This is a genomic window from Qipengyuania sp. Mu-71 (genome assembly GCF_036867055.1).
Taxonomy (GTDB): Bacteria; Pseudomonadota; Alphaproteobacteria; order Sphingomonadales; family Sphingomonadaceae; genus Qipengyuania; species Qipengyuania profunda.
In genome coordinates, this window is record NZ_JBAJHR010000001.1 from 1,389,997 (window position 1) to 1,505,339 (window position 115,343).

The following is a 115,343-nucleotide window of genomic DNA, read 5'->3' on the forward strand; positions in this document are numbered from 1 at the left end:
TGGAGGATGGCATTGCGCGCCAGCGTCACGAAGCGCTTGCTCGCGCGCACCAGCCGCGCATCGGCGGGCGAGACGGGCATACCCCGTTCGCTTCCCGCAGCCGGTGCAGCCGCGAACAGGTCGCCATTGCCGCCCGGCTCGACCCAGGCGATACGATCGGGCGGGACCTCGCATTGCACCAGCGTGCGGGCCTGCTCGCGCCAGAACTCGAAATCGTCCGGCTCGGGCAGGTGGACCACGTGATAGGTGCCAGCTTGCAGATGCTGGAGAGCGCTCATGCGGTGAACAGCTCGAGCTGCTCGGTCTTGGGCGCGAGCAGGCTGCGCAGGTCGGCACGGTCGGTCAGCATGACGGGGCGCCAATCGACGGTGCAGATAAAGGGCCGCACCTTGGTGACCGACAGCGTCAGCCGCGCCACATCGTCGAGCCGCAGATTGCGATGGCGCCGGCTGGCGAGGATCTTGCCCACCGCCTTCACCCCCAGCCCGGGGACACGCAGCAATTGTTCCTTGGTGGCGCGGTTGACATCGACCGGGAACTGTTCGCGGAATTTGAGCGCCCAAGCGAGCTTGGGATCGATGTCGAGCGGCAGGTTCCCGTCCGCCTCGGTCGCCTGCATCACCTCGGCCGGCTTGTAGCCGTAGAACCGCATCAGCCAGTCGGACTGGTACAGCCGGTGCTCGCGGATCAGCGGCGGGCGCTTGAGCGGTAGTACCGCGCTGGCATCGGGGATCGGCGAGAAGGCGCTGTAATAGACGCGGCGCAGGCGGAAATTGTCATACAGCCGGCTCGCCTTGCCGACGATATCGGCATCGGTCGCCGCATCGGCGCCGACGATCATCTGCGTCGACTGGCCCGCGGGGGCGAAGCGCGGCGCGTGCTTGAAGCGCTTTCTGGCGTCTTTCAGTTCGCTTATGTCGCTCTTGACCCGGCCCATTGCGCCTTCGATCTGCCGCGCATCCTTGTCGGGCGCGAGCCGGGTGAGACCGCTGTCGGTCGGCAGTTCGACATTGATCGATACACGGTCCGCATAAAGCCCCGCCTGGTGGACGATCTCGGCATCGGCCTCGGGAATGGTCTTGAGATGGATGTAGCCGCGAAAATCGTGTTCTTCCCGCAAGATACGGGCGACTTCCACCAGCTGTTCCATCGTGTGGTTCGAGTTCTTCACAATGCCCGAGGACAGGAACAGTCCCTCGATGTAATTGCGCCGGTAGAAGGACAGCGTGAGATCGACGACTTCCTGCGGCGTGAACCGCGCCCGCGCGACGTTCGAACTCTTGCGGTTGACGCAGTAATGGCAGTCGAACACGCAGTGATTGGTCAGCAGTATCTTGAGCAGCGAGATACAGCGGCCATCGGGTGCATAGGCATGGCAGATGCCCATCCCCTCGGTCGAACCGATTCCCTTACCGCCCATGCTGGTGCGTTTGGCCGTACCCGAGGACGCGCAGGAAGCGTCGTATTTTGCCGCGTCGGCGAGAATCTCGAGCTTCTGAAGGACGGTTTGGGTAGCCATTCGTTCTATATATGTTCCACACAGCCCCCTGCCAATGTCGAATGATGCATCGAGGCGGTTTCAGGCACACAAACCGTGCAGGTACCAGTCGGGAGGGCCGCCCCGGCCATCGCCGATGATGCCCAGGCGGTAGATCCAGTACCGCCGGCCGGCTTCGTCCTCGATCCGGTAATAGTCACGCAACCGCGCGCCGCCGCGTTCGCGCCACCATTCGGGCGCGATGCGTTCGGGCCCTTCAACCCGCGCCACCTCGTGCACTTGCCCGCGCCAGCGAAACCGCTGCGGATAGCCATCGGGCGTCGCATAGAGCACGGCAATGCTTTCGGGACTGTCGAGCAGCTTGAGCGGGCGCGCATGGAAAGCGAGCTGCCCTTGCGAGGATGCCTCGGGTTCGAGCGGCGGCTGCCAGCGCTGCGCGCGCTCGGGAATATGGCTGGCAAAGGGCACGGGGCGGGTAACCGCCTGCGCTCCGAGACGGACGGTCAGCCGGTCGATACAGGCCGCCAGCGACGTGCCGTGGGTTTCCGCCGCGGTCTCGATATCGTCCTGGGCAAGTGCCAGCGGTTCCGCCCAGCTGGCCCGCAGGCGCAGCATCTCGATCCCGAACCCGGCATCCACATCGTCGAGCCGCGCCGCGAACAGCCGGACGATATGCGCCGGATCGCGTGTCGCGGCCGCCAGTTCGAGCTGGCGAACCACCACTTCGCCATCGACGCGCCACAGCCCCAGTTCGAGACGCCGGGCACCCTGCCCCTGCCCCTCGAGCTCGCGCGCCATGTCCCCGGCAAGATCGGTGACCACCGTATCGAGCAACTGGCGATGGCGGATCGGTTCGAGCAAGCGCCGCTGGACTAGCGGCACCTGCTGCGGAACCACGGGCAGCAGCGGTTCGGGCACGCGGCCGAGCAGCTGGTCGAGCCGGACCAGCGGGTTGGCGGCAGGCGACTTGCGATTGCGGAAACGGCGCTGGATCGCATCGCGCCCCAGGGTCGCGATCTCGCCCAGCCGCTTGAGCCCCAGCCGGCGCAACACGGTCACCACATCCTGGTCGAGCCGCAGCGCGGCCACGGGCAGATCGGACAGGGCGCGTTCGATCGCTTCGGCCCCCTCGACGATAGCCCCGTCGCGGCCATGATGCGCCAGCGCCCAGGCGGCCCCGGCGGTTGGCGCAATCGCCGTGCGAACCGCCAGCTGTCGCTGGGCAAAGGCCTGCTGCACATCGGCAAGCAGCCGGTTCTCGCCGCCGAAGAGATGCGCCACCGCGGTCACATCGACCAGCAGCCCGTCGGGCGGGTCGAGCGCGGACCACGGCCCCCAGCGCTGCGCCCAGATTGCCAGGGTCTCGAGAAAGCCGAGATCGCCCGCCGGATCGCTCGGCGCGGTAGCGATTTCGGGGCAGAGCGTACGCGCATCGGCGAGCATCATTCCCGCTCGCGCTCCCGCCTCGGCAGCAGCGCGATTGCTGGCTTCGATCCGTGGCCCATGCGCGGTATCGGCGATCAGCACCAGCGGCCGGGCGGCGAGCGCCTCGGCCTGCTCTCCTTTTGCCATGCGCCAGCGATCCATCGCCAGCGCGGGAAGCCAGATCGACAGGATGCGGCGGGTGCAGGAGCCACCCTTCTGCAGCATACTCACGCCCGGAGCAGCGGGTGCCGCTGGCGCAATCCCGCCGCCCAATTGCCAAGTGTTGCGTCGTCTGCGCCATGGGCCTTGCTCGCGGTGAGATCGCCCTCATCTTCGGCCAGCAGCCATTCGCCCGGCGCATGCGCGCGGGCGCGGAACAGTTCGGCCTGCCAGCGCGGCGCGCCGGGAGCCTGCGCATTCCAGTACGGCGCAGCGGAAGGGGCCGAGGTCACCTCCCACCGCATCCGCGCCGAGGACAGGTCGCGCGCCGCATCGATCCGGACGAGGAACAGCGGTACGCCATGTTTTTCCCCCGCCAGCGTCAGGCGGCGCGAAGCCGTGAAATCGAGCGCCTTGGGGTTGCCCGCAATCTCGCCCACCACGAAGGCGAGGTCGCGGCAGCGCAGCCCCTCCTCCAGTGCGAAGAGCGCGTCTTCGGCCTTTTCCGCGAGCACGTGGATCACTCGCCCCTGCAACAACTCCGGCAGTCCGGCGCGATAGGGCCGCCCTGTACGCCGCGCCGCCTCGCGCGTCTGGACCCACAGCACGCTGCGCCGGTCCTGCGCCTCGCAGCCATCCCCGCGCGGCAGAGTGCGCCAGTCGTCGAGCGCCAGCGCCAGCGCAGCACCCGCCCCTGCCCCCTCGTGCGAGGAAGCGAACACTTCATTGTGCAGTGCCAGCCCCCGGCTTGCCGCCAGGCCCGGGCGCCAGCGCGCATTGCGCCGCGCGGATAGCGCGGCGACGTCTTCAAAGGCCATGAGCGGCAGGGAGGCAAGATCGGGCTGGGACATAAGGGAACGACTCGAATGTTCCTACTATGTTCCATATCGGATCGATTCGCAATTCGGCGCAGCGGGTTCTCCCGTCGTCGCAGACCGGGACCGAACCGGCGCTTCATTCATTGGTCTGGCAACACCCTTTGAAGGAGACACCCATGAAACACGCTGCTGGAAACCCCGACGAACTCAAGACCAAGTTCTGGAAGGCGCTGGCCGATTCGCCCTTCCTCTTCCTCCAGCTCGACGGCCAGAGCGCGACCGCGGTCCCGATGAGCCCGCAGCTCGACAAGGATGCCAATAGCTCGATCTGGTTCTTCACCCATACCAAGAGCGATTTCGCCAAGCTCGGCCGCGCCACCGCGACCTTCGAGAGCAAGGGTCACGAACTCTTCGCCCGCTTCGACGGCACGCTGACGCGCGAAACTAGCCAGGAACGCTTCGACCAGTTCTGGAGCAATTTCGTCGAGGCATGGTACGATGGCGGCAAGGACGATCCCGACATCCTCTTCCTGCGCATGGACCTCGGGAATGCCGAGATCTGGGATGGCGACATCGGCCTGCTCAACACTGCCAAGATGGCACTGGGCATGACCGTGCACGACGAGGCCGAGAAACGCCACACCGAAGCCGTCGATCTCTAATCTAATCCGATCCCAAGCAAAAAGGGCCGCGTTCCAAACGGAGCGCGGCCCTTTTCTGCTCAATATGGGATCAAACGCGCATCAGTCGCGCGGGCGCGGTGGGTGGATCGGGATAGCTGTCTCCTCACCCGCCACGGCATCGACCACTTCGACGATCCCCTGCCCCAAGTGGCTGCGCCTGCGGCTGTAGAGGAAGTAGACGAGCAGGCCGATAGCGCTCCACGCCGGAAGGACGATCATCGCCCCGCGCGGCAGGTTGAGGAACAGGAACAGGCAGCCCAGGATCGTAGCTGGGCCAACGAACCACAGAGCCTTCACGCGGAAATGGCGATGGACGTCGGGCCGCTGGCGGCGCAATACCATCACCGCCACCGCCACCATGGCGAAGGCATAGAGCGTCCCCGCATTGGCGATATCGGCCAGCTGGCCCACCGGGAAGAACGCCGCGCCCACCGCCACCACAATCCCCGTCAGCGCCGTCACCACATGCGGCGTCTGCCAACGCGGGTGCACGCGGCTGAGGAAGTCGGGCAGCAACCCATCCCGGCTCATCACGAAGAAAATGCGCGTCTGCGCGAACAGCAGCACGAGGATGACCGATGGCAGCGCAAGGAAGGCGGCTATTCCCAGCACATTGCCCACGCCCGACCAGCCGATCTGGCGCAGCACATGCGCCAGCGCCTCGTTCGAACAGACCAGCGCATCCGCGTGAACCGGGAGGAGGCACTGACGCGCGAGTTCTTCCGACCCCGCGGGGAACGGTATGCCGCCCGGCCCCATGATCGGCTGGCCGCCGATGGTCCCGATCGCCCCCGCCGCAACGAGGATGTAGAAAAGCGTGCAGAACAACAGCGAGCCGACCAGTCCGAGCGGCACGTTGCGCTGCGGATCATTCGTTTCCTCCGCCGCGGTCGAGACCGCGTCGAAGCCCACATAAGCGAAGAAGATCGTTGCCGCCGCACCGACCGCCCCCAGCCCCGAACCGAAACCCCCGAACACGCCTGCGGGCAGGAAGGGATTGAACCGCTCCGCCTCGAAGGCGGGACTGGTCAGCGTCAGCGCGATGAACGCGGTCAGCGCGGTGACCTTGATCGTCACCAGCACCGCGTTGAACTTGGCGCTCTCGCTGGTGCCGATGATCAGCAGGCCGGTAATCAGCAAGGCGATGACCATGGCCGGCAGGTTGATCAGCCCGCCCTCCGCACCGCCCAGCGCGAGCGGCCCTGCCGAAAGCCAGCTCGGCAGGGTGACGCCCAGCGTCTCGTCGAGGATACTGCCCACGAAATAGCCCGACCAGCCGACCGAAACCGCGCTGGCCGCAATGGCGTATTCGAGCACCAGCGCCCAACCCACGGTCCAGGCAAGGAATTCGCCCATCGTCGCATAGGTATAGGTGTAGGCCGAACCCGACACGGGGATCGTCGACGCGATTTCCGCATAGCACAGCGCGGCAACGACACAGACCGCCCCCGCAATCGCGAAAGCGAGCATCAATCCCGGCCCCGCCTTTTGCGCGCCCGCGGCCGTCAGTACGAAAATACCCGTCCCGATAATGCAGCCAATGCCGAACAGCATCAGCTGTATCCCGCCCAGCGAACGCTTGAGCGACTTCTTCTCAGCAGCCGCGAGGATTGCATCCAGCGGCTTTACCCTGTCGAAAATCATGCGGCCTGCGGCCTCCCCAGGCCCGCCGCAGGACTACCCTGCTCCGCCAGCCGGAAGCGCGCCGAATACGCGGCTTTCCAGCTAGCAGGAAGAGGGATTCTGCATCAGCCGCCGAGGATCGAGGGAAACAGCCCGGTGACGAGAATGACCGCCACCGCGATCGGGCATAGCCAGGCGATCAGGAAGCGCCACAGGCCGAAGGCCCACGGCGTCAGCCCGGTGGTGGTGCGCAGCAGCGTTTCGTCCGCTTTCCAGCCGATAAAGATCGAGGTCAGCAGCGCGCCCACGGGTAGCATGACCTTGCCCGTGAACCCGTCGACCGTGTCGAGGATGTCGGTTTCCGCGAACAGGCTCCAGAAGCCCAGCGGACGGACATCGGACCAGACGTTGTAGCCGAGCAGGCAGGCGATCCCGATCAGGAACGACCCCGTGCCGAAGATCAGCGCGGATTTGTGCCGGCTCCAGCCGCGCTCGCCGATGCCATAGGCGGTCGGCACTTCGAGCAGCGAAATCGAGCTGGTAACCGCAGCAACCAGGATCAGCACGAAGAACAGGAAGCCGATAAGCGCGCCGCCGGGCATGGTTTGGAAGGCAAAGGGCAGCGTCTGGAAAACCAGCGTCGGCCCCGCCGCCGGATCGAGCCCGACCGCGAAGACGATCGGGAAGATCATCAGGCCTGCGAGCAGGGCGACACAGGTATCCGCCACCGCAATAAGCCCGGCGGTCGGGCCGAGCGCGCTGCCCTCCTTGATGTAGGAGCCGTAGGTAATCAGCCCCGCCACGCCGAGCGAGAGCGAAAACAGCGCCTGGCCCAGCGCCGAATTCATCACCTGCGGAGTAAGTTTCGACCAGTCGGGGGTAAACAGGAACGCGACCGCATCGCCGATGTCACCTTCGATCGCGCCATAGACGACGAGGCCGAACAGCAGCACGAAGAACACCGGCATGAGATAGGTCGCGGCCTTCTCGATCCCCGAACTGACACCGCGCGCGACGATAAAGAGCGTCAGCCCCATGAAGAGCAAATGCATGCCGAGCAGCAGGCCCGGGCTGGCGAACATGTCGCCCAGCCGCTGCTGGATCTGTTCGCGACTTTCGCCCGCCAGCGCGCCGCGGAACGGATCGCCGGCCATGATCGCCTGCCCCAAATCGGCGCCCATTACGCCGGCGTAATAGAGGACCCAGCCAGCGACGACCGAATAGAACGCCACGATGAGGAAAGCCGCCAGCGCCCCGATCGCACCAAAGATCGACCAGCCCGGCGCAGCCTGCGATTGCGTTGCCACGCGGCGGATCGAACCGACCGCATCGGTCTGCCCCACGCGGCCGATGAAGATTTCCGACAGCACCAGCGGAAGGCCGAGCAGGAAGACGCAGGCGATATAGACGATAACGAAGGCCCCGCCCCCGCTTTCGCCCGCCAGCGTCGGGAAACGCCAGATATTACCAAGCCCCACTGCGGCCCCGACCGCCGCGAGAATAAACGCCTTGCGCGAGGACCATCCCTCGCCCGTCGAAGTCGTGGTAGCGACCATGTTCAGACTGTTCCTCTCCAACCGCGGCGATCCCTGCTCGCGCGTCACAAGCGCGTCTTAGACACGCAATACCCCGCGATGCCAAGCTTCGCTTTGCCATCTTCCACGCGCTTGCTAGTGGGTGCCGCATGTCGACGACTTTCCAGCTCGATACGAGCACCAGCCGGGCCAATCCCACGCCGCAGCCGATGAAACGGCTGACGGTGCCCAAGATCCGCGCGCACAAGACCGCGGGCGAGACGCGCGAACCGCTGGTGATGCTGACCGCCTATACTGCGCGGCAAGCGCAATTGCTCGACGCGCATTGCGACATCCTGCTGGTCGGGGACTCGCTGGCGCAAGTGATCTATGGTCTGCCCACGACGATCCCCGTTACGCTCGACATGATGGCCAACCATGCCGCCGCCGTGGTGCGCGGTAGCTACCACTCGGTGGTCGTGGTCGACATGCCCTTCGGCTCCTACGAACAATCGCCCCAGCAGGCGTTCGAGAGCGCGACCTTCCTGCTCAAGCAATCGGGCGCCGCCGCGGTGAAGCTCGAAGGCGGCGAGCAGATGGCCGAGACCGTGTCCTTCCTCAACCAGCGCGGCATCCCCGTGATGGGCCATGTCGGGCTGACCCCGCAGGCGGTCAATGTACTGGGCGGCTATGCCGCGCGCGGGCGCAGCGATGCCGAAGCGGAGAAGATCGTCGGCGACGCCAAGGCATTGGACGAGGCCGGGGCCTTCGCCATCGTGCTCGAAGGCGTGCTCGAACCGATCGCGATCGAAGCGACGCAGGCGGTGGCCTGCCCGACCATCGGGATCGGCGCCTCCGCGCAATGCGATGGGCAGGTGCTGGTGACCGAGGACATGCTCGGCATGTTCGATCGCGTCCCGCGCTTCGTGAAGAAATATGCCGATATCGCCGGGGTCATCGAACAGACCGTGGTGCAATATGCCGAGGAAGTGCGCGCGCGCAGTTTCCCCACCGAAGACCAGACCTACCAGCCCAAGCGCTGAACGCAGGACCTTTCTACACATGGCAACGCTTTGGCGCTTCTACGGATTCTCGTTCGTTTTCACGATTTTCTGTCTTGGCCTCGCCGTCTGGTACGGCTGGGTCAGCACCGCTTCGGTTACCGGTACGCTATCGCTGTTATGGATCGTCGCGGTCCTGTCGGTGCTGGAAATATCGCTCAGCTTCGACAATGCGGTGGTCAACGCCTCGGTCCTCAAGGAGATGGACGAGGTCTGGCAGCGCCGCTTCCTGACCTGGGGCATCGCCTTTGCCGTGTTCGGCATGCGCATCGTCTTCCCGTTGGCGATCGTCGCCATCGCGGCGGGGCTCGGCCCGGTCGAGACGGTCAATCTCTCGCTCAACGATCCGCGCGAATATGAGCGGATCGTATCCTCCGCCCATGTCGGCATTGCCGGCTTCGGCGGCGCCTTCCTCGCGATGGTCGGGCTCAAGTTCTTTTTCGACCTCGACAAGGAGGTCCACTGGATTTCGGTGGTCGAGCGCAAGCTCGCCAAATTCGCCGCGCTGCCCGCGGCCGAGATCGCGCTGCTGCTGCTGGTGCTGTGGGGCATTTCGACCACGCTTGCACCTGACGAGGCGCTGACCTTCCTCGTTGCCGGCATCCTCGGGCTGGTTACCTTCATCGCGGTCGAAGGCATCAATGCGATCCTCGAGATGAAGGAAGAGGCCGCCAAGCTGCAGGGCGCAGTCGTGCGTAGCGGCCTGGGCGGCTTTCTTTATCTCAACGTGCTCGATGCCAGCTTCAGCTTCGACGGGGTGATCGGGGCCTTCGCGCTATCCAACAACATGATCGTGATTGCGCTGGGCCTGTCGATCGGTGCGATGTTCGTCCGTTCGATGACGATCCACCTCGTCCGCAAGGGCACGCTGGCGGCCTATCGCTTCCTCGAACACGGCGCCTTCTGGGCGATCATCGTGCTCGGCGGAATCATGCTCGTCTCGGCCAAGGTGCATATCCCGGAGACCCTTACCGGGCTGATCGGGGCCATCCTGATCGGGCTCAGCCTGTGGTGGTCGGTGCGCTACAACCGGCGTCATCCGCAGGAGGATGCTGCGCCAGCCGACTAGCGATCGGCGCTGCCACCACCAGTTGGAAGAAGTGGTAGAGCAATAGCGCGATAACGATGAAGCCGGCCTCTTCGGGCGGAAACAGGATGGTGGCCAGGGGCGCGCCGACCGCCGCGCTCTTTTGCGCGCCGGCGAAAAGGAAGGCGATGCGGTCCGAGCGTTCGAGCTGCAGCGCACCGCCCGCCAGCCACGCGCCTAGATTGCCCACGGCCAGGAACGCGGCCACCAGCGCGGCGATCACCAGCCAGTCCACTCCGTCGACCCGGGTCCAGATGCCCTGCTCGACCGCGCCCGAGAACGCGACATAGATCGCTGCTGCAATGGCGATCCGGTCGACCCAGGCGATCTTGGGCTTGTGCGCCGCGATGAAGGCGCCCGTAAACCCCTGCAGCGCCTGACCGATCGCAAACGGCAGGATCAGCAGCAGCATGATCTTGCCGATCACATCCATGCCCACCGCCCCGCTTCCGCTACCGCCCAGCGCGAGGAAGATCGGCACAGTGATGAAGACGCCGAGGATATTGAGCAGCGCGGCACCGACCACCGATAGCGCCACATTGCCCCGCGCCAGCGAGGTGTAGGAGGTGGCCGATTGCACAGTCGAAGGCAGCGTACCCAGATACAGGAACCCGAGCGCGACCGAGGGGGCGAGCCAGACCTGCCCCAGTGCGGCCAGCGCGGCACCGATCAGCGCCATCGCGCCGAACACCCACAGGACCAGCGGCAGGAGGAAACGCCAATTGGCAATGCCAGCAGCAATATCGCGGCGCGCGATGCGCATGCCGTTGAGCAGGAACAGGATGAAAATCGCAGCATTGGCCACTGCCTGCGCCACCCCTCGCGCGGTACCGGTGGCGGGCAGGAGGGCGGCAAGCAGGATGGCGGCGACCAGCATCCGCACCATGGGATCGGCAAAAACAGTTCGGAGCGTCATGCGCGGCCCTTGCCTCTACCGTGCAAGCTTGTCGAGTTCCTCAGCGCGTGCTCGCGGACACGGAACGGAGTTTCGTTTCAAGCTCGCTTCTTGCCGCCTCCTCGCTTTCGGGCAGCGCATCGATCAAGGCGGCAATCGCCATCGGGTTCATCGGCTGCAGTTCATGCGCCGCGAGCGCGTAATCGAGCGCCGCGTCGTTATCCTCGAGCTCCCCAGCAGCGATGCTGCGCGCAGCAAGCAACCAGGGAACGCGCGCCATTCCGAGAGCCATGGCATGATCGAGCAATTGCACAGCGCGCTCCCAATCCCCTGCGGCCGCGAAAGCATCGGCGAGAAGCGCTGCGGCCTCTGCATTCATGGGATTGTCGCGCACATAGCTCTCGAGCAGACGGCGGGTCTCGGCGGCGTCCCCCTGCGCCGCTGCGAGCCGCAATGTCAGCGGCCATGACCGCCGCACCAGCGCCGATCGTGCATAGGCCGCGCGTGCAGCAGCTTTGTCGCCGCGAGCGAACTCAGCATCGCCGAGAATGGCCTGCGCATCGCCCGAACCGGGAGAGCGCTGCGCGAAACTGCGGGCCCTGCCGACGGCGGCCACGGCATCTTCGCTCGCAATCGCATGGCGAACGTAATCGCGTATCTCCAACCCGCCCATGTCAGGGGAGACGGCAAGCGACGCGCGCGGCGTGAGGCCGGGCAGGACAGCAAGCTCGGACGGACCAAATGCCGCCAGATCGAGGAATTTGGCTGCACGTTCACGCTCGCCAAGCGCCTCGTAGGCCCGACCCACCAGCATGCGCAGGTAGGTCGACCCCGCGCCATTCGACGCGGGCGCAGCGAAGCGATGCACCAATTCGCGTTCACCGCCGCTGCGGTACAGCGCATAGGCGAGCAGATCGCGCACGCGGCGATTGTCGGGTTGGTGCCGGTGGAGGCGATCGAACGTGAGCGCCGCGCTCGCGTGATTCCCATCGTTGAGCGCGATAAGCCCCGAAAGCAGAAGGGCAGAGGCGACATTGTCGCTCGCCAGCCCGGATCGCGCGAGCAAGTCGCGAGCCGATCGAAAGTTTCCACCCCGCGCAGCGATCACCGCCTGGACGAACATGCCGCGCGGAGTGGAGGCCGCGCGCCCACCCTCGGCACGCAGGACCCGTAGCGCGTCGCGCGCACGACCGGCATCTCCAAGCGTGGCGGCGTATTCGACTCTCAGTTCGATATTCTGCGGCTGGCGTTCGAGGGCCCTGCCCAGCAATTCGGCCCCCGCTTCAAGCCCCTGCGCATCGCGTGCGAGCTGCCCGCGAAAACGCAGCGCTTCGGCATCATTCGGATCAATCGACAATGCGCGTTCGGCGGCGGCGATGGCTTCGAATTGCTCGCCTCCACGATACCGCAGGCGACCGATGTCAACCCACAGCCCGGCATTGTCCGGTTCGACCCGATAGGATCGGTCGAAGGCGGCCCCCGCTGCGGGTAGATTGCCTTCCGCCATTTCGAGACGGCCCAGCAATTGGAAGCCTGCCGCGGCGCTGCCCTCCGAAAACTCGCCCGGGCCGAGCCACTCACGCGCAACCCCCAGATCGCCCGTCAAGAGCGCGCTTTCGCCGAACAGCGCTGCAAGCTCCTCGCGCGGAGTGCCTGTCGCGAGCGCCTGTTCGAGCTGGACCTGCGCCGCGAGGGCATCGCCCCGCTCCAGCTGGAGCCGCGCCTCCTCCAACAACGGCCGGTCCGACCCTGCCTGCTCGCATCCCGCCAGCGTCGCAAGGGCAAATGCGAGTGCTACGATCAGTCCGGGATCACGCCTGAAGGTCATATTGCTTGAGCAGATCGTACAAGGTCGGCCGGCTGATCCCGAGAAGCTTGGCGGTGTTCGAGATATTGCCTTCGCTGCGGGCGAGCGCCTGCCGGATCATCCGCCGGTCCGCCTGTTCGCGCGCCGCCTTGAGGTTGAGGGCGATATCGCCGCCATCCGCGGCATCCTGCGTCAGGTCCAGATCTTCGGCAGACACCAGTTTGCCATCAGCCATGATAACCGCGCGTTTGATCCGGTTTTCGAGCTCGCGCACATTGCCCGGCCAGCTCCAGCCATCGATTGCCGCCAGCGCATCGGGCGCAAAGCCCTTTACCTGCGGGTTCATCTCCTTGGCGAAGCGCGTGACGAAATGCTTGGCCAGCAGCACTGCATCGCCCGGGCGTTCGGCCAGCGTCGGCACCTTCACGACGATTTCGGCAAGCCGGTAGAACAGGTCTTCGCGGAACGTGCCCGCACCGATCATCGATTCGAGATCCTGATGCGTCGCGCAAACGATGCGCGTGTCGACCGGGATCTGCTTGCGTCCGCCGATCCGCTCGATCGTGCGCTCCTGCAGGAACCGCAGCAGCTTCACCTGCAAGGGCAGCGGGATGTCACCGACCTCGTCGAGGAACAGCGTGCCCCCGTCGGCCAGTTCGATCTTGCCCTCGGTCATCTTGACCGCGCCAGTGAATGCGCCGCGTTCATGCCCGAACAATTCGCTCTCGAGCAGGTTTTCGGGGATCGCCGCGCAATTGATCGCGACGAAAGCGCCGTCGCGGCGGTTGCTCGAATCGTGGACGCCGCGGGCCAGCAATTCCTTGCCCGTCCCGCTTGCCCCGAGCAGCATGACCGAAACATTGGTCGGTGCCACCCGTTCGATCGTCCGCGCAACCTTGGCCATTTCCGGAGCCGCGGTGACCATCGAGCCGAGCACCGTCCGGTCTTCGCCGACCTTTTCCGCGAGACGGCGGTTCTCATTCTCGATCTGATGCAGCCGGTATGCGCGCTGGACGATCAGCCCAAGCGTGTCGATGTCGAGCGGCTTCTGGTAGAAATCGTAAGCGCCCTGCTCCACCGCGCGCAGCGCACTCGCTCGGGCACCATGGCCCGAGGCGACGATAACCTTGGTGTCGGGCTTCATCGCCATGATCGCTTCGAGCACGGCAAAGCCCTCGCTGGTCCCGTCGGGATCGGGCGGCAGGCCGAGGTCGAGCGTGACCACCGCAGGCTCCTCCGAACGCAGGGCAGTCAGCGCTTCCGCACGGGTCCCGGCAATCACGACATCGAAGTCGTCATAGGCCCATTTGAGCTGGGCCTGCAGGCCCTCGTCATCCTCGACGATGAGCAGTTTGGGTTTGGTTTCCCCCATTACGCGACCTCATTCCCCTCTGCCGACTGGCTTCGTCCAATAATGGTTGTCGCCGATTTAAGCGGCAGGCTGATGGTAAACCGCGTCCCCAACCCCTCGCGCGATTCGACATCCAATCGTCCCCCCATCGAGCGGATCAATTCACGTGCCTCGAACGCACCGATGCCGAAGCCTCCGGGCTTCGAGGAGACGAACGGCTTGAACAGGCCGTTGCGCAGGAATTGCGGTGACATGCCGCGCCCATTGTCGATCACCGTCGCCTTGCCCGAAACGCCATCGCTATAGACCTCGAGCATGACCGAACTGTTGGCATCGCTCGCATCGATCGCGTTCTGGATGAGATGCACCAGCGCCTGATCGAGCGCGTCGGGATTGCCCTCGACCGCGACCGGCTCGGTGCGGAGCACCGCCACCGGATGGACCTTGCCCAGCCGTTCGACGGCCTGCCGCGCCGTTTCCGCAAGATCGAACTGGCGTGCTTTCTCGGTTCCCGGCGGACCATAGCGTCCGAGCCGCGCGAGCAGCGTGTTGAGCTTGTCCGCACTGCTGCGCAGCGTCACCAGCATGTCCTTGCGAAACTCGGGCTTGTCGGCATGCTTTTCCGCATTGCGCAGCAGCAGCGACATCTGGCTCGACAGGTTCTTGATGTCGTGCATCACGAAAGCCATGCGGCGATTGAATTCGTCGAAGCGCCCCGCCTCGAGCAGCGCAGCCTGTCCGGCCTGTTCCGCGAGGTAGCTGGCCAGCTGGCGACCGACGACCGACAGCAGATCGAAATCTTCCCAGTCGAGCCGGCGCTCGATCAGCGGGCGCGACAGGATGACGAGGCCGACCAGGCGGTCAAAGTGGAGCAGCGGTACCGCCGCCCAAGCGCGCGGGTCGTTGCGCATCCAGTCGGGCACCGCGGCCTGCTCTCCGCGATGGTCCACCCCGTCGCGCACTTCGTCGAACGCAATGATCAACTCGCTGCTTTCGAGAATGACGCCGAGCGAGGCGGGTGCGGCGCGAGCCGGAATCTCGGCATTCGACCACCGCCAGTTCGCCGCCAGCTCGAAGGAGCCGTCTTCGTCGGGCACGAGCAGGATGCCCGAAGGACTGTCGGTGATATCCGCCAGCGCTTTCACCGTACGTTCCTGCAGGCTGATGTTGTCGAAGCCGGTGGTGCCGATCGTATCGGTGAAGCGAATCCACTCGTTGCGATATTCGTAGCGGTGCTTGAACAGGTGCTTGATCGCCGTGACCCGCAGCCAGCCGCGTAGCCGATCCGACGGGAGCCAGATCAGCGCCAATGCGCTGGCAGTGATGATCAGGCCGACCTGTGTCATCCGCGCGAGATCGCCCGTCAGCATGTCGAGCCAGCGGGCGAGCCCCAGCATCAGGCCGAGATAGCCCCCGATCACCAGCAGCGAGAGAAAGCGGAAGGTCACCGCTCGCGACGGACGGAATTCGAGATCGGGCGACCGGCTGTTGAAGCCCAGCGCGAACGGGACGGCCACCAGGGCGGCAGCCACCCCGCGTAGCGCGGCGAGTTCCCCCGGCAAGGCGCCGGTGATGTAGCCGATCGTAAAGTAATTGAGATCGAAGGCCCACATCCCGGCTAGCGCAGCTGCGTTCCAGCGCAGGATCTGGCGCGAGGAGGCCGCGGCGCCGGCATAGAGATTATGCAGCAGCACCAGCGCGCCCACCGAAACCATCACGCGGAACAGCGCTGCGGTTTCGAAAGTCAGCGCGGTCAGTTCGGGCGTCACCGCATAGCGCCGCGCGATCAGCAGCAGGACGAATTGGAGTACCTCGACAAAGCCCAGGGCGAAGACCGCCGGACGGACCAGTCGCAGCGTCTCGTCGCGCCCGTCATTGGCGAACAGGCGAAAGAGCATGAACAGCCACGCGAGATTGCGGGCGATCTCGGTTAGTTCGACGATCGGCCGGCCCGGCTCGAAACTGGCCGCGGCGAAGCACCAGTTCGCAGTCAGCGCCAGCGCGACGACTGCGGGCGTACGGTCGGCGCGCAGCGTATCGCCTTTGCGCCCGATCCAGATCGCCGCCAGCGCGCAGATGACCGCGCCGATCGAATAGGCGATATAGGAAAAGCTTGCGATCCAGCCCATCAGCGCGCTCCTTCAGGCCAGATGATCACCCGCGCGGTTTGCAGCAGGATAATGATGTCGAGGAAGGGCGTGTAGTTCTTGGCATAATACAGGTCGTATTCGAGCTTCTGGCGCGAATCCTCGACGCTGGCGCCATAGGGATAATTGATCTGCGCCCAACCGGTAATGCCGGGTTTGACCATGTGGCGCTCGGCATAGAATGGCAGTTCCTTCTCGAGATCGACCACGAAAGCGGGCACTTCGGGCCGCGGGCCGACGAAACTCATCTCCCCCTTCAGCACGCTCCACACCTGCGGCAGTTCGTCGATGCGCACGGTGCGGATCAGGCGGCCCACCCGGGTGATGCGTGGATCGTCCTTATCCGCCCATCTGGCCCCATCCGCCTCGGCGTCGGTGCGCATCGAGCGCAGTTTGACGAGCGTGAACTCCTGGCCATAGAGCCCGACCCGGGTCTGGCGGAAGAAGGCGGGCCCCTTGCTTTCCAGCTTCACCAATATGGCGAAGATCGCGACCAGCGGCAGACCGACGATCAGGATCACCAGACTGACGAGAATGTCGAACAGGCGTTTGCCGATACTCGACAATCGCCGCCCGGATGAAAACCCATCGGAAAAGATCAGCCAGCTGGGATTGAGTGTATCCAGATCGACACGGCCCAATTCGCGCTCGAGGAAGCTCGAGAAATCGCTGACCATGACGCCCTTGGTCTTGACCCTCAGCAGGTCCTTGAGCGGCAGTGAATTGCGCCGTTCCTGCAGTGCAAGAACCACTTCGCTCGCCCCTACCCGCTCGACGAACCGGCCGAGGTCCGAAATCGATTCGCGCGGGACCGCGGTACCGATGGTCGGTTCCGATTCCCCCATTGCGACAAAGGCGCCGACCGCAAAGCCGCTGTCGGGGCGGCGCGAAAGCCGTTCAAGCCGCTCCGCCCGCGGGCCCGCGCCGAGCACGAGGATGGTCCGGCGGAATGCCTCCACGCCCAGCATTCTGCTGCCGAGAATCCGGTTGGCTATGAGGAAGGCAATCGCAATGCCCATCGCGTAGAGCAGGACCGAGCGCCACAGCGCCGATCCGGGCAAGAAGAAGTTCATCAGCGAGATCGCCAGCACGCCTAGACTGACCGCGACCAGCAGCCGCGCGGTAGCGAAGCGCATTGATCGCAATGCCTCGGGGCCATAGGTCCCGACCGCGATCATCGCCAGCCAGATCACCCCGGCAAAGCCGCCGATTTCGAGCACGCGATCCGAGAACTGGCCAGCACTGATCCCGATCTGCGCAACGCGCAGCCGCCACGCCGCCTCGCCCGCGAGCGAAAGCAGCATGAGATCGATCAGGGAAAGCAGCACGACATTGTAGGAGATGTAGTGCTTGAACAGGCGGATCATTCAGTCCGGCTCGCGAATTGCTGGTGTCGGAAACCTTGACTAGCAGACAGGGATGAACCGTCGGTAAATTTTACACTTGCACGAAAAAGGGCGAGGAACCCTCAAGCTCCCCGCCCTCCGCTAGCGTTACTTTAATTTAGTTTGTGACGGCTTCTTCCACCGCCTCGCCCGTATTCTGAGCGGCTTCGCCCACCTGGTTGGCGGCTTGGCCGACTTCATTGGCAGCGCCCGCAATGGCATTGTCCTTGGTCACTTCGGCACTGCTCATCTGGTTGATGAAGAGGAAGCCGACGATGGCGACGCCGAGCACCAGCAGGATCAGCACCCAATTGGTACCGCCCCGGCGGCCTTCCCCGTCCGCGACGACCGTATGCGTTGTATGGGTGTTGCCTGCGGCATCGGTGGTTTCGGTAATCCGTTCTTCTGTCATAATTGTGTGCCCCTGCGACTCTAATGAGCTGAAAACGCGGCAAATCCGTCAGCGGTTCCCCGCAAATGGGCGAATGACGCTCAATCGGACGCAAATTCGAACGGCGTAACGCCGCGGCGCGCCGTGTCGAAGGCAAGCTTGCGGCCCGCCGGGGGCAGCGATCGCTGGCTACACCCGACCCGGTGACACCGGGCACACCCGGGACCGATCGGCTGGGCATCGTCGGGTCGCAGTGAAATGCCCCGTGCCTGCGCGAGATCGGCGGCAAGCACCGCTTCGATCCCCACCGCCACGACGAATTGCGCTTCTCCGGGTGCGCCGCTGCCCTCGACCGTGCGCGCCATGGTCAACCACCCGCCGTCGCGGTCGCCCGAATTGTCGAGCGCAACGAACTGCACCTGCAAGTCGCCTGCGCGATCGAAGGCGCGATGGGCGTGCCACAGCGGGCAACTGGCATCGGATTCGACGAACAGCGCGGTGCTGGCCCCGGTAAAGGTCTTGGAGAACTGCCCTGCGCGGTCGAGCCGGACCATGAAGAACGGCAGGCCGCGCTGGCCGACGCGCTGCAGCGTGGTGAGCCGGTGCGCGAGTTGCTCGAAACTGACCCCGAACCGGCGTTCGAGCACCGGGAGGTCGTAGCCGGTGGCCTCGCAGGCGCGCAGGAAACGGCCGTAAGGCATGAGGAGCGCCGCGGCGACATAGCCGTTGAGATGCCGGGCGAACAACGCCCGCGCCACCTCGTCATCGAAGCGTGCCCCCTTCGCGACCGCGTCGATTGCCCCGGCGAATTCAAGCTGCGCGAGCTGAAGCGCGAGCTGGAAGTTGCGCGAGGGAATGCTGAGCATCTCGGAAAGCTGGACCTGCCGTGCATGGAGGTCGAGCCGGCGCAGGCTGTCGGGCAACACATCGCGGGGCAGGATCCGCACCGACAGTTGGTGCCGCTCGCGCAAACGCTCGGTCAGAGCGAGGCCGATATCGCCGCGCGAAAGGCGCATGTCGTCTGCCAGTTCTTCCGCGGCCATGTCGAGATCGGCAAAATGGTTGCGCCACCGCTCGATTTCGCGCCGCGAGGCGGAGAGCGGGTCATCGGTGGCGCCACCCGCCGTGCCTGCCCTGTCGTACAGCCGGGCGAAGGCCGCAGCGGCTTGCGGGGCCAGCGCGAGGAATTCCTGCAGCTCCTCGCGGTCGATCCCGAGGTCGGCAAAGCGTTCATCGGCGAAGCGCCGCGCCAATCCGTCGATCCCGCCGATCGCCTCGTCCTCGCGCAGCGATCGCGGATCGAAGTCGAACTGCTCGACCAGCTGCATCATCACCCGCGCGCTGACCGGTCGCTGATTGCGCTCGATCAAATTGAGGTAGCTCGGGGAAATGTCGAGCCGTGCGGCAGTGGCAGCCTGTGTCAGCCCCTCCCGCTTGCGCAAGCGGCGGAGCGCCGGTCCGGCGAAGAGCGCCTCTTCGGTCATTTGTAACTTTCTTTTCAGCTTTACAGGCGTGGTAGCCTCAAGGCGCCACTCTAGACAAGTTTCTTTGTAAATTTTCCTGTCATCCCGCACCCAGGTGCGACAGAACAGGGTCAACGATTACGCCCCCAATACGACAAGGAGTGTCCCCCGTGACCTATTCGGACCGGATCAGTGAACTGAATGAAACCATCGCCGCCAACGGTGCGCCCTGGGGTGCCATCGATGCCGAGAGTGCTGCGCGGATGGTCGTCCAGAACCGCTTCCGCACCGGTCTCGACATCGCTCGCTACACTGCGAAGATCATGCGCGAGGACATGGAAGCCTATGACCGCGACCCGGCGAACTACACGCAATCGCTCGGCACGTGGCACGGGTTCATCGCGCAGCAGAAGATGATCTCGATCAAGAAGCATTTCGGCAATACCAAGCGCCGTTACCTGTACCTGTCGGGCTGGATGGTTGCCGCGCTGCGCAGCGAATTCGGTCCGCTGCCCGACCAGTCGATGCACGAAAAGACCAGCGTCCCCAACCTGATCGAGGAACTCTACACCTTCCTCAACCAGGCGGATGCCCGCGAACTGGGCGGCCTGTTCCGCGAACTCGATGCGGCGAAGGAAGCCAACGACGCGGTCAATACGCAGCGCTTGATCAAGGAAATCGACGAGCACGAAACGCACGTCGTGCCGATCATCGCCGATATCGACGCCGGTTTCGGCAATGCCGAGGCGACCTATCTGCTCGCCAAGAAGATGATCGAAGCCGGTGCCTGCGCGCTGCAGATCGAGAACCAGGTGTCCGACGAAAAGCAGTGCGGTCACCAAGACGGCAAGGTCACCGTGCCGCATGAGGAATTCCACCAGAAGATCCGCGCGATCCGCTATGCCTTCCTCGAACTGGGCGTTCCCGAAGGGATCATCGTCGCCCGCACCGACAGCCTCGGCGCCGGCCTGACCAAGTCGATCGCCTATTCGAAGGAACCCGGCGACCTCGGCGACCAGTACAACAGCTTCCTCGATTGCGACGAAGTCGATGCCGGCGACATCAAGAACGGCCAGGTCTTCATCAGCCGCGACGGCAAGCTGCTGGCGCCCAAGCGCCTGCCCAGCAACCTGTACCAGTTCCGTCCCGGAACCGGCGAAGACCGCTGCGTGCTCGACTGCATCACCGCGCTGGAAGCAGGGGCCGACCTGCTGTGGATCGAAACCGAGAAGCCGCATGTCGAGCAGATTGCGGGCATGGTCGACCGGGTTCGCGAAGTGATCCCCAATGCCAAGCTGGTCTACAACAACTCGCCCAGCTTCAACTGGACGCTCAACTTCCGCCAGCAGGTCTATGACGCCTGGGCCGAAGCGGGCAAGGACGTGTCGGCCTTCGATCGCGACAGGCTGATGAGCATCGATTACGACGGCACCGAACTCGCCGCCGAAGCCGACGAGAAGATCCGCACCTTCCAGGCCGATGCCGCGAAGCGTGCCGGTATCTTCCATCACCTGATCACGCTGCCGACCTATCACACGGCCGCGTTGAGCACCGACAATCTCGCCAGGGAATATTTCGGCGAACAGGCGATGCTCGGCTACGTCAAGAACGTGCAGCGCGAGGAAATCCGCCAGGGTATCGCTTGCGTGAAGCACCAGAACATGGCTGGCTCGGACATGGGCGACGACCACAAGGATTACTTTGCCGGCGAAGCGGCCCTGAAGGCCGGCGGCAAGGACAATACCATGAACCAGTTCGCTGCCGCCTAAGGAGAGGAAGGATGACGACCATGACAGACGACACTCCGAAGACCGAACCGGGCCGCGCCCGGGCGCTGTTCTCGACCGCCGATTTCCGCCTGCTGCGCACCGCGCTGACGCATTATGCGCGGGCCACCGAGGATCGTGAGGAGCTGGCGAAGATCAACGCGCTGCACCACCGCCTCGGCACCTACGTCCCCGCGGACGGCTGACCTGACACCAAGTTCTCCTGGGGAGGAGAATAGGCCGTCGGAGTGTCCCCAACGCTCCGGCGGCCACATTTTTGCCTGCTGCCCTAGCTGCCGGTGCGCGGCATCAGGTCGATCGCACTGCTGGCCAGCGCCTCGGCCCCGGTTGCGATCACCTTTTCCGCATCGGGAGCCCAGTAGGGCGAATGAAGCGAAGGCAGCGACGTGCCGTCGTTCTTCAGCGCGTCGAGCATCGGCTGCGGGGTGCCGCTGATCCAGAAGATCATCGACTTGATATCCTCGGGCGCGGCGCGGCGGAACTGGCTGAAATCCTCGCCCCCCATGACCGCGGGCCATTCCATTACCCGGTTCTCGCCGAAGCGCTGCTTGAACCCGGCTGCGATGCTCTCGCTGAATTCGGGATCGTTGAAGGTGGACGGGGTATAGGGATTCTCGACCGTCACTGTGGGCATCAAATCGTCAGGCAATCCCGCAGTGATCGCCTCGCCGCGCGCGACCCGGCGGATCCCGTCGAGCAGCAGCTGGCGGCTCTCGTCCGAATAGCTGCGCACGGTGAGCTGCAGCTTGGCTTCATCGCTGATGATATTGTGCTTGGCGCCCGCATGGAAGCTGCCCACCGTGATGACCGCCGGATCGAGCGGCGAGGAATTGCGGCTGACGACGGTCTGGAGCTTCATCACGATTGCGCTGGCGAGCACGATGGGATCGCGCGTGGTGTGCGGATAGGCGCCATGCCCGCCGACACCCTTCACCGTGATGTCGACGCTGTCGACATTGGCCAGGGCATAGCCCGGCGTATAGCCGATGGTGCCTGCCCGCGCGGGCGCTGCGGCATCGTGGAACGCCAGCGCATAGTCGGGCTTGGGGAAGCGGGTATAGAGCCCGTCCTCGATCATCGCGAGCGCGCCCAGGCCGATTTCTTCGGCCGGCTGGAGCACCATGACCAGCGTGCCCTGCCACTTGTACTTGTGATCGACCAGCAGCTGCGCCGCACCGATGAAGCCCGCCATATGCGTATCGTGCCCGCAGGCATGCATGACCCCGGTGGTGACCCCGCTGGCGGGGGTGGCGGTTACGGTCGATGCGTAAGGCAGGCCGGTCTGCTCGACCACCGGGAGCCCGTCCATGTCGGCGCGCAGCAGGACGGTCGGCCCCTCCCCATTGGTCATCACCGAAACCACCCCCGTCCGGCCGACCCCTTCGGTTACTTCGAAGCCGAGATCGCGCATCCGCTTCGCCAGCTTGGCCGCGGTCTCATGCTCTTCGAAACTCAGTTCGGGGTTCGCATGGAGATCGCGGTAAAGCTCCATCAGGCCGGGCATGTCCTCGGTTAGATCGCTGCGCAGATCATTGGCCTGCGCGGGTGCGGCCAGCACCATTGCGAGCGCGGCAAGGCTTGTTGGAACGGTTTTGGACATGGGTTCTGGTCTCCCTACACGATGGACCACATGGAACAGGGTCCATGGGCAAACTTCGCCGCCGCTGTAGCGCGGTGGTTTTCCGGAACGCCTATCTTGCAGACCCAGCTGCCGTAGGAAAGCCTACAGCCCGTAGGTTACCACCAGCGCGAGCGAGAGCATGGTGACCATGATCAGCACCAGCGGGACCCCGGTCCGGACGTAATCTTTGAACTCGTACGAACCCTCGGCCATGATCAGCATATTAGTCTGATAGGCGATGGGGGTCGCGTAACACAGGTTGCAGCCGAACAGCACGGCAAGCACCAGCGGTTCGGGCGGCAGGTCCAGCTTGCTGGCGATGGCGAAAGCAATCGGCGTGCCGACGGTGGCTGCAGTCGCATTGGACGCGAAATTGGTGAGGAAGGTCATCGCCAGCATGATCGCCGCCAGCGCGGCAGCAGGCGAGAGATAATCGAGTCCCACTGCCATGACCGTCCCGATCCAGTCGGCCGCGCCGCTGTCGAGGATGATCCGGCCAAGCGCGATGCTGGCTGCGACCAGCACAATGACGCTGCCCGACAGCCCGCGCCCGACCCGGTCGAACTTCACGCAGCCGGTCACGAACATCAGGATGGCGCCCGCGAGCGAGGCAATCGCGATCGGGATCAGCCCGACCGAGGCAAGCGCGATCGAACCACCCATGATCACCGCCGACAGCGTGGCCTTCGAACGGCGCGGCAGTTCGCGCATGCCTTCGAGCTGCAACAGGCTGTCGGCGCGGGCGAAATGCTGCATGTCGTCAGGCAGGCCCATAACCAGCAGCACATCGCCCTCGGCGAAGCGCAGATCGCCGCCTTCGGAAAACTGTTCCTTCTCGCCCACGAGCCGTTCGGGGCGATGCGTCCCGATCACCGCGACGCCATAGAGATCGGCGATGCCCGAACTGGGCAGCGTCCGTCCGATCAGGCGCGAATCCGCCGTCACGATCATCTCGCCGACCGCGATGTCGGTGCCGGTCTCGCCCGAGCGGCGCCGGATACGGTCGATCACCCAGCTGGGCGCCGCATCGCCGCGCAAGGTCGCCATGGCTTCCTCGATCGCTTCATGCGTGCCGGTCATGCGCAGGCGGTGCTGTGGGCGCAGCAGGCCCACGGGCACTTCGTGGAACTCGATCCCCGATGGCAGGCGCGATCCCAGGTCAGACAATTCGCGTCCGTTGAGAATCGAGTTTTCGGTAACGCGCAGCCGCGTCTCGAACAACCGCTGGGCGTGGACTGCCTCGATGCGGTTGTCACCGAGCAGGCGTGGCATGACGATCCATACGAAGGGCAGCGCGACCAGCGATGCGACCAGCACGATCGGCGTGAAGTGGAACACGCCCATTTCGGGCATGCCCAGATCCACCGCGATCGATACCACGAGAATATTGGTCGAGGTGCCGATGGTCGTCGCCATGCCCCCCATCAGCGAGGCGGCGTTGAGTGGGATCAGCGTTTTCGAGGCAGCCATCGCGCCGCGCATGGCGAGATGCACGAAGATCGGCATCAGCAGCACCAGCACCGGCGTATTGTTGACCCCCATCGACAGCAGGAAGGTGATCACCAGCGAGAACAGCAGCCCGAGCTGGAGGTTGATCTTGAACAATCGCTCGAGAAATCGCGCCGCCGGATCGAGCGCGCCGGTAACCACCAGCCCCCGCCCCATGATCATCAGCGCGCAGATCGTGATCAGCGCGTAATGACCGAAACCGGAGAAGGCGAGGCTCAGGCCATCGGTCGGCTGGGTGTCCGGCAGCGGGAAGAAATACAGCCCGACCGCAATCACCGCGATCGTCATCAGCGAGATGATCTCGACCGACATGCGCCCGCGCGCGAAGGCAATGAACATCGCGATGGTAATGCCCATCGCGGCGATTGCATGGTAGGAAGGAACCCCGATCATCCGACCGCCGAAATCCCAGTTTATCCTGCGATACGCAAGGATTTAGTTTGGTACCCCTGGCCGAAGTGCCTGAATTCTATCGCAGCAGCGCTTTGCTGATGTCCAACCTACCATAGCACCCCACGGAAACCCGCCGCATCCCGCATGGCGATGTCCAACCATTGTGTTTGCGATTTGATGGATTGCCCAGCCCGAATTGAAATGTCGGCTTTCCTGCAGATCCCAATGTTGGTCTTTGACTGAAATTGGGGTGGAAAGCGGAAATCGCGAAAGCTAGACAAACGAGGCTATGAACCACCCTCAGATGCTCACTGAAATTGACGTCAGCCAGCTTGCAGACGCCTTCCCCATGTCGATGAGGACAAACGCGGTCGAAGCCGGAAAGGTGGTCCATGGCCTTCTTGATCCACGACAATGGGCCAAACAAGTGAGCCTTCTAGTTGGCGGAGAGAAAATACTCGTGCCGCGACGGCTGCGATATAGCGAGGCCCAAAGCGCATCCTCGAACGACGGCCGCATCGCGCAAATGGCCGCCTGTCTCCAAACTCAGAGTTCCAACGGCTTTGACCGGCAGCGTGCTTTGCGATCACTTCTACCCGCGGTGCAGCCATGGTCTGCACCCTTTGTGGTAACCCTGATCGGTGAGTATGTCGTCGAGATCATCGAGGACATCGCAGGTGCGACCACTCCGTCAAATGTTGACGCGATGATCTCATTTATCTCCGAAAATTGTGACTATTGGGAACTGACTAAGCAGCGCGTGGCCAGTTACTGGAATGCCTACTACAGACATAAATTCACAAAGCTGAATTACCCCGGATTTCAGCTAGTGAGGACACTTGAGACTAGCCTACGCGCACGCGCTGCATGATGTCCGGTTTCGGGTCGTTAGCGGCCATTCCGCTTTTGGTCGGGGCTCACGCGAATCTTCTAGCAGGCAGCCTGACCTTGGCTTGCCCTACCTGCGACCCCAGTTGATTGTCCAACCTTCACGAAATCACCAAAAATCAGGCGATTAGATAATTGTTTTGGTACCCCTGGCCGGACTCGAACCGGCACTTCAAAGAAACTCGATTTTGAGTCGAGCGCGTCTACCAATTCCGCCACAGGGGCACTGGGTCGGGCGCGGGGATTAGCCGCGCCCCGTGCAGGCATCAAGCCTTCAGCGCATTCGCCAGCAATTTGTGCAGCTTCGAATGCAGCGCGTCATTGGCCGCGAGGACCTGCTTGGCATGGATCGGCTGCGAACGGCCGCGGAAATCGGATACGAACCCGCCCGCTTCGCGCACGATCAGGCAGCCGGCGGCCGTATCCCAATCGTTGAGATCGCTTTCCCAGAAGCCATCGAACCGGCCTGCGGCGAGCCACGCCAGATCCAGCGAGGCGGCGCCGTAGCGGCGAATACCCGCGACCTGCGGACCGATGGCCGCAAAGATCTTCGACCATTCGCTGAAGTTGCCATGTCCCTGGAAGGGAATGCCGGTGGCGACCAATGCTTCGGACAGACCGCGGCGTGCGGACACGCGCAGGCGTCCGTCATGCAGCCAGGCCCCGCGGCTCTTTTCGGCCCAGAAGGTCTCGTCGGTGACCGGGTTGTAGATCACCGCGGCGCTGACGTCGTCCCAGCCGCCGCCGCCAAGCTTGGGTTCCTGCACCGCGATGCTGATCGCGAAATGCGGGATGCCGTGGAGGAAGTTGCTGGTGCCGTCGAGCGGATCGACGATCCAGCGCGGCTTGTTTGCGTCACCTTCGATGATGCCCGCCTCTTCCATCACGAAACCCCAGTCGGGCCGAGCGGCGAGCAGTTCGTCATAGATCGTGCGTTCGGCGATGCGGTCGGCCTTGGAAACGAAATCGGCCGGCCCCTTGCGGCTGACCTGGAGGTGCTCGACCTCGCCGAAATCGCGCCGCAAGCGACCACCCGCCTTGCGCGCGGCCTTCTCCATTACGCGGATGACACCCGATAGAACGGCCATGGAAACTCTCTTATTCGGTCAGGACGCGGATCGAACGCGCCTGCAGGTGGATATCGCCCCACTCGCAGGCCATGTCGAACTTCGTGCCCTCGATATTGAAGGACTGGATGGCGAAACGACGCTTGGTTTCGCCTGCATTTTCAGCGCGATCGAGACCCAGCTTCGAAATCCCGGCGAACTTGAGCAGGCCGGGGTGGAAGCAGCAGTCTTCGTCGGCGCCCGGCGCTTCGTAGTCGGGATGCGCTTCCTCGAGGCAGAAATCCATTTCCAGCGTCAGCTCGTCATCGTTGATGATGACCGCGCGCAGAACGCTGCGGGTGATGTCGATGTTCTCGAACCGGCTGGCGATGGATTTGCCCATGAGCTTACGCCTTGCCGACGTAGGACTGTTCGTAGACGTCGACGATGATCCGCGTGCCGCTTTCGATATGCGGCGGGACCATAATGCGCACGCCATTGTCGAGCACCGCGGGCTTGTAGCTGGACGAGGCGGTCTGCCCCTTCACCACGGCATCGGCCTCGACGATTTCGGCTTCGATCTGGGCGGGAAGTTCGACCGAGATGGGCTTTTCTTCCCACAGCTCGAGCTTCACCTGCATGCCGTCCTGCAGGAAGGCGCGCGCGTCGCCGAGCAGGTCGCTCGGCAGGGTGATCTGTTCGTAGGTGCTCTGGTCCATGAACACGAGCATGTCGCCATCCTCGTAAAGGAATTGATACTCCGCCGTATCGAGACGCACCTTTTCGACCGTGTCCGCGCTGCGGAAGCGGACATTGGTCTTGCGGCCGTCCTGCAGGTTCTTCATTTCGACCTGCATGTAGGCCCCGCCCTTGCCCGGCTGCGTGTGCTGGATCTTGGCGACCTTCCAGATGCCGGTTTCATATTCGATGATGTTGCCCGGACGGATGTCCACGCCGCTGATCTTCATGGGGAAGCTACCTTCGACTTGTAAAAGAGCAGGCCGCCCGTCGGGCGGTTGTGTGCGGCGCGCCTTAGCCGAGCGAGGCCGCGCGGGCAAGCGAGTGGAAAACCGCGGTCGGCGTTGCTATATGCATCGTCGGACGGATGATATGAAACAGCTTACAAAACTTACCCTGCTCGCCGCGCTCGCGGGCCTCGCTCACGGACCTGCCATGGCGCAGGGGCGGCTGCTGCTGCTCGACCAGGGCGAATATGTCTGCGCGCTTCCCGGCGATGCGAGCGGCGCTGCGTGGGTCGAACAGGAGGGCCGCGATTTCGCCATTACCGGCGGGTCGAGCTATCGCACCCTGCGCGGTGCCGGCACCTATCTGATGGAAGGCAAGCTGGTCACTTTCACCCGCGGCCCGATGCGCGGCACCAAGATGATGCGGCTGGGGTCCGGCCTGCTGCAGGAAGTCGGGCGTGACGGCAAGCTGGGCCGTTTGCGCTGCCACCGCGTCGGCCCGACCAGCGGCTGACTAATCGGCGGTTAGCAGCGGGTAGGGATTGACCGCATTGGCGGGCTCCCACCATTCGGCATCCGCGGTCGTCTGCAAGATTGCGAAATGCAGGTGCGGGGCCTCGGCAGAGGCATTGCCCGAACTACCCACCATGCCCAGCCGCTGGCCGCGGCGGACGCGCTGCCCTTCGCGCAGCCCCTCGGCATAGGCATCGAGATGCGCGTAGTAATAGATCGTCTCGCCATCGGTCGAGCGAACGTAGATCGTATTCCCCCCGGCTTTCGAGCGGAACAGCTTCTCGATCGTGCCGGGCGCGGAGGACAGCACGCTGGTGCCCTTCGGCGCCATGATGTCGAGCGCTTCGTGCAGGCGCGTACCGCCGCCGCGCGAATCGCTGTATGTATCGGTAAGATCGGCGGGGCGGATATTCTGCACCGGGATCAGCAATTGGCGCAACTGCGCCGCGCTGGGCGCCGCCGCCAATTGCGCATCGAGCGCACCGACCGCCAGCACATCGCTATCCGTAGCCGTTCCATCGGATGACGTGTCGCTCGCGCTCGGGCTCGGCGCGGCTTCAGCGGGCCGCGTCGCTTCACGCTGGCCGGTGCTGGTTGCGTTCTCGATCAGGCTGCCACCCGCAACGATCCAGATCGCGCTGGTGATGGTGGCCGTTACGACGATGGTCAGGATGCGGTCGACGAGGTTCATGGGGTCACCCTAACCGCTCAGGCTTCGAAAAGCACCTTTGTCGATTGCGACACCATCCCGGCAAGCCGCGCCGCGTCCCAATTGGTCAGCCGGACGCAGCCGCTGCTCTGCGCGCGCCCGATGGTTTCCGGATCGGGGGTGCCATGGATGCCGTAATGTTCCTTGCTGAGATCGATCCAGACGATACCGACCGGCGAATTCGGCCCCGGTGCCAGCGTATAGGTTTCGCCGTCTCCATTGCCGAGCACTTCGGGATCGTAGCTGTAGGGCGGGTTGTAGGCTTCGCCGACGATGTCCCATTCACCCAGCGGGAGCGGAAACTCGCTCGACCCCGAGCTGACAGTGAACAGAGCGATCAGCTTGTCGCCCTGATAGGCTTTCAGCGTCTTGCCCGCCTTGCTGACTACGATGCGGTCGACCGAAGGCTGTTCGGACCCGACGCCAAGCGAAGCGAGCGTGCGCTGCCAGCCGCTATCCTCGACCGAACGCGGCGCGATCCGGTCGGCGCCGATATTGGGCACGCGGATCTGCTGGCCCGCGGCAAAAAGGCTGGTCGTTGCGGCGCTTGGTGAGTCGGGACCGCTGGCCTGCGGAGTGGGCGATGCGGTGGGGGTGGCGCTGGCCGAAGTCGTGGATTCGGTCCCGCCCATCCCCGCAGGCTTGCCGCCGGGATTGAGCTGTTCGAGCACTTCCACAGTCGTATGGAAACGCTCCGCCAGCCGTTCGTCGAGCGAAGTGTAGCCGAGCCGTTCCAGCTTGGCCTTCTCCGCTACATCCTCGGGCATGTCGGTATAGCTCGACTCGCCCCAGGCTGCCGGGATCGTCACCACCCGCGTGGCGGGGATGCGGTCCCATTCGGACAGCGCGCCCTTGGTCGCTTCGTCGAGCTTTCCGGTGACGGTGAGGTCATTCGCTTCCTGGAACCCGCGCAGCGCGTTTTCGGTGCTCATGCCCATCTTGCCGTCGATGACGCCGGGACCGAAGCCCACGCGGTCGAGCACGACCTGCGCCTGCATGATCGGGCGCACTTCGGGATCGGGAATGTCGGTCGTTTGCGTCTGATCGCCCGACGCATCGTCGTTCGATGCCATCGTATCGGCATGGTTGTCCGCGCCATAGGTCTCGTAGCCGACATCGTCCCCGCTCTCGGCGCTGGCGACGCTATCGGTATCCTGGTCCTCGTCGGACCCTTGTGTGCCGCAGGCAACCAGGGCGAGCGATGAAACGGCGGCGAGAATAAGGGTGCGCATGAGGGGACCTCTCCTGAAATTACGGGACGCGACCGCCCCTTTCAGAATAGCCAACTCACGCGGCGGCGATTTGCTCCTTGAAGGCTTTCACCGCAGCCGCTTCGTCACCGTTCCAGATCGCCCCGGACACGGCGAGGAAATCGGCCCCGGCCTCGACCAGCGGCTGGCAATTGGCGGGCGTTATCCCGCCGATCGCGACGCAGGGAATCTCGAACAGATTGCTCCACCATTCGAGGATTTCGAGTTCGGGACGATGTTCGCTCGCCTTGGTCGTACTGTCGAAGAAAGCGCCGAAGGCGACATAGTCCGCGCCCGCTTCGCCCGCTTCCATGGCGAAATGCTTCGACGCATGGCAGGTCACGCCGATCTGCGCCTCGCGGCCCAGTTCCTCGCGCGCATCGCGCGGCTCGCCGTCGCCCTGCCCCAGGTGCACACCATCGGCACCAAGCCGTTTGGCCAGCGCGATATCGTCATTGACGATGAAGGCGACGTCATGCGCCGCGCAGATCGCCTGTAGCGGCGCGGCCAACCGGGCCGCCTCGTGCTGGTCGATCCCCTTCACACGGAACTGGAAGGCGGTAACCAGCCCGGGGCCCGCCTCTATCGCGCGCTCGAGCCGCTGGGGGAAATCGCCCGATACGTCGAGCGGCGAGATAAGATACAATTGGCAATCGGTCATCGGGCCGCCCTAATGCGCCCGACGGGTTTCGTCACCTGTTCAGGCAGGTGAAAGCGGCGGCGCGTTCTATCGCCTGCATGAAAACCCTTCTCGCCTCCCTTATGCTCACCCCGCTCGCCGCCTGCGCGGTGATTCCCGACACGCCGCGTGCCAATGGCGACGCTGCCTCGCAAGGTAGCGCGGTCGCCATCGGTCAGCCGGTATGGACGGGCGATACGATCCTGACGCCGCTGGCGGTCACCGAGGACAGCCGCTGCCCGATCAATGCGCGCTGCGTCTGGGCGGGTAAGCTGACCGTCTCTACCCGCATCGCCGCCACCCACTGGGCGCAGACTGCCCCGCTCACGCTGGGCGAACCCTATGAAGTGATGGGACGGACCTATGTGCTGGCAGCGGCCACGCCCGGGCAAACCACCGACCGGGAAATCCCGGCCGGCGAATATCGCTTCACATTCGAAAAGCGCTGAACGCCTCAGGCCACGCTGGCGGCCTGGATCTTGTCCATTGCGGCCGACAGCGTCGCATCGAATTCGGCATCGTCCTGCGCGGCGCGCAGGTCCTGCAGCAGACCGCGGCTGAAGCTGGCGATCATGCCGGGGTTCTTGGCCAGCTCGCGGCAGGCGTCGTCGGTCGAATAGCCACCCGAAAGCGCGACCACGCGCAGCACCTTGGGATGGTTGGTCAGCCCGCCATAAAGCCCCGCTTCCTTGGGGATCGACAGCTTGAGCATGACCTGCTGGCCTTCGGGCAATGCCACGAGGCCTTCCTCGATGGCTTCGAGCATGATCTTCTCGCCCTCCGCGCGGTCGGCGGCGGTGATGTCGTATTCGGGTTCGAGCATCGGGACGAGACCGCAGGACAGGATCCGCGCGCCTTCGGCGAACTGCTGCCGGACGGCTTCCTTGATGCCGACGGGGTTGGCTGACTTGATGACAGAGCGCATCTTGGTGCCGAACACGCCGAGTTCGCGCGCGCGGTTGCACATCGCTTCAAGGCCGGGATTGGGCTTCATCAGCTGCGCGCCGTCGCGTTCGTCCTCGAGCCCCTTGTCGACCTTGAGGAAGGGCACGATGCCGCGTTCCTTGAGACGCGCGGGCACGCTCTTGCCGCCGCTCGTCCCGTCCATGGTCTTTTCGAACAGGATCGCGCCGATGACCTTGCCATTGCCGAAGCAGGGGCTTTCGATGATCCGCTGGCGCATTTCGTGGATCAGGCCGAACATCTCGTGTTCAGTGGTCCAGGCATCCTCGGCAACACCGTAACCGGCCAGCGCCTTGGGGGTCGAACCGCCCGACTGGTCGAGCGCCGCGATAAAGCCCTGGCCCTCGGCAATACGCGCCTTCATTTCATCGAAAGTCATCTGGAAAACCCCGTCGCTGGTAGTGGTACTGCAATCATATGCGGCGCATACAAAAGGCCCCCAACCCCTGCAACTGCGGGGGCAACAAAATCCGCAGCCTTGCGGGCGCACAAGACAGCCGCGGTGGCGGGTTCCGCGTAAAGCACGGCAAGCCGCGCTCGGCCGCCTATCGTGCGCACGGCGAAGCAGGCCCCGGACCGAGCTATGGCGACGCCAAGGAAGACGGCGAAGGTTATGAAGGGTTCGACAACGATTTCACCCGCCGCAACACCACCTTCATGACCTGGAATCTGATGCACATGGCGCGCATGCTGAAGGATGCGGGCGGCATTCCCGCATGGGGCAATTCGGTCGATCTGTGGCAGGAAGGCCGCCGCTTCGACGCGCCCAATCCCGAATATCGTTAGCGCGCGAATTCGTCGAGGAAGCGCTGCGCAATCGGGCTTTCGGCGACTTCGGCCTTGACCAGCGAATTGCCCCACCAGATCGCCTCGGTATTGGCGAGCACGATCAGTGTCAGCCGCTTGCCGGGCACTTTGAGATAAAGGGCAGAGCCCTTCTGCTCGTTCCAGCCTGAATGCCACAGTAGCCGCTGGCCGTTCCAATCCTCGAGGAACCAGCCGCGCCGGTAGTCGCCAAGCGGGCCGATGTCGGCTTCGACCAACTCGCGGATCAGCGCTGGCGGGATGAGCACGCCGGAATCGAAGGCGATATCGAACTTCGCCATCTGCAGCGGGCTGGCGATGATTCCCGCTGCCGCGCGGAAATCGTCATCGGGCAGGACCTGTTTGACCAGACGCCCATCGACCGGGTGGAAGGGCGGCGCGAGGAACCGCAGGGCATCACCGCCTTCGGGATCGCGCCAGCCGAGAGCGACGTCGCGCATTCCCGCAGGCTCGGCCACGCGGTCACGCACGATGGCGCGCAGGTCGCGTCCACCCGCGCCGCGAATCGTGCGGTCGATCCGCGCATAGGCGATGGGGTTGTAGACGAAGGCCTCGCCATTGGCGCGCATGTCGAGCATTTGCGAGAGCGTCAGCGGCTTCGCGCAATCCATCGCGGCCACCGTATTGCCATGCCGGTCCTCACCGCCGCTGCCGAAGGGGATCGGGGACTGCGACAGCCAGTCGCATGTGTCGGCAAAGCCGTCGTCCGCACGCATCGACAGGTCGAGCGACAGCCCGCCCGCCAGTGCCTCGGCCATGATCGCCGTGGCGGCGATGGGCTTGGTGGTGGACGCGATCTTGTAGGTCGTATCCGCGCTGGTCGCGACCTCGCCCTCGTCATCGGCCCAGCCGTAATAGCCTTCCCACGCAATCTGCCCGTCGCGGACGATCACCGCGCTCAGCGCCGGGACACTGTTTTCCTCGCGGAATTCGGCCAGGAATTGATCGAAGGGTGCGAACTCATCCGCCGGGTCGCCCGCTTGCGCCGAGGTGACCGAGGGCAGCAGAAGCAGGGCGAACAGGCAGAGAAAACGCACGGACCTATCTCCTGGTGATCTTCCGGATAATGCCGTTGAAGCTTAGCACCGGCTTGCCGTCGGCGCGGATCATGCCGACGACATAGATCGTCTTGCCGCCCGCGCGGACGACTTCGCCGCGCGCCTCGATCAGCTGGCCGACGCTGGCCGGATCGAGGAAATCGCCCGCGAGATGCATCGTGACACCATGCGATCCGGCGAGTTCGTCGGTCGCGATGGTGAAGATCGCGCTGTCGGCGAAGGTCATCATGCAGCCGCCGTGCATGAAGCCCGCGCCATTCATGTGGCGCTCCTCCGCGCGGAAAGCGGCGACCATGCTGCCGTCGTCATCGCGCCGTTCGTAGAACGGGCCCGCGCGCTGTTCGAAAGCATCGCTCTGCCAGGTCGACCAGCCCGCCCACTCGCCCTCGGTGACGGGTACGAGCCCGCCGCTCGCGCCTACTGCTTCGTTCTCGCTCATTCGGTCAGCGCCGCCACACCGGGAAGCGGCTTGCCTTCCATCCATTCGAGGAAGGCGCCGCCTGCGGTCGAGACGAAAGTGAACTCGTCCTTCACCCCGGCATGCGCAAGCGCGGCGACCGTATCGCCCCCGCCCGCGACCGAGATCAGCGAACCGTCCTGCGTCAGCGCCGCCGCGGTCCGGGCCAGCGCGACGGTGGCGGTGTCGAAAGGCTCGGTTTCGAATGCGCCCATCGGGCCATTCCACACCAGCGTGCGGCAGGTCTTGAGCACGTCGGCCAGCGCCTCGGTCGCCAGCGGGCCGACATCGAGGATCATCTCGTCATCCGCGACCTCGTGGACGTTGCAGGTGCGCAAGCTGGGCGGATTGGCGGCGAATTCCTTGGCCACCACGACATCATAGGGCAGGTGAACCGTGCAGCCCGCATGCGCGGCTTCGTCGATGATGCGATTGGCGGTGTCGGTAAGCTCGTGTTCGCACAGCGACTTGCCGACATCGACACCCTTCGCGGCGAGGAAGGTGTTGGCCATCCCGCCGCCAATGATCAGGTGCTGCACCTTGCCGACCAGATTGGACAGCACGTCGAGCTTGGTCGAAACCTTGGCCCCGCCGACGACCGCGGCCACCGGCGCTTCGGGATTACCCAGTGCGGCGTCGAGCGCCTTCAGTTCGGCTTCCATCGCGCGGCCCGCATAGGCCGGGAGATGGTGCGCCAGCCCCTCGGTGCTGGCATGTGCGCGGTGCGCCGCGCTGAACGCGTCGTTGACGTAGAAGTCGCCATGCGCGGCCATGCCACGCGCGAATTCGGGATCGTTGGCTTCCTCGCCCGGCCAGAAGCGGACATTGTCGAGCAGGCCGATATCGCCATTGGCAAGGATGCCGATCGACTGTTCGACCACGGGGCCCATGACCTCGGGGATGAACATGATCTCCTCGTCCAGCACCTTCTCGACATCGCCCTGCACGAAGCTCGTGCTCATGGTCGAATAGCGCTTGCCCTTGGGACGCCCGTAATGCGCGAGCAACAGGACCTTGGCACCCTTGTCGGCGAGTTCGAGGATGGTCGGCTTGACCGCCTCGACGCGCGAGACGTCGGTGGCCGAACCATCCTTCATCGGCAGGTTGAGATCGACGCGCACCAGCGCGATCTTGCCGGTGATATCACCGAGATCGTCCAGGGTCTTGAAGCTGCTCATGGTCGGGGCGTCCTTTGGCGGAACTTGGCGTTAGAGGAACTTCGCCATCACGCCGGCGGTGTCGATCATGCGGTTCGAGAAGCCCCATTCATTGTCGTACCAGCTGACAACGCGGGCAAGCTTGCCTTCCATCACGCTGGTTTCGAGGCTGTCGATGGTCGAGCTGGCCGGGTAGTGGTTGAAGTCGCTGCTGACGAGCGGCTGGTCGGTATAGTCGAGCACGCCCTTCATCTTGCCTTCGGCGGCTTCCTTGAGCGCGCCGTTCAATTCTTCGACGCTGGTGTCGCGGCTCGGGGTGAAGACGAGATCGACGAGGCTGACATTGGGCGTCGGCACGCGCACGCTCGAACCGTCGAGCTTGCCCGCCAGTTCGGGCAGGACGAGGCCGACCGCGCGCGCCGCGCCGGTGGTGGTCGGGATCATGTTCTGCGCCCCGCCGCGGGCCCGGCGCATGTCGCTATGCATCTGGTCGAGCATGCGCTGGTCGTTGGTGTAGCTGTGGATCGTAGTCATGAACCCGCGCTCGATCCCGACGGTGTCGTGCAGCACCTTGGCCATCGGCGAGAGGCAGTTTGTGGTGCAGCTGGCGTTCGAGACGATCACGTCCTCGGCGCTGAGCGTTTCGTGGTTCACGCCGTAAACGATCGTGGCCGAAACGTTCTTGGCCGGGGCCGAGATCAGCACCCGCTTGGCGCCTGCCTTGAGATGCGGTTCGGCCGCTTCGTGGCTCTGGAAGAACCCGGTACATTCGAGGACGATGTCGACGCCCTGGTCGCCATGCGGCAAGTCGCCCGGATCCCGCTCGCTGGTGACCGCGATGCTCTTACCGTTGACGATGATCGCCTTGTCGCCGACTTCGACGGTGCCGGGGAAGCGGCCATGCGTGCTGTCATACTGGAACAGCAGCGCATTCGACTTGGTGTCGGCCAGGTCATTGATGCTGACGAGTTCGAGATCGTGATCGTCACGCTCGAGAATGGCGCGCGCCACGAGGCGGCCGATACGTCCAAAACCGTTGATTGCAACCTTCGTCGCCATTGCAAAAACTCCTGCTTAACCGTTCAGTTTGTTCATGATTTGCGGAACGATGGCGTCCGCAGTGAAGCCGAATTTCTCGAACAGATCGCCCGCCGGCGCGCTGGCGCCGAAGCGGTCGATACCGATCCGCAGACCGTTGGTCATCGTGTAGCGATCCCAGCCGAATGTCGTCCCTGCCTCGATGCTGACGCGAAGCGTTTCGTCGGGCAAAACGTCGGGCAGCAGCTCGGCCTTGTAGGCGTCGTCCTGCTCGTCGAACAGCTGGGTGCAAACCATCGACACGACGTCCGCGCCGATGCCTGCCTTTTCCAGTTCGGCGGCGCATTCGGTCGCCAGGCTGACTTCCGATCCGGTCGCGATCAGGATGACCCCGCGCGGCGATTCGGCAGCCTTGAGACGATAGGCCCCGCGCCGGCTGAGGTTCTCCGAAGCCGCCTCGGTGCGCAGCTGCGGCAGCCCCTGCCGGGTCAGCGCAAGAACCGTCGGGCGGTCCTTCTCGCGCAGCGCGATGTCCCAGCATTCGGCGGTTTCGACCGTATCCGCCGGGCGCATGACCAGGAGGTTCGGGATCATCCGCAGCGACTGGATATGTTCGATCGGCTGGTGCGTCGGCCCGTCTTCACCAAGCCCGATGCTGTCATGCGTCATCACATAGACCACGCGGGCCTGCTGCAGCGCGGACAGGCGGATCGCGGCGCGGCAATAGTCGGTGAACACCAGGAAGGTGCCGCCATAGGGGATCACGCCGCCATGCAGCGCCATGCCGTTCATCGCCGCGGCCATGCCGAATTCGCGAATGCCGTAATAGATATAGCGTCCGCTGCGGTCGTCGGCGGTGAACGGGCCGATGCCCCCCGCCTTGGTGTTGTTGGACCCGGTCAGGTCGGCGCTGCCGCCGATCGTATCGGGCAGGTTGGCGTTGATTTCGCCCAGCGTCATCTCGCTCGCCTTGCGCGTCGCGACCTTCTGCGGTTCGTCGATCAGCGACTGGATATAAGTGTCCAGGCTGAAGCTCTCGGGCAGATCGCCTGCCATCCGGCGTTCGAATTCGGCCTTCTCGCCATGCGCTTCGAGCCGGTTGCGCCATTCGGCGCGCGCCGCCGAACCACGCTCGGCCGTCCCGCGCCAGTCGGACAGCACCTGATCGGGAATTTCGAACGGCGCCGCGTCCCAGCCCAGTGCCTCGCGCACTTCAGCGATTTCATCGTCGCCCAGCGGTGCGCCGTGAGTGGCACTGGTGCCCTGCTTGTTGGGCGAACCCTTGCCGATCACCGTCTTGCACGCGACCAGCGAGGGCCGTTCGTCGGCCACCGCTTCATCGAGCGCGCGGCGGATATCGTCGAAATCGTGCCCGTCGCAGCTGACGACATGCCAGCCGGTCGCTTCGTAGCGCGATTTGATGTCTTCGCTGGTCGACAGGTCGGTGGTCCCGTCGATGGTGATGTTGTTGTCGTCCCACAGCACGTTCATGCGGCCGAGCTTGAGATGGCCGGCAAGACCGATCGCTTCGTGGTTGATGCCTTCCATCAGGCAGCCGTCACCCGCGATCACCCAGGTGCGGTGGTCGACGATGTCGTCGCCGAAGCCTGCGTTGAGGTGCCGTTCGGCAATCGCCATGCCCACCGCCATCGCCAGACCCTGTCCCAGCGGACCGGTGGTGCTTTCGACGCCGTCGACCAGGAAGTTCTCCGGATGGCCGGCGCAGGGGCTGCCGAGCTGGCGGAAATTGCGGATGTCCTCCATCGTCGGGGCGGCATAGCCCGACAGATGAAGCAGGCTGTAGATCAGCATCGAGCCATGGCCCGCGCTGAGCACGAAGCGGTCGCGATCGGCCCAGTCGGGCGATGCGGGATCGTGCTTGAGATAGTCGCTCCACAGCACAGTCGCGACATCGGCCATGCCCATCGGCATGCCGGGGTGCCCCGAATTCGCCGCCTGCACCGCATCCATCGAAAGTGCCCTGATGGCATTGGCCATCTGGACCATGCGAGCGGTGGCAAGACTCATGGGATTTATTCTCCGGAAACTGGGTCGATTCGACGCGCGCGAAGCCTTCGCGGAGCGTAGGCGCGAGGTCAACCCGCCCGCCGCGCCATGCACAGCCGGCAATTCCCTCATTCCACTTATCAACAGAATAGGCCAAGCCTTTGACTGGACGCGGCAATCTTGGTATTTCCCACGGTGTCATGACTTCGCAACGCATTCAATCGGCGATGGACCGCATCGACCGCGCGCTGGCGCGGATCGAAACGCAGGCCGCGCTTGCCTCGCATTCCCCCGCGCCGGACGCGCCGACCAATGCCGAACTCGTCGCCCGCCACGAGGCGCTGCGCGAAAGCGTGACGACCACCATCTCGCAGCTCGACGCCCTGATCGAAGGGCTGGCCCCATGAGCGATGTCAAACTGGCGGTCGGCGGGCGCAATTACACCGTTTCCTGCGCCGATGGGCAGGAAGATCACGTCCAGCGGCTAGCCGGCATAATCGATGGCAAGCTGGGCTCGATGGGCGCCAACCTGTCGAGCAATGAAGCCAAGAACTTGCTGTTCGCCGCCTTGCTGGTGGCCGATGAACTGGACGAGGCCAAGCGCGCGGCAGAGCCGCCCCCGGAACCCGATTTCGACACCGAGCGGCTGGCCGGACAGCTCGAACGGATGGCGGCGGCGCTGGAGAATGCGGCATCGACCCTTGAGGGCGAGGCCCCCGCGTCCTAGATAGCGTGATGGCGGGGCTGCCCGGCACGAGCCGCATGAACATCCCTGAGGCTATAAGCATTCCTAGGGAGCTGTCCCTGTCCTGGTCTACCGGTTCGGCCGTGGGACCGGGACATACGGAACCCACCTGACGTTTACGCGTCAGAGGATTTCGCCGGAAACGACCCATGGTGGTCCCGCCACTTTCCGGACCAGCTATTGGCAGCAGCCCGCGCCTTTCACCGGGCGGCGGCGGCAGCCATCGACACATGGCGATAGCGCACCCACGAGCGAGGCCGTTGGACGCCCCGCGCCTCTACCGATAAGGACTTCCGCGTGACCAAGGACGAGCTTCGCAAACACCTGCGCATTACGCGGCGCGAGGAAGCCACCGCGCTACCGGAAAACATGCGCACGCTGGTGTTCATGCGCCCGCCTGCGCCGCTGCTCGAGCTGGTCCCCGAAGGTGCTGTGGTCGGCCTGTACCGCGCCAATCCCTATGAAGCGCCCGCGGCATCCTATGCCAAATTCTTCTTCGAACAGGGGTACGATCTCGCCCTGCCCCGCTTCGCCGACCGCGGCGCGGCGATGCACTTCGCTCAGTTCAGCGACCCGTTTGGCGAAAGCGATCTCGAGACCGGTCCGTTCGGACTGCTGCAACCCATGGCCGATGCCGCAGCGCTGGAACCGCGCGTGTTGTTCGTGCCGCTGGTCGGGTTCACTGCCGAAGGCGCCCGGCTTGGCCAGGGCGGCGGGCATTACGACCGCTGGCTCGCAGACCACCCGGACACAACTGCCATCGGGCTTGCCTGGGACGGCCAGCGGGTCGATGACCTGCCCACCGAGGCGCACGATATCCCGCTTGCGGCAGTCGTGACGCCCACCCGCATCTATGGACCTTTCGCATGAGGCAAGAACCCACCTGGCGGATCCCGGTCGGCATTCTCGGATTGCTGCTGGCTCTGACCATCTATGGCGTGGTCATCGCGCGCTATGCGCCCGGGCTGATCGGCGACTGGCCGACGCTGGTCCAGACGCTGATCTATGTCGTGCTGGGGCTTGTCTGGCTGCTTCCGCTGCGCCGCTTCCTCATCTGGATGGAAACCGGCCGCTGGAGCTGATTGCCAAGTAGACTGCCCTACCCTAGCCTCCCTGCCCAAGGGAGAGGTCATGACCACACGCGAAGCGGTGGCCGACAAACCGTCGGTCTGGCTCAAGCTGGCGCACGGATCGGGCGCTGCCGCGTTCGGCATCAAGAACGGCGGCTTCGACTATTTCCTGTTGCTGTTCTACGGCACGGTGGTGGGGCTCGAACCCGGCCTCGTCGGGCTCGCTATCCTGATTGCGCTGGTGGTCGATGCGATCAGCGATCCGCTGGTCGGCTATTGGTCCGACAATCTGCGCAGCCGCTGGGGACGGCGCCATCCCTTCATGTATGCCGCGGCACTGCCCGTTTCGCTGAGCTACTTCCTGCTGTGGAATCCGCCCGACTGGGGCCAGGCGGGATTGTTCCTCTACCTGACCGCGCTGGCGGTGCTCATCCGAACCTTCATCACCTTTTACGAAACGCCCAGCTCGGCGCTTATTCCCGAGCTGACCGCCGACTATGACGAACGCACCAGCATGCAGGCCTATCGCCTGCTGTTCGGCTGGTCGGGCGGCACCGTGATGAGCATTGTCGTATTCGGATTTCTCTTCACCGGGCCGCTGGGAATGCGCGATCCCGAAGCCTATGCGCAATACGGGATCATCGCGTCGGTGCTGATATTCGCAACGATCATGATCTCGGCGCTGGGAACGCACAGCCGTATTCCTCATCTTCACCGCCCGGTCGCGCGGGGCGAGCGGTTCAGCATCGGGCGCATTTTCCGCGAAATGATCGAGACGCTGAGCGAGAAAAGCTTCCTCGCATTGTTCGTCGCCACCGTGCTGTTCGCCATTGCGACCGGCCTGTCGGCGGCGCTCGCCTTCCTGATACTCAACTATTTCTGGGGGTTCAGCGAATTCCAGATCTTCATCTGGACCTGCTCGGTGCTGTTCTCCGCCGTGATCGGTTTCCTCATTGCGCCATGGGCGACCCGAAAACTCGGCAAGAAGCGCGCGACCATCGTTCTGGGCCTGCTCGCCTTCACCATCCAGCCCTCCCCCGTCCTGCTGCGGCTGGCCGGGCTGATGCCCGAAAACGGCGACCCGCTGCTGTTCCCGCTGGTGCTAGGCATCAATGTGATCGACCTGGCGCTGATCATTGCGGTGCAGGCGGTGGCCTATTCGATGATCGCCGACCTGGTCGAAGCCAACCAGGTGCGCACCGGTCGGCGTTCGGAAGGCGTCTATTATGCGGCGATGACCTTCACGCGCAAAACCACGCAGGGGTTCGGCGTGCTCGCGGCGGGCCTGATCCTGTCGCTGATCGACTTTCCCGAAGGTGCCGACCCGGCAAGCGTGGACCCCGATATCCTGTGGCGGCTGGGTGCGTCCTACGCGCCCGCATTGCTGATCCTGTGGCTTTCCGCGCTGTTCTTCATTGCGCGTTACCGGATCGACAAGGGCATGCATGAAGAGAACCTGCGCCGACTGGCGGATGCGGAAAAATCCGCATCCGCCTAGGCGTCAGACTATTGTCAGAAAACGTCCCAAGTGGCGCGAGTGACGGGGCTCGAACCCGCGACCTCCGGCGTGACAGGCCGGCACTCTAACCATCTGAGCTACACCCGCTTGAAGCGTTGCACCGCTTGGGAGCCGCGCCACTAAGGCAGGGTCCGATTCCTGTCAATGGCCGATGTTGCGGTTTTTTGGCACTTGTCCGCACGCGCCGAAACCGGGACCGGATTTACCCATTTTTAACCCTCTTTGGCGATAATCTGATCAGACTTTGCACGCGGGGTGAAATGGGGGGCTGACATGCTGACAAGAGCCATTCTCGCCTTTTCCATCGGCCTGCTTTGTGCCGGCGGAGTTGCGACCCAATCGGCTTTCGGCATCCAGCAATCGGCCTATATCGCACCGGGGTCCGGCGGCGACGGCGATACGCGGGTTAGCCGCCTCGCCCAGCGGCCCTTACAGCTTTCATATTTCCAGTTACGCCGCTTGCCCTCGCCGATCCATTCGGCAGCGGTGGCGATGCGTTTCGCGCGGGTTGCTTCGCGTTTGGCGCTCACCACCCAGTCGAGATAGTCGCGTCGCTGGGCATCGGTAAAACCCTCCCAGACGGCGATCGCCCCGTCACACCCTGCGAGCGCATCGCGGAAATCGTCGGGCATCGCGATCGGCGGCTTCGGCCTCTGCCGGATGGCCATAGGCGCTTGCGCATCCTGGGCCGCCTGTTTGAACCGTGCGATCAGCTCATCATCAGCGGGAAGCATGTCGAGCGCGGTGATCCTGCCGAAATTACCCATTCCGCCGCCAGCGAATTCTTCGCTGCATAGCATTAGGGAGGCATGGTTCTTGAACGCCGCCATCCCGACAGCATTCTTCCCGCCCACGACGAAATGCGGCACGCCCCATTTGATCGCCTCGACCGTATCGGGCAGCGCCCGGTGCACGAGATCACGAATGTGGTGCAGGATCGGCTGCGCAAAAGGCTGCGCCCTGTCGATGTACTCGTCGACTAGGCTGTCACGCGTCATGCGTGACAGCCTAGCAGATCAATCCACGAGGATCAGCGCCGGAGTTTCGAGCAGCTTCTTGAGCGCCTGGACGAAGCTCGCCGCGTCCCAGCCATCGACCACGCGGTGGTCGCAGCTGATCGAGATATTCATCAGCTTTCGCTTCTCGATCCGCTCGGCGCCATCGCTGCCGGTGACATACATCGGGCGTTCGATGATGCGGTTGGGGCCGATGATCGCGACTTCTGGGCGATTGATGACCGGCGTCGTCGCCACGCCGCCCAGGGGGCCGAGCGAAGTGACCGTCAGCGTGCCGCCCTGCAATTCCTCGCTCTTGGCCGTGCCGCTACGGGCTGCCTCGGCCAGGCGCGAGATTTCGTTGGCGAGCTGCCACGGGTTCTTCGCCTGCGCATCCCGGATCACCGGAACCATCAGCCCGGCATCGGTCTGCGCAGCCATGCCCAGATGCACCGCGCCGTGGCGCGTCACCACGCCGCCTTCGTCGTCATAGCGGGCGTTGATCATCGGGAAGTCGGGCAGCGTCTTGTAGATCGCGGTGATCAGCAGCGGCAGGATGGTCAGCTTGGGCTTGTCGCCGCGGTTGGTGTTGAGCTGCGCGCGCAGCACTTCCAGATCGGTGACGTCGCATTCCTCGACATAGGAGAAATGCGGAATGTTGCGCTTCGATGCGGCCATGTTCTCGGCGATGCGGCGGCGCATCCCGATGACCTTCTTCTCCTCATCCGCACGCGGCGCGGCGGCGGCGCCATAGCCTGCATTGTAGGACAGGAACTGGTCGAGATCGCCGTGGCGGACGCGGCCGTCCTCGGCCGGCTTCACCTGCGCGAGATCGACGCCGAGGTCCTTGGCGCGCTTGCGCACCGCGGGCGTGGCGAGAACCTTGGCGTGCCGTACCGGTTCGGGCGCGGGCGTCGGTGCCGGAAGCGGCTCGGGCTGCGGATCGGCGGCCAACGCATCGTCGGCATCGGACGCATCCGAGTTCTCCACCTCGATCCGTTCCACCGCCTCGTCCTTCGGCGCGGGCGCCGATGCGGGCGCAGCGTCGGTTGCTGGCGCGGCTTCCTCGACGACATCCTCGGGCACTTCGCCCTCGACCTCAATGACGACGAGCATCGAGCCGATCGACACCATGTCGCCCTCGCCGCCGGCGATCTCGAGGATCTTGCCGTTCACGGGGCTTTCCATCGGCACGGTGGCCTTGTCGGTCATCATGTCGACGAATTCTTCGTCTTCGCTGATCTGATCGCCGACCTGCTTGTGCCACTGCACGATCTCGGCCTCGGCGATGCCTTCGCCGATATCGGGCATGTTGAAGGTGAATTTCGCCATGGGATCAGTCCTTGAGGATCTTGTCGATGGCCTCGCCGATGCGGATCGGGCCGGGGAAATAGGCCCATTCGAGGCTGTGGGGATAGGGCGTGTCGAAGCCGGTCACGCGTTCGACCGGGGCTTCGAGGTGATAGAAACAGCGTTCGGTGACCAGCGCGGAAAGCTCCGCCCCGAAACCGCTCGTCCGGGTCGCTTCATGCACGATCAGGCAGCGCCCGGTGCGTTCGATCGAGGCTTCGATCGCCTCGATGTCGAGCGGGACCAGCGTGCGCAGGTCGAGGATGTCGGCTTCGACGCCCTTCTCGCGGCATACCGCCTCGACCACATGGACCATCGTGCCATAGGCGAGGACCGTCAGCCGGTCGCCTTCGGTGACGTGCCGCGCCTTGCCCAGCGGGATCTTGTAATAGCCTTCGGGCACGACGCTGGCGTCGAACTTCTTCCACGGCTGCACGGGCTTGTCGTAATAGCCCGAGAACGGACCGTTGTAGATGCGCTTGGGCTCGAAGAAGATGACCGGGTCGTTGTCCTCGATGCACGAGATCAACAGCCCCTTGGCGTCATAGGGCGTGGCCGGGATAACCGTCTTGAGGCCCGAGACATGCGTAAAGATCGCCTCGGGGCTCTGGCTGTGCGTCTGCCCGCCAAAGATGCCCCCGCCAAAGGGCGATCGGACGGTCATCGGTGCGACATATTCGCCCGCCGAGCGGTAACGCAGGCGCGCCGCCTCGGAGATCAGCTGGTCGAGCCCGGGGTAGATGTAATCGGCGAACTGGATCTCGGGCACCGGGCGCAGGCCATAGGCGCCCATGCCCACCGCCACCGCGATGATCCCGCATTCATTGATCGGCGTGTCGAAGACGCGCGTCTTGCCGTATTTGTCCTGCAGCCCCGCGGTGCAGCGGAAGACGCCACCGAAATAGCCGACGTCCTCGCCCATCACCACGACATCGTCGTCGCGGCCCATCGACACGTCGAGCGCATCGTTGATCGCCTCGATCATGTTGAGGCGGCGTTCACCCTGCTGCTCGGTGGCGGGCAGGTCCTTGGTCTGGGTCTCGCTCATGCCTCGGGCAATCCTTCGGGAAACTTGGTCTTGCGCTCGTGCACCGCCTGATCGGCCTGCTCGCGCAGGTGCCACGGCAGTTCCTCGAAGACGTCTTCGAACATGGTGCGGAACGGGTGGTGGAGACCGTGGCCGAGGATACCGTTGGCCTCGGCTTCCTTGGTCACCTTCTTGACGTGCTCGGCCGCCTCGAGGTCCATCTTCTCCTGCCGCTCCTCGTCCCATTCACCAAGCGCGATGAGGTGGTTCTTGAGCCGCATCACCGGATCGCCGAGCGGCCATTCGCTGCGCTCCTGCGCGCTGCGGTAGCCGCTGGGATCGTCCGAGGTGGAATGCCCTTCGGCGCGGTAGGTAAAGAACTCGATCAGCGTCGGCCCGGCGTTGGCGCGCGCGCGATTGGCTGCCCAGCGTTCGGCGGCATAACAGGCCAGTGCGTCGTTGCCGTCCACCCGCAGACCCGCAAGGCCATAGCCCAGCGCGCGTGCGGCGAAAGTGGTGCGCTCCGCCCCGGCAAAACCGCTGAAGCTGGAGATCGCCCATTGGTTGTTAATAACATTGAGGATAACCGGTGCATTATACACCGTCGCAAAGGTGCAGGCCGAATGGAAGTCGCCTTCCGCGGTACTGCCCTCGCCCACCCAGGTCGCGGCGATCCGGCTGTCGCCCTTCATCGCGCTGGCCATCGCCCAACCAACCGCCTGCGGGGTCTGCGTCGCGAGATTGCCGCTGATAGTGAAGAAGCTGTGCTCGCGGCTCGAATACATGATCGGCAGCTGGCGGCCCTTCAGCTTGTCGCCCTTGTTCGAGTAGATCTGGTTGATCATCTCGATCAGCGGGTAGCCGCGCTGGATCAGGATGCCCTGCTGGCGGTAGCTGGGGAAGACCATGTCGTCGCCCGCCAGCGCCATCGAGGCCGAGACGCTGGTTGCCTCCTCGCCGGTACACTTCATGTAGAAGCTGGTCTTGCCCTGCCGCTGGCCGCGGAACATGCGTTCGTCGAACGCGCGCGTCATAGCCATGTGGCCGAGCATGGCTCGCAGCGTGTCCGCATCAAGTTTGGGATCCCACGGCCCGTGCGCCTTATCGTCATCGCCCAGCACGCGGACCAGGCCATAGGCAAGGTCGCGCATTTCGGCGGGATCGCAGGCCTCGTCTGGCCGCGCCATGCTGCCCGCCTCGGGCACTTCGATGTGCGAGAAATCGACCGTGTCGCCCGGCCGGAACTTGGGTTCGGGAACATGCAGCGAGAGTCTCGGGCGGTTTTCGCCTCCCGCTGCACTACCCTTGGGCCTGTCGGCCATAGAATCGTCTCCCAGACGCAATCTTACGCTTAAGCGTTATTTTATTTCACGGAAGGGAAACGGTCAAGGGATGGCCGGATCACACCGCGACGGGCGCCTTGATCGGCGCAAGCGGCGTGTAATCGTGAACCTCGAAATCCTCGATCGTGTAATCGAAAATGGAAGGCGGACGCCGCACTATCTCAAGGCGCGGGCGGCCTTGCGGTTCCCGCGAAAGCTGCTCGTCTATCAGCCCTTCGTGATTGAGATAAAGATGCGTGTCGCCGCCCGTCCAGACGAGCTCGCCGGGTTCGAGGCCGACCTGCTGCGCGATCATCCGGGTCAGCAGCGCCGCCGACCACAGGTTGAACGGCAGCCCCAGCGCGACATCGCAGCTTCGCTGGTAGAGCAAGCAGTTGAGGCGATCTCCTGCAACGTGGAACTGGTAGGTCTTGTGACACGGCGGCAGAGCCATCGCGTCGAGTTCAGCGACGTTCCAGCCCTCGATGATATGCCGCCGGCTGCCCGGATTGGTACGCAGCGATTCGACCACTTGGGTAATCTGGTTGATCCCCGGTCCCGGTCGATACGTTCCGTCACCCTGCGCTTCAAAGGTCGGCCAGTCGACCCATTGCTTGCCATAGACCGGCCCCAGATCGCCCCAGCGCGCGGCGAAAGCCTCATCGTCGGCGATCCGCTGGACAAACTTCTCCAGCGGAAGCTGCTCGCCCGTCTTCGCAACATAGCGCGCATGCGGCCATTCGTTCCAGATCTTGACCCCCTGCAGTACGAGCGGCCGGATGTTGGTGTTGCCGGTAAGGAACCACAGCAATTCGCGCGTCGCAGTCTTCCAGTAGACCCGTTTGGTAGTCACCAGCGGCATCGCGCCGCCGGCAAGGTCGAACCGCAGCATTGCACCGAATACCGACCGCGTGCCCACGCCGGTCCGGTCCATTCGTTCGTCACCCGCGGTCCAGATGCGGCGCATGAGATCGAGATACTGCTGTTCGGGATGCGATTCGGACACGGAAGGCTCGTTTTGCTGCGAAAAATCCTCCTAGGCACAAATTGCCCGAATTGCCCGCTTGCGTGTGCCGCAATCCCCACCTATAGGGCCCGCCTTGCTTCGCACCCAAGGCTCCACAAAGCCGCGGGCCGATCCGGTCGGGGAGTAGCTCAGCCTGGTAGAGCACTGTCTTCGGGAGGCAGGGGCCGGAGGTTCGAATCCTCTCTCCCCGACCAATTTTCGTCGTTTCCGATATTAAGCCGCAGAATTCCGCCGTTTTCCTCACCCAGAGGAAATCGGTCGGGAATCCTGCGTGCCGATTGCACCACAAAATGCTTCAGCTGAGCAACGGTCAGGATCGGCAAGCGCACGCGTATAAGGTCCGTAATGACGCTATGGCGTAGGGTGTAGGCGGAAGCAGCTTCCGGTGGCCGCATCGACATTGTTCGTCGGCCCCTCGGACTTACGTCAAGGCAAGGCTCGACTCTCCGATCTCCGCATCAGCGGAAGCCTGCACATCGCAGGCTGGCGCCATCATGTTCGCATGATCTCATTCTGGCAGAGTAGAGCCACAAGTTCAGAGCAGGATCGCACCCCTGTGCGCCAGCGTTTCCCGCGCCTTTTGCTGGCCCGATTCCACACATTCGCCAACCGCTTTACCCCTCAGCCAGCCATCGAGGAAGCCGCCGTTGAAGGCATCGCCTGCGCCGCTTGAATCGACCACGTCGGTTGGCACTGCGGCAATGATCTCCGGCTCTCTCGCCGCCGAAGTCGACAGCACGCAGCCCTTCTCTGCCGCTTTCACCGCAACCAGATCGCAGCCGCCGGCGGCCCAACGGCTTGCGATGGCGCATTCGCCCTCGTCCGAGCCCCACAGGTCGCGCTCGTCCGTATTGGTCGGCAGGCCGATGGTGCAGTTGTGCACCGCGCGCTGCGATACGGCGGCAGCGGAGGCATGGTCCGGCCACAAATTGGGCCGGAAGTTGCTATCATAGGCGACCGCCTTCCCCGCCTGTTTGCGCTGGCCTGCCAGTGCGATCAGCGCATCGCGTCCCGCATCGTCGACGATCGCGAGTGTAATCAGGCTGAAATAGACGAGCCGGGCAGCCGCCGCCGCATCGAGTGCCTCAGCCATGCCCGGAAGTGCGAACATTTCGCGCGCGGCGCTGCGGTCGCGCCAGTAGAGAAAGCTGCGCTCACCCTGTTCGTCCAGGTAGATCGCATAGATGCCGGGGTTGCGATCAGGATGACGCAGGACGTGGCGTGTATCGATGCCCTCGGCGGCCCATGCCGCGACCAGCGCATCGCTGATCGGATCGGTCCCGACCGCGGTGACATAGGCGATATCGTGCCCCGCCCGCGCAAGATGGATGGCCGTGTTCAGCGTATCACCGCCATAGCGAAGCCCTGCTCCGCCATGGCTGTGATACTCCAGCATTGCCTCGCCGAAGATGAAGGTGGTCATCGCGGGTCCCGACTTGCGCGGCGCTCAGGAAAAACCGAGGCCGCCATTGATATCGACATTCGCCCCATTGATGAACGACGCCTCATCCGACGCGAGATAGGCGACCGCATCCGCGGCTTCTTCCGCCCGGCCCTGACGGCGCAGCGGTGTCGAATTGGCGACGTTTTCGCGCGCGGCGTCGGGGGTGAACTTGTCGTGGAAGGCCGTCGCGATCATGCCCGGACACAGGGCATTCACGCGAATGCCCCTGGGGCCGAGTTCTTTCGCCATGGCGCGGGTGAAGGTCATCACCGCCCCCTTCGACGTGGCATAGGCCGCGGCACCGCCGCCGCCGCCATCGCGGCCTGCGAGCGAGGCGAGATTAACGATCGCGCCGCCTTCACCCATGTGCTCGGCCGCAGCCTTGGTCGCGAGGAAGGTCGAGGTCAGGTTGAGCTGCATGACGTGGTTGAAAAACTCCTCGTCCATCTCGGCAAGCGGCTTGCGCGCGACGAGGCCGCCCGCATTGTTGACGAGGATGTCGATCCCTTCGCCAAACGCATCGGTCGCAGCCGCCACCAGCTTGGCGACGTCTTCGGACTTGGTCACGTCGGCACGGACCTTGATCGCCTTGCCGCCGCCAGCGGCATCGATCGCTGCCAGCGTTGCATCGGCATCGCCTTCATTGCTGAAGTAATTGACGACGACATTGGCGCCTTCGCTGGCCAGCTTGACCGATATGGCCCGGCCGATATCGCGGCTGCCACCGGTGACAATTGCGGTTTTGCCCTGGAATTTCATGTGATCTGTCCCCGTCTTTGGGTTGGCCGCGCTAGGCGGATTTGGGTTTGAGAGGTTTGATTTCCGGGCACAGGATGAGCACGGAAAGCACGGTCATGATCGCGAGCCCCGCACCGACGACGAAGGCCGGCGCGTAGCTGTTCACGGTGATGATCGGGATCAGGAAGTTGAGGCCGACGACGGCGAGCTTGGCGGCGGTGCCGGCATAACCCGCCAGCGTTCCCACCGAGCCGCCGCTGTAGAAATCGCTCGGCAGCGTCTGGATATTGCCCACCGCGGTCTGGAAGCCGAACAGGATGACGGCCATCAGCAGCACGGCGATCAGCGGCGTGGCCGCCTGCGTCGTTGCCAGCAGCGCGACCAGCATGATCAACCCGCCAAGGCCGATCACCGACTTGCGCGTGCGGTTGACCGTCCAGCCCGCCTTGATGCGGTTCTGCGCCAGCAGTCCGCCGAACCAGGCACCGAACATGGCGCCGACATAGGGGACCGCGGCATAGGTGGCGATTTCCTCGACCCCGAAGCCGTAGGTTTCGTAGAGATAGAGCGGCAGCCAGCCGACAAACAGCCACCAGATCGGATCGAGGAAGAAGGACGCCATGATCACGCCCCAGCTTTCCTTGCGCGAGAGGATCTCGCCCGAACCCGGGGCATAATCGGCAACCTCGCCGACATCCTTGTTGCGCTGGCCCGTGAGGATGAACTGACGCTCTTCCTCGCTGATCCAGGGGTGCGCTTCGGGTCCGCTCTTGTAGACGATCAGCCAGGGTAACAGCCACAGCAGGCCCAACACGCCGATGGCGATGAAAGTCGCCTGCCACGAGCCAAGGAAGACGAACAGCAGCCCGACGATCGGGGCGGAAACGATCCCGCCGATTGCCGCGCCCGAATTGAAGATGCCTTGCGCAAGCGCCCGTTCGTTGATCGGAAACCATTCGGCATTGGCCTTCGTCGCCCCGGGCCAATTGCCCGCCTCGGCGACGCCAAGCAGCCCGCGGAATATGGCGAAGCTGGTCAGCCCGCTGGCGACCGCATGGAGCATCGTCGCAAGCGACCATGCCGCGATGGCGAGCACAAAGCCCAGCCGCACGCCGATCCAGTCGAATATCTTGCCGAAGATCGTCTGCCCGAAGGCATAGGCGAAGGTGAAAACGTTGATGATGATCGCATATTCGACCTTGGTCAGCCCGAGTTCTTCCGAAATCTCGGGCCACAGCACCGCCAGCGCGCCGCGGTCGATGTAATTGATGATGGTCGCCAGCGCGACCAATGCGACGATCCAGTAGCGCAGCTTGCCCTTCATCACGGTCACCGTCCCCGACCGAGGAAGTCTTCGCGCGCGGGGCTGAAGGTGTCGATCAGGACACCTGCCTTGAGGCACAAAGCGCCATGGTCGAGATGCGGCGCGACGTAGAAGCCGTCACCCGCGCCGAGCACGCGCTTCTCCCCGTCGATCACGACTTCGAAGCGTCCGCTTTCGACATAGGTCGACTGGCTATGCGGATGCGCATGAACCTCGCCGACGGCGTCCTTGTCGAACCATACGCGGACCACCATCAGATCGGGACCATAGCCCAGGATCTGGCGGGCAATCCCGCCGCCAAGATCTTCTGTCACGGCCCTGTCGGCCGCAACGAAGGCCTCGCTGTGTTCGCGCAGTATCGTGGCCATGTCAGTTCCTCTCCTGGTCGAGCTCGATCCGCGCGGCGAAGCCGGTCCAGCTCAACGTGCGACCATCGACGGTCGCGCGATGGCGCTGGGCAGGGTCGTCGTCATAGGAGATCGCGAGAACGGTCTGTTCGCCGCCCTTGGTTTCGACGATCACCAGATCGTAGCTGTCGTGTGTCTCGTGGCGCAGCGAGGCGATGAGGCTGCGGCTGTCGATGGTCTGCTCGGTCGCCCCATCGTAGAGCCCGTGCGGCTCAAGCAGACTGACGAAAGTCGCGTCGGCGGCACCTGACACACGCTGGATAACCAGCGGTTCGCGGCGCAGGTTGAAGGCCGGATCGTTCGCGCCGCTTTCTCCAAGGATCGCCTGCGCGCCCGTCTGCGGCACGAAGCGATAAGTGTAGAAGCGCCCGCCGAAAATCCAGGTCATGAAGGCCTCGTCGGCCTCTGGCGCCGCAGTGCCATCGACCCAGATATGCTGGTAACCATGGTCCGCGCCCAGCACCGGGCGGCTCGTCAGATTGCGGTCGACCGCGAAGCCGGTTTCGATGATGTGGCCCGAATAGTGTAGCGGCAGATCGAAGGTCGCCGGGCCTTCGCCCTCGGCGCGCAATAGGTCCACCACCACGGGGGCATCGAGACCCGCCACATCGAGCAGCGCGAGTGTGCGCAGCATGGTCACACGCTCTTGCGGATAGGCGCTGTCGATACGGGCCGTGCTGACCTGCAGCTCCGGTTCTGCCGAGTAATGGAGCTGTGTCGGCGCGTGGCTGTCAGCAAGGTCCACATCGCCGCCGAAATGGCTCTTTTCGTTCACCACCAACGCGTTGTGGGCGACGGTCTGCTTGGCCCAGCTCTCGTTCTCGGGGAGGTAGCGCCCACCATCCTTGGCAACGATGTTGAGGAAGCGCGCCGCGCCATAATCGCGCACGATCTCGTGGCCGTTGTCGTAGAATTGCCAGCTCAGCTTGTCGAAATGGCCGTGGCCCATGCCCTGCGAGCTGTTCTTAGCTACCAGCGCAGTATGATCGGGCCCCTCGCCATGACGCAGAATGGCCACCGCGCCCTGCTGGCCTTCGGGTCCGTCGGAGAGCAGCATCGAGCCGAAGGCGAACGGCTGTGCCTTGCCCGCTGCCAGATCGCGCGCGAGCTCGAGCCCGTCGGCAGTCAGAATGGTGCGGCCTTGCCAATCGGCGATCGCCAGCAGTCCGGGATCATGCGTTTCGGCATAAGCGATCGCGACACCGTGATAGAGTTCGTCGGTGTTGAGGCTCTTGTCGCGAATGGCATCGTTGAAGGGGAAGAAATAGCCCCCGTAGGTTAGCTGGACCGTGGTCCGCAGAGCCTTGAGCAGGATCCCGTCGCGATAGGCGAAGATGCGGCGATCGGGATCGTTCTGAGCGATTGCGTCCGCGAACACCATGAAAGGCATCAGCGCATAGCGCTGGTAATAGGGGCCTTCGGTATAATAGCCGTCGGGCGAGAACAGCAGTTCGGCCTGGCGCAGGAAACCGGTAGTGCGGGTCTTGTCGGAGCCGAGTAGGGCACGGTCGACCAGATCCTGGTCTTCGAGAAGATAGCCGGTCATCCCGACGCCGGCGGTGGCCCAGGTCGCGTGGTTGTGGATGCGGTCGAAAGTCCACTGCGATTCCACCGAGAGGAAGTGCGCCGCGCGGCGGAACACGTCCTCGTCGATCCGGGCGCGGTCGGCCTCGCTCAGCCCATCGCGAATATCGCCATATCCCTGCACCGCATGGACCAGCCAGACGGCATCGTTGAGCACCTGCCAGAAGATACGGCCGACATTCTGGTTCGCCTTCGCGGGGTGATCGCCAAGCGTCGGGTAGAGCGCGGCATAGGCGAGCAGCATATCGCGGACGTAATCGGCATAGGCCTGCTCGCGCGTGATGCGATAAAGCTGCCCCGCCAGGTAGATCGCGCGGTAGTTCCGCTTGTGTTGTTCATGCGTATAGCCCCCACCCGGGTCCTTGGGCACGGGCACCACCACGCCCTGCTCCATCATCTCCGTCACGAAAGCCTGCGCCTGCGTCATCTCCGCGCGGTAAAGCGGCGGCAAGTCGGATTGGGCGACATCCTGCTCCCTGGCACTGGTCGGTGCGATCAGTCCGGCCATTGCCAGCATGATGGCGGCGAAAAGGAGCAGGAGATGTCTCATTCGACGCCCACCCCGTCGAACGCATTGTCCTCGAGCGAAACGCGGGACTCGCCGTCGAACACCAATTCGACAAGCTCGGGTGCGGGCGTGTCGGTGAAGCTGTTCTGGGTCACCGAAGTCATTGGCGTGCCCACCGTATGGACTATGCGCAGCGGAGCCGACGCGGTGAAAGCATTCCTGGTAATGGTCGCGGTCTGGACGCCGTGCAGGCTCACCGATGCACTCGAGCCATTGGTGGCCGCCTCACCCACGTTCACGAACGTATTCCGTGCAATCGTGACCGCGGGGCCGAAGGTGCTTTCGTCGCGGCCTCCGCGGTAGATATCGGCGACCGGACCACCGATATTGGCGAAGCTGCTGCGGGCAATGTCGAGATATTCGACATTGTATTGCCCGTAATCTTCGGTCTCGGCGGCGGCGGAGACGATCGCTCCGGAAATATCCGAAAAGCTGCTCCCGCTGATCTTAATGCGGTCGGCATAAGTGCTCTTGCCCAGCGTCAATACGCTGAAGGACTTGTTCACAGTCAGATGGCGTACCGCTACCCCGTCCATCTCGATCTGCATGTTCGACTGGATTGGGTAAATCGTGGTCCGGATTACCGAATTGCCGACCGAATCCGGGGCGAGTTCGCCGTCGATCAGCAGATTGGCGAGCTGGAGGTGCGCGCCTTCGCGCAGTTCGATCAGTGATGGGCGTGCGAAGACGATAACCGTGGCCTCGTCGCCCGCGCCCCTCAGCGTCACCGCCTTGTCCAAACCGATCGTGCGTTCGACGACATAACGGCCCGCCGCGAGTTCAAGCACATCGCCCGATTGCGCCGCGGTAATTGCGTCCACCAACGTGTCGTTACCGGGCGCGACCGGGGTGACGGTCCCGCTCGCGCCGAACGGGCTGTCATCGTTCGGCTTGGCATACCAGGTCACCCCGACATCCTCGAGCGCAACAGGTGCCAGATCACGCGGTGCACCCACGCCCGCCAGCGCCGGATCAGCTGGATAAAGCAGCCCATTCTCCGCGCGAAGCAGTTCGGCAGCGCCGCTCTTGAGCGCGGATAGCGCGGGATCAATATCGCCGGAAAGCACGCGATTATCGCTGAACGTGATACCTGAAACCGGGGAGTCGACCGTGAGGAAGGCATCGCTCCCGCTCGCACTCATCAGATTGCCGGCGAACACCGTTTTGCTGGGCACAGCGGAGCGTTCCTCGTCGGCCCCGACGCCAAACCCGATACGCGCGCTGTCGAGGATCGAATTGTTCGTCACTCGCGCATTTTCGACTTCGACGTAGCGATTGACGGGCGAGTTGGGCACGCCGTTCATGATCGCCAGCGCGCTGGAAAAGCCCGTGCCGCGCAGACCTTCCATGTAATTGTCGCGCACGATCTGGTCGCGATTGATAACGCGAATACCGCCGGTGTAGTCCTTGCCATGGCCCATGAAGACATTGCGTTCGACGAGATTGCCGTCGCCATGGCGCAGCGTCAGGTTCCCGCGCGAGCGCAGGAAGAGATTGCCGCGAAAGATATTGCCGCCCGATTTGGACGAGATGATTTCTACCTCGCCATCGGTGCGATCGAAGACATTGTTCTCGACCAGCGTATTCGAATTGAACATCGAATAATGGCTGGTGCCGATCCGCAGCGTTTCGCCGCCGTTGGAGCCAAGCGACTGGCGTGGACCGAAATAATTGTGATCGATGCGGTGCGCGTTCTCGCGGCTTTCCTCGCTATCGAGGCGGACCGCCAGCGTAACCCCCTTGTTGGTCTTGCCGACAAGATGGTTGTGATCGAAGCGATTGCCGCGTCCGTAGATGCCGACCCAGTAATCGGATTCGTAGCGATCGGGTTTGCTGAAGCCATCGATCACCACTTCGGTGACGCGGCTGTGGCGGGCCAGATTGTCTTCGCTCACGCGAAAAGCGATGACTTCGCCGCGCGGGCTGTAACCGTCCTTGAATACCAGACCCGACACGAGGAGGTATTCACCCCCGATCCTCAGGCTCGACCGACCGGTCAGGATCGCCCCGCCCTTGGTTTGCGCGGTGACCATGATCGGTGCGTCCTCATCCCCGGACCCGGTCACCACCATGTCGAAATCATGCCATTCGCCATCGGCCAGCATGATTGTGTCGCCCGCTTCCGCGCGTTTCAATGCGCGGGCATAGTCGGCTTGATCATGGACGAGAAATTGGTCTGCTGCGGCAGGCGCGGCAGCAAGCCCCAATATCGCGCAAACAAGGCTACGCCCTGCAAACATCCCTCAGCCCTTTCGTATAGTTATGCGCAAACCATACGGAGCCTTTCCATCTTGTCAATCAATCTGGACTGATAGAATCGAATTTATTTGTAATACCAGTTTGGCTTAACCGAACTTGGAGGCGGCGAGGAAGCGCTCGCGGCTGCGCGATGCTCGCTGCTGGACTTCCTCAAGCGCCTGGCGCTCGGTCGCCTCGAGCATGGATTCCAGCAGGCGCTGGAAATGCTCGCGCATGGCCTGACGGGCAGCGCCCGGATCGCGCGCCTTCAGCGCGTCGAAGATCGCGCGGTGCTCTTCGGTGCGCGATGCAGCATCATGGACGCAGACAGCTTCATAGGTTGCCTTCACCTCGGGCAGGCCTTCGCGCATCTGCCACAGCGATTTGACCGTATGGACCATGGCCGCATTATTGGACGCTTCGGCGATGGTGAGATGGAATTGCTCGTCCGCGGCATTGGCCGCTTCCTCATCGGGAGAGCTCATCTGCTCGATCAGCCGCTCCAGCTTGGCGATCCCCTCTTCTGAGATGTTGTGCGCCGCCAGCGCTGCCGATTCCGCTTCGATCATCAGCCGCGCCTCGGTCACCTCGAACGCGCTCGCCTGCGGCAGCGCACCGATGCTCGCGGGTTTCTTCTCGCTGACATAGACGCCCGATCCGGTCTTGATTTCGAGCCGCCCGACCGCCTGCAGAGCGATTTCCGCCTCGCGGATGGTCACGCGGCTGACGCCCAGCTTCTCGGCCAGTTCGCGTTCGCCCGGCAGTCTTGTCCCCGGAGGATAAGCGCCTTGGTCGATCAACTCAGCGATCTGTTCTGCGACAGATTGGAAGAGTCTCTTATTGGCCATGCGCCCGTGTCTCCGATAAGTTCAGCCGCTCGATACTATACCAATTTCCCTAAACACTCTGCGAGGCTCTGACCAGACAGCATTACCGCCGATGCCGGGAGAGAGATGCGGCACCGGCGGTTTGCTGCGTTGATCTCAAGGGCTGATTCTGACCTTCGCCCCTAGAACTTGACCGACGCGCCAAAGGTGAGCCGGCGGTCGGGACGACCTTCGAAACACAGCAATGCCCCGTCGTTCACGCAGTATTGCGAGATCTTCGATTTCGTCAGATTTACGCCTTCAACCCCGATATTGATCCAATCGGTCAAATCGTAGTTGATGCTCCCGTTCAATTGCCCGCGAGCGGCGGTCACGACCGGGAAGCCGAACGTGCTCGCGAGCGAGGCACCGCCAGCTGTATCCTCGGTACGAAACGCGTCACGCCAGGTGTAGCGGGCACGGGCCGAAAGGCCGTACTTTTCGTAGTAGACTGTGACGTTGTAGGCGTGCGGCGAGAAGTCCAAGAGGCCCTGCACCGCGGTAACCGGCACGAAGTTGGCATCATCATAGATACCGTTGATCGCATTGAAGATATCGGTACCGCGGGTAGCAGACTCATTGGTCGCCTCGCCGCCGCTGGCCTTCTGGTAAGTGTAGTTGGCGAGGATGCCGAAACCCGAAGCGAAACCCAAGGTGCTCTCGAACTGCGCCAGATCATACTGCAGCGAGACCTCTACCCCGGTCTGAGTCGTACTTGCAGTATCGTTTATGGTCGTTTCGATCGGGACACAGAGCCCCTGCCCGCCCGTGTTCGGCGGAGCCAGGACATTCCGGAAAGCGATGGGATTGAAGATGCCGCCGCCCTCGCATGGAGCCGACAGGTCCCGGTAGCCGTTTCCGTCGAGCGGCGCGTCCTCCAGTTGCGTTACGAAGAGATCCTTTCTCTTCTTGTGGAAGAAGGCCACGCTGACCACGGACGACGGCGCAAAATACCAATCGAGCGAAAGATCGTAGGACGTTACGCTTTCCGGAGAAAGGTTGGGGTTACCGATAGGAACGGCGGCGTTCTCGCTGGTCTGGAAGGTAACCGACGTATTCAACAGATTGAAATCGGGCCGGTTGATGTCCTTGCCCCAGCCCCCACGGAGCAGCAGGTCAGGAGTCAGTTCGACCGCCACATTGAGGCGCGGAAGCAACTCGGTATATCCGCCCCTTGAAACGGTCTGCGTTACCGTTCCCGTAGCGACCGAATTGCCGATCGATTCAAGGCGGGTGTCGAGCCAGCGAAGGCCAAAGTTGCCCCTGACAGGACCAGTTTCGAAATTTGCCTGGCCGTAGACCGCATGCGTCGTCTCATTGATCGAGAAGAAGCCTGCGGCATTCTCGCTTGGATCACCGAGGAGGCGAGACCCCCCGTTCGCGATGAGGGCCTGCTGCAGGATTTCCAGCGTTCCTTCAGGATCGCTGAATGCCCTGTCGGGATCGATGAGAAGGAAATCGCCGAAGAACAGTTCACGCCCATCGGCATCGCCGAAGTTGCTTGGACCCGGCACCAGAAGTTCGGAGAACAACGTCCCCCTAGGGCTGTCTGCCATGCTGCTCAGCGAAAGATTCACCCCGACGTCATTGAACGTACTGGTCGATTTGTTGAACCGGTAGCCCGCATCGAAGCTGACAATGAACGGCATGAGGTCGGCAACGTCGAGCGACCCGTCCAAGCGGAATGCATCCTGCTTGTTCCGCGTGGAATTGTCGCCAATGTTGACCGCCTGCAAAACCACATTCGCCGGGTCCATCAATTGCTCGACAGTTGGTGCGAATGGAGAGTTGGTATCGATACCAAACGCCAACGATCCGCCAGACAGATCGTAGGCAAAGGGAACCGCATTGTCGTTCCCCGATCCCACAGGCGTATTGGGATTGACGAAATTGAGAGTGGTGCTCAAGTCCGGACTGTTGGTGTTGGAGATCGAGCGGGACGCTTCGACCCGCCCTGCGAAACGGCCGGTTTCGAATTCCGTACCCAGGCGATAGATCTCACTCGTTGTCAGCCGAGCCCCTGTATCACTGGAAAGGCGCAGATTGGGATCGTCTCCATCTGCAGCCAGATTCACTGCAATGACGCCCGTTTCTGCCACTTCGATGCTGCCAAGATCCACCCCGTCGAGCGATCCGAAATCGACGGTCTGGAACGTGCTCGGGACATTGTAATTCAGAAGGTTCCCCACTCCCGAGCCCTGGACGCGTGAACTATCCTGACGCCGCTCCTGATCATTGTAGATCGTGTCGAAATAGAACTTGAGATTGTCGCTCGGCGCCCATTCGAGAGTGCCCGCAAAATTGATTGTTCGGTACTCGAAGTTTTCGAGCTCCTGATTCAGGAATTGGATCCCGACGAAATCGAAAGCCTGCGCGGCGGGACGGCGGGTCGCCACATCCTCGGGCGCCCCCCCGTTCCTGATGACCTGCGCATTGACGTTTTCAACAAGTCCGCCGTCCCGGTCCACCCGAGGCCGAAACGAGGTGGCTTCCTGCTTGCTATAACTGCCACTGAGAACGATCCCGAACTCGCCTGCGCCAGTCGACCAATTATTGCCGAAGCTGGCCGATAGGCGCGGAGAAATGCTGTCGGACAACTCACTATATTCCCCTTGGACGCGGGCAGCGATCAGCGGTTCACGCAGGTCAAGGGGCCGGATGGTTCGCAGATTGACAGTACCGCCAACCGAACCCTCGATCGTGCTCGCCTCTGGCGACTTGATGACTTCAACCGACGCGATGATCGCGGCGTTGACGTCTTCGAAGTTAATCCCGCCACGGCCAGACCCCGAGCCGACGGTGGAAACGCCATTTATTTCGGTCCGGTTGTCGTTTGTACCTCGAATCTGGACTCCGCTGCCAACACCCGCCGTGCGCGTAATTTGCACACCAGGGACATTCTCGAGTACTTCGGCGAGGTTCTGGTCGGGGAGCTTGCCGATATCTTCCGCCTGGATGACCTCGATCAGGCTTGCGGCATCGCGCTTCTCGGTCAGCGCGCTCTGCAGCGAACTGCGGATACCCGTGACCAAAATGACGTCGCCATCGGCGGTGGCATTGGCGAATTCATCATCCACTACCTCGTCGACGACACCCGCATCCTCCTCGACTGTCTGCGCGGCCGCGACGCCGGGAAGCGCCATGGCCGCAAGTGCGGTACCTGTAAGAAAACGAGTCAGAGGACGAGCATTGCACACGGCCAAACGGCCGCGATCGACGGTATTCGACATAATTCCCTCCCAAGGGTTTTGTTATGCGGCTTGGGATAATGCCTAGTCCAGATATGTCAACCGTATTAACATACCCATCAGTTATGTTCTGTCATACCAATTGAGATTTGCTGTTGGACATGTCGCGTGTGGGGTCCGCATGCGATCGACGAAGTTCCTCGCGGTGCTCGAACTTATTCGTTGGAGGCCCTGGAGCAGACCAGCGATGAATTTCGCATGCCGCTCCTCGGCGCTGAGCCTAAGCTTGCGCTAGTGTCACGACTTCTTCAATGCAGCCCTCCACTGCCGCTAATTGGGCCGCTAGTGGTCAGTTTGCTTTCAGTTCGTTCGATCGAGAAGCCGTCATTTCGCGTCCGACCCGATTGCGGACGTCCGACTGGTATGGCATCCGCTCTCATGGCAGCTCCGTTTACTTAATTTGAGAACGCTATGGCCAATTGCTTCGGTCATCATTTGGAGTGTCTGGGCAGGGCTTTTATTGGTAGGCGTGGTCCGATGGTTGGGCGACAGTTTCGCGGCAGTAACCTCAACGGGTGATCTACTATACCGCTCGGCTTTCGTGATTCTCGGCATTCCGTTGCTAGCCTTTTTCGGAGCAGCGATCTGTGCCTTGGTCGAACGGCTAAAACGGAGGATAGGCATTGGCAGCTAACCACCCCAATGTCGGCCGATCAGCGCATGTGCGAATCAGCATGGAAGCGGTCGATCAGAGCAGCCGACCGACCGCTTCTTCGGCTATATTTCAGTTCGCTCCGCTAAGAGCAAAGCATCTTCGACGTCGACGCCTAAATAGCGCACGGTGTTTTCGATCTTCGTGTGGCCGAGCAGGATCTGGATAGCTCGAATGTTGCCGGTGGCGCGATAGATCATCGCCGCCTTCGTCCGGCGCAGCTAATGCGTGCCGTATTCTGCCTTGCGTAGCCCGATCGTCGTCACCCATTCATCAACGAGACGTGCATACTGTCGCGTGCTCATATGGGCAGCATGGACGATACGGCTTGGGAACAGATAATCGCCGGTCGAGCCGCCTCGACGTTCCAGCCATGCTAGCAATGTCGTTCGCACGTGGGCATTCAGCTCGAACTGGCCTGGACGGTTGGTCATTTGCTGAATGACTGTTGCCCGATTGCGAATCTCGGCGCCCGCGACCACGTCGCCAATCTTGGTTTTTTACCAGATCGCAGCCCCGCAGTTTGCTGTCGATGGCGAGATCGAAAAGGGCCTTGTCCCTCAATCGTCCTTCGCGATCGAGATGAAAGCGGATTGCCCAGACCTGTTTCTGCGTGAGTGGACGCTTCGTTCCGACATTCTTGCCGGCGTTCCAAGCCGGACGATGCCGCGTTGCTGCATCGAAATGTGAGTATCCCTTTACATTTCTCCTTGGCCTAAATGGCCGAAGGGATAACGCTCAGGATGTCGCAGCTTGGGCCGATACCGGACCACCTTCTACGGGCCGCCCGAAGTCAAAAAGATGCCGTTCGGCAATCAACGTTGTGCATCGAAAGCTCCCAATCGCTCATCTTCAGGGCGACGCGAACGAGCATGGAGAACGTCGCATGGAAGGTCGACTTCAGCGATGCCGCGTACCTCCGATGCGCAGTCCGACGCTGGACGAATTAGACCGTCGAATTGCTTAGCCCAAGCTAGAGCGACTGTCCGTCGTCAACAGTAAATACGGATCCAGTAATTTGAGCAGATGCGTCTGAGGCGAGATAGAGGACAAGATCGTCGAGTGCGTCTATGTCCATGATCCGCCGCCGGTGCCAGCTTGCGATCTGCGCCTTACCACCCTCGCTGTCGAACCAATTGCCAACCAGCTCTGTCCGGATGTAGCCGGGCTGGACTACGTTGAGATTGATCCCTTGTCGCACCCATTCGCGTGCGAGTTGGCGGCCGAGATGCGCGACACCGGCCTTGCTCGCCGCGTAAGCCGCGTCACCCTGCCCGGTCAGCTGTGCGGTGATCGACCCGATAATGACGATGCGTCCTGCGCCGCTCCCCCGGCTACCCGCCGTCATCATCGCGCGCGCCGCGGCGTTCGCGGTCAAGTGGACGCCAAGCAAATTGGTGTCGAACACCTGCCGCAGCTCCGCTTCGGCCAGTTCTGTCGAGCGTCCGTGGCGAGAGACCCCTGCGTTGGCTATGACTGTATCGACCGGCCCGAAAGCGTCCTCTGCGCTGGAGAATGCCTGGGCCACCGATTTCTCACTCGTCACATCCATCGGCACAGCCAGCGCCTGGCCGCCAGCATTCCGGATTTCCTGCGCAATCCCCTCGGTCAGTTCGGTACGCCGGGCCCCGAGCGCCACGCGAGCGCCTTCCGAGGCCATCACCCGGGCAAGGTGCGCGCCTATTCCCGACGAAGCTCCGGTAATGATGCATGTTCGGCCCGAAATTCTGCGCTTTTCGGTCATTTCTTTCCCCTGCGCTTGTTGGGTGCAACTAGCGTATTGGCTTCATCGTAGCGGCCGAACCAGTCTGCTGGCGGAAGCGGGAGAGCGCGACTATCCCGCGGGCGAGCGGGAGTGAACGAGCGATGCGGCGTCTTGCTTTGTACTTGTTCCAGCCAGAAGACCCCGTCGAAGCGTCCGCTATTGCCGCGCGTTCCGACGAGGTCGATATCCCCGTCGCCATCCATGTCGCGGGCGATGAACTGGTCGTACATACCGCGAATGCGCCGCGAGATATCGTGCCGCTTCCAGGTGCCGCCCACCGTGCCCAGATTCTTGAACCAGGCGATCCGCCCGACGGTGGAAGAGGCGGTCACAGATGGGTGATCCTCCTCGCGCGTCGCGCCGGTATAGCCTCCTTTGAGAATGTTGAGCCCCGAATAGCCGCCGGTCACGGCGTCGAGGTGGCCGTCGCCGTCGATATCGGCCAGTTCGACCGCGATCACCATGTCGGGCAGAATGTCGCCGATACGGTGGTAGCGCCATGGCATGTCGAGCGCCTCGGGCTGTTCGAGCCAGCCGAGAGCGGGCAGGCCGCCCGGCGCGCGCGGGTCGCCGCAATTCTCGAATACGCTGGTAATCAGATCGAGCCGCTCATCGCCGTTCAGGTCCCGAAATGCCGATTGGAAGGCGGAGGTCACGACCGCACATCCTGGCAGCGTACTGTCGTCGATAGTGATCGCATGGACTTCGAGCTGCACCTTACCGCGGGCATCTGTGCCCCGGTTTTCCAGGACGAAGGCGACCTGCTCGAGCCGGGCGGCCGCCAGCACATCGAGGTCGCCGTCACCATCGAGATCGACCGGCATCGCCGTGTTTGGCACGTCTCTCGCGAATAGCACCTGCTCGTGCCATGCATCAGGATCGAGCGGATTGCTATCGAAGGTAAAGAGCGACGTGGTACGGTATTCCCGGCGCGCTGCAGGATCTACGATGTCGCTTGCGCCCTTGTTCGCTGCGATAACATCATTGTGCCCGTCGCCGTCGATGTCCGCGATGAAGACACGCAGCCATGATCCGCGCCCTTGCGTCATCGGCGGCATGAGACTCGGCCAAGCGCCTGCTCGCGCCGATGAGCTAGTTCCGGGATTGCTGAAGAACGCCAGATGCGCCTCTTCGTTTGCAGTGACGAGATCGGGCCAGCCATCCCCATTGATGTCGCCGATCGCGACATCCTCTATCGCGCCGACTATCTGTCCCGAAGCAATGGTCGCCAGCGTCCATCGGTGCGGATCGGCGGTGCCGAAGGCAATGCGGAGGTGGTTCGAATCCTCGTGCACCGAAACGATATCTAGGAATCCATCGCGGTCGATATCGGCGATCTGGAGACCGTCGCCGCCGCGAAGCGGAATCCCAGCCAGATCCTCGTCGTCGATCCGGTGCTCCCGCCAAGAGATATAGTCGCCCGAGCGCGTGCGGGCACTGGATAGGGTGTCCGCCACCGTCAGTTGCGGGGTCTGCATGCCAGCTACCGGCACACACCCTGCCGCCGACAAGGCAAACAAGACCGCACTCGAAGTACGCCCCGCACCCCCCGGCATCAAAGAGCCTCGATCTCTGGCGCGCTCGCCGGGCTGTTGGCGATGTCTTCGCGGATATGCCGCGAAGCAAGTACATAATGCACGCAACCCCAGGCAGAAGCGATGCAGCCGACGATGAGCATCGCTGCAGACAGCGGGTTTTCGTCACCGCCCGCGGTGAACGTATCGCTCAGGTAGCCGACGATGAGCGGGCCAAGACCCAGGCCGATCAAATTGATGAAGAAGAAGAAGACCGCCGAGGTCAGCGCCCGCATCCTCAGGCCAACCAACCCATGCGATACCGCAAGCGCAGGCCCGAGATAGGAGGCCGAAAGGAAATGAAACACGCCGGTCAGCAACAATGCCAGCAGGAGATTGCCGGTGTTGAGCATGATCAGCAGCACTGGCGTGATCGCAAGGATCATGATCGCAGACCCCCACACGTACCAGCGACGGTCGCGCTGCCCCATCTTGTCGGCGAACCAACCGCCAAAGAACGAGCCCGCCCCGCCGCCGAAGCCCGATGTCAGCGCCATCCAGACACCTAGTTGCGCCAGTCCGATTTCGTGGTTGCGCAAAAAGAACGAGGGCAGCCAGTTACCGACCGCATAGATCACCGTTGCCTGCAGACTTCCCGCGAGTGCGAGGTTGCGGAAGGTTTTGCGCGACCAGAGGAACCGCAGGACGTCGAAAATGCTGGGGCTTTGTCCTACTTCGTTCTCGCGCTTCTCGGACCAGCCCCGGATAGGCTCTGCCACGGTGAGGCGGAGGAGCAGAGCGACGAGGATGCCGGGCAAGCCGACCACCAGAAACGCCATCCGCCAACCGAAGGTTTCCGCTATGAAACCGCCCAGCGCGAAGCCGGTGAGGATACCGATGTAAATCCCGATCGAGTAGATCGAGAGTGCCGTCGCGCGCTCTTTCTCGGGAAAGATGTCGGAAATCATCGAATGCGCCGGGGGGCTGCCACCTGCCTCGCCCACACCCACGCCGACCCGCGCCAGCAGCAGGTGGAGATAGTTCTGCGCGAGCCCGCTTACGGCGGTCATCCCACTCCATACGGTCAGCGCCAACGCGATGATGTTGCGGCGGACACCGCGGTCGGCCCAGCGCGCGATAGGAATTCCGCAAGACACGTAAAACAGCGCGAAGGCGAAGCCTGACAGCAATCCGAGCTGCGTGTCGGACAGGAGAAGCTCTTCCTTGATCTGCTCCTGCAGGATCACGAGCAATTGCCTGTCGACGAAGTTGAGGGCGTAGACCAGCGTCAGCACGCCGAGCACGAAATAGCGGTAGGACGCCTTCGAATACGGCGTCTCCATAGGTGGGGCCGCGCGGCCGTTGGTCTCCGTAGTGCTCATGATCGGGCTCTCCCCCTGGTGTTTCAACGCTATTGCTGGTCTTGGATTTCGGCCGGTACGCTCAAGGCGACGGGCATGCCCCATGAACGCCCTGCTGCACGCTCTCGCTGGGCGAAGGTTTCGAACAGTTCGAACATCCCCGGCTTGAAATCACGCCCCGCGATGGGCCTATCGGCGAAGCGGACGTAATGCTCGGCTGGCCCGTAGGGCTTCCATGGCGGATGCCCTTGCGCGGTCGGTCGACCGCTCGCCGCAAAGCTGATCCAGTAGTCCAGCATCGCATCCGAGATTGCGCGGTCGTGCTCGCCGTCCGGCACCGGCCAGCGCGCAGGCATCGCTTCGGCGGCGAGATTGCCGAAGCTGAAAGGCAGTTCGCTGGCATGGAAGGCGCATAGTTCCCGTGCGCGAGCCGAAGGGTAGCAATGGTCGAAGACGTAGAAATAGGAAAGGACGCCAAGCTCACTCTGGCTTTGCGCAATGCGTTCCCCCGACCAGCCGAAGATGATATCGCCGGTCGCGTCGAGCAGAGCATCGGCTCCTTGGGCGTGCGGATAAATCCGCAAGAATTCAGACGCGAGATCGCCGTAGACGGAGGCGACCAGCGCCTCGTATTGCGCGGGCGTCTTGGGCATGCGCAGGGCGAGCCCGCCTTCCGGGCGATATTCGTGAGCGTTGTAGCCGACCATTACGGGTACGCGTGCCTGTTCGCCCCGGTCGAAAATATCGAGTAACTGATCAGGAAGTAGTGCCCCATCGATCGTTCCCTGCGGCGCGAAACCGGCAAGCGTTGCGAGATTCGTCAGCTCCTGGGGAGCCATGCTGCGTGCCGCATCGATATCCGCGACACCGAGCTTCGAGAAAAGATCTGCTCCGATCTGCTCCGCCGAGGGCATGGCGTTTGCTGCTTCTGCAAGGTCCGGGAAGCTGCGAAGGTTGGTGCTTTGGATTATGGCCTTGTCGAACAGGCCCCGCGCTTTGGGCGAAGCCATCAGATAGGTCACGCTAAGCGCGCCGGCGGATTCGCCCATGATGGTGACGTTGTTGGCATCCCCGCCAAAAGCGGCGATGTTATCGCGCACCCATTGCAGCGCTGCGATCTGGTCGAGCAGGCCATAGTTACCCGAAGTTCCGTCGTGGGACTCTGCGCTCAACTCCTCGTGGGCCAACCAGCCAAGCGGTCCGAGGCGGTAATTGAGTGAAACGAATACCACGCCGCGCCGCGCGTAATTCGTCCCGTCGTACATCGGCAGGCTGTTCCCCCCGATCCTGAGCGACCCTCCGTGAATCCACACGATGACTGGCGCCTTCTCGGCGTCGTCGGGTGCCCAGACATTGAGGTTCAGGCAGTCTTCGGAGGAGCTTGGCGGCGGATCGTTGTAGATACTGCTGGCCGGCACGGGCGGCTGGATACAGGCCGCACCGAAGGCACTCGCATCGCGCACGCCTTCCCATCCGCGCAGAGGTTGTGGGGCGGCCCAGCGGAGCTTGCCGACCGGCGGCGCGGCATAGGGTACGCCGCGGAAGACGCCGAGCTGTGCCTGGGTTACTCCGCGAAGCATGCCGCCCGTCGTCGAGACGAGCGGAGCCGCCTGTCCGTTGGGGATTTTGCTCGTGGTGGTGGTGCAACCCATTGATAAGGCTGCACACACGACCCCGACAACCAACCTGAAACGGTTCATATCCTCAACACTCCTCTCCATGCGCGGCGGCGGGTTTGCCCGCTCGCTCCTCCCCGCGCTTCGATCATTCCGCCTTGGTGAGCGCCTGCCTCGGTTCGCCCACGGCCGCAGCGACCTCGCGCTCGGCTTGGGTGAACCCGTATTGGGGAACGATTTCGCCCGTGCGCTCCGCAATCGAATGCCAATTGTGCGCGACCTCCGCGGCAGCATTCTCACCGCTCCCAATCTGTGCGCCCTCGGTCAGGGTGACGTTCGCACAAGCGAAGTGGCCCCCACCTGCGCACAGGACCGCCCGCGTTGGTGCGTCGGCGCTCACAAGATGGACGATACCCGGGCTGACGAATGTGGGGTCGAGCTGGGCCAGCGCCTCTTCGGAAAGGACGCCATTGGTCATCTGAGTGGCCGCTGTCGGCGCGAGCGCATTCACGCGAATATCGTATTTCGCACCTTCGATGGCGAGAGTCTGCATCAGGCCGACCAATGCCATCTTCGCTGCGCCATAATTGGCCTGTCCGAAATTGCCATAGAGGCCGGATGAGGAGGTCGTCATGACGACCCGCCCGTAATTCTGTTCGCGCATCAGGCCCCAAACTGCCTTGGTGCAGATCGCCGCGCCCATCAGGTGCACATCGACAACTTCACGGAAATCAGCGATCTCCATCTTGGCAAAGCTCTTGTCGCGCAGGATGCCGGCGTTGTTGATCAGGATATCGATCCGGCCCCAGGTTTCGATCGTGTTGGCAACCATCGCGTCGACTGCCTGCTCATCGGTTACCGACCCTTCGGCTACGATTGCTTCACCGCCCGCATCGCGGATTTCCTTCGCGACAGCGCCCGCAGCTTCGTGGCCGAGATCATTGACCACGACCTTGGCACCCTGCCGCGCGAGTTCGAGCGCGTGGCACCGACCGAGACCTCCGCCCGCACCGGTTACGATTGCGATTTTTCCTTCAAGCGATCTGCTGTTCGTCACTTCTTACCATCCCGTTCAAGTTGTTCACTCTCTAGCGAGTTAATATCATGTTTAGAACCCTGTCCAGATGTCCTCGCAACTGGTTGCTAAGGGTTGCCGGCCAAAGGCAGTTAAGCCTCCAGCATCGGGTCGTCCCCGGCACCACAGATCTCCCGGATGCCCGCCGCCATGAATCGGGCCATGCGCTGCTTGACGGCTGCGAAATCCTCCGACTGAGCCAGCCCGCCGGACAGCTTGTCTATACGTCCGGTGCGAGCCAAGGTCAGCATCAGCGCCCCGGTGGTGAAATGGTAACCCCAAAAGAGGTCCTCATCCGCCGCATGCGGAAGCGCCTTCTTGAGCAGTTCGATCAAGCGCAAAACAAGCGGATCGAACCATTCGTCGAACATCTCCGCCCCCCATTCCGGTGTATTGGAAACCAGCGCAGCAAGCCGGCCCGAATGGCGCCACTGGTCCCCCCCCTCGCCATAAAGGTCGAGATTGGTATCGAGGAAGGCGTGCAGCGCTCCTTCCACGGTCGGGTTGCCTTGGCACTTGCGATCGTATTCGTTCAGCGCTTTCATGCGCACTTCATTTGCGACGACCGCCCGCCGGCCGAACACCTCTTCGAAGAGCTTCTGCTTGTCCTCGAAATAATAGTTGAGAAGCGTGTGATGGACGCCGACACGCTTGGCTACGTCTTTAAGCGTTACCCCATGCAACCCGTGGCAAGAGAAAAGATATTCCGCTTCGTCGAGGATCTTTTCGGTGGTTTCAGCGCGTTGTTCCGCCTTGGTGGGGTTCTTCTTACGCGCCTTGACTGTCGACAAATCGATTTCCCTTTGCGCAGCGTGCGCAGGGCGCGCCGCTTGCTGTTCCAGTACGGTCATGATCGGCCATACTCCGATCTGAGGAGCAGTTTGTCGATTTTTCCCGTCGCTGCCAATGGCATTGTCGATACGCGCATGACAGTGTCCGGCCGCCACCAGTTCGCGACCAGGCCGTCGAGCCCATCCAGCAGCGCCTCGTCCGAAATTTCGGCCCCCTGACGGATCTCTACGACGAGGACGGGGCGCTCGCCCCACTTGGGGTGTTCGCGGCCGATCACCGCGGCCATACTGACATCGGGATGCGCGCTCACGATCGCCTCGATCTCGGCCGGATTGATCCATTCGCCACCCGACTTGATCAAATCTTTCGACCGCCCCACGATCGATAGGGTACCGGATGCGTCGATCCTTGCCAGGTCGCCGGTATCGAACCAACCGTCACGGGTCGCCGGCTCGGTTTGGTCGAGATAGCGCTCCACGACGCTTGGCCCGCGCACCCACAAGTGGCCCTTGGTATCGCGTTGTTGCGCCAATGGCTCGCCCGCCGCGTCGGTCAGCATGAGGTCGATACCGATCGCGGGCCGGCCCGAAGTGGATGAGGCCTTCGCCTTTTCAGCGAGCGGGGTCGCCGTGCCCAGCGGCGAAATCTCGGTCATCCCCCAGGTCGTCTGGACGCCGATTCCACGGCGTTCGATCCGCTCCATCAACGCCGGCGGCATGGGCGCGCCGCCGACCATGATACGCTTGAGCGTAGGCACGTCCGTCTCCGCTTTGTCGAGATAGTCCATCAGGCCCAACCAGACGGTGGGAACCCCTACGCCGATAGTAACCTGCTCATCAACGATCAGGCGGGCCAGCGCCGCACCATCGGACTGCCTCCCCGGCAAGACCAGTTTGCCGCCTACCGCAGGAACCGAGAACGGGAGCCCCCAGGCGTTGGCATGGAACATCGGCACCACGGTCAATACCGAGTCTTGGCGGGTCAGCCCGGCGACATCGGCCTGTAGCTGACGCATGGTATGCAGGTAGTTGCCCCGGTGGGTGTAGGTTACACCCTTGGGAGGCCCGGTTGTCCCTGAAGTGAAGCACAAGCCGCAGGGGGTGTTTTCATCGAACCCACCCCACGCTACCGACCCGCACGCGCCCGCTGCAGCTGCAGCGGCAGCGTCTTTTAGAGTACCGACCTTGCACGCGCCATTGATGGCAGTCCCCGGCTCGACATTACCGTCGATCACCAGGATTTCCTCGACGGTGGATGTTTGGCCAAGGACCTCATGCGCCAGTTCGTGCAGATCGGCACTCAGGATCAGGATCCGCGCGCCGCTTTGGGTAAGCATCGCGGCAAGCTGCGAGGGCAGGAGGCGTGGATTGAGCGTATGGCAGATCGCGCCCATGCCCATGATCCCATACCAGCTCTCGAGATGTGCCTGCGTATTCCATGCCATCGTCGCCACACAGGTGCCCTCCTCGACACCGCGCGCGGCCAGCGCCGCAGACACGCGCTTAGCCCGCACCTTCAGTTCGGCATAGTCGACCCGCGCGGACTTTCCGTCCTCGCCTGCAGTGACAACCTCCGATCTGGGGTGCCATTTCGCGGCGTGGTCGAGAAACTTGTCGAGGGTTAGTGCATAAGGCTGCATCGAACCCGGTATCACTGGCACCCCTCCACGCGCGGCGGCAAGGGGGGGCTCGCGAGCCCGATGTTCCAGTGCCACGGCTGGTTACCTGCGGCCCTTCTGCGGCACACCACGGCCTCGTTCAGATCATACCGCGTTCCAAGGAGCTCGGCACCTTCCTGCGGGGTCTCGTCGAACACAAGGAAGGCGGAGTTGTCACCATATGCTGGCCAGTCCACCTGCCCGCTAGCAACGGGCGTTCCGTCTCGGGCGAAAGTCACCCAGTATTGCATCATTGCATCCGAAAGCGTGCGTTCCGCGGTCTCGCGCGGGATCCGCGGCCAGTTCCGCGGTGTGTCGTGGATCGTGCCGAAGACATAGGGGATTTCGGAAGCATGAAACGCGTGGAGACCCGCCTCGTCCGCTTCGGGATAGCCATGATCGAACAGGTAAAGATATGCGGCCTGGCCTAGCGCGGACTGCTTTATCGCTAGTCGTTCGGCAGTCCATCCATAGAGCGCGTCGCGGGTCGCTGCGAGCATGCTTTCGTCAATATTGTCTGCCGGGTAGAGAGCGAGGAAGACGTCCGCGAGATCACCATACAGCTCGCGAATTTTGGCCTCATAGGCCTTCGCTCCAGACGGCCGCGGAGGCAGCAAGCGGCGCAGCGACCGTATCTCGCCGCTGTTGAAGCCGGCAATCAACGGCACCTTGGCCTGCTCGCCGCGATCAAAAGTCTCGGCGATCTGATGCGGGATCAATACGCCATCTACCGTGCTCCAGGTCAGAAACCCGGCCCGGGTCGCGCGATTGACGAGTTCGCCCGGCTCCATGTCGCGCATGGCCGCGAGATCGGGTGCGCCGAGCTCACCTTGTAGCCAGGTGCCGATTTCTTCCGCCGCCGGGTGGCCGTTCCGCGACTCATTCAGCGCGGGAGACGAAATCATATAGGCGCTTTGCATGATCGCCTTGTCGAACAGACCCTGCGCGCGCGGCGCGGTCATCAGCCACATGACGCTGAGCGCCCCGGCGGATTCGCCTGCGATGGTGACATTGTCCGGATCGCCGCCGAAGGCCGTGATGTTTTCCTCGATCCAGCGCAGCGCCGCGATCTGATCCATCAATCCGTAATTGCCGGAAATGCTGTCAGGAGACTCTTCACTGAGTTCGGGATGCGCAAGGAAACCAAGCGCCCCGAGGCGATAATTGATGGATACAACGACAGCGCCCTGTTGGGCCAAACGCGTGCCATCATACATGTCGAAACTGCTAGCGCCCGAAACCAGGGCGCCTCCGTGTATCCAGACCAGGACCGGCGCGTCGGCCGCGCTTTCCGGAGTCCAGATATTGAGAGAGAGACAGTCCTCGCTCATCGAACCTATTTCTTCGAAGTAGATCGAATTCGCAGCGCCAGGCACAGACGGCTGGTAGCAAGGGGGGCCGAAATCGAAAGCATCGCGCACGCCGTCCCAACGGGCCGCCTCCTGCGGCGGCTTCCAACGAAGATCGCCAATGGGCGGAGCCGCATAGGGAATGCCTTTGAAGCTCGTCGCGCCGCCTTCGCTGCGGCCCGCTACGGGTCCGGCAGGGGCATCGACCACCGGGCCCTGGTCACTGCGCGCATGCGCGGACGCGGAAGGTGGCAGGAGGCCGCCTATCGTCAGCGCGAGCGCGGCAACTAAGCTGCGAGAGAACTTGGAATAGGGCACGAAATCACCTTCTGGACTTGGCGGGCGCGCATCGGGCAATCTGCCGAGCGGACAAGGGGACTGAAAGTTGGCTTCGCGGTCCCTCAGACGGACCGCGAAGCCATTGCTGCATCAGAAGACGTAGCTGGACCGCACGCCGAATGTCCTGGGGCGGAGCCGCCCATGGCGCCCGTCGAGGAATGCTTCGGGATGCACGTAGGTGATCGCGTTATTGTCGAAGACGTTTTCGACATAGGCCGTGATCACAAAGTCCGGTGTGATGTTCAGCCCGGCATAAGCATTGGCGAACACATACTCGTCGGTCACGCCGTATTGCGGGGACGGTACGCCCGGCTGGCCCGGTACATTCGGGAACAGGCCGGGGTAAGAACCGACATAGGCGACGTTGCCGCTGACGAACGCGGTCTCGGTGTCGCCGACAGCAAACGTATATGCCGCCGTGGCCGAACCCGAGAATTTGGGCGTCGCCAGCCGAATGCCGTCCTCGGCACCCGAAATCGCCGCTTCGCCGGGTGACAGATCATCGATCCGCGCATCAATATAGGCGCCGCTCGCCTGTAGCCGGACGCCGTCGACCGGCCTCGCGACCAGTTCGAATTCGATGCCCTTGCTGACAGCGCCGCCAATATTGGTGGCGAACTGGATGGTGTCGGATACCCGGTTGGCCTGAACCTGGATATTGTTCCAGTCGATATAGAAGGCAGCCAGATTGGCAGTAAGGCGGTTATCGAAGAAACTGCCTTTCAAACCAATTTCGTAATTGGTCAACTTGTCCGAACTCGCGCCGTCGGGAATGACGATGTCATCAGGTGCGCTGGCGGGAGGCGCGAGCCCGGCCCGCGCATTGACCACCGGCGGACGAAATCCGGTCGATACCGTCGCATAGGTGGTCAAGTTCGGCGTCGGCTTGAAGGATACACTCCCTTTCCATGAGAGCTTGTCGTCGGACGCAAGCAGGCCCACCGCGGGCTGGATTGGCGCGAGGGTCAGGGGCGGGATGAAGCCACCGCACTGTGGCGTGAACACGGTGCAATAGCCGACCGTCAGGAAGTTGCTGTTATAGCCGCCGCCGCGGGTGGTCGTCTGCACATCGACCTGTCCATAGCGCAAGCCGCCGGTCGCCCAGAAACTGTCGCTAAAGCGATAGGTCAGCTCGCCGAACACCGCCTTCTCGCTGATGTCGGTGTAGTTCTTGAAGCGCTGGTAATAGAGGTCGGAAAATGCCGTGACGCCTGTCTGATCCAGAAACTGCTGCGTCGTGCGATAGTCGAAGTCGACATCTCGCCGCTTGTCGAAATAGAACCCGCCAAGGATCCATTCGAACGGCCCGCCATGCGAAGATGCCAAGCGCACTTCCTGCACGAAGATGTCGTCATATCCGACGGCGTCGAGCGAAAAGGGCACCAATTGGTTATAGGTGCCCGCAAGATCGACGATGAAGTCGCCGGTCAGGTCCGAATAGGTCGTCGAACTGACCAGGTCGGCGAAGCCGAGATTCACGTTCACCGTGGCGTTAAGCGCCAACAAGTCGCTCTGGAAGAGATCGGGCTGTGCGGTCCTGCGGACATAGGTGCCGAGATCCGGGTTCGTCAGCGCGGAATCGGCAGGGTTGCTGACCTCCTTGTTAACCGACAGCTTGACCGAAAAGTCGCTCGATGGCTCGATCAGGAACGCAGCGCGAATACCGTAGGCTTCTAACGAATTGGCGTCCTCGATGCCCGTGCCGATATTGTCGACCCAGCCATCCTCATTGCGATAATAACCGACCGCGCGGAAGGCGAAGACGTCCTCGGCGATCGGCACATTGACCATCCCGTTGTAGCGCTGGCGAAGCCCGCCACCCTCGGTGTATCCAAGATCGACCAGAGCGGACGCCTCCCACCGGTTGGGGTTCGGAGACTTGGTGATGATCCGCATCGCGCCGGCAAGCGAGCCCGAACCGAACAGGGTACCTTGCGGACCGCGCAGAAATTCGACGCGTTCGACATCGTAAAGGTTAGGGTCGAGGATCGTCGAGTTCCCGTTCGCAGAGATCGGGAGTTCATCGACATAGATCGCGACCGGGGCCTGCAAACCCGCGCTGTAGCCGTTGGTGGAAATCCCGCGGGCCGTGAAATTGTTGAAGTTCTGGGTCGGCCGGTTGAGCACGACGCCCGGGGTTTCAAGAGCCAGGCGTTCGTAACCTACGATGCCCTTTTCGGTCAGCTCTTCCTGGCTGAAAGCCGTGATGCCCAATGGAACGTCCTGCAGCCGGGCCTCGCGCCGCGTTGCAGTGACAATGATGGTGTTGCCCTCGCCAGTCTCGGCGGTGGGCGAAATTTTTTCGACAGCGTCCGTTTCGCCATCGACCTCGGCACCAGTCCTGCTCGTGGTCTGTGCGCTGATTGTGGCTGGCACAAGCGCAAGTGCAACCGCTGACGCGGAAACAAGCAACGTTCCCCTCATAATACCTCTCCGTGTTCCCGGCGGTTCGTCCGCCGCAGTCCGCGCTTCATTCAATAATGACGCGCTCATGTCAACATTCACTCACTTCTGTGTGAATGTCTTGCGCGGAGTGCCGCACGTTTGGTCCATCCCAATTGCGCCGACACGAGATCCTCACCGGATCCCGAGGCAGCCACGTGACCGAACTCATCAGGTCAGCGAGCCTCCAATGGCGGTTGTGCTTCAATTCCGGACGCTAGATCGAGTGTGATAGAGCCGTTCGCTTTCACGGCATCAGAAGCGCTCGTGGGGACCTGAATAACCGCGCTGGAAACTTCCGACTGCACGCGGTGAATAGTCATCTTTGTTTATGGAATACCGCGATGCAGAGCTCTTTCGGCACGTTCTGCGATGGCAGCGCATGGAAAGCGACCGCCCTCGCTTGGCTCGAAGCAGGAACGTTAAACGAGGCCGCCGGCTACGCGAAGTCGGGGATATCCCGGCGACTGAACATGCCATCTCTTCTGCCGGTGATCCGGCAGATCTAGGGTTTCGCAGGTGCCTCGCAGCGAAAGCTGCTCGCCGCATCGGTCGATCCGACCCCGCGATACACTGCCCTCTGCGGCCACGGGCATAGGGGGCGCTGCATGGTGATTTTTCCCGAACGCTCGTCCGCAAACCGCGTCGCAGTGATTCGGTCGGGCGCCTCGTCATCCTCCGCCCAAGCGATCAGTGCAGAAAAAAGATCGTTCTGCGGATCGTCGGATGGCGGACGCGGCGGGATGCCCAGCGTGGAGTTGAAGGCATCGGGTCCGGTACCACCTCCGCAGTGCATCATGCCTGGGGCCATGAACAGCCGCGCATTCTCGGCCAGCGCACTCGCGCCAGCCATCTTCGCGGCATGCCGTTCAAAAAAATCTACCGACTGGCCGGGCGGTACCAGCGTGTCGGCGAGACCATGAAAGACGATCAGCTTGCCGCCGCGCGCGGCATAGTCCGCCAGGCTGCCGCGTGTCGCATCGTTGACGATCGCGTCGAGGCCTTGATCCACCAAGGGCATGTCGCGGCCGAAATCGAAGCCTCTCCAGTCCCACTCCGCGCCGAACACCCATTTAAACAGGCTGCCGAAGGCCGGCTGATCGTTGACGGGCTTCTGCAGGAAGGACCAGCCGAATGCATCGGGCATTTCGCTGCCCGGTAGCCAGCCGTAGAAGCTCGGCTCGCCGTCGCGCGTGGTCGGCCCGGAATAGAACGCCCGCGCCGTCTCCACCTCGCCCGCTGTCAGGCATGTATCGGACACCGCGGCCTTGCATAGGAGGACCTGCGGATCGAACGAGCAGCTCATCGGGTCCATGATGAAGCGGTCGCCCGCCAGGCCATGGCCCTGCTTCCAGCAGGCGGCGATGGCAGCGTCGTTGAGCAGCTTCAGCTTGGCGTCCGAGAGAACGCGGCCGGGTTCCCGGTTCGCGGCAGCATAGTTCCACAGCACCGACGCGTGCCCCCAAGTGCGGTTCATTACCGGCGCACCGACGAGAATGCCGTCATAGTCCTGCGGATAGTACAGCGCTTGGATCAGCCCCATCTGCCCGCCGGTCGAACAGCCGGTGTAGTAAGACTTGCGCGCTTCCCTGCCGTAAAACGCCTTGGTCAGCGCCTTGCCGGTGGTCGTCATGACATTGGTGGAAAGCCGCCCCCAGTCGCGCCACTTGCGCGGCTGGCCGATCAGCGCCTCGCCTTCCAGCGGGGTGGCGGGCGCCGTGCCCGCGTCGGTCGTCGCAGTGGCGAAGCCGCGCCGCAGCCCTTCGGCCATGCCCGAATAGCCCAGCGTAAAGTTGCCCGCGAAGCCGCCGCTGCCATTGCCATGGAAGACCCCGGCCCAGCCTTGCGCTGGCAACCACAGCTCGACCCCGATATCGGACCCGGGTTCGGATCGCACCCGCGCGACAACGCGGCAAAACGCGGGGTAGCCGGGCACGTCACCCGCAATGCTCGTTTCGTCCGCCTTGGCGGGGACCAGCATCGCGCTCTCGATGGTGGTATCCGCCAGTCTGGCGTTGGAGAGCGCGGCACATCGCGCGGCGACATCATCTTCCACCGGCTTCGCCAGCGCCGCTCCGGGGAGCGACAAGCCTAGTGCGGACGCTGCAAGAATGGCGATGCGGTGGGTGCGCTTCATGGTTCTCTCCGGTATCCCTGTTGCGGCGCTCATGCTGCGTCTGCCGCTTCCGAACGCTTGATCAGTCGGGCGAGCCAGAGGAACAGAACTGCCCCGATGAGATACATCGGAGAAAGCGCGTAATAGGCTGTCTGCAGCGCGTGCTCGCCATAGGCCGGGCGGAAGAAATCGCTCATCATTCCGACATAGGTCGGTCCCAACCCGAGCCCGATGAAGTTCATGACCAAAAGTAGCAATGCGCCCGAAATGACGCGCCGTTCGGGCGCGACTTCGTTCTGAACGAAGGTGACCGTCGCCGAAAGGAAGAAGGAATTAAGGAACATCGGCACTAGGAGGAAGGCGAGCGCGATTTTCCAGCTCGGCGCCCAGGCGAAGCCGATGAAGAACGGCAAGGCCAGCACCAGCGAGGCAGCGGGCACGGTGGCATAGGCCGCCTTGCTGCGCCGCGCGAAGCGATCGACGATCCGGCCCGAGGCATAAATGCCTGTGCTCATCCCGATACCCACCACCAGCGCATACCACACCGCGACATCTTCCAGAGTCATGCCCTTCTCGCGCATCAGGAACAGCACGGTGAAGTTGAGCAGGCCATAGGTGATGAAATTGCCGGCTCCACTCGCCAGCGAAGCCATCAGCAGCAACGGGTTTCGGAAGAAGCGGAGGATGGTCGCGACAAAACCTTCGGGGCCGACCTCTGGCGCGGTCGTCACCGGCAGGCCATCCGTCTCACCACGCTTAGGCTCGCGCACGACCCAGTAGACCACCACAGCCGTAACTACCCCGATCCCGCCAATCACGTAGAAAGGCATGCGCCAGTCGAACGCCGCGGCGAGCGATGCGCCAAAGGCGACGCCAAGCGCGGAGCCGATCGGCGGACCGAGGTTGAAAATCGCCATCGCCGTGGTCCGTCGTTCACGCGGAAAGGTGTCGGAAATGATCGCATAGGAGGGTGGAACCCCGCCCGCCTCGCCCACGCCGACCATCATACGGGCGACGACCAGCTGGCCGTAAGTGCCCGCCATACCGCATGCGGCCGTCGCCGTGCTCCAGATCGCGCATGCAGCAGAAAGGACCTTCACCCGGCTGGTACGATCCGCAAGCCAGCCGATCGGGATCGCGATAAAGCAGTAGAACAGCGCGAAGTAGAAGCCCGTAAGCAGGCCGAGTTGCCCGTCGGTAATGCCGAGACCGTCCTGGATCGGCTTGGCGAGGATGGAGATCAGCTGTCGATCAAGGAAGTTGAGCACATAGACGAAGGCCAGCATGCCCAGCGTGATCCGCGCGCTCGCAGAAGACCTGGATGCCCTGTCCGGGGCGGTTGCGGCGCTCATGAAAGGCATCCGCAGGGCGTGTTGGCTCGGGTCATCGTCTCGTCCTCTCCAGCTCGGTAGTATCGGGCCTCTTCCAGCCAGCCGGGATTGCCCCGACCGCCACCATACCCCGCCGCGACCCGCTGCCTGAGCAGAGCAGGCGGACGGAATCTATCGCCATAGGCATCGTGCAGTATGTCCTGCACCTGCAGACACAGATCAGACGTCACAACGTCCATCATCGCGAATGGTCCGATCGGATGACCGAGGCCGAGGCGACATGCGGTGTCGAGATCGGCGGGGCGGGCGACGCCCTCTTCGACCAGTTTCACCGCCTCGATCAACATCGCGTGGAGCATGCGTTGACCGCAAAGCCTGCGACGTCCTTGATCCGCACCGGCTGTTTGCCGATGCCTTCGAGGATCGCGATCGCTTCGTCGGAAATTGCCGGTGCGGTCGCGAAAGCGGGAATAATCCCAACCAGCTTCATCCGAGAAACAGGCGAGAAATAATGCGTGCCGAGGAAGCGGGCGCGACGATCGGGCGTCAGGAAGGCAGCGAGTGTCGAAATCGGCAGCGTCGAGGTGTTCGTGGCGAGGATGCAATCGGAAGCGCAGGCCTCATCGAGGGCGCGCAGGACATCGGCCTTCGCATCGAGCGATTCATAGACCGCTTCAGTCACCATCGCGCACTCGGCCATCGCAGCGAGGGCCTTGACCGGTTCGATCCGCTCCAGCGCAGCCTTCACCTGCCCTGCGTCGTAGAATTTCCGCGAAACGCCGTTGTCGAGGATACCGCCCAACCGTTCGACCGCGCGCTCCAGAGCGTCTCCGCTCCGGTCGTGCAGCAGAACGTCGTGCCCTGCGAGCGCGAAGACCAGCGCGATCTCCGCCCCCATCAGGCCCGCACCGACCACGCCCGCCTTCACGAAGCATGCTCCGCACGAACATCGGCCTCGGACCGCGCATCGCGCTGCCATGCCTGCGCCTGATCGATGTACCATGGCAGCACCTCAGGCGTGGCGCTGGCATCGGCATTGATCACCCTGGCTGCTGGCCACCCGGCGAACAGCCGCTTGATCGGCAGTTCCTGCTTCTTGCCCGAAAGTGTGCGCGGGATGCCTGGTGCGGCAATCAGCCGGTCGGGTACGAAGCGCGGCGAGAGACTCGTGCGGATTGCAGCTGCGATCGCGCTTCGCGTGTCTCCATCGACTGCCTTGCCTTCGCTCGGGACGACGAACATGACCAGCTTGCTACCCCCCTGCGTGTCTTCAAGATCGATAACCATGGAATCTGCAACGGCCGGCAGCTGCTCGACTGCAGCGTATACTTCCGCGGTCCCCATCCGCACGCCATGGCGGTTGATGGTGGCATCGCTGCGGCCCGAGATGGTGCAACTGCCATCCTCGTGAACCGTCAGCCAGTCGCCGTGACGCCAAATGCCGGGCCATTCGCCGAAGTAGGAATCGCGATACCGGCTCCCGTCGTCATCACCCCAGAAATACAGCGGCATGCTCGGGAAGGGCTTCGTACAGACCAGTTCGCCGACTTCCTCGGTCGCTGGATTGCCATGTTCGTCCCACGCCTCGACAGCGGCGCCGAGGTGGCGGCATTGCAACCGGCCCGGCGTGTCGGACAGTTGGGGATTACCAGCCATGAAAGCGGCAGCGATCTCGGTTCCCCCGCTGACATTGCACCACCAGATGTCCGGACGCCCGAGTGCGGCGAACTGCGCGGTGCCCCAGCGTTGTACGTCCGGGGGCAAGGGCGATCCGGTGCTGCCGAGAGCGCGGATGCGTTCGACCCCGGCGGTCCTCGCGATCTCGACCCCAGCCTTGCGGCAATTGGCGAAGAAGGCCGCGCCCGCGCCGAACCAGGTGACGCCCGTCCGGCTCGCGAAATCCCACAGTCTGGTCCAGTCGGGATCGGCCTTCGTCCCGCTGGGCGATCCGTCGAACAGGCAAATGGTTGTGCCGCTCAGCAGCCCGCCGATCTGGATGTTCCACATCACCCAACCACTGGCGCTGTACCAGTGGAATCGCTCACCAAAGGTATTCGGAGCATAGCTCGGCCCGAGATCGAAATGGAGCCGCCCGGCAGCCGTCGCCAGAATCACACCGCCATGGCCGTGAACGATCGCCTTGGGCAGACCGGTGGTCCCGCTCGAATAGAGGATCCACAAGGGATGGTCGAAGGGCAGCATGGCGGGCTCGAAACCGGCCACGGCCGCGTCGTCGCGCGCGGTGGCGGCGGCGAAGTCGACCGCGTCGGGCATGGTACGCACTGCACAGTCGCTCGGAACCAGGTACACGGTTTCGATGCACGGGAGCTGTGCGAGGATCTCCGCCAGCGCGGCACTGCGGTCCAGGGCCTTGCCCGCGTAGAACACCCCGTCGACCGCGATCAGGGCCTTGGGCTGCGTCTGCCGCCAGCGATCGAGCACGGCGTTCGTCCCCATGTCGGGCGAACACAGCGTCCACACCGCACCCACGCTGGCGCAGGCCAGCAGACCGATGACCGCAGCTGGAATATTGGGCAGATAGGCCGCCACCCGATCGCTTGGCGCAATCCCGCGTGCGCGCAGATCGAGGGCGAGAGAGGCAGCCCGGCGACGCAATTCGGACCACTCGATCGTCTCGCTCGTGCCGCGCTCGTCCAATGCGACGATTGCAGGTTGGCCGGCCGCCTCCGCAGGATCGACATGGCTGAAGACATGCTGCGCATAATTGAGCGTGGCGCCATCGAACCACCGCATGTCGGGCATGGCTTCGCCGCTCAGCGCCGCACTCACCGCTGTCGGCGACTGGATGCGGTCCCACTCCCAAATGCTGCGCCAAAATCCTTCGAGGTCCTCGACCGACCAACGGTACAGTTCGTCATAGGTCGCGAAATCGATCCCCCGCGTCTCTTGCAGCCAGTCGCAAAACAAGCGGATTTGCGGAACGGGCGTCGCCAAGTTGAGGCTGGTCGAGCGAGAATTCATCGAGAGAGGCCTTGCATCGGGAGCGGAAACGGTAGGGGCGGAAGTATGGGCGGCACCCGGTTGGGTCGCCGCCCGCTTGAGCCTAGAATGCCGTGCGCAGGCTGACTGCCGCGTAGCGACCGATGGGGTTGTATGCGCCCCCGATCCCGTCGGTGCCGGGGAAATAGGGCGGTGTCACATCGAACAGATCGTTGATCTGCAAGCCGAGCTCGGTGCCTTCGAGGAAACTTTCTTGCGGCAGCGTCAGCGAGAGGCGCAAATCGACCGTCGTGTATCCCTTCGCTTCGTAAAGCGCCGAGCCGGTCGGCGTAGCGTAGGATGCCGTGACGCCCGAACGATGATTGACGAAGTTGACGAAGGTCACCGGGCCGGCGGTGATGCCCAGCGTAGTACGCAGGGTCGCGCGCGGGATCCCGGCCTCGAGCGAATTACTCTCCGGCGAAGTAGGCGACAGGCGGTTCGAATAGTCGAGGATGTAATTGCCCGCGACCCCGCCGAACAGCGTGCCGAAACCGACCTCGCGCCGGTAGCGCAGATCGAAGTCGATGCCGCTGGTCTTGCGGACCCCGAAATTGCCCTGCCGCAGGTCGAGGATATTGCCGAACTGAGGGACGGCGTCGAAAGTGAAGTAGAACGGCACGGTGTTTGTGATCGCGTCGCTGACCTGCGCGGCACCGGGATCGCGTATGACCCGCGTGGCAAAAGTGGGATCGCTGAACAGCAGCGATCCAAGGCCGGAAGGCGCGCCGATCACGTCGTCGTACTTGATGTCGTAATAGGTCACGCTCGCGGTGAGGCCCGGGGCGAACAGCGGACGCAGATCGACGCCGGCGGACCAGGTACGCGCGGTTTCCGGCTCAAGATCCGCATTCCCGCCATACAGCAGGATCGTGTTCACCTGCGAAGCCCCGCGCGCCGGATCGCGGGCGCCGAAGGCATCGACCAGCGCGGCTGCCGAATAATAGGAGCCAACGGTCGACCCCAGATCGCGCAGCCCTGGCGCGCGGAACGAATGACCGTAACTGCCGCGGAAGGTCACACCGTCGAGCGGCTCCCAGGTGAGGCCTACCTTCGGATTGGTGGTCGACCCGAAATCGCTGTAATGATCATATCGGCCGGATAGCGAGAGCGTGAGGCTCTGCCCGAAGGCTCCCGCGTTGCCGTACCCGATGATCGGAATGAAAAGCTCGCTATAAACCGACTGGACATTGCGTGCGAGATCTTCCGGGAAGCCGAAACCACCGCTCTGACCGCGTTGCATATAGGTTTCACGCCGATATTCGGCGCCTACCGCGATCTTGAGGTCGCCACCTGGAAGCTGCGCGAGCGGACCATCCACCTTCACCGCGCCGATCCTTGTGCGCTGGCGATTGGTGAAGGTGGTCGGGTTGTCGAGGATTGCGGCGACAACCGCCGGATCGGTCTCGTAGCCGAACGGGTCGAGCGCGGTCGACGGCGTCGTTCCTGCAGCGGCAGCGGTCAGTGCAGTCGTATCAATGCCAGGCTGAAGCGTATCGTTCCGCGACCAGTTGTAGGTTCCGTACACACTCGCCTGGAAGTCGCCCGGCAGGTCGATGTCGACCCCGACGGTCGCGTTGCCGGTACGCACGCGATAGGTCTGGTCGAAGTGGTCGTCGCCGACCAGCCTGTCGGGCCGGAAATCGAAGTAGCCAAACACCGAACCCGTGCCCGGAGGCGCGCGGAAGTAAGGGTTGGCGGCGGTGATGAGGACGAAGGTCTGCCCGGGCAGCGCCGCCTGGACCGTATCCTTGCGGTCCGAGTAGAGCACATCCCCCCATACCGTGATGCGATCCGACAGGTCCTGCCGCACCGAGATCAGGCCGCTATGCGCTCGGCTCTCTGGCAGAAGGTCGACGGGGCCGCGCGCATCGCAGGTGTTGACACCCGGCTCGAGGCTCGGCGCAGCGTAGATCGTGCCTGCGAACAGGTTGACGTTGGCATCGGGACACACCGTCGAGCGTGTATCGATGCCACCCTCACTGCGGAAATCGAGTGAGCGATAGTCGCGATCGGCGCCGGTAATGTTGCTGTTCTGCTGGTACTGATAGGCGAGCACGACCGAGCCCGTTCCCCAATCTTGACCGAAGATCGCGCCTGCGTTCAAGGCATCGTAGCTATCCGCGAAACCGTAACGGAAATTGGTCTCGAGCCCCGATACGCGCTTGCGGGTGATGAAGTTGATCACGCCCGCGACCGCTTCGGACCCATAGATGGCAGAGGCACCGTCGGCGACGATTTCGACCCGCTCGACCGCCAGTTCGGGGATCAGCGGATAGTCGGGATTGGTCTGCTGAACGCTGCCGGAAATAAGGCGGTGCCCGTTCATCAGTGGCAAGGTAGCGGCTGTGGGTAGGCCCCGCAGACCAGGCGCGAAGGAACCGACTCCGCCATTGCTGACGCGCGGCGCGGTATTGAAGCTGTTGAGCTGCGGCACGGTCGACAGCAGTTCGGGCGTGCTCGCCGCGCCGATCTGCTTCACATCTTCGCGCGTGACGGTGATCAGGTCCGACCCGGTCGGCGGCACGCCGCGGATGCTCGTTCCGGTGACGACGATCACGTCTTCAGAACCGGCGGCCGGGGCCTCGATCTCGGTGCTTTCGAGCTGGTCTCCGCCTGGGTCCGTCTGCGCATGGGCCGTAACGGGCAGGATCAACATCGTTGCAGCCAGTGCAGAATGGCGAAGCAAACGCGCACGGCGCCGCGTAGAAATCGACCTCATCGACATATTTTCTCTCCCATCGTGGTCGCGGACATCGCCGCGGCCGGACTTTGCCGGCTTGATGGCATGCTTATGGTCTGGCAGACGCCTGCGTAAGCGCAGGAGCGGACAACTCTGTGTCATTTGCGGACATGGTGAGGGGAGGAGCGGACAGGATGACCGTGGTAAACGAGGCCACCGCCGAGGCGGCGATGCGCAACGACCGAGAGGGATTCCCGACACTCAACCAGCGCATTTTCGCGCCCTTCAAGATCGCCACGGTCATCGACACGGTGACGGATCGCGGAACGTCGGCAGAAATTGTACTCGACAGGACTGGCCTGACGCCGGCCGAGGTGCGCGATCCGCGCACGCTAACCTCGATCGGCCAGTACCTGACCGCGTGCGAGAACATTGTGGCGGCGGGGGCCGGGTACGCTGACGCCTTCGCGATCGGAGCGCGGTTGCACCTGTCGGCCTACGGAATGTACGGCTATGCCCTGATGTGTTCGCCGACCATGCGCGATTTCTTCGATTTCGCAGTCCGTTATCAGCCGCTCGCCACCCCTACCGTGCGGCTCCACTGGCGCGTCGAGGGCAAGGTTGCAATTTGGCAGTTTCGCGAGATTTACCGCGACATGATGAGCGACGAGGTGCGCACCTTCCTCGTCCGGCAGCAGATGAAGATGACCTTCACCCATATCCGCGACGCGGCGGGTAACGACAACCTGCCGGTGCGCGCTCTCTTCGCGCTACCAGAGGACGACCATGCTGGCCAGGACGCGCGCGAGCTTTCATGCGAGTGCCTCTACGGCCAGGCTGCAAACGAGCTGCACTACCCGCTCGGCATACTCGAATCGACGCCCGAATTGGGCAACCGGCTGACCCGGATGATGCTCGAGGAAACCTGTGAACGCCTGATCGGGCAAGCGCGCATTTCTTCAGGTCTTTCGGGCGAGGTCTATCAGATGTTGCTGAGCGCACCCGGGCGGTTTCCCTCGATGGCGGCGATTGCGGCACAGCTTGGCCTACAGGAGCGCACTCTCCGCCGCAGGTTGGCAGCGGAGGACGCGACCTACGGTGCTATCGTCGATGACGTGAGGCGCAAGCTCGCAATAGAATATCTGCAAACCACTCGGATGAGCGTTGACGATGTTGCATGGAAAGTTGGCTTCAGCGACGCAGCGAACTTGCGGCGGGCGGTGAAGCGGTGGACCAGGAAGACAGTAAACCAGATCCGAAAAGAAAAGTAAGCACCCGCTCTTTCAATGAATTATACGAGGTCGTTCGGCATGGATTGCTCATGGCTGCATTTGGAAAGCGTAAACGCAACCAACACTACAATGCGGTTGGGTGACGACGCTGACAGCTGAATTTACCGATATCCAGACAAATAAGTGGCCAACAGACTTCACTAAAAGCAGCCTGACTGGCTTTGGACCGAAGGGGCACGACCTAGGCATAGTGTCAATGACCGCTTTTAGGAGCCGTTCGCGATTGGCCCAATAACCGATATGGGGCGCAAAGCTGACAAGCTACGCATCGGTATCTAGGCATGCGGACCAAGCAAGCTCGCTTGCACAACTCGCCACTCGCACTGTGCCACAGATTGTGCCACACGCTTCGACCGGAAGCGTGCAAATGGCTGTTTTCTGGGCTTGCTCAAAAGCGGTTGAAAAAAGGTCTGGAATCCTCTCTCCCCGACCAACTTCTATTGTAGCATCCAGATCGAGGATCCGCTTGCGTCCCTGTGGCGGAACGGCACGCGGCCGTGCGCGATTTGAGCTGATCACTAGCCGCTTTCGGCGTGTCCAGATGCGTCTTGGAACACTTTAGGCGCCATCCGGATCGGTAAGCGCCAGCAAGCAGGCCAGCATGGTGGCGGCGACGGATTCGATCTGTTCGCGCGTCGTGGTGCTCATTTTCAGGCCGACGATCGAATGGTGGAGCATTTCGCCGAGCCCCTTGGCGGTAATGTGACGGCGTTCGAGCGCTTCCTGATATTCGAGCAGGAATTCACAAAGATTGCGCTGTGCCTCGAAGTGAACCTCGACGAGTTCCTGCTTGATCGTGGTGGCCAGTTCGAGCTCGAGTTCGTCTGCATGCGGCATCGCCTGCATCGACTCCCATGGCTCGATGACCAGATTATCGAGCAATGCCTGGAACCGTTCGCGCCGGTCGGGGGTCGTGGCGCAGAACTCGCGTATCGCCCTCCACTTCGATTCGAAATGATAGCGCGCAACGCCGAGCAGCAGCGCCTCGCGATTCGGGAAGACATTGTATATGGTCTGCCGCGAAACCCCCGCTGCCGTAGCGACATCATTCATTGTGGCGCGTCTGATGCCGTATTGGCTGATGACCCCATAGCCCGCCGCGGCGATCCTGCATGCTCTCTCTTCCATGCAGGTTAACTGGACATCTGATGCAAAAATGTCAATTTACAAGTGTATCGAAATTGTCAAAACGCGGCGCTAATCGCACCACCGGTCGCAGGGTGAGTCGCCCCTTGCAAGGAATCCCCATGACGCATCTTCGCACTCTGCTCCTGCTTCTGCTCGGTCTCGTAGCCGCCGCCTGCTCGTCACCCGATACGGCGCCAGAGGGTCAGGCCATCCCGGTCCGCACGATCACGGTTGGCGAAACCGATCTCGACAATATCCTCGAACTGCCCGGACGCGTCGAGCCGGTCCGGGTCGCGGAAGTCCGCGCACGGGTCACCGGGATCGTCCAGCAGCGGGTCTATGAAGAGGGCACCGATGTCAGACAGGGGCAGGCACTGTTCCGCATCGATCCGGCGGAACTGCGCGCCAGCTATGCTCAGACGCAGGCCAGCCTCGACCGCGCCAAGGCCACTGCCGTAAATGCGAATGCGGTGGTCGCACGCTATCGCCCGCTGGTTGCCGAGAATGCCATCAGCGGTCAGGAATTCGACGCCGCGCAGGCCGCCGCGCGCGAGGCCAACGCCAATGTCGCGCAGATCGAGGCGCAGCTGCGCGCGTCCTCGCTCCAGCTCGGCTATACCACGGTCCGCGCACCGATTTCGGGCCGCGCCGGACGTGCTGCGGTGACCGAAGGCGCGCTGGTGTCCCAGGCGGAGGGAACGCTGATGACGCGGATCGAGCAGATCTCGCCGATCTACGTCTCCTTCTCGCAATCGGCCACCGAAGTGCTCCAGATCCGCCGCGCGATTGCCAGCGGTCAGCTTGACCTTGCTCCCGGCGATGCGGTCGAGGTCCGGCTGCTGTTCCCCGATGGCACCGAATACGAACTGCCCGGCCTGATCGAATTCCTTGACTTCTCGGTCGACGAGGCAACCGGCACGGTCCAGCTGCGCGCCGAATTTCCCAATCCCGACGGGCTCCTGCTGCCGGGCGAATTCGTCAGCGCGCGGATCTATGCCGGCAAGGTCACCGATGTAATCGCCATCCCGCAGCGCGCGGTCACAGTGGCCGATGCGGGCGGCACGGTGATGATCGTCGACAAGGATGGCAAGGCCGCGGTCCGCCCGGTCAAGCTTGGCCAGCTGATGGGTGATAGCTGGGTCGTGGAAAGCGGGCTCCAGCCCGGCGACCGGGTGATCGTGTCGAACCTGCAGAAACTGCAGCCCGGCATGCCCGTGCAGATCGCCAATGCCGCCACCGGCCGCAAGGCCGCAGCCCCCACGCCCGCTGCAAAGGCCGATTGATCATGGCGCGTTTCTTCATTGACCGGCCGATCTTCGCCTGGGTGATCTCGCTGGGCATCCTGCTGTCGGGCTTCATCGCCCTGCGCGCTTTGCCGATCGAACAATATCCCGAGGTCGCCCCGCCTTCGCTGGCGATCAACGTTGTCTATCCCGGCGCCGACGCCGAGACGCTCGAACAGAACGTCACACAGGTGATCGAACAGCAGCTCAACGGTGTCGAGGGTTTCCTCTACATGGCCTCATCGAGCCTTTCGAACGGCACTGCCTCGATCACGCTGACCTTCGAAGCGGGCACCGACATCGATATCGCCCAGACCGAGGTGCAGAACCGGCTGAGCACGGTCGAGGCCCGGCTGCCCGAAGAGGTCCGCCGCCAAGGCATTACCGTGCGCCAGGCGAACGCAGGCTTCCTGATGATCGTCGCGCTGACGTCGGAATCGGGCACGCTCGACTCGACCGATCTCGGCAATATCGCTTCGACGCAGGTGATCGACGAATTGCGCCGTGTGACCGGCGTCGGCGATGTCACGCTGTTCGGCTCCGAATATGCGATGCGCATCTGGCTCGATCCCGAGAAACTGGCTTCCTACAATCTTTCGCCCAGCGCCGTGGTGGCCGCGATCCGCGAGCAGAATGCGCAGACCGCGGGCGGTTCGCTGGGCGCGCTGCCGCTGCAGGAAGGCCAGCAGATCACCGCCACGATCACGACCGAGAACCGGTTCGAGACCGAGGACGAGTTCCGGCGGATCATCCTGCGCGCAGATGCGGGCGGCGCCAGCGTCCGGCTGGGCGATGTCGCGCGGGTCGAGATCGGCGCGCAGAGCTATGCCACATCGACCACGCTCAATGGACAGGCGATGGCCGGGATGGCGGTTCAGCTGGCCACCGGCGCCAATGCGCTCGCAACCGCCGAGGGGGTCAACGAACGGATGGCCGAAATCGGTGCGGGCCTGCCCGACGATGTCGCCTGGTCGATCCCTTACGATACCACGCCCTTCGTCGAGGTTTCGGTCGAGGAAGTGGTCAAGACGCTGATCGAGGCGATGGTGCTGGTCTTCCTCGTCATGTTCCTCTTCCTCCAGAACTGGCGCGCGACGCTGATCCCGACGCTGGTGGTCCCGATCGCGCTGGCCGGCGCTTGCCTGGGCCTGTGGCTGTTCGGCTTTTCGATCAACGTGCTGACGCTGTTCGGCATGGTACTGGCGATCGGCATCCTCGTCGATGACGCGATCGTCGTGATCGAGAATGTCGAGCGCATCATGCGCGAAGAAGGGCTCGGCCCGCTTGCGGCAACGCGCAAGGCGATGGACCAGATCACCGGCGCGATCATCGGGATCACGCTGGTCCTGATCGCAGTGTTCCTGCCGATGGCCTTCTTCCCCGGTTCGACCGGCGGGATCTACCGCCAGTTCTCGGTCACTCTCGCGATCTCGATCTTCTTCTCCGCCGTGCTGGCGCTGTCGCTGACGCCCGCGCTATGCGCGACTTTCCTGCGGATGGAAGACGTCCAGGACCATGATGCAACAGAAGAAGGCGAGCCGGACGAACCGCGCCCGCTGCCCGAAGGCTGGCGCGGACGGGTCGAACAGGGCCGCCGCGCAGCGGGACGCTTTTTCGGCGGCTTCAACCGCTGGTTCGCGCGCATGACCGAGAAATACGGCCGCACGAATGCCGCAATCCTCGGCCGCCCGATGCGCGGGCTGGCGGTCTTCCTGCTGCTGGCAGGCATCACCGGCCTGCTGTTCGTCCGCCTGCCGGGCGGGTTCCTCCCGACCGAGGACCAGGGCTATGTCATCACGGTGGTGCAATCGCCCACCGGTTCGACGCAGGAACGGCTCGACGAAGCCATCGCACCGGTCGAGGCGTTCTGGCAGTCGCGCGAGGAAGTCGAACGCGTGGTCGTGGTTCGCGGTTTCAGTTTCTTCGGCCAGGGTCAGAACAACGCGATGATGTTCACGCCGCTCAAGGACTGGAGCCAGCGCAGCGGAGCCGAAAGTTCGGCCGAAGGGCTGGTGGGCCAGGCCACGGGGACGTTCATGCGGCTCGACAATGCCCTCGCCTTCGCGATCCAGCCGCCCGCGATCCAGTCGCTCGGCCAGGCCAGCGGTTTCACGATGAAGCTGCAGGACCGCGCCGGCCTGGGCCGCGATGCGCTGACCGACGCGCGCAACCAATTGCTCGGCATGGCTTCGCAAAGCGAGACGCTGGCCAATATCCGCCCCGAAGACCAGCCGCCCGCGCCGCAGCTGCATGTCGAAGTCGACCGGGTGCAGGCCCGCGCGATGGGCCTGTCGATGGACGATGTGAACAATGCGCTGTCGATCAATTTCGGGTCGGCCTATGCCAATGACTTCAACCGCCAGGGGCGGGTCCTGCAGGTGCTGGTCCAGGCCGACGCGCCGCACCGGATGACGCCCGAGGACGTGCTCTCGCTGCGCATCCCCAATGCCCAGGGCGCGCTGGTGCCGTTCAGTTCCTTCGCCACTGCCGAATGGACCGCGGGCCCGCCCAGCCTGGCGCGCTACAATGGCTATCCGGCGATGACCCTTTCCGGCACCGCGGCCCCGGGCCAGTCCTCGGGTGCGGCGCTGATCGAAATGGAACAGCTGGCAAGCCAATTGCCCGAAGGGATAGGCTTCGAATGGACCGGGATCAGTTATGAGGAAAAGCAGGCGGGCGGCCAGATCGGCCTGCTGCTGGGCCTGTCGGTGGTGATCGTCTTCCTCGTGCTGGCGGCGCTTTACGAAAGCTGGTCGGTGCCCCTCTCGGTACTGCTGATCGTTCCGATGGGTGTATTGGGTGCGGTATTGTCCACCATGGCGCGCGGCTTGTCGGCGGATATCTACTTCAATGTCGGACTGATCACCATCATCGGGCTGGCTGCCAAAAACGCCATCCTGATCGTGGAATTCGCGATCGAGCAGGAAGACGACGGCAAGAGCCCGCTCGAGGCCGTGAAAACGGCGGCACTCCTGCGCCTGCGGCCGATCATCATGACCTCGCTCGCCTTCATCCTCGGCATGGTTCCGTTGGTGCTGTCGACGGGGGCCGGCGCGGCCAGCCGCATTGCGGTCGGTACCGGCGTCATGGGCGGCATGATCGCGGCGACGCTGATCGGGATTTTCGTGATCCCGCTGCTCTACCTGCTGGTCCGCACGCGCATCGGTAAACGCAAACCCACGCCCGCCAGCGACCTCGAAGGAGAACCGGCATGAACCGCATGCTCTGCGCCAGTGTGATGGCGCTGGCGCTGGCCGGCTGCGTCAATATGGCCCCCGACCACACGCGCCCGCCGCTTGCCAGTGCCCCGGCCTACGATCCCGAGTACCGCCCCGACGGAACGGTCGTCGCCAGCACGCTGTCCAACCGCGACTGGTTCATTGACCCCCGCCTGGTCGCGCTGATCGATACCGCGGTAGCCAACAATCGTGACCTGATCGCCGCGACCGCACGGATCGAGCAGGCGCGCGCGCAATACCGCATCCAGGACAGCCGCCGCCTCCCCACCGCCGTGGCCAATGCTTCGGCCAGCCGCACGCGCACGCCGCTCGGCACGGTGGACCCCGCGGCGAGCGGATCGGTGATCACCGATCGCTTCGATGTCGGTGTCGGCGTGACGTCCTTCGAACTCGACTTCTGGGGCCGGGTCGCCAATCTGTCCGACGCCGCGCGAGCGCAATATCTGGCCACCGAAGCCAACCAACGCGCCTTCTATCTCTCGCTGATCGCCGATGTCGCCTCGACCTATTTCGAGCTGCTCGAAACCAATGACCAGATCGACCTTGCCCAGGCCACGCTGGAAAGCCGGCAAGAGGGATTGCGGATCGCGCAATTGCGGCTCGATGCCGGCGTGACCTCGGCGCTGCCGTTCCGGCAGGCGGAAACGCTGCTCACCACGGCGGAGCAGCAGCTGGCATCGGAGAAGCTGGCGCAGGCACGCCTGCGCAACCAGTTGTCGGTGCTGGTCGGCGGCGGGTTTCCCGCCGAATTGCCTGCCGCGCTGCCGATGGTCGCGCAGGAAAACGCGATGGTGCTCGACGCGGCAACGCCGTCGGACCTCATGCTCGTCCGGCCCGATATCGTGGCTGCCGAAGAACAGCTGCGCGCCGCGCGCGCGAATATCGGCGCCGCACGGGCGGCCTTCTTCCCGAGCATTTCGCTGACCGGAAGCGCCGGTTTCGCCTCGAGCGAGCTGAGTGATCTGTTCGGTTCGGACGGATTCAGCTGGTCGTTCGGCCCCTCGATCTCGTTGCCGATCTTCGACTGGGGCGCGCGCGAAGCCGACCTCGATCTTGCCCGGGCGCGCGAAACCGAACAGGTCGCGCTGTATGAAAAGGCAGTCCAGACCGCATTCCGCGAAGTGTCGGACGGGCTTGCCGGACGCCGCTGGCTGGCCGAGCAGGTCGCCGCGCAGGAACAGGGCGTGGCCGCGCAGGAACGCATCGCCCGACTGGCGCGCCTGCGCTACCGCGAAGGCGTGGCCGATTACCTCGAAGTCCTTGATGCGGAACGCAATCTGTTCTCCGCCCGCCAGCAATTGCTCGCCACGCGCCGGGCCTATCTGCAGAACGGCACGACGCTGTTCGTCGCGCTGGGTGGAGGCCTGGAACGCTCGCCCTAAGAGTGCCTATGGCGGGCTAAGGACCGCCTACCCTGCCCCCAATGGATCGGGCCGCGGCTAAAGCCCCACTTTTACGCCGGCCCAGACCGTGCGCGGGACGCCGAAGTCGATCGAGCCGCCCTGGTTGCGGGTGACGATGGTCTCGTCGGTGAGGTTCTCGCCGCGCAGGACCAGCGCGATAGTGTCGGTCAGCGGCACCTGGGCGAAAGCATCGAGCGTGGTGGCCGCGGGCAAGAGGTCGGTTTCCAGATCGTCCTCGAATTGCGCACCGACATGGCGCAGCGTGGTCGACACCAGCCAGTTTTCTGCCGGGCGCCAGGCGAGCGTCGCGCCGGCCACGAAACGCGGGGTCTGCGAGGGGCGATTGCCATCGAGCGCCGCGGCGAAGCCCGAACCCTGCGCTTCGGCATCGGTCCAGGCTGCCGAGGCATCGAACGACACCTCGCCCAGGGTCGCGGAAATGGACGCCTCAATCCCGCGCGCGTGGACCGCATCGATGTTGCGGCGCTGGCGCAGATTGGTGTCGAGCGTGACATTGGCGACCGCATTCTTCACGCGGTTGTCGAACGCGGTCAGCGACAGGCCCACACCCGGCGTCGGGGTCACATCCACGCCCAGTTCGAACCCTTCGAGCCGTTCGTTCTCGAGCGCCGCATTCGCCTGGGTCACCACGGGGAAAACCACGAAGGGCCGGTAGAGCTCGTTCAATGTCGGCAGGCGCAGGCCCGAATAGGCCGCGGCGCGCAGCGCCACGCCATCGCTCGCGCGGAAGAGCAGACCGCCGCGGAAGGAAGCGTCCCACCCTGACCGGTCGGCATAGGTGGTCGCCAATACCGGCGCTCCGGCGCCGTCGTTCTCGCGGTAGAAGCCATCGCGGATGGTCCAGCGGTCGAGCCGTGCCCCCGCGGTCAGTACCAGCGCGCCCAGCGTCCAGTCGTCCTCGGCAAACACGCCCAGATCGATATTGGTCCCCCCTGCATTGCGGCGCGCGGTGACCGCGCCCGAAAAGGCGCTGATCGCGGTTTCGAACAATTCGCCGTCCGCGCGGCGATAATCAACGCCCAGCCGCAAGACATGCGCCCCGCCCACCGGCGGCCGGATCTCGAACTTCCCGCCCAGCCCCGACGCCGGCGTGTTGCGCTGGTCGAGCACGGGCACGAAGCGGGTCGAGCTGACCACGATGTTGGTAAAGTTGCGCGCCTGCACATAGCCGATGGCATCGAATTCCCACGCACCGCGCCCGACCAGGCGCAGGCTGGCGTCCTGCCCCTCGATGCTGCTGTCCGCGCCGTCGAACCGCAGCGTGCGTTCATCGCGATAGGCCAGCCCGCGAACCTGCAGTTCGATATCCTGCGTCAGGGGTGCGACCCCGCGGATCTGCGCGGACCAGCCGTCGAATGCGGCGCGCGCGCTGAGCGGGGCGCGATCGGCTTCGGGCGTGGTGAAGAAGCCCTTCCCGCGATCCCAGCGGCCCGAAGCAACAACGAAGCCGCTCCCCAGACTGGCGCCCGCGCTGCCCGACAGTTCGGTTTCGCCGCGGTCGTTGACGAGCGCCTGTCCGGCGAAGCCATCCAGCGCGTCGATCCCGGCGCTTTCCAGCTCGATCGTACCCGCGAGCGCGCCTGCGCCGAACGGCCCCGATCCACCGCCCCGGGTGACGCGTATCTGCGCAAGCCGCTCGGGCGCGATCGCGCTGAACGGGATGTAACCGAAGAACGGATCGCTCATCGGGACGCCGTCGAGCAGCACCAGCGCCCGGCTGGTGGCATTGCCGCCCAGCGCGCGCAGCGTGGCCCCTTGCGCCGAGGCATTGGCCGAGCGGCTGTCCGATCGGCGGAATTGCTGGAACCCGGCGACCGTGGACAGCGCATCCTCGATCCGCCCCGAGGGAACCGCGACCAGCTGGTCGCGGTCGATCACCTGCGTATCGTAAGCGGGGGCGGCGGGGGTTGCATCGAGACCCGCACCGGTGACGACGATCACCTCGTCTCCATCTGCGTCCTGCGCGGCCGCGGGTTCGACAAGGGCCAGCGCGAGGGCTGTACCGGACATCAGATATCTCAGAATGTGCATCGCCGCGTGCCCTAACCCGTGATCCGCGCGAAGGCGAGAGCAAGCTAACCGTTGCAGCCGCGCGGCGAATGCCTAGAGATGATCGCGGAAGAGGAGACAATCGGGATGACCGACGCAGATCCGCGTTCGCAATGGGTAAAACGGCCCGCGGCAGCGACCGAAGGGACCAATTGCCCGCTCGAGGAATACCAGGCGCTCTACGCCCGCAGCATCGAGGACAGCGATGCCTTCTGGGCCGGGCAGGCCCAGCGGCTCGACTGGATCACGCCGCCGAAGACGGTGGCCAACTGGTCCTATGATCCGGTGTCGATCAAATGGTTCGAAGATGGCGCGCTCAACATCTGCCACAACGCTGTCGACCGCCATGTCGCGGCCGGCCATGGCGAGCGGCTGGCGCTGATCTTCGAGCCCGACGATCCCGCAGGCGAGGTCCGCCGGATCACCTATGCCGAATTACGGGCCGAAGTCATCCGCATGGCCAACACACTCAAGGCGATGGGCGTCGCCAAGGGCGACCGCGTGACAATCTATATGCCGATGGTGCCCGAAGGCGCCTTTGCCATGCTGGCCTGTGCGCGGATCGGTGCAATCCATTCGGTCATCTTTGGCGGTTTCAGCCCCGAGGCGATCGCAGGCCGGGTCGAGGACTGCCAGAGCGACTGGATCGTCACGGCCGATGAAGGGCTGCGCGGCGGTAAGCGTATCCCGCTAAAAGCCAATGTCGATGCCGCGCTGGAAAAGGTCACCGCCAAGGCGGTGCTGGTGCTGCGCCATACGGGCGGCGACGTGTCGATGACCCCGGGCCGCGACCATTGGTATCACGAGCTCTCGGCGGATGTCGCCAGCGAATGCCCGTGCGAGCCGATGAATGCCGAAGATCCGCTGTTCATCCTCTACACCTCGGGCTCGACCGGCCAGCCCAAGGGCGTGTTGCACACCACCGGCGGCTATGCCGTCTGGACCGAAACGACCTTCCGCTATGTCTTCGACTACCGCGAGGGCGAGGTGTTCTGGTGCACGGCCGATATCGGCTGGGTCACCGGGCACAGCTATATCGTCTATGGCCCGCTGTTGAACGGGGCCACCGCGCTGATGTTCGAGGGTGTGCCCAATTATCCCGATCACGACCGGTTCTGGGCGGTGTGCGAGAAGCACCACGTCAACATCTTCTATACCGCGCCCACTGCGATCCGCGCACTCATGCGCGAGGGCGAGAGCCATGTGGTGAAACACGATCTGTCCGCGCTGCGCCTGCTGGGCAGCGTCGGCGAACCGATCAATCCGGAGGCCTGGCGCTGGTATCACGACACCGTCGGCAAGGGCGAGTTACCGGTTATCGATACCTGGTGGCAGACCGAAACGGGGGGCGTGATGATTACCACCCTGCCCGGCGCGCATGACATGAAGCCGGGCAGCGCTGGCCGCCCGTTCTTCGGTGTTTGTCCGCAGCTGGTCGACAATGAGGGCGAGGTGCTCGACGGCGCGGCCTCGGGCAATCTGTGCATCACCCGCAGCTGGCCCGGCCAGGCGCGCACGGTCTATGGCGATCACGCGCGCTTCGTGCAGACCTATTTCAGCACCTATTCGGGCAAGTATTTCACCGGCGACGGCTGCCGCCGCGACCGCGACGGCTATTACTGGATTACCGGCCGCGTCGACGATGTGATCAATGTGTCGGGCCACCGCATGGGCACCGCCGAGGTCGAAAGCGCGCTGGTGCTGCACCCGCAGGTGTCCGAAGCCGCGGTCGTCGGCTTCCCGCACGATATCAAGGGTCAGGGCATCTATTGCTACGTCACGCTCAATGCGGGCGAGGTTGCGGATGATGATTTGACCGGAGCGCTGCGCGCGCATGTGCGGAAGGAGATCGGCCCGATCGCCACGCCCGATCACCTGCATTTCACCCCCGCACTGCCGAAGACACGCAGCGGCAAGATCATGCGGCGTATCCTGCGCAAGATCGCGGAAAACGAATTCGCTGCGCTGGGCGACACATCGACGCTTGCCGATCCAAACGTCGTCGATGCGTTGATCGAGGGGCGCAAGAACCGCTAGGTCTGCCGCCAGCCAATCGAGCGATATGCGGGAAACGCCCGTATTATCGTTATCGGGTGATTAACCGGGCTTCTGCATAAGCCTCATATGAATGTGGACCGTGCGCAATGTGGGTGGTGAAACAAATCGCCACGCGGTCGCGTGGATCCGATTGGCGTGGCTATTTCCTGATCGCCTGCGTCATTATCCTCGCGCTGCTGCTTGCCGGCACCAGCTGGAGCGCGTGGCAATCCTCGATCGAGCGCGCGGCGGCTGAGGCCCGTCAGGATTACACGCTCGAAGTCCTGCTCGAAACCGATCAATTGCGCACTGCCGCACTGCAGCAGATCCGCGGCGGACGCGGATATCTGCTCACCGGCAAGCGCATCTTCCTGACCCCCCATACCGAGGGCAAGCGTAGTGCCAGTGCCGCCTATGACCGGCTGTCGGGCTTGCTGGCGGACGATACCGACCAGGCCCCCCGTATCAGGGCGCTGAAGACCGATCTCGCTCATCTCGACACCGTCATCGGATCGATGATCGCCAGCGCCGCCGACGGGCGCCAGGCCGACGCGCTGCGGACCATGCGCAGCGGCAGCGACCGCGACGCAATCGAAGCGATCATCCGCACGCTCGACGAGATCGAGGGCACCGAGCGCGCCGCACTCGCCACGCGCACGGCGATTGCGCAGAGCCGGGCAATCGCCAACGAGCGCTACCAATATATGCTCGCGGGTATCGGCCTGTTGCTGCTGTGGCTGTCGATCCTCGCGACGGTCTATGTCCGCAAGGCGCTGGCGCGCGAACATGCGGTGCGGCGCGAGCTCGAACAGTTCGCGCTGACCGATCCGCTGACCGGGCTGCCCAACCGGCGCGCTTTCATGAAAGCGCTGACCCGATCGATGGCTCGGGCCGAATTGGACCGCGATCGCAAGCTCAGCCTCGCCATTTTCGACATCGACCACTTCAAGCGGGTCAACGATCTGTTCGGCCATCCGGCAGGCGATGCAGTGATCAAGGAAGTCGGGGCACGCGCATCCAGGGCGCTGCGCGAGCGCGATCTGGTCGGGCGGATCGGCGGCGAGGAATTTGCCGTGCTGCTCCCCCGTGCCGACATCGAAACCGCGCGGTTCGCCTGCGAACGGCTGCGCGAAGCGATCGCCGGGGCGCCCATCGTCCATGGCGATGCGATCATCCCCGTCACCGCCAGCATCGGGATTGCCGAGTTTCAACCGGGCGAAGATAGCGACAATCTGATGATCTGCGCCGACGCCGCGCTTTATGAAGCGAAGACCGGCGGGCGCAACCAGGTACGGCTCGCCGCCTGAAGGTTGCACATTCGGGCATCGCCGGATTAGGTGGGCCGCATGGCAACACCGCGTATCCTGTTCGTCTGCCTCGGCAATATCTGCCGTTCCCCGCTCGCCGAAGCGGCCTTCCGCGAGGCGGCGCGCGAAGCCGGGCTCGAGGTCGAGGTCGATAGCGCCGGGACCGCCAATTACCATGTCGGCGAGCCACCCGACCCGCGCAGCATTGCCGAAGCGCAGCGGCGCGGCATCGATATCACCGGCTACCGCGGGCGGCAGCTACACGCGCAGGATTTCCATGCGTTCGATCATATCCTCGGCATGGACCGGTCTAACATGGCCAATATCGCGCAAGTCGATCCGGGTGATGGCAAGGCCAGGGTCGCGATGCTGCTGGATATCGTGCCGGGACAGGAAGGCCGCGAAGTGGGCGATCCGTGGTATGGCGAAGCCGACGGGTTCAGTGCGACCTGGAACGAAGTCGATGCCGGTGCCCGCGCGCTGCTTGCGGTGCTGCTCGACCAAACATCCTGACCCTGCGGCAGTGCAGGCGCGCAGCTGCTAGCCGCCGCGTAGGGTTTTAACCCCGAAATCGCGCTCGAACAGGTAAAGCAGCACGCGCGCCGCCTCGCCGCGCTTGCCTTCGAGACCGCCGTCGCGCTCGATCAACAACCGCGCATCGTCATGCGCCTTGGGCAGCAAGGTGGTGATCTGCTCCAGCGTGGCAACGTTGAACGCGCTGTCGCCCGATTGCCGCGTGCCGAGCAGTTCGCCGCCGCCGCGAAGGCGCAGATCCTCCTCGGCCAGCAGGAAGCCATCCTGCGTCTGGCGCATCAGCTTGAGCCGTTCCTGCGCGGTCTCCGACAGCGTTTCGCCATGCATCAGCACGCAAAAGGACTTCTCGCTACCGCGGCCCACGCGCCCGCGCAGCTGGTGCAATTGGGCCAGCCCGAACCGCTCGGCCTGTTCGATCACCATCAGCGTGGCATTGGGGACATCCACCCCGACCTCGATCACGGTGGTCGCGACCAGCAGCTTGGCATCGCCGCGCGCAAAGCGTTCCATCGCGGCGTCTTTGAGCTCGGGAGCGAGCTGGCCGTGGACCATCACCACATCCTCGCCGAACCGCTCCTTCAGCATGGCATGGCGCGCTTCGGCGGCAGCGATATCTTCGGGCCCGTCCATCTCGCGCACCATCGGGCAGACCCAATAGGCCTGCCGCCCTTCGGCGATCTGCGCGGCCAGCCGCTCGACCAGCGCGGGCAATTTGTCCTGCCCCATCACCACCGTGTCGATCGCCTGCCGCCCGGGGGGCAATTCGTCGAGCTGGCTGACGTCGAGCTCGCCATATTGCGCCAGCGTCAGCGTGCGCGGGATCGGGGTCGCGGTCATGGCGAGCACATGCGGCGCGCGCTTGCCCTTGCTGGCGAGCATCAACCGCTGGCCCACCCCGAAGCGGTGCTGCTCGTCGATCACCACCATCGCCAGATTGCGATAGGCGACCTTGTCCTGGAAAATCGCATGGGTGCCGACCACCAGGTCGATACTGCCATCGAGCAGGCCCATCAGCGTCGCTTCGCGCGCGCGGCCCTTGTCGCGCCCCGTCAGCAGCGCCACGCGCGCGCCGGTGGGTTCGGCCATGCGGCGCAGGCTCTCGTAATGCTGGCGCGCAAGGATCTCGGTGGGCGCGAGAAGCGCTGCCTGCGCCCCCGCTTCGACCGCGATCAGCATCGCTTCGAGCGCGACCACGGTCTTGCCCGCCCCGACATCGCCCTGCAGCAGCCGCAGCATCGGCGCCTCCTGCGCGAGGTCACCTTCGATCTCGGCAATCGAGCGTTTCTGCGCGCCGGTCAGCGGAAACGGCAGGTCGAGCTTGGCGCGATAGCTGCCGTCACCCTGCAATTGCTGGCCCCTGCGCTTGCGATTGTCCGCGCGGACCAGCATCAGCGCGAGGCTGTTGGCGAGCAATTCGTCATAGGCCAGCCGGTCGCGCGCCGTCGCATTCTCGCCCTTGTGCGCCAGCACCAGCGCATCGCGCCAGCTGGGCCAGCCTTCCTTGTCAACTTGCGACGGCTCGATCCATTCGGGCAGTTCGGGGGATCGCGCGAGCGCCTGATCGACAAGCCCCGCCAGCTTGGGCTGCGTCAGCCCTTCGGACAGGCGATAGACCGGCTCGCACAATCGCTGCAGCGTCTCGCCGCCCTCTTCGACCACATGGTCGGGGTGGACGATCTGGAGCATGTCGCCAAAACGTTCGAGCTTGCCCGCCACCCAGCGCGTCTCGCCCTCGGGAAGCTGCTTTTTCGCGGTGTAGGAAGCGCGGCCGAAATAGGTCAGCGCAAGCACATTGCCGAGCGCATCCTGCGCCAGCACGCGATAGGGCGCGCGCGGCGACCGGCCGCCGCGATGCTCGGTCACGGTCAGCTTGACGACGATCTGCTCGCCCTCGCCCGCCTCGTCCACATTCTCCACCGCGCGGCGCGTCACGAAGCGTTCCGGAAGATGGTACTCGAGGTCGCGCACCCGCGTCAGGCCGAGCTTGTCGAGCGGCTTCTTCAGCTTGGGGCCCACGCCGTCGAGCGTCTCGCTTTCGGCGAACAGCGGGTTGAGGATATCGGGGCGCATCGCCGCTTCCTAGCCCAAGGCAAAACGGCCCGTCACCCCCGTGCAAGCGGGGCCCCCGATAAGCTGTCGATATCGCTCGGTAGCAGATGTTCGCTGGATCCCTGAGTACGCAGGGATGACGAGGCGATAGTTTGGCGCTAGTGGACCCACCATGGTCCAAGCCCTGACATTTGAAGGCCGCAAGCAACGCGCCAAGTTCCGCGCCTGGCATCGCGGCACGCGCGAAGCCGATTACATGATCGGCGGCTTCTTCGACCGCTATCACGAAAGCTGGGACGAGGGGGAACTCGCGTGGTTCGAGGCACTGCTCGAACAGGACGATGTCGATGTCATGGCATGGGCGCTCAAGACCCAGCCCACCCCGCCGTCCTTCCAGGGGCCGTTGATGATAGCGATGCAGGAACTCGACTACGTCGATATTCCGCGTTGACGGACTAGCCACAGCCCCTATCTCCCTATTCGCACGCCGCGCACCCCCTTCCCGTCCGGGCAGGGGGCATTCTTGCGTGTGCGGAACGCGCGGCCCCTTCGAACGCTAGGAACACGATGCCCGATCTTTCCAATATCCTGAACGCCCGCGAACCGCTCACGCTGGCGCAGGTGGCACGGGGCGCGCAGCCGCTGGTGATGGCCGATCTGGCCCGCGCCAGCACGGGCCGCGCGGTGTTCATCGCGCCCGACGATGCGGCGATGCGCGGGATCGTCGAGGCAGCGGCGTTCTTCGCCCCCGAACTCGACGTGATCGAATTTCCCGCGTGGGATTCGCTGCCCTATGACCGCGCCAGCCCGGCGCTGTCGATCAGCGCACGCCGGCTGGCCGCGCTTCACCGGCTGCAGACGGGCAAGGCCAAGGCGCAGCTGATCGTTACCACCGCCAACGCCGTTCTCCAGCGCGTGCTCACCCCGTTCCGCATCCGCGAGAGCGTGCGCGAGTTCAAGGTGGGGACCGAGATCGGCCGCGAGAGCCTCGCCGCGCTGCTTCAGCGGCAGGGCTACAGCCGTGCGGACACGGTGATCGACAAGGGCGAATATGCCGTGCGCGGCTCGATCGTCGACATTTTCCCGAGCGGTATGGAAGAGGCGCTGCGGCTCGACTTCTTCGGCGACGAACTGGAGAGCCTGCGCACCTTCGATCCCAATACGCAGATGAGCACGGGGCGGCTGCAATCGCACCTGTTGCTGCCTGCCAGCGAAGCGCTGCTCGACGATGACAGCATCAAGCGGTTCCGCAGCCGCTACCGCGAGATGTTCGGCGCCAATGCCACGCAGGACCCGCTTTACGAAGCCATCAGCGACGGACGCCGGCTGGCGGGGATGGAGCACTGGTTGCCCTTGTTCGAGGACAAGCTGGCCACGCTGTTCGACCATCTCGGCAAGGACGACCTCGTCGTGATCGACCAGGCGGCGCTGGCCGCTGTGGACGAGCGCGTGAAGGATATCGGCGATTATTACGACCAGCGCACCGCCATCACCGGACAGGCCAAGGGCAATTACCGGCCCCTGAAGCCCGATGCGCTCTATCTCACTGCGGGCGAATTCAAGGCCGGCCTTGCCGTCGCCCCCGCCCACCGCGCGACGCCTTTCGATGAACCCGAAAGCGACAAGGTGGTGAATTTCGGCTTCCGCTCGGGCCGCGACTTCGCGCCCGAACGTGCGCGCGGGGACAATGTCTATCCCGTGTTGGCCGACCACCTCAAAGCGCTGGCGAAAGCGGGCAAGCGTCCGCTGCTCGCCGCCTATTCCAAGGGTAGCCGCGCGCGCATCGCCTCGATCCTGGAGGAAGCGGGTACGCCGGTACAGATGGCCGACAGCTGGCAGGAAGCGCTGGGCTTGTCGGCTGCGAAGGGATCGGGCGTACCCAAGCCCACGGCGATGATCCTGCCGATCGAAGCCAGCTTCGCCAATGACGAGCTCGAACTGCTGACCGAGCAGGACATCCTTGGCGACCGGCTGGTGCGGCGCAAGAAGAAGCGCAAGGATGCCGACGCCTTCCTTGCGGAACTGCAGGCGCTCAGCGTCGGCGATCTGATCGTCCATACCGAACACGGCATCGGCAAATACCTCGGTCTCGAACCGATCGCGGTGGGCAAGTCCAAGCACGATTGCGTCCAGCTCGAATACAAGGGCGGCGACAAGCTGTTCATCCCGGTCGAGAATATCGACGTGCTCAGTCGCTATGGCTCGTCCGAAGAGGCGGTGCAGCTCGACCGGCTCGGCGGCGAAGCGTGGCAGAAACGCCGCGCACGGCTGAAGGAGCGGATCCTCGAGATCGCCGGCGAACTGATGCAGGTCGCCGCCCAGCGTGCACTGAAGAAGGCTCCGGTGCTGGAGGTGGAGGATGGCCCCTACAACCAGTTCCTCGACCGTTTCCCGTGGGAAGAAACCGACGACCAGGAACGCGCGATCGAGGATGTCCTTGGCGACCTCGAAAGCGGCAAGCCGATGGACCGGCTGGTCTGCGGCGATGTCGGCTTCGGCAAAACCGAGGTCGCGCTGCGCGCCGCCTTCGTCGCGGCAATGAACGGCCAGCAGGTCGCGGTGGTCGCGCCGACCACCCTGCTCGCGCGCCAGCATTTCGAGAATTTCGCTGCGCGCTTCAACGGCTTCCCGCTGAAGGTCGGCCGCCTGTCGCGGCTCGTTCCGGCGCGCGAAGTGAAGGAAACGCGCGCGGGGCTGGCCGATGGGCAGGTCGATATCGTGGTCGGCACGCATGCAATCCTGTCGAAGCAGACCAGCTTCAAGAACCTCGGGCTGGTCATCGTCGACGAGGAACAGCGCTTCGGCGTCACGCATAAGGAAAAACTCAAGCAATTGCGCGCCGACGTGCATATGCTCACGCTCACCGCCACGCCGATCCCGCGCACGCTGCAGATGGCGATGACCGGGCTGCGCGAACTGTCGACCATCCAGACCCCGCCGGTCGACCGGCTCGCGGTGCGCACCTATGTGATGGAGTGGGACGATATGGTGATGCGCGAAGCCCTGCTGCGCGAACATCACCGCGGCGGGCAAAGCTTCATCGTCGTACCCCGGATTTCCGACATGGAAGCCATTTCCGACTGGCTCCACGAGCACGTGCCCGAGGTCAAATTCGTCGCCGCGCATGGCCAGATGGGCGCAGGCGAGATCGAGGAGCGGATGAGCGCCTTCTACGAGGGCAAATACGAAGTGCTGCTGGCGACTACCATTGTCGAAAGCGGGCTCGACCTGCCCAGCGCGAACACGATCATCATCCACCGCGCCGATATTTTCGGCCTCGCCCAGCTCTACCAGCTGCGCGGACGCGTGGGCCGTTCGAAGCTGCGCGCCTATGCCTATCTCACCTACGCCACCGACACGCAATTGTCCGAAGTGGCGGAAAAGCGCCTCAAGGTGCTGGGCGATCTCGACAGTCTCGGCGCAGGCTTCCAGCTTGCCAGTCACGATCTCGACATTCGCGGTGCGGGCAATCTGCTTGGCGACGAACAATCGGGCCATATCCGCGAAGTCGGGTTCGAACTCTACCAGTCGATGCTGGAGGATGCGATCCTTGCAGCCAAGGCAGGCGAACTGGGGCTGGAAGCCAAGCCCGAACGCGTCAGCCCGCAAATCACCGTCGATGCGCCGATCATGATCCCCGAGGATTACGTCCCCGACCTCGCGGTGCGTATGGCGCTTTATCGCCGCCTCAACGATGCGCAGGACAAGCCCGAGATCGACGCGCTGGCTGCGGAAATGATCGACCGCTTCGGCGATCTACCCGCTGCCACCGCCAATCTCGTCAAGCTGATCGAGATCAAGCACCAGGCGATCGAGGCCAATATCGCCAAGATCGATGTCGGGGCGCAGGGCACGCTGGTGACCTTCCACCAGGACGACTTCCCCGATCCGGTGGGGCTGCTCGCCTATGTCGACCGGCTGAAGGGCACCGCCAAGCTGCGCCCCGACATGAAGCTGGTCATCAGCCGCGCATGGGGTTCGCCCGAAAGCCGCCTCAACGGCCTGATCCAGCTGACCAAGGGGCTGTCGGGTATTGTCAGGAAATCGCGCAAGCGCGAGAGCGCGGCGGCCTAGGTTCGGATCAGGTCAGGCTGAGGAACGCGCTTGCGCTCATCGGCTTGGCCCGCAGGAACCCCTGGTAATATTTGCAGCCTTCCTTGCGGACGAATTCGCGCTGCTCCTCGGTCTCGACTCCCTCGACCAGCACCTGCAGGTCGAGCGCCTCGGCCATCGCCATGATCGCGCGGATCACCGCCCGGTCGCGTTCGTCGTCCAACACGCCGTCGAGCATCGAGCGATCGAGCTTGAGAGAGTCGATCGGCAGGACCTTGAGATAGCGGAAGTTGCAGAAGCCCGCGCCGAAATCGTCCAGCGCGATGCAGATGCCGAACAGTTTCAACTGATCGAGCACGCGGCACACACGGTCGAGATCGGCGAGCAGCACCTGCTCGACGATCTCCAGCGTGATCCGCTCGAGCGGGAAGCCCGTTTTTTCCGCCATCTGGGCAAAATCGATCGCGAAATTTTCGGCCGCCAGATCGGGTGGGGTGATGTTGAGCGACAGCCGCAGGTGATCGGGCCAGTGCAGCGCCTTTTCCAGCGCGCGCATGACGATATGGCGTGACAGGTGCGCCACATGGTCGGCCCGCTCGGCAACCTGGAACAGCGTCCCGCCGCCGATGCGGCCGATCACCGGATGATCCCAGCGCGCCAGCGCCTCGGCCCCGATCAGCCGGTCGTCGTCAAGCGCATATTGCGGCTGGAAGAGAATCTCGATCTCGTTGCGGTCGATCGCCGCGAGCAGGTCCGCTTCGAGCTGCTGGTTCGAACGGCCCGAGCGCGCGACATCGCCCGTCGACCAGTCGATCCGCCGCCGCGCGCTGTCGCGCATCCGGGCTGCGACCTCCGACAGGCGATCGAGCACGCTGTCGGGATCGTCGTTCTGGGTCACGCGCATCAGGGCGATGCGCGGCCACAGCCGCAGGCTCGCCCCGCCCTCGGGATTGGCGATCGGCATGGCGATGGCATCGGCCAGCGCCTCGGCCAGCCACTGCCAGCGTTCGCGGCTGCATTCCTGCCGCGCAACGAGGAGGAAATTGCCCCCGCCAAGGCGCGCCGCGGTCCAGGCGCTGCTGCTCTCGAGTTCGTCGCCCGCGAAATGCCTGATGCGCTGCGCCACTTCGACCAGCGCCCCGTCGCCCGCCGATTCCCCGAAGGCGACGTTCACCGTATCGATCCGCCCGAGCGTGATCATCATCGCGTGCATGGGGCAGGCGATCGTGTCGCTGGGCCATTCAGCCAGCCAGCGCTCGATCGTCTCGCGCGCCTGGGACTGGTCCGCCAGGCCGGTGAGCGCATCGCGTGTGTCGCCGGTCGTGTAGCTGGGTATGCTGGCCATGTGACAGTCCTTATGAGGCCCGGGGTTAAGCGGTATCAGTTTTTGCAGTGTGTTGCCAAATGGGACGCGCGACCATAGGAAACCCGCGTGCCCGGCGAGCTCGTCCCGGCACGGGAGGATGCAAGGGGACCCATGTCCGAATTCAGCCGACTGGCCCTGCTCGTGTCCGACGCTCCGCGTGCGCAAGAAGCCGCCGACAAGGAATTCCGCGCGGTCGCTGACTGGGTGCCGCTCGAAGAAGCCGATGCGGTGGTCGTGCTCGGCGGCGATGGTTTCATGCTCCAGACGCTGCATGCCATGCTCGACAGCGGCCGGATCATTCCCGCCTACGGGCTCAATCTCGGCACGGTCGGCTTCCTGATGAACCGCAACCGCAACCCGGAAACGCTGCTCAAGCGGATCGGGCGGGCCAAGCGCCACCATATCGCCCCGTTGCGGATGGAAGCGACCACGCAGGCTGGCGCGCAGCACACCTTCTGCGCCATCAACGAGGTCAGCCTACTGCGCGAGACGCGCCAGACCGCCAAGCTCGAAGTGACCGTCGACGACAAGGTGCGGATCCCCGAGTTGGTCTGCGATGGCGTGCTGCTCGCCACCCCCGCGGGATCCACCGCTTACAACCTCTCGGCCGACGGCCCGATCCTGCCGCTCGATTCGAACCTGCTCGCGCTTACCCCGATCAGCCCCTTCCGCCCGCGCCGTTGGCACGGTGCGATCCTGCCCGACCGCAGCCGCATCACGCTGCGCGTGCTCGAGCAGGACAAACGCCCGGTCTCGGTCGTGGCCGACCAGCGCGAACTGCGCGACGTGGCCGAAGTGAACCTCGAAATCGCCCGCGACAGCGAACTGACGCTGCTGTTCGACCCCGGCCACGCGCTCGACGAACGCATCGTCGCCGAGCAGTTCGTGGTCTGAGCGGCACAGCGGAACCGCGGCGCACAATTTTTGCGATTTGCCCGCTTGCCAAACCGTATGACCGCCCATATAGGCGCACCCCTGCCCAGCGGGCTGCTCCCCGATAGCTCAGCGGTAGAGTAGGTGACTGTTAATCACTTGGTCGTTGGTTCGAATCCAACTCGGGGAGCCACTTTTCTCATACATTCAGCAGCAAGCGCCCGCCCACCCAGGCGGTGAGCGCGGCTGTGCCGTAGCGGATCCAGCGTTGCGGCAGGTATTTGAGCGCCAGCAGGCTACCGATCTGCCCGCCGATCGCGACCGCAACCAGCAGCGGCAGGCCGAAATCGATCGCCGCACCGAGGCGGCCCGTACCGCCCTTGAGCAATTGCCCCGCCAGCCCGAACAGCGAATTGACGAGGATGAACAGGCTCGCGGTCGCGGCAATCGCGCGCGCGCTGTCCCAGCGCGTCAGGTGCAGGAACGGGGCCAGGAAGATGCCCCCGCCAATGCCGACGAGGCCCGCGAGATAGCCGAGAGGCACCGCCAGCACCGGCATAGCCCCCGCGAACCGCGGCGGCGCCCCCATCGCCGTATCGCGCGGTCGCAGCAGGAGCGTCAGCGCGGTCAGGACGAGGCTGGCCCCGAGGATGGTGAGGAATGTCGCCTCGTCGATCGGGGTGACGCCGCCGAGCAAGGCGGCGGGCGCCGCAACCCCCGTCAGCAGCAAGGCATTTCGCCACGGCGTGACCTTGGCGCGGGCAAAGCGCAGCGAACTGCCTGCCACCACCACGATATTGCATGCCAGCGACAGCAGCGGGAGCAGGCGATAGTCGACTTCGGCAAGCGCCAGCAGCGCGGTATAGGTCGAACCGCCGCCGAACCCGACGCTGGCATAGAGCAAAGCTGCCACGAAAAATGCGACGATGAGGGAAGCCATGGCGCTCGCCTAGACCGCCACCGCGCCGCGCGCTAGCGTCGCGGCACGGGAGGACGAGGGATAATGCAGGCAGGTAACATCGAACTTGGCGAGGCGCTTGTCCGCGCCGGGCCTGGCGATGCCCGCAGGATCGGCGACATCACTGCAGAGGCCTTCCGCAACGATCCTTTCAACCTCTGGCTGTTCGGCAAGTTCGCCGGGATCCGTAACCTGTTCCACCTGCAGGCGCGGCGCATCTACGTCCCGCGCGGCTATAGCTATTCACTGGGCGACGAGGGCGCGTGCATGTGGATGCTGCCCGGCGGCGAGGCGAGCTTTTCGCTGCGCGACTATGCCGCCTTCGCCCTCCCCACGCTGTTTCGCTGCGGACCGGGCGCGGTGGCGCGCGGGATCCGCACCGGCGATGCGATGGCGCAGTGCCATCCGGCCTTCGATCACGCCTATCTGTTCAGCATCGGCCTGCGTCCGGCGGCGCAGGGCAAGGGCCTGGGGCGCAAGCTGATCCGGCCGGTGCTCGATGCCTGCGACCGGATGCAACTGCCCGCGTATCTCGAGAATTCGAACCCGGCGAATACCGGCTTCTACGCCTCGTGCGGCTTCGAGCCCTTCGGCGACCCGATCCATCCCGAACCCGGCAGCCCGCCACTGGTACCGATGGTCAGGCAGCCCCGCCGCGCCTAGCGGCAGGGCTGCACCGACCGGGCATCACGCATTGGCGCTGATGGCGCCGTGGCAATGCTTGTACTTGTTGCCGGAACCGCACGGGCACGGCGCGTTGCGGCTGATGTCCATGCCCGCATAGGGGTTCTCGCTCACCGAACCGCCCGGCCCCACCGCAGCGCGCGAACTGCCCGCCAGCGCACCGAACAATGCCGCGCGTCCGGCCGAGCCGTCGCCATCGTTGGAATTGTCGAGCCCGGTCAGCGGGTCGATGTGGCCGGTGAGGAAGTCGGGCAAGTCGGGCAGATCGACCTGCGGCAAGGGCGCTGGTTCGACCAGTTCGAGGCGGATGAGCTTGTTGGTCACCGTCTCGCGCAGCTTGTCGAGCATGGTTTCGAACAGGCTGAAGGCTTCCTGCTTGTATTCGTTGAGCGGCTGCTTCTGCGCATGCGCGCGCAGGCCGACCACCTGCCGCAGCGCGTCGAGCGTGGCGAGGTGGTCCTTCCACTGCCCGTCGAGTTCCTGCAGCAGCACGCTCTTTTCGATTCGCCGCCACAGCGCGGGATCGGCCGCGGCGATCTTGTTGTCCATGATCGTATCGATTTCGCTGGCCAGCCGTTCCTCGATGATTTCGGGTTCGACCTGGTCTTCCTCGATCCAGTGCTCGATCGGCGGTTCGATCGTCAGCACTTCGGCAATGCGCGTCTTGAGCGCCTCGATATCCCACTGCTCGGGATAGGAACCCGGCGGGCAGGCTTCCGAGACGATCGAATTGATCGCATCGTGACGCATGTCGACCACCACGTCGTCGACCGCCTCGCTGTCCATGATCTCCGCGCGCTGTTCGTAGATGACCTTGCGCTGGTCGTTCATCACATCGTCGTATTGGACGACCTGCTTGCGGATTTCGTAATTGCGCGCCTCGACCTTCTTCTGCGCGGTCTCGATCGCCTTGGAGAGCCATTTCGATCCGATCGCCTCGCCATCCTCGAGGTTCGAGTTGAGCATCTTGGAGAACAGCGTGTCGGGTCCGAAGATGCGCAGCAGGTCGTCTTCCAGACACAGGTAGAACCGGCTGAGCCCGGGATCGCCCTGGCGGCCCGAACGACCGCGCAGCTGGTTATCGATGCGGCGGCTTTCATGGCGTTCGGTGCCGAGCACGAACAGGCCCCCGGCCTCGAGCACCTTCTGCCGCTCGGCCGCGACCTCGGCAGTGATGCGAGCGATTTCGAGGTCCTTCTTGGCCCCGTCTTCAAGCTCGGAAAGTTCGTCGCCGATCCGGAAATCGACATTGCCGCCCAGCTGGATGTCGGTCCCGCGGCCCGCCATGTTGGTGGCAATGGTCACTGCGCCGATACGGCCCGCCTGCGCCACGATATGCGCCTCGCGTTCGTGCTGGCGCGCGTTGAGGACCTCGTGCTCGACGCCTTCCTGCCGGAGGAATTCGCTGAGCATTTCCGACTTCTCGATCGACACCGTGCCGACCAGCACCGGCTGGCCGATGGCGTTCTTCTCGGCAATCGCCTTGGCGATGGCTTTGAACTTGTCCTGCGTGTTCTTGTAAAACTCGTCATCCTCGTCGATGCGCGAAACCGGGACATTGGTCGGGATCTCGACCACGTTCATCTTGTAGATGTCCCAGAATTCGGCCGCTTCGGTCGCCGCGGTGCCGGTCATGCCCGACAGCTTGGGATACATGCGGAAATAGTTCTGGAAGGTAATCGAGGCGAGTGTCTGGTTCTCGGGCTCGATCTTGACGCCTTCCTTGGCCTCGACTGCCTGGTGCAGCCCGTTCGACCAGCGGCGGCCATCCATCATGCGTCCGGTAAACTCGTCGATGATGACGACCTTGTCGTCCTTCACGATGTAATCGGTATCGCGCTTGAACATGTGGACCGCGCGCAGCGCCTGGTCGAGATGGTGGACCACCTGCGTGTTCTCGACATCGTAGAGATTGTCGGTTTCGAGCAGGCCCTTTTCGATCAGTAGCTGTTCGACCGCTTCGGTGCCTTCTTCGGTCAGCTGGATGCTGCGCTGTTTTTCGTCCTTCTCGTACCAGTCCTCGGGGAACTCCTTCACCACCTCGTCGATCGAGGTGTAGAGATCGGACTTGTCCTCGGTCGGGCCGGAGATGATCAGCGGCGTACGGGCCTCGTCGATCAGGATCGAATCGACTTCGTCGACGATGGCGAAATTGAAGGGGCGCTGGACCATTTGTCCGCGCTCGTGCTTCATGTTGTCGCGCAGGTAATCGAAGCCAAGCTCGTTATTGGTCGAATAGGTGATGTCCGCGTTGTAGGCCTCACGGCGCTGGTGCTCCGGAAGGTTCGGAACGATCACGCCGACAGTCAGGCCGAGGAACTGGTGCAGCCGGCCCATCCATTCGGCATCGCGCGCGGCGAGGTAGTCGTTGACGGTGACGATATGGACACCCTTGCCCTCGATCGCATTGAGATAGGTCGCGAGCGTGGCCACCAGCGTCTTGCCCTCACCCGTGCGCATCTCGGCGATTTCGCCGCGGTGGAGCACGACACCGCCGACCATCTGCACATCGAAATGGCGCATGCCGAGCACACGGACCGAGGCTTCGCGCACGGTGGCGAAGGCTTCGGGCAGGATGTCGTCGAGCGTCTTGCCATCGGCCAGCTGCGCGCGGAACTTGTCGGTCTGCGCCGCCAGTTCTTCGTCCGAAAGCGCCTGGAGCTGCGGTTCGAGTGCATTGATCCGGGCGACGATCTTGCCGATCGATTTGACATAACGGTCGTTGGACGAACCGAATACGGTCTTCATGATGGAATTGAACATAGGGGGCCTGGCGCCTTCCGGATGAATTCTATGGTGTATGGTGGAAAGCCCGCGCACAGCGTGCGTGGCGGACGAAAATCGGGGGATGTCGCGGCCGGCCTATTCGTAGGCGCGGTCGATGCCCATCTGCACGGTCGGGGTGATGACCGAAAGGACCGCAACCGGCTGGCCCGGTCCGGTCGCACGCGGCGCAACCAGCGAATGGCGAACCGTGTGGAGACGGATGTTTACCTCGCCGTGGCAGGGCTTCTCGGTATCGGCTGCGCGCTCGACGCCCGATGCCGCATCATAGACCACCGCATGGGCAGGCGCGCCGGCAGCAGCGAGGCCGGTCAGAAGCGCAAGGCAGGCGAGCAGGCGTTTAAGCATCCTGACCGGCGAGATAGTGACGCGGAGGCGGATCGTCCAGCCCGAAGCCGGTAAACTCGCCGAAAGTCCCGCCTCCGGCGCTGGGGACAGATGCGGGCCAGCAGTCGAATTATCTTTCCAGTAAACATACGCTCCTAAGCGTCGCACTCGAAACGGGATTGCAGGGGGCAAGAATGAGCACTGTCGACGGGACCTTGGATAGCAAGCCGAGCGGCTATGAAGAGCGGGATGACCCCGCCGTCCTTACCCGCCTGCTGCTGGCCAGCGGGCTCATGCTCTTCGTCGAACTCGCGCTGATCCGCTGGCTCGGTTCGAGCGTCGTCCACCTGTCCTATTTCTCGAATTTCGTCCTGCTGGGGTCGTTCCTCGGCATTGGCGCGGGCTTCCTGATCAGCCGCAAGGAATGGTCGATCTGGCCGATATCGCTGCCGCTGCTGGCAATCCTTGTGATCGGCGTGATCCAGTTTCCGGTCTCGATCGAACGTCAGGGTTCGGACCTCATCTATTTCACCGCGCTCGAAATCGAAGGGCCACCCGCCTGGCTTGCGCTGCCCGTGGTCTTCGGGCTGGTCGCGGTAATCCTTGCCGGACCGGCGGAACTTGTCGGGCGCTGCTTTCCCAAGATGCGCCCCCTGTCTGCCTATCGCTATGACCTGATCGGTTCGCTGGCCGGGATTCTCGGCTTCACTGCCCTGAGTTTCCTCCATGCACCCTCGCTCGTCTGGGGTGTGGTCGCCATGGTTCCGATCATGCTGCTGACAGCGCCCAACCGCCGGATCATAAGCGCTGGCTGGGGCGTGGTGCTGCTGGCCGGCCTCGCGATGGAAACCTTCACCCCCGGGGTGAGCTGGTCACCCTATTACAAGATCAACGCCGAACAGATGGAAGAAGCCGATTCGGGTTTCGTCCTGATCCGCGCGAATGGCGTCCCGCACCAGTTGATGGCTCCGGCGGAATGGAAGCTGGAACAGGGCGAACGGATTTACGAGACGCCCTATCTGCGGCTTCCGGGCAAGCTCGACGACGTGCTGATCGTCGGCGCAGGGTCGGGTTCGGACGTCGCGATCGCGCTGCGCGAAGGGGCCAAGCATGTCGATGCCGTGGATATCGACCCGCGCATCATGCAGATCGGGGTGGAGATGAACATCGACCGCCCCTACGCCAATCCCGGCGTCCAGAGGCATGTCAACGACGGCCGCGCCTTCCTCGAAAACACCGAGCGCAAATACGATCTCATCCTTTTCGCGCTGCCCGATTCGCTCACGCTGGTGAGCGGCGCATCGCAAATCCGCCTCGAATCCTTCCTCTTTACCGAGGAGGCCATCCAGTCGGTCCGCCGCGCGCTCAAACCCGACGGCGCGTTTGCGATGTACAATTATTACCGCGAACCCTGGCTGATCGACCGGCTCGCCGGGACCACGCAGGCGGTGTTCGGCCATGAACCCTGCGTGGACACCTGGGCCGATGCGCAGGCCGTCGTCAGCATCGCGGTGCAGGCGGAATCGCAGACCTGCGGCGAACCCTGGGTTCCGACGACCGAAATCACCACGGTCAAGGACGATGCCCCGTTCCTCTATTTCCGCGGAAACAGCTTCCCGCCGCTCTATGCCTTCACCATCGGGGCCATCCTGCTCGCCTCTCTGGTGACCGTGCGGCTGCTAGGCGGCCCGCTCGGCACGATGCGGCCCTATGCCGACCTGTTCTTCATGGGTGCGGCGTTCCTGCTGCTCGAAACCAAGAACATCGCGACCTTTGCCTTGTTGTTCGGCACGACATGGTTCGTCAACGCGCTGGTGTTTGCCGGCGTGCTGGTGATCGTCCTCGCCGCGGTAGAGACCGAGCGGCGGGTCAAGACGCCGCCACTCAAAGTGGTCTTCATCGCGCTGGCGGCCTCGCTTGCGGCGGCCTGGGTCATCAAGCCCGAATGGCTGCTGCCGCTGGCGTTCTGGCCGCGGCTCATCGTGGCGACCGTGCTGGCCTTCCTGCCGATCTACCTCGCCAATATCGCCTTTGCGAAACGCTTCCGCGAAAGCAGCGATTCGCAATCGGCCTTTGCGATCAACCTGCTCGGGACGATCGTCGGCGGGTGTCTCGAATATGCGGCGCTGTTCACCGGCTACAATAACTTGCTGATCGTGACCGGGCTGCTGTATCTCATCGCCTTCCTGCTGGTGCCGAGGGTCGCGGGCCGCGCAGCCTGACGCTTGTCTGGCGCGCGGCGCGGGGCTAGCGCGCGGGGAATGGATCTAACGCCTTCCCCGCTCGCCCGCCCCTTCCCCGCGCTGCCGGTAATCGACGGCGTAACGCTGCGCGTGGCGCGCGCGGGCTACAAGACGTGGGACCGGTCCGACCTGACCTATGTCGAACTCGCCGCCGGCTGCGCCGTGGCGGGCGTCTTTACCAAATCGGCCTGCGCCTCGAGCGAGGTCGAGATGGGCCGCGCGCAGGTGGAGCAGGGCCGCGCGCGGGCGCTGATCGTCAATGCGGGCAATTCCAATGCCTTCACCGGCTATCGCGGACGCGAGGCGGTCGAGCAGATAGTCGCCCAGGTAGCCGAGGCACTGCACTGCCAGGGAGACGAGGTGTTCGTGTCCTCGACCGGCGTGATCGGAGTGCCCTTGCCCAAGGACAAGGCGCGCGCCGGAGTGGCTGCAGTGCTCGGCGCCGATACCTGCGGCTGGGAAGACGCGGCGAGCGCGATCGGGACCACCGACACCTTCACCAAGGGTGCGGCAGCGGCGGCGTTCATCGGGGACCAGCGAGTCGAACTCGCCGGGATCATCAAGGGCAGCGGCATGATCGCGCCCGACATGGCGACGATGCTGGGCTATGTCTTTACCGATGCGGCCGTGGACCCGGCCTTCCTGCAGGAGATGCTGTCCAAGGCGAATGAGGCGACGTTCTCCTGCATCACGGTCGATGGCGATACCTCAACCAGCGACACGGTGCTGCTGTTCGCGACCGGCATGGCGGGCAATGCGCCGCTGACGGCGTGGGACGATCCCGGCGCCGATGCCTTCTACGCGGCGCTGCACGATGTCTGCCGCGAACTCGCCCTGCTGGTCGTGCGCGACGGCGAAGGGGCGCAGAAATTCATCGAGATCGCGGTCACCGGGGCGGCGGACGATGCCAGCGCGCGCCGCGTCGGCCTGGCGATCGCCAACTCACCTCTGGTGAAGACCGCGATTGCCGGGGGCGATGCCAATTGGGGCCGCGTCGTCATGGCGGTAGGCAAGGCAGGCGAACCCGCCGACCGCGACCGATTGTCGATCGGCTTCGGCGGCACCTGGGCCGCACGCGATGGCCAGCCTGTCGCCGATTACAACGAGGCGCCGGTCGCCGAGCATCTTGCCGGGCAGGACATTCGCATCGAGGTCGATCTCGGTCTTGGCGAAGGCCGCGCGACCGTGTGGACCTGCGATCTCACGCATGGCTACATCTCGATCAATGCAGACTACCGCTCGTGAGCGCGCTCGACCGCGATATCCTCGCGCTGATGCAGCGGGTCACCGAACAGGCGATCCTCCCGCGCTATCGCAACCTTGCTGCGGGCGAAGTCGAGGACAAGGGCGGCAACGATCCCGTCACGGTGGCCGACAAGGAGAGCGAGGCGCTGCTGCGCGAGGGCCTGGCCGCGCTCGACGATACGCTCGCCTTCGTGGGCGAGGAAACCGCGCATGCGGACCCGGGCATACTGGACCGGCTCGATCGCCCGTGCTGGATCGTCGACCCGGTCGACGGGACCCGCAATTTCGCCAGCGGCAAGCCGCCATTCGGGATCATCATCGCGCGCGCCGAAGGCGGGGAAGCGCAGTCCGGCTGGATTTACGACTGCCTCAGCGGACGCTTCTGCACCGCGCATCGCGGCCAGGGGGCGCAGGTTGATGGCGTGAAGGTCGCCGCCCGCCCCACCGGCATGACGCCGCCGATCGCCGCCCTGTCGCTGATCTTCATGCAGGAAGAGCGCCGCGAGGCGACGCGGCGGCATATCGCGCCGCAGTACGAACTCGTCGACATCCCCTATTGCGCGGCCGAGCAATATCCACGGTTGGCGCTGGGCGTGAACGATGTGTCGATTTTCGAACGCACGCTGGCCTGGGACCACGCAGCGGGCGCGCTGTGGCTCAACGAGGCGGGCGGAAAAGCAGCGCGGCCCGACGGCTCACCCTATCGCGTCGACGAGGTGGGCCGAACGGGCCTGCTGGGTGCGGCGAGCCCGGCCCTGTGGGACGAACTCGCCGAGCTATATGCGAGGCTCGATTAAAGCTCGCTCTCAAGCCACTGCTTGAGCTGGCCCTTGGGAGCCGCCCCGCGCATGTGCGCAGCGGCTTCGCCATTCTTGAACAGCACGAGATAGGGGATCGACTGGACGCCCATCGAACCGGGGACGTCGGGGTTTTCCATGATGTCCATCTTGGCGATGGTAACCTGCTCGCCCAGTTCCTCGCTCAGTTCTTCGAGCGCGGGTGCGATCATCTTGCACGGACCGCACCAGTCGGCCCAGAAATCGACCAGCACGGGCTTGTCGCTTTCGAGCACGTCGGATTGGAAGCTGGCGTCGGTGACGGCGGTGGTGGCCATGGGAAATCTCCTGAAATT

General features: G+C 63.8%; 92 protein-coding genes, 4 tRNA genes, 1 other RNA gene and 1 pseudogene (1 of these 98 running past the window's edge). 32 read left to right on the plus strand and 66 right to left on the minus strand.

Annotation, left to right across the window (positions count from 1 at the left end; translation table 11 throughout):
• The 4 genes in view from V6B15_RS06905 to V6B15_RS06920 are tightly spaced (at most 60 nt apart) and all read right to left on the minus strand, a layout consistent with a single transcriptional unit that may run on beyond the window.
• On the minus strand, window positions 1-278 hold the start of the coding sequence (locus tag V6B15_RS06905; RefSeq protein ID WP_334200555.1) for a UdgX family uracil-DNA binding protein. It extends 1,192 nt beyond the left edge of the window; the window shows 278 of its 1,470 coding nt (coding positions 1-278); its start codon is at window positions 276-278; its stop codon lies off the left edge, out of view.
• A complete protein-coding gene (locus V6B15_RS06910) occupies window positions 275-1,519 on the minus strand; it encodes a putative DNA modification/repair radical SAM protein (protein WP_334200556.1) in 1,245 nt (414 codons plus the stop codon). The genes V6B15_RS06905 and V6B15_RS06910 overlap by 4 nt, the downstream gene beginning before the upstream one ends.
• Before the next feature lie 60 nt (window positions 1,520-1,579).
• Window positions 1,580-3,148, minus strand: coding sequence for a DUF6504 family protein (locus V6B15_RS06915; protein WP_334200557.1), 1,569 nt, complete (start codon window positions 3,146-3,148; stop codon window positions 1,580-1,582).
• A gap of 2 nt (window positions 3,149-3,150) precedes the next feature.
• On the minus strand, window positions 3,151-3,900 hold the full coding sequence (locus tag V6B15_RS06920) for a hypothetical protein (RefSeq protein WP_334200558.1): 750 nt from the start codon (window positions 3,898-3,900) through the stop codon (window positions 3,151-3,153).
• Between the two features lie 176 nt (window positions 3,901-4,076).
• Between V6B15_RS06920 and V6B15_RS06925 the strand changes: the two genes are divergently transcribed.
• Complete coding sequence (locus V6B15_RS06925) at window positions 4,077-4,562, plus strand: pyridoxamine 5'-phosphate oxidase family protein (RefSeq protein WP_334200559.1); 486 nt, start codon at window positions 4,077-4,079, stop codon at window positions 4,560-4,562.
• Window positions 4,563-4,643: 81 nt separating this feature from the next.
• On the opposite strand, the gene V6B15_RS06930 is transcribed toward V6B15_RS06925, so the two are convergent.
• Complete coding sequence (locus V6B15_RS06930; RefSeq protein WP_334200560.1) at window positions 4,644-6,227, minus strand: amino acid permease; 1,584 nt, start codon at window positions 6,225-6,227, stop codon at window positions 4,644-4,646.
• A 104-nt stretch (window positions 6,228-6,331) separates the two neighbouring features.
• Window positions 6,332-7,762, minus strand: coding sequence for a sodium-dependent transporter (locus tag V6B15_RS06935; RefSeq protein ID WP_334200561.1), 1,431 nt, complete (start codon window positions 7,760-7,762; stop codon window positions 6,332-6,334).
• A gap of 128 nt (window positions 7,763-7,890) precedes the next feature.
• On the opposite strand from V6B15_RS06935, the gene panB reads away from it, so the two are divergent.
• Entirely contained in the window at window positions 7,891-8,763 is an 873-nt protein-coding gene (gene panB / locus V6B15_RS06940; protein ID WP_334200562.1) for a 3-methyl-2-oxobutanoate hydroxymethyltransferase, read from the plus strand.
• Between the two features lie 19 nt (window positions 8,764-8,782).
• Complete coding sequence (locus tag V6B15_RS06945) at window positions 8,783-9,850, plus strand: DUF475 domain-containing protein (RefSeq protein ID WP_334200563.1); 1,068 nt, start codon at window positions 8,783-8,785, stop codon at window positions 9,848-9,850.
• Here the strand turns inward: V6B15_RS06945 and V6B15_RS06950 are convergent.
• The 7 genes from V6B15_RS06950 to V6B15_RS06980 all read right to left on the minus strand — a co-directional run bounded on the left by V6B15_RS06950 (window position 9,783) and on the right by V6B15_RS06980 (window position 19,328).
• Entirely contained in the window at window positions 9,783-10,784 is a 1,002-nt protein-coding gene (locus V6B15_RS06950) for a bile acid:sodium symporter family protein (RefSeq protein WP_334200564.1), read from the minus strand. The two genes, V6B15_RS06945 and V6B15_RS06950, sit on opposite strands and share 68 nt — an antisense overlap.
• Window positions 10,785-10,824: 40 nt before the next feature.
• Window positions 10,825-12,591, minus strand: a complete 1,767-nt coding sequence (locus tag V6B15_RS06955) for a tetratricopeptide repeat protein (RefSeq protein WP_334200565.1) — start codon at window positions 12,589-12,591, stop codon at window positions 10,825-10,827.
• Window positions 12,575-13,942 (minus strand): PEP-CTERM-box response regulator transcription factor, encoded by a 1,368-nt coding sequence (prsR, locus tag V6B15_RS06960; RefSeq protein ID WP_320180363.1) that lies wholly within the window; start codon window positions 13,940-13,942, stop codon window positions 12,575-12,577. The genes V6B15_RS06955 and prsR overlap by 17 nt, the downstream gene beginning before the upstream one ends.
• The gene (prsK, locus tag V6B15_RS06965; protein WP_253516195.1) at window positions 13,942-16,050 is read right to left on the minus strand and encodes an XrtA/PEP-CTERM system histidine kinase PrsK; all 2,109 of its coding nucleotides are present in this window, start codon (window positions 16,048-16,050) and stop codon (window positions 13,942-13,944) included. Before prsK ends, prsR begins: the two co-directional genes overlap by 1 nt.
• On the minus strand, window positions 16,050-17,435 hold the full coding sequence (locus V6B15_RS06970; protein WP_334200566.1) for a TIGR03013 family XrtA/PEP-CTERM system glycosyltransferase: 1,386 nt from the start codon (window positions 17,433-17,435) through the stop codon (window positions 16,050-16,052). The genes prsK and V6B15_RS06970 overlap by 1 nt, the downstream gene beginning before the upstream one ends.
• 136 nt (window positions 17,436-17,571) lie before the next feature.
• Complete coding sequence (locus tag V6B15_RS06975; protein ID WP_334200567.1) at window positions 17,572-17,865, minus strand: hypothetical protein; 294 nt, start codon at window positions 17,863-17,865, stop codon at window positions 17,572-17,574.
• An 80-nt stretch (window positions 17,866-17,945) separates the two neighbouring features.
• A complete protein-coding gene (locus tag V6B15_RS06980; protein ID WP_334200568.1) occupies window positions 17,946-19,328 on the minus strand; it encodes a helix-turn-helix domain-containing protein in 1,383 nt (460 codons plus the stop codon).
• A gap of 149 nt (window positions 19,329-19,477) precedes the next feature.
• Between V6B15_RS06980 and V6B15_RS06985 the strand changes: the two genes are divergently transcribed.
• Both V6B15_RS06985 and V6B15_RS06990 read left to right on the plus strand, forming a co-directional pair.
• Window positions 19,478-21,076 (plus strand): isocitrate lyase, encoded by a 1,599-nt coding sequence (locus V6B15_RS06985; RefSeq protein WP_334200569.1) that lies wholly within the window; start codon window positions 19,478-19,480, stop codon window positions 21,074-21,076.
• 20 nt (window positions 21,077-21,096) lie between these two features.
• The gene (locus V6B15_RS06990; protein WP_253522912.1) at window positions 21,097-21,279 is read left to right on the plus strand and encodes a hypothetical protein; all 183 of its coding nucleotides are present in this window, start codon (window positions 21,097-21,099) and stop codon (window positions 21,277-21,279) included.
• A gap of 83 nt (window positions 21,280-21,362) precedes the next feature.
• On the opposite strand, the gene V6B15_RS06995 is transcribed toward V6B15_RS06990, so the two are convergent.
• Window positions 21,363-22,694 (minus strand): amidohydrolase, encoded by a 1,332-nt coding sequence (locus V6B15_RS06995; protein ID WP_334200570.1) that lies wholly within the window; start codon window positions 22,692-22,694, stop codon window positions 21,363-21,365.
• A gap of 123 nt (window positions 22,695-22,817) precedes the next feature.
• Window positions 22,818-24,617 carry an SLC13 family permease gene (locus V6B15_RS07000; RefSeq protein WP_253516269.1) on the minus strand — a complete coding sequence of 600 codons (1,800 nt, stop codon included), beginning with the start codon at window positions 24,615-24,617 and terminating at the stop codon, window positions 22,818-22,820.
• A gap of 289 nt (window positions 24,618-24,906) precedes the next feature.
• On the opposite strand from V6B15_RS07000, the gene V6B15_RS07005 reads away from it, so the two are divergent.
• Window positions 24,907-25,488 carry a hypothetical protein gene (locus V6B15_RS07005; RefSeq protein ID WP_334200571.1) on the plus strand — a complete coding sequence of 194 codons (582 nt, stop codon included), beginning with the start codon at window positions 24,907-24,909 and terminating at the stop codon, window positions 25,486-25,488.
• Between the two features lie 158 nt (window positions 25,489-25,646).
• On the opposite strand, the gene V6B15_RS07010 is transcribed toward V6B15_RS07005, so the two are convergent.
• The 4 genes from V6B15_RS07010 to efp form a co-directional block, all read right to left on the minus strand.
• Window positions 25,647-25,730, minus strand: a tRNA-Leu gene (locus tag V6B15_RS07010).
• Between the two features lie 41 nt (window positions 25,731-25,771).
• Window positions 25,772-26,593, minus strand: coding sequence for an inositol monophosphatase family protein (locus V6B15_RS07015; protein ID WP_320180370.1), 822 nt, complete (start codon window positions 26,591-26,593; stop codon window positions 25,772-25,774).
• Between the two features lie 10 nt (window positions 26,594-26,603).
• On the minus strand, window positions 26,604-26,954 hold the full coding sequence (locus tag V6B15_RS07020) for a hypothetical protein (RefSeq protein WP_253516293.1): 351 nt from the start codon (window positions 26,952-26,954) through the stop codon (window positions 26,604-26,606).
• 4 nt (window positions 26,955-26,958) lie between these two features.
• On the minus strand, window positions 26,959-27,519 hold the full coding sequence (gene efp, locus V6B15_RS07025) for an elongation factor P (protein WP_253516300.1): 561 nt from the start codon (window positions 27,517-27,519) through the stop codon (window positions 26,959-26,961).
• A 142-nt stretch (window positions 27,520-27,661) separates the two neighbouring features.
• Here efp and V6B15_RS07030 point away from each other — a divergent pair, with 142 nt between their 5' ends.
• Window positions 27,662-28,030 (plus strand): elongation factor P, encoded by a 369-nt coding sequence (locus V6B15_RS07030; RefSeq protein ID WP_334200572.1) that lies wholly within the window; start codon window positions 27,662-27,664, stop codon window positions 28,028-28,030.
• Here V6B15_RS07030 and V6B15_RS07035 read toward each other — a convergent pair whose 3' ends face one another.
• The 3 genes from V6B15_RS07035 to thiE are packed head-to-tail and all read right to left on the minus strand — an operon-like array spanning window position 28,031 to window position 30,649.
• A complete protein-coding gene (locus tag V6B15_RS07035) occupies window positions 28,031-28,720 on the minus strand; it encodes a M23 family metallopeptidase (RefSeq protein WP_334200573.1) in 690 nt (229 codons plus the stop codon).
• Between the two features lie 17 nt (window positions 28,721-28,737).
• Window positions 28,738-29,970: a L,D-transpeptidase family protein gene (locus tag V6B15_RS07040; RefSeq protein ID WP_334200574.1), complete on the minus strand. Its 1,233-nt coding sequence runs from the start codon at window positions 29,968-29,970 to the stop codon at window positions 28,738-28,740.
• Between the two features lie 55 nt (window positions 29,971-30,025).
• Window positions 30,026-30,649, minus strand: a complete 624-nt coding sequence (gene thiE / locus V6B15_RS07045) for a thiamine phosphate synthase (protein WP_334200575.1) — start codon at window positions 30,647-30,649, stop codon at window positions 30,026-30,028.
• Window positions 30,650-30,726: 77 nt separating this feature from the next.
• Here thiE and V6B15_RS07050 point away from each other — a divergent pair, with 77 nt between their 5' ends.
• A complete protein-coding gene (locus tag V6B15_RS07050) occupies window positions 30,727-31,116 on the plus strand; it encodes a hypothetical protein (protein WP_334200576.1) in 390 nt (129 codons plus the stop codon).
• A 5-nt stretch (window positions 31,117-31,121) separates the two neighbouring features.
• Here the strand turns inward: V6B15_RS07050 and V6B15_RS07055 are convergent, their stop codons facing one another.
• Window positions 31,122-32,009: a fructose bisphosphate aldolase gene (locus V6B15_RS07055; RefSeq protein WP_334200577.1), complete on the minus strand. Its 888-nt coding sequence runs from the start codon at window positions 32,007-32,009 to the stop codon at window positions 31,122-31,124.
• 38 nt (window positions 32,010-32,047) lie between these two features.
• On the opposite strand from V6B15_RS07055, the gene V6B15_RS07060 reads away from it, so the two are divergent.
• Window positions 32,048-32,416: a hypothetical protein gene (locus tag V6B15_RS07060; RefSeq protein WP_334200578.1), complete on the plus strand. Its 369-nt coding sequence runs from the start codon at window positions 32,048-32,050 to the stop codon at window positions 32,414-32,416.
• On the opposite strand, the gene V6B15_RS07065 is transcribed toward V6B15_RS07060, so the two are convergent.
• From V6B15_RS07065 to tkt, 5 genes are read right to left on the minus strand one after another with little or no spacing between them, the layout of a single operon-like run.
• Entirely contained in the window at window positions 32,413-33,492 is a 1,080-nt protein-coding gene (locus V6B15_RS07065) for a serine hydrolase domain-containing protein (RefSeq protein ID WP_334200579.1), read from the minus strand. The two genes, V6B15_RS07060 and V6B15_RS07065, sit on opposite strands and share 4 nt — an antisense overlap.
• 4 nt (window positions 33,493-33,496) lie before the next feature.
• On the minus strand, window positions 33,497-33,952 hold the full coding sequence (locus tag V6B15_RS07070) for a PaaI family thioesterase (protein WP_050600692.1): 456 nt from the start codon (window positions 33,950-33,952) through the stop codon (window positions 33,497-33,499).
• Window positions 33,949-35,148, minus strand: a complete 1,200-nt coding sequence (locus tag V6B15_RS07075) for a phosphoglycerate kinase (RefSeq protein ID WP_334200580.1) — start codon at window positions 35,146-35,148, stop codon at window positions 33,949-33,951. The genes V6B15_RS07070 and V6B15_RS07075 overlap by 4 nt, the downstream gene beginning before the upstream one ends.
• 30 nt (window positions 35,149-35,178) lie before the next feature.
• Window positions 35,179-36,186 carry a type I glyceraldehyde-3-phosphate dehydrogenase gene (gap, locus tag V6B15_RS07080; RefSeq protein WP_334200581.1) on the minus strand — a complete coding sequence of 336 codons (1,008 nt, stop codon included), beginning with the start codon at window positions 36,184-36,186 and terminating at the stop codon, window positions 35,179-35,181.
• A 15-nt stretch (window positions 36,187-36,201) separates the two neighbouring features.
• Window positions 36,202-38,193, minus strand: a complete 1,992-nt coding sequence (tkt, locus tag V6B15_RS07085) for a transketolase (protein WP_334200582.1) — start codon at window positions 38,191-38,193, stop codon at window positions 36,202-36,204.
• Window positions 38,194-38,372: 179 nt separating this feature from the next.
• Between tkt and V6B15_RS07090 the strand changes: the two genes are divergently transcribed.
• The 6 genes from V6B15_RS07090 to V6B15_RS07110 all read left to right on the plus strand — a co-directional run bounded on the left by V6B15_RS07090 (window position 38,373) and on the right by V6B15_RS07110 (window position 41,485).
• A complete protein-coding gene (locus V6B15_RS07090) occupies window positions 38,373-38,579 on the plus strand; it encodes a hypothetical protein (RefSeq protein ID WP_334200583.1) in 207 nt (68 codons plus the stop codon).
• Complete coding sequence (locus tag V6B15_RS07095; protein ID WP_334200584.1) at window positions 38,576-38,899, plus strand: cell division protein ZapA; 324 nt, start codon at window positions 38,576-38,578, stop codon at window positions 38,897-38,899. The genes V6B15_RS07090 and V6B15_RS07095 overlap by 4 nt, the downstream gene beginning before the upstream one ends.
• A gap of 11 nt (window positions 38,900-38,910) precedes the next feature.
• A non-coding RNA gene (gene ssrS / locus V6B15_RS15030) (6S RNA) lies at window positions 38,911-39,080 on the plus strand.
• Window positions 39,081-39,214: 134 nt separating this feature from the next.
• A complete protein-coding gene (locus V6B15_RS07100; protein ID WP_334200585.1) occupies window positions 39,215-39,787 on the plus strand; it encodes a 5-formyltetrahydrofolate cyclo-ligase in 573 nt (190 codons plus the stop codon).
• Window positions 39,784-39,999 (plus strand): DUF2842 domain-containing protein, encoded by a 216-nt coding sequence (locus V6B15_RS07105; RefSeq protein ID WP_320180387.1) that lies wholly within the window; start codon window positions 39,784-39,786, stop codon window positions 39,997-39,999. The genes V6B15_RS07100 and V6B15_RS07105 overlap by 4 nt, the downstream gene beginning before the upstream one ends.
• Window positions 40,000-40,048: 49 nt before the next feature.
• Window positions 40,049-41,485 carry an MFS transporter gene (locus tag V6B15_RS07110; protein ID WP_334200586.1) on the plus strand — a complete coding sequence of 479 codons (1,437 nt, stop codon included), beginning with the start codon at window positions 40,049-40,051 and terminating at the stop codon, window positions 41,483-41,485.
• 31 nt (window positions 41,486-41,516) lie between these two features.
• On the opposite strand, the gene V6B15_RS07115 is transcribed toward V6B15_RS07110, so the two are convergent.
• The 6 genes from V6B15_RS07115 to thyA all read right to left on the minus strand — a co-directional run bounded on the left by V6B15_RS07115 (window position 41,517) and on the right by thyA (window position 47,206).
• Window positions 41,517-41,593 (minus strand) — tRNA-Asp (locus tag V6B15_RS07115).
• 278 nt (window positions 41,594-41,871) lie between these two features.
• Window positions 41,872-42,504 (minus strand): YdeI/OmpD-associated family protein, encoded by a 633-nt coding sequence (locus V6B15_RS07120; protein ID WP_334200587.1) that lies wholly within the window; start codon window positions 42,502-42,504, stop codon window positions 41,872-41,874.
• 18 nt (window positions 42,505-42,522) lie between these two features.
• Window positions 42,523-43,833, minus strand: a complete 1,311-nt coding sequence (locus tag V6B15_RS07125) for a dihydrolipoamide acetyltransferase family protein (protein WP_334200588.1) — start codon at window positions 43,831-43,833, stop codon at window positions 42,523-42,525.
• A gap of 4 nt (window positions 43,834-43,837) precedes the next feature.
• Window positions 43,838-44,899: an alpha-ketoacid dehydrogenase subunit beta gene (locus tag V6B15_RS07130; protein ID WP_160766940.1), complete on the minus strand. Its 1,062-nt coding sequence runs from the start codon at window positions 44,897-44,899 to the stop codon at window positions 43,838-43,840.
• Entirely contained in the window at window positions 44,896-46,200 is a 1,305-nt protein-coding gene (locus V6B15_RS07135) for a 3-methyl-2-oxobutanoate dehydrogenase (2-methylpropanoyl-transferring) subunit alpha (RefSeq protein ID WP_334200589.1), read from the minus strand. Before V6B15_RS07135 ends, V6B15_RS07130 begins: the two co-directional genes overlap by 4 nt.
• Window positions 46,201-46,279: 79 nt before the next feature.
• Window positions 46,280-47,206, minus strand: coding sequence for a thymidylate synthase (gene thyA / locus V6B15_RS07140; RefSeq protein ID WP_334200590.1), 927 nt, complete (start codon window positions 47,204-47,206; stop codon window positions 46,280-46,282).
• Window positions 47,207-47,344: 138 nt separating this feature from the next.
• Here thyA and V6B15_RS07145 point away from each other — a divergent pair.
• Window positions 47,345-47,421: transfer RNA gene (locus tag V6B15_RS07145), tRNA-Pro, on the plus strand.
• 341 nt (window positions 47,422-47,762) lie between these two features.
• On the opposite strand, the gene V6B15_RS07150 is transcribed toward V6B15_RS07145, so the two are convergent.
• The 18 genes and pseudogenes from V6B15_RS07150 to V6B15_RS07235 all read right to left on the minus strand — a co-directional run bounded on the left by V6B15_RS07150 (window position 47,763) and on the right by V6B15_RS07235 (window position 74,257).
• Complete coding sequence (locus tag V6B15_RS07150; RefSeq protein WP_334200591.1) at window positions 47,763-48,650, minus strand: sugar kinase; 888 nt, start codon at window positions 48,648-48,650, stop codon at window positions 47,763-47,765.
• Window positions 48,651-48,674: 24 nt separating this feature from the next.
• Window positions 48,675-49,430 carry an SDR family NAD(P)-dependent oxidoreductase gene (locus V6B15_RS07155; protein ID WP_334200592.1) on the minus strand — a complete coding sequence of 252 codons (756 nt, stop codon included), beginning with the start codon at window positions 49,428-49,430 and terminating at the stop codon, window positions 48,675-48,677.
• Window positions 49,431-49,461: 31 nt separating this feature from the next.
• Window positions 49,462-50,733: an MFS transporter gene (locus V6B15_RS07160; RefSeq protein ID WP_334201337.1), complete on the minus strand. Its 1,272-nt coding sequence runs from the start codon at window positions 50,731-50,733 to the stop codon at window positions 49,462-49,464.
• 5 nt (window positions 50,734-50,738) lie between these two features.
• A complete protein-coding gene (locus tag V6B15_RS07165) occupies window positions 50,739-51,101 on the minus strand; it encodes a cupin domain-containing protein (protein ID WP_334200593.1) in 363 nt (120 codons plus the stop codon).
• A 1-nt stretch (window position 51,102) separates the two neighbouring features.
• Window positions 51,103-53,274, minus strand: a complete 2,172-nt coding sequence (locus V6B15_RS07170; protein WP_334200594.1) for an alginate lyase family protein — start codon at window positions 53,272-53,274, stop codon at window positions 51,103-51,105.
• Complete coding sequence (locus V6B15_RS07175; RefSeq protein ID WP_334200595.1) at window positions 53,271-55,532, minus strand: polysaccharide lyase 6 family protein; 2,262 nt, start codon at window positions 55,530-55,532, stop codon at window positions 53,271-53,273. Before V6B15_RS07175 ends, V6B15_RS07170 begins: the two co-directional genes overlap by 4 nt.
• Window positions 55,533-55,637: 105 nt before the next feature.
• A complete protein-coding gene (locus V6B15_RS07180) occupies window positions 55,638-56,378 on the minus strand; it encodes a FadR/GntR family transcriptional regulator (RefSeq protein ID WP_263605959.1) in 741 nt (246 codons plus the stop codon).
• Between the two features lie 161 nt (window positions 56,379-56,539).
• Complete coding sequence (locus V6B15_RS07185; protein ID WP_334200596.1) at window positions 56,540-59,626, minus strand: TonB-dependent receptor; 3,087 nt, start codon at window positions 59,624-59,626, stop codon at window positions 56,540-56,542.
• A 735-nt stretch (window positions 59,627-60,361) separates the two neighbouring features.
• Window positions 60,362-60,959: pseudogene (locus tag V6B15_RS07190) on the minus strand (tyrosine-type recombinase/integrase); the annotation flags it as partial.
• A gap of 310 nt (window positions 60,960-61,269) precedes the next feature.
• A complete protein-coding gene (locus V6B15_RS07195) occupies window positions 61,270-62,040 on the minus strand; it encodes an SDR family NAD(P)-dependent oxidoreductase (protein ID WP_334200597.1) in 771 nt (256 codons plus the stop codon).
• Entirely contained in the window at window positions 62,037-63,539 is a 1,503-nt protein-coding gene (locus tag V6B15_RS07200) for an FG-GAP repeat domain-containing protein (RefSeq protein ID WP_334200598.1), read from the minus strand. Before V6B15_RS07200 ends, V6B15_RS07195 begins: the two co-directional genes overlap by 4 nt.
• Before the next feature lie 77 nt (window positions 63,540-63,616).
• The gene (locus V6B15_RS07205) at window positions 63,617-65,041 is read right to left on the minus strand and encodes a spinster family MFS transporter (RefSeq protein ID WP_334200599.1); all 1,425 of its coding nucleotides are present in this window, start codon (window positions 65,039-65,041) and stop codon (window positions 63,617-63,619) included.
• Window positions 64,987-66,636, minus strand: coding sequence for a carboxylesterase/lipase family protein (locus tag V6B15_RS07210; RefSeq protein WP_334200600.1), 1,650 nt, complete (start codon window positions 66,634-66,636; stop codon window positions 64,987-64,989). The genes V6B15_RS07205 and V6B15_RS07210 overlap by 55 nt, the downstream gene beginning before the upstream one ends.
• A gap of 64 nt (window positions 66,637-66,700) precedes the next feature.
• Window positions 66,701-67,609 (minus strand): SDR family NAD(P)-dependent oxidoreductase, encoded by a 909-nt coding sequence (locus V6B15_RS07215; protein WP_334200601.1) that lies wholly within the window; start codon window positions 67,607-67,609, stop codon window positions 66,701-66,703.
• A 110-nt stretch (window positions 67,610-67,719) separates the two neighbouring features.
• The gene (locus V6B15_RS07220; protein WP_334200602.1) at window positions 67,720-68,478 is read right to left on the minus strand and encodes a TetR/AcrR family transcriptional regulator; all 759 of its coding nucleotides are present in this window, start codon (window positions 68,476-68,478) and stop codon (window positions 67,720-67,722) included.
• Window positions 68,475-70,058: an AMP-binding protein gene (locus tag V6B15_RS07225; protein WP_334200603.1), complete on the minus strand. Its 1,584-nt coding sequence runs from the start codon at window positions 70,056-70,058 to the stop codon at window positions 68,475-68,477. Before V6B15_RS07225 ends, V6B15_RS07220 begins: the two co-directional genes overlap by 4 nt.
• Window positions 70,059-70,069: 11 nt before the next feature.
• Window positions 70,070-71,743, minus strand: a complete 1,674-nt coding sequence (locus tag V6B15_RS07230) for a carboxylesterase/lipase family protein (RefSeq protein WP_334200604.1) — start codon at window positions 71,741-71,743, stop codon at window positions 70,070-70,072.
• Window positions 71,744-71,854: 111 nt separating this feature from the next.
• Complete coding sequence (locus V6B15_RS07235) at window positions 71,855-74,257, minus strand: TonB-dependent receptor (protein ID WP_334200605.1); 2,403 nt, start codon at window positions 74,255-74,257, stop codon at window positions 71,855-71,857.
• Window positions 74,258-74,550: 293 nt separating this feature from the next.
• Here V6B15_RS07235 and V6B15_RS07240 point away from each other — a divergent pair, with 293 nt between their 5' ends.
• Window positions 74,551-74,715, plus strand: a complete 165-nt coding sequence (locus V6B15_RS07240; protein ID WP_334200606.1) for a hypothetical protein — start codon at window positions 74,551-74,553, stop codon at window positions 74,713-74,715.
• On the opposite strand, the gene V6B15_RS07245 is transcribed toward V6B15_RS07240, so the two are convergent.
• From V6B15_RS07245 to V6B15_RS07270, 6 genes are all read right to left on the minus strand, one after another.
• Window positions 74,712-76,343: a tannase/feruloyl esterase family alpha/beta hydrolase gene (locus V6B15_RS07245; protein WP_334200607.1), complete on the minus strand. Its 1,632-nt coding sequence runs from the start codon at window positions 76,341-76,343 to the stop codon at window positions 74,712-74,714. The two genes, V6B15_RS07240 and V6B15_RS07245, sit on opposite strands and share 4 nt — an antisense overlap.
• Before the next feature lie 29 nt (window positions 76,344-76,372).
• A complete protein-coding gene (locus V6B15_RS07250) occupies window positions 76,373-77,674 on the minus strand; it encodes a spinster family MFS transporter (RefSeq protein ID WP_334200608.1) in 1,302 nt (433 codons plus the stop codon).
• A complete protein-coding gene (locus V6B15_RS07255; protein ID WP_334200609.1) occupies window positions 77,671-78,000 on the minus strand; it encodes a 3-hydroxyacyl-CoA dehydrogenase family protein in 330 nt (109 codons plus the stop codon). The genes V6B15_RS07250 and V6B15_RS07255 overlap by 4 nt, the downstream gene beginning before the upstream one ends.
• Entirely contained in the window at window positions 77,994-78,581 is a 588-nt protein-coding gene (locus V6B15_RS07260; protein WP_334200610.1) for a 3-hydroxyacyl-CoA dehydrogenase family protein, read from the minus strand. Before V6B15_RS07260 ends, V6B15_RS07255 begins: the two co-directional genes overlap by 7 nt.
• Window positions 78,578-80,635 (minus strand): acetoacetate--CoA ligase, encoded by a 2,058-nt coding sequence (locus V6B15_RS07265; protein WP_334200611.1) that lies wholly within the window; start codon window positions 80,633-80,635, stop codon window positions 78,578-78,580. Before V6B15_RS07265 ends, V6B15_RS07260 begins: the two co-directional genes overlap by 4 nt.
• Window positions 80,636-80,717: 82 nt before the next feature.
• Entirely contained in the window at window positions 80,718-83,312 is a 2,595-nt protein-coding gene (locus V6B15_RS07270; protein WP_334200612.1) for a TonB-dependent receptor plug domain-containing protein, read from the minus strand.
• Window positions 83,313-83,530: 218 nt separating this feature from the next.
• On the opposite strand from V6B15_RS07270, the gene V6B15_RS07275 reads away from it, so the two are divergent.
• Window positions 83,531-84,607: an AraC family transcriptional regulator gene (locus tag V6B15_RS07275; protein WP_334200613.1), complete on the plus strand. Its 1,077-nt coding sequence runs from the start codon at window positions 83,531-83,533 to the stop codon at window positions 84,605-84,607.
• 579 nt (window positions 84,608-85,186) lie between these two features.
• Here the strand turns inward: V6B15_RS07275 and V6B15_RS07280 are convergent.
• Window positions 85,187-85,756: a TetR/AcrR family transcriptional regulator gene (locus V6B15_RS07280; RefSeq protein ID WP_334200614.1), complete on the minus strand. Its 570-nt coding sequence runs from the start codon at window positions 85,754-85,756 to the stop codon at window positions 85,187-85,189.
• 119 nt (window positions 85,757-85,875) lie between these two features.
• On the opposite strand from V6B15_RS07280, the gene V6B15_RS07285 reads away from it, so the two are divergent.
• Genes V6B15_RS07285 through V6B15_RS07295 form a run of 3 tightly spaced genes read left to right on the plus strand, consistent with a single transcriptional unit; the run spans window position 85,876 to window position 91,660 of the window.
• Window positions 85,876-87,039, plus strand: a complete 1,164-nt coding sequence (locus V6B15_RS07285; protein WP_334200615.1) for an efflux RND transporter periplasmic adaptor subunit — start codon at window positions 85,876-85,878, stop codon at window positions 87,037-87,039.
• Between the two features lie 2 nt (window positions 87,040-87,041).
• On the plus strand, window positions 87,042-90,254 hold the full coding sequence (locus V6B15_RS07290) for an efflux RND transporter permease subunit (RefSeq protein ID WP_334200616.1): 3,213 nt from the start codon (window positions 87,042-87,044) through the stop codon (window positions 90,252-90,254).
• Entirely contained in the window at window positions 90,251-91,660 is a 1,410-nt protein-coding gene (locus tag V6B15_RS07295; RefSeq protein WP_334200617.1) for an efflux transporter outer membrane subunit, read from the plus strand. The genes V6B15_RS07290 and V6B15_RS07295 overlap by 4 nt, the downstream gene beginning before the upstream one ends.
• A 57-nt stretch (window positions 91,661-91,717) precedes the next feature.
• Here the strand turns inward: V6B15_RS07295 and V6B15_RS07300 are convergent, their stop codons facing one another.
• On the minus strand, window positions 91,718-93,712 hold the full coding sequence (locus tag V6B15_RS07300; RefSeq protein WP_334200618.1) for a TonB-dependent receptor: 1,995 nt from the start codon (window positions 93,710-93,712) through the stop codon (window positions 91,718-91,720).
• Window positions 93,713-93,838: 126 nt separating this feature from the next.
• Between V6B15_RS07300 and acs the strand changes: the two genes are divergently transcribed.
• The 3 genes from acs (at window position 93,839) to V6B15_RS07315 (ending at window position 97,608) form a co-directional block, all read left to right on the plus strand.
• A complete protein-coding gene (gene acs / locus V6B15_RS07305; protein ID WP_334200619.1) occupies window positions 93,839-95,788 on the plus strand; it encodes an acetate--CoA ligase in 1,950 nt (649 codons plus the stop codon).
• Window positions 95,789-95,904: 116 nt separating this feature from the next.
• The gene (locus tag V6B15_RS07310) at window positions 95,905-97,095 is read left to right on the plus strand and encodes a GGDEF domain-containing protein (protein ID WP_334200620.1); all 1,191 of its coding nucleotides are present in this window, start codon (window positions 95,905-95,907) and stop codon (window positions 97,093-97,095) included.
• 39 nt (window positions 97,096-97,134) lie between these two features.
• Window positions 97,135-97,608: a low molecular weight protein-tyrosine-phosphatase gene (locus tag V6B15_RS07315; protein ID WP_334200621.1), complete on the plus strand. Its 474-nt coding sequence runs from the start codon at window positions 97,135-97,137 to the stop codon at window positions 97,606-97,608.
• Window positions 97,609-97,635: 27 nt separating this feature from the next.
• On the opposite strand, the gene recG is transcribed toward V6B15_RS07315, so the two are convergent.
• Window positions 97,636-99,699: an ATP-dependent DNA helicase RecG gene (gene recG / locus V6B15_RS07320; RefSeq protein WP_334200622.1), complete on the minus strand. Its 2,064-nt coding sequence runs from the start codon at window positions 99,697-99,699 to the stop codon at window positions 97,636-97,638.
• Between the two features lie 151 nt (window positions 99,700-99,850).
• Between recG and V6B15_RS07325 the strand changes: the two genes are divergently transcribed.
• The gene (locus V6B15_RS07325; RefSeq protein ID WP_334200623.1) at window positions 99,851-100,129 is read left to right on the plus strand and encodes an FAD assembly factor SdhE; all 279 of its coding nucleotides are present in this window, start codon (window positions 99,851-99,853) and stop codon (window positions 100,127-100,129) included.
• A 116-nt stretch (window positions 100,130-100,245) separates the two neighbouring features.
• Window positions 100,246-103,752 carry a transcription-repair coupling factor gene (gene mfd, locus V6B15_RS07330; RefSeq protein ID WP_334200624.1) on the plus strand — a complete coding sequence of 1,169 codons (3,507 nt, stop codon included), beginning with the start codon at window positions 100,246-100,248 and terminating at the stop codon, window positions 103,750-103,752.
• Between the two features lie 7 nt (window positions 103,753-103,759).
• Here mfd and V6B15_RS07335 read toward each other — a convergent pair whose 3' ends face one another.
• Window positions 103,760-105,076, minus strand: coding sequence for a bifunctional diguanylate cyclase/phosphodiesterase (locus V6B15_RS07335; protein WP_334200625.1), 1,317 nt, complete (start codon window positions 105,074-105,076; stop codon window positions 103,760-103,762).
• A gap of 132 nt (window positions 105,077-105,208) precedes the next feature.
• Between V6B15_RS07335 and V6B15_RS07340 the strand changes: the two genes are divergently transcribed.
• Both V6B15_RS07340 and V6B15_RS07345 read left to right on the plus strand, forming a co-directional pair.
• Window positions 105,209-105,991, plus strand: a complete 783-nt coding sequence (locus tag V6B15_RS07340) for an NAD kinase (protein ID WP_334200626.1) — start codon at window positions 105,209-105,211, stop codon at window positions 105,989-105,991.
• A 97-nt stretch (window positions 105,992-106,088) separates the two neighbouring features.
• Window positions 106,089-106,163: transfer RNA gene (locus V6B15_RS07345), tRNA-Asn, on the plus strand.
• A gap of 6 nt (window positions 106,164-106,169) precedes the next feature.
• Here V6B15_RS07345 and V6B15_RS07350 read toward each other — a convergent pair.
• Window positions 106,170-106,910, minus strand: coding sequence for a sulfite exporter TauE/SafE family protein (locus tag V6B15_RS07350; protein WP_334200627.1), 741 nt, complete (start codon window positions 106,908-106,910; stop codon window positions 106,170-106,172).
• Window positions 106,911-106,973: 63 nt separating this feature from the next.
• On the opposite strand from V6B15_RS07350, the gene V6B15_RS07355 reads away from it, so the two are divergent.
• The gene (locus tag V6B15_RS07355; RefSeq protein WP_334200628.1) at window positions 106,974-107,591 is read left to right on the plus strand and encodes a GNAT family N-acetyltransferase; all 618 of its coding nucleotides are present in this window, start codon (window positions 106,974-106,976) and stop codon (window positions 107,589-107,591) included.
• Between the two features lie 24 nt (window positions 107,592-107,615).
• On the opposite strand, the gene secA is transcribed toward V6B15_RS07355, so the two are convergent.
• Window positions 107,616-110,375 carry a preprotein translocase subunit SecA gene (gene secA, locus V6B15_RS07360; protein ID WP_334200629.1) on the minus strand — a complete coding sequence of 920 codons (2,760 nt, stop codon included), beginning with the start codon at window positions 110,373-110,375 and terminating at the stop codon, window positions 107,616-107,618.
• Between the two features lie 99 nt (window positions 110,376-110,474).
• Window positions 110,475-110,744 (minus strand): hypothetical protein, encoded by a 270-nt coding sequence (locus tag V6B15_RS07365; protein WP_334200630.1) that lies wholly within the window; start codon window positions 110,742-110,744, stop codon window positions 110,475-110,477.
• Between the two features lie 173 nt (window positions 110,745-110,917).
• On the opposite strand from V6B15_RS07365, the gene V6B15_RS07370 reads away from it, so the two are divergent.
• Genes V6B15_RS07370 through V6B15_RS07380 form a run of 3 tightly spaced genes read left to right on the plus strand, consistent with a single transcriptional unit; the run spans window position 110,918 to window position 115,008 of the window.
• Window positions 110,918-112,945 carry a spermidine synthase gene (locus V6B15_RS07370; RefSeq protein WP_334200631.1) on the plus strand — a complete coding sequence of 676 codons (2,028 nt, stop codon included), beginning with the start codon at window positions 110,918-110,920 and terminating at the stop codon, window positions 112,943-112,945.
• Window positions 112,946-112,984: 39 nt separating this feature from the next.
• The gene (gene argJ, locus V6B15_RS07375; protein WP_334200632.1) at window positions 112,985-114,211 is read left to right on the plus strand and encodes a bifunctional glutamate N-acetyltransferase/amino-acid acetyltransferase ArgJ; all 1,227 of its coding nucleotides are present in this window, start codon (window positions 112,985-112,987) and stop codon (window positions 114,209-114,211) included.
• A gap of 29 nt (window positions 114,212-114,240) precedes the next feature.
• Window positions 114,241-115,008: an inositol monophosphatase family protein gene (locus tag V6B15_RS07380; protein WP_334201338.1), complete on the plus strand. Its 768-nt coding sequence runs from the start codon at window positions 114,241-114,243 to the stop codon at window positions 115,006-115,008.
• On the opposite strand, the gene trxA is transcribed toward V6B15_RS07380, so the two are convergent.
• On the minus strand, window positions 115,005-115,325 hold the full coding sequence (trxA, locus tag V6B15_RS07385; protein WP_253516442.1) for a thioredoxin: 321 nt from the start codon (window positions 115,323-115,325) through the stop codon (window positions 115,005-115,007). The two genes, V6B15_RS07380 and trxA, sit on opposite strands and share 4 nt — an antisense overlap.
• Window positions 115,326-115,343 lie beyond the last annotated feature (18 nt).

Coding starts and splice junctions, on each gene's coding strand:
- V6B15_RS06910 (WP_334200556.1), bottom strand. CDS start 1,519: ATGGCTACCCAAACCGTCCTTCAGAAGCTCGAGATTCTCGCCGACGCG.
- V6B15_RS06915 (WP_334200557.1), bottom strand. CDS start 3,148: ATGCTGCAGAAGGGTGGCTCCTGCACCCGCCGCATCCTGTCGATCTGG.
- V6B15_RS06920 (WP_334200558.1), bottom strand. CDS start 3,900: ATGGCCTTTGAAGACGTCGCCGCGCTATCCGCGCGGCGCAATGCGCGC.
- V6B15_RS06925 (WP_334200559.1), top strand. CDS start 4,077: ATGAAACACGCTGCTGGAAACCCCGACGAACTCAAGACCAAGTTCTGG.
- V6B15_RS06930 (WP_334200560.1), bottom strand. CDS start 6,227: ATGATTTTCGACAGGGTAAAGCCGCTGGATGCAATCCTCGCGGCTGCT.
- V6B15_RS06935 (WP_334200561.1), bottom strand. CDS start 7,762: ATGGTCGCTACCACGACTTCGACGGGCGAGGGATGGTCCTCGCGCAAG.
- panB (WP_334200562.1), top strand. CDS start 7,891: ATGTCGACGACTTTCCAGCTCGATACGAGCACCAGCCGGGCCAATCCC.
- V6B15_RS06945 (WP_334200563.1), top strand. CDS start 8,783: ATGGCAACGCTTTGGCGCTTCTACGGATTCTCGTTCGTTTTCACGATT.
- V6B15_RS06950 (WP_334200564.1), bottom strand. CDS start 10,784: ATGACGCTCCGAACTGTTTTTGCCGATCCCATGGTGCGGATGCTGGTC.
- V6B15_RS06955 (WP_334200565.1), bottom strand. CDS start 12,591: ATGACCTTCAGGCGTGATCCCGGACTGATCGTAGCACTCGCATTTGCC.
- prsR (WP_320180363.1), bottom strand. CDS start 13,942: ATGGGGGAAACCAAACCCAAACTGCTCATCGTCGAGGATGACGAGGGC.
- prsK (WP_253516195.1), bottom strand. CDS start 16,050: ATGGGCTGGATCGCAAGCTTTTCCTATATCGCCTATTCGATCGGCGCG.
- V6B15_RS06970 (WP_334200566.1), bottom strand. CDS start 17,435: ATGATCCGCCTGTTCAAGCACTACATCTCCTACAATGTCGTGCTGCTT.
- V6B15_RS06975 (WP_334200567.1), bottom strand. CDS start 17,865: ATGACAGAAGAACGGATTACCGAAACCACCGATGCCGCAGGCAACACC.
- V6B15_RS06980 (WP_334200568.1), bottom strand. CDS start 19,328: ATGACCGAAGAGGCGCTCTTCGCCGGACCGGCGCTCCGCCGCTTGCGC.
- V6B15_RS06990 (WP_253522912.1), top strand. CDS start 21,097: ATGACAGACGACACTCCGAAGACCGAACCGGGCCGCGCCCGGGCGCTG.
- V6B15_RS06995 (WP_334200570.1), bottom strand. CDS start 22,694: ATGTCCAAAACCGTTCCAACAAGCCTTGCCGCGCTCGCAATGGTGCTG.
- V6B15_RS07000 (WP_253516269.1), bottom strand. CDS start 24,617: ATGATCGGGGTTCCTTCCTACCATGCAATCGCCGCGATGGGCATTACC.
- V6B15_RS07005 (WP_334200571.1), top strand. CDS start 24,907: ATGAACCACCCTCAGATGCTCACTGAAATTGACGTCAGCCAGCTTGCA.
- V6B15_RS07015 (WP_320180370.1), bottom strand. CDS start 26,593: ATGGCCGTTCTATCGGGTGTCATCCGCGTAATGGAGAAGGCCGCGCGC.
- V6B15_RS07020 (WP_253516293.1), bottom strand. CDS start 26,954: ATGGGCAAATCCATCGCCAGCCGGTTCGAGAACATCGACATCACCCGC.
- efp (WP_253516300.1), bottom strand. CDS start 27,519: ATGAAGATCAGCGGCGTGGACATCCGTCCGGGCAACATCATCGAATAT.
- V6B15_RS07030 (WP_334200572.1), top strand. CDS start 27,662: ATGAAACAGCTTACAAAACTTACCCTGCTCGCCGCGCTCGCGGGCCTC.
- V6B15_RS07035 (WP_334200573.1), bottom strand. CDS start 28,720: ATGAACCTCGTCGACCGCATCCTGACCATCGTCGTAACGGCCACCATC.
- V6B15_RS07040 (WP_334200574.1), bottom strand. CDS start 29,970: ATGCGCACCCTTATTCTCGCCGCCGTTTCATCGCTCGCCCTGGTTGCC.
- thiE (WP_334200575.1), bottom strand. CDS start 30,649: ATGACCGATTGCCAATTGTATCTTATCTCGCCGCTCGACGTATCGGGC.
- V6B15_RS07050 (WP_334200576.1), top strand. CDS start 30,727: ATGAAAACCCTTCTCGCCTCCCTTATGCTCACCCCGCTCGCCGCCTGC.
- V6B15_RS07055 (WP_334200577.1), bottom strand. CDS start 32,009: ATGACTTTCGATGAAATGAAGGCGCGTATTGCCGAGGGCCAGGGCTTT.
- V6B15_RS07060 (WP_334200578.1), top strand. CDS start 32,048: ATGCGGCGCATACAAAAGGCCCCCAACCCCTGCAACTGCGGGGGCAAC.
- V6B15_RS07070 (WP_050600692.1), bottom strand. CDS start 33,952: ATGAGCGAGAACGAAGCAGTAGGCGCGAGCGGCGGGCTCGTACCCGTC.
- V6B15_RS07075 (WP_334200580.1), bottom strand. CDS start 35,148: ATGAGCAGCTTCAAGACCCTGGACGATCTCGGTGATATCACCGGCAAG.
- gap (WP_334200581.1), bottom strand. CDS start 36,186: ATGGCGACGAAGGTTGCAATCAACGGTTTTGGACGTATCGGCCGCCTC.
- tkt (WP_334200582.1), bottom strand. CDS start 38,193: ATGAGTCTTGCCACCGCTCGCATGGTCCAGATGGCCAATGCCATCAGG.
- V6B15_RS07090 (WP_334200583.1), top strand. CDS start 38,373: ATGACTTCGCAACGCATTCAATCGGCGATGGACCGCATCGACCGCGCG.
- V6B15_RS07095 (WP_334200584.1), top strand. CDS start 38,576: ATGAGCGATGTCAAACTGGCGGTCGGCGGGCGCAATTACACCGTTTCC.
- V6B15_RS07105 (WP_320180387.1), top strand. CDS start 39,784: ATGAGGCAAGAACCCACCTGGCGGATCCCGGTCGGCATTCTCGGATTG.
- V6B15_RS07110 (WP_334200586.1), top strand. CDS start 40,049: ATGACCACACGCGAAGCGGTGGCCGACAAACCGTCGGTCTGGCTCAAG.
- V6B15_RS07120 (WP_334200587.1), bottom strand. CDS start 42,504: ATGACGCGTGACAGCCTAGTCGACGAGTACATCGACAGGGCGCAGCCT.
- V6B15_RS07125 (WP_334200588.1), bottom strand. CDS start 43,833: ATGGCGAAATTCACCTTCAACATGCCCGATATCGGCGAAGGCATCGCC.
- V6B15_RS07130 (WP_160766940.1), bottom strand. CDS start 44,899: ATGAGCGAGACCCAGACCAAGGACCTGCCCGCCACCGAGCAGCAGGGT.
- V6B15_RS07135 (WP_334200589.1), bottom strand. CDS start 46,200: ATGGCCGACAGGCCCAAGGGTAGTGCAGCGGGAGGCGAAAACCGCCCG.
- V6B15_RS07150 (WP_334200591.1), bottom strand. CDS start 48,650: ATGACCACCTTCATCTTCGGCGAGGCAATGCTGGAGTATCACAGCCAT.
- V6B15_RS07155 (WP_334200592.1), bottom strand. CDS start 49,430: ATGAAATTCCAGGGCAAAACCGCAATTGTCACCGGTGGCAGCCGCGAT.
- V6B15_RS07160 (WP_334201337.1), bottom strand. CDS start 50,733: ATGAAGGGCAAGCTGCGCTACTGGATCGTCGCATTGGTCGCGCTGGCG.
- V6B15_RS07165 (WP_334200593.1), bottom strand. CDS start 51,101: ATGGCCACGATACTGCGCGAACACAGCGAGGCCTTCGTTGCGGCCGAC.
- V6B15_RS07170 (WP_334200594.1), bottom strand. CDS start 53,274: ATGAGACATCTCCTGCTCCTTTTCGCCGCCATCATGCTGGCAATGGCC.
- V6B15_RS07175 (WP_334200595.1), bottom strand. CDS start 55,532: ATGTTTGCAGGGCGTAGCCTTGTTTGCGCGATATTGGGGCTTGCTGCC.
- V6B15_RS07180 (WP_263605959.1), bottom strand. CDS start 56,378: ATGGCCAATAAGAGACTCTTCCAATCTGTCGCAGAACAGATCGCTGAG.
- V6B15_RS07185 (WP_334200596.1), bottom strand. CDS start 59,626: ATGTCGAATACCGTCGATCGCGGCCGTTTGGCCGTGTGCAATGCTCGT.
- V6B15_RS07195 (WP_334200597.1), bottom strand. CDS start 62,040: ATGACCGAAAAGCGCAGAATTTCGGGCCGAACATGCATCATTACCGGA.
- V6B15_RS07200 (WP_334200598.1), bottom strand. CDS start 63,539: ATGCAGACCCCGCAACTGACGGTGGCGGACACCCTATCCAGTGCCCGC.
- V6B15_RS07205 (WP_334200599.1), bottom strand. CDS start 65,041: ATGGGGCATGCCCGTCGCCTTGAGCGTACCGGCCGAAATCCAAGACCA.
- V6B15_RS07210 (WP_334200600.1), bottom strand. CDS start 66,636: ATGAACCGTTTCAGGTTGGTTGTCGGGGTCGTGTGTGCAGCCTTATCA.
- V6B15_RS07220 (WP_334200602.1), bottom strand. CDS start 68,478: ATGACCGTACTGGAACAGCAAGCGGCGCGCCCTGCGCACGCTGCGCAA.
- V6B15_RS07225 (WP_334200603.1), bottom strand. CDS start 70,058: ATGCAGCCTTATGCACTAACCCTCGACAAGTTTCTCGACCACGCCGCG.
- V6B15_RS07235 (WP_334200605.1), bottom strand. CDS start 74,257: ATGAGCGCGTCATTATTGAATGAAGCGCGGACTGCGGCGGACGAACCG.
- V6B15_RS07240 (WP_334200606.1), top strand. CDS start 74,551: ATGCAGAGCTCTTTCGGCACGTTCTGCGATGGCAGCGCATGGAAAGCG.
- V6B15_RS07245 (WP_334200607.1), bottom strand. CDS start 76,343: ATGAAGCGCACCCACCGCATCGCCATTCTTGCAGCGTCCGCACTAGGC.
- V6B15_RS07250 (WP_334200608.1), bottom strand. CDS start 77,674: ATGAGCGCCGCAACCGCCCCGGACAGGGCATCCAGGTCTTCTGCGAGC.
- V6B15_RS07255 (WP_334200609.1), bottom strand. CDS start 78,000: ATGTTGATCGAGGCGGTGAAACTGGTCGAAGAGGGCGTCGCCCGCCCC.
- V6B15_RS07265 (WP_334200611.1), bottom strand. CDS start 80,635: ATGAATTCTCGCTCGACCAGCCTCAACTTGGCGACGCCCGTTCCGCAA.
- V6B15_RS07270 (WP_334200612.1), bottom strand. CDS start 83,312: ATGTTGATCCTGCCCGTTACGGCCCATGCGCAGACGGACCCAGGCGGA.
- V6B15_RS07275 (WP_334200613.1), top strand. CDS start 83,531: ATGACCGTGGTAAACGAGGCCACCGCCGAGGCGGCGATGCGCAACGAC.
- V6B15_RS07280 (WP_334200614.1), bottom strand. CDS start 85,756: ATGGAAGAGAGAGCATGCAGGATCGCCGCGGCGGGCTATGGGGTCATC.
- V6B15_RS07285 (WP_334200615.1), top strand. CDS start 85,876: ATGACGCATCTTCGCACTCTGCTCCTGCTTCTGCTCGGTCTCGTAGCC.
- V6B15_RS07290 (WP_334200616.1), top strand. CDS start 87,042: ATGGCGCGTTTCTTCATTGACCGGCCGATCTTCGCCTGGGTGATCTCG.
- V6B15_RS07295 (WP_334200617.1), top strand. CDS start 90,251: ATGAACCGCATGCTCTGCGCCAGTGTGATGGCGCTGGCGCTGGCCGGC.
- V6B15_RS07300 (WP_334200618.1), bottom strand. CDS start 93,712: ATGTCCGGTACAGCCCTCGCGCTGGCCCTTGTCGAACCCGCGGCCGCG.
- acs (WP_334200619.1), top strand. CDS start 93,839: ATGACCGACGCAGATCCGCGTTCGCAATGGGTAAAACGGCCCGCGGCA.
- V6B15_RS07315 (WP_334200621.1), top strand. CDS start 97,135: ATGGCAACACCGCGTATCCTGTTCGTCTGCCTCGGCAATATCTGCCGT.
- recG (WP_334200622.1), bottom strand. CDS start 99,699: ATGCGCCCCGATATCCTCAACCCGCTGTTCGCCGAAAGCGAGACGCTC.
- V6B15_RS07325 (WP_334200623.1), top strand. CDS start 99,851: ATGGTCCAAGCCCTGACATTTGAAGGCCGCAAGCAACGCGCCAAGTTC.
- mfd (WP_334200624.1), top strand. CDS start 100,246: ATGCCCGATCTTTCCAATATCCTGAACGCCCGCGAACCGCTCACGCTG.
- V6B15_RS07335 (WP_334200625.1), bottom strand. CDS start 105,076: ATGGCCAGCATACCCAGCTACACGACCGGCGACACACGCGATGCGCTC.
- V6B15_RS07340 (WP_334200626.1), top strand. CDS start 105,209: ATGTCCGAATTCAGCCGACTGGCCCTGCTCGTGTCCGACGCTCCGCGT.
- V6B15_RS07350 (WP_334200627.1), bottom strand. CDS start 106,910: ATGGCTTCCCTCATCGTCGCATTTTTCGTGGCAGCTTTGCTCTATGCC.
- V6B15_RS07355 (WP_334200628.1), top strand. CDS start 106,974: ATGCAGGCAGGTAACATCGAACTTGGCGAGGCGCTTGTCCGCGCCGGG.
- secA (WP_334200629.1), bottom strand. CDS start 110,375: ATGTTCAATTCCATCATGAAGACCGTATTCGGTTCGTCCAACGACCGT.
- V6B15_RS07365 (WP_334200630.1), bottom strand. CDS start 110,744: ATGCTTAAACGCCTGCTCGCCTGCCTTGCGCTTCTGACCGGCCTCGCT.
- V6B15_RS07370 (WP_334200631.1), top strand. CDS start 110,918: ATGAGCACTGTCGACGGGACCTTGGATAGCAAGCCGAGCGGCTATGAA.
- argJ (WP_334200632.1), top strand. CDS start 112,985: ATGGATCTAACGCCTTCCCCGCTCGCCCGCCCCTTCCCCGCGCTGCCG.
- V6B15_RS07380 (WP_334201338.1), top strand. CDS start 114,241: ATGCAGCGGGTCACCGAACAGGCGATCCTCCCGCGCTATCGCAACCTT.
- trxA (WP_253516442.1), bottom strand. CDS start 115,325: ATGGCCACCACCGCCGTCACCGACGCCAGCTTCCAATCCGACGTGCTC.